The sequence below is a fragment of the Haloferula luteola genome (genome assembly GCF_014201715.1).
Classification (GTDB): Bacteria; Verrucomicrobiota; Verrucomicrobiia; order Verrucomicrobiales; family Akkermansiaceae; genus Haloferula; species Haloferula luteola.
Genome location: NZ_JACHFD010000003.1, coordinates 57401 through 172743 on the forward strand (window position 1 = coordinate 57401; position 115343 = coordinate 172743).

General features: G+C 58.9%; 94 protein-coding genes and 1 tRNA gene (2 of these 95 running past the window's edge). 45 read left to right on the plus strand and 50 right to left on the minus strand.

The window, feature by feature from the left end:
• A protein-coding gene (locus HNR46_RS03705) for a DUF3500 domain-containing protein (protein WP_184015915.1) crosses the window boundary here: on the plus strand, positions 1-1096 show its 3' portion. The gene continues 977 nt to the left of window position 1, outside the view; 1096 of the gene's 2073 nt are visible here — the last part of the coding sequence; its start codon lies beyond the left edge, outside the window; its stop codon occupies positions 1094-1096.
• A gap of 6 nt (positions 1097-1102) precedes the next feature.
• Positions 1103-2356, plus strand: a complete 1254-nt coding sequence (locus HNR46_RS03710) for a HupE/UreJ family protein (protein WP_184015917.1) — start codon at positions 1103-1105, stop codon at positions 2354-2356.
• A 130-nt stretch (positions 2357-2486) separates the two neighbouring features.
• Here the strand turns inward: HNR46_RS03710 and HNR46_RS03715 are convergent, their stop codons facing one another.
• From HNR46_RS03715 to HNR46_RS03725, 3 genes are all read right to left on the minus strand, one after another.
• Positions 2487-3149 carry a hypothetical protein gene (locus HNR46_RS03715; RefSeq protein WP_184015919.1) on the minus strand — a complete coding sequence of 221 codons (663 nt, stop codon included), beginning with the start codon at positions 3147-3149 and terminating at the stop codon, positions 2487-2489.
• A gap of 173 nt (positions 3150-3322) precedes the next feature.
• Positions 3323-5176 (minus strand): LamG-like jellyroll fold domain-containing protein, encoded by a 1854-nt coding sequence (locus HNR46_RS03720; protein ID WP_184015921.1) that lies wholly within the window; start codon positions 5174-5176, stop codon positions 3323-3325.
• Positions 5177-5199: 23 nt separating this feature from the next.
• Positions 5200-7962 (minus strand): RICIN domain-containing protein, encoded by a 2763-nt coding sequence (locus HNR46_RS03725; protein ID WP_184015923.1) that lies wholly within the window; start codon positions 7960-7962, stop codon positions 5200-5202.
• 272 nt (positions 7963-8234) lie between these two features.
• On the opposite strand from HNR46_RS03725, the gene HNR46_RS03730 reads away from it, so the two are divergent.
• Positions 8235-9314 carry a substrate-binding domain-containing protein gene (locus tag HNR46_RS03730; RefSeq protein ID WP_184015925.1) on the plus strand — a complete coding sequence of 360 codons (1080 nt, stop codon included), beginning with the start codon at positions 8235-8237 and terminating at the stop codon, positions 9312-9314.
• Positions 9315-9503: 189 nt separating this feature from the next.
• Here HNR46_RS03730 and HNR46_RS03735 read toward each other — a convergent pair.
• Positions 9504-9578: transfer RNA gene (locus tag HNR46_RS03735), tRNA-Thr, on the minus strand.
• A 460-nt stretch (positions 9579-10038) separates the two neighbouring features.
• Here HNR46_RS03735 and HNR46_RS03740 point away from each other — a divergent pair.
• Entirely contained in the window at positions 10039-11025 is a 987-nt protein-coding gene (locus HNR46_RS03740; protein WP_184015927.1) for a S41 family peptidase, read from the plus strand.
• Positions 11026-11146: 121 nt separating this feature from the next.
• On the opposite strand, the gene HNR46_RS03745 is transcribed toward HNR46_RS03740, so the two are convergent.
• The 6 genes from HNR46_RS03745 to HNR46_RS03770 all read right to left on the minus strand — a co-directional run bounded on the left by HNR46_RS03745 (position 11147) and on the right by HNR46_RS03770 (position 15762).
• A complete protein-coding gene (locus HNR46_RS03745; protein WP_184015929.1) occupies positions 11147-11569 on the minus strand; it encodes a secondary thiamine-phosphate synthase enzyme YjbQ in 423 nt (140 codons plus the stop codon).
• A 43-nt stretch (positions 11570-11612) separates the two neighbouring features.
• Positions 11613-12791 carry an RsmB/NOP family class I SAM-dependent RNA methyltransferase gene (locus HNR46_RS03750; RefSeq protein ID WP_184015930.1) on the minus strand — a complete coding sequence of 393 codons (1179 nt, stop codon included), beginning with the start codon at positions 12789-12791 and terminating at the stop codon, positions 11613-11615.
• 71 nt (positions 12792-12862) lie between these two features.
• Complete coding sequence (locus tag HNR46_RS03755; RefSeq protein ID WP_184015932.1) at positions 12863-13327, minus strand: hypothetical protein; 465 nt, start codon at positions 13325-13327, stop codon at positions 12863-12865.
• A gap of 59 nt (positions 13328-13386) precedes the next feature.
• Entirely contained in the window at positions 13387-13824 is a 438-nt protein-coding gene (locus HNR46_RS03760) for an AP2 domain-containing protein (RefSeq protein ID WP_184015934.1), read from the minus strand.
• Positions 13825-13865: 41 nt separating this feature from the next.
• Positions 13866-15158: a histidinol dehydrogenase gene (gene hisD, locus HNR46_RS03765; protein ID WP_184015935.1), complete on the minus strand. Its 1293-nt coding sequence runs from the start codon at positions 15156-15158 to the stop codon at positions 13866-13868.
• 76 nt (positions 15159-15234) lie between these two features.
• Positions 15235-15762 (minus strand): P-loop nucleotide/nucleoside kinase family protein, encoded by a 528-nt coding sequence (locus HNR46_RS03770; protein WP_184015937.1) that lies wholly within the window; start codon positions 15760-15762, stop codon positions 15235-15237.
• Between the two features lie 79 nt (positions 15763-15841).
• Between HNR46_RS03770 and trhA the strand changes: the two genes are divergently transcribed.
• On the plus strand, positions 15842-16501 hold the full coding sequence (gene trhA / locus HNR46_RS03775) for a PAQR family membrane homeostasis protein TrhA (RefSeq protein ID WP_221284999.1): 660 nt from the start codon (positions 15842-15844) through the stop codon (positions 16499-16501).
• Between the two features lie 6 nt (positions 16502-16507).
• Positions 16508-17326, plus strand: coding sequence for a bifunctional DNA-formamidopyrimidine glycosylase/DNA-(apurinic or apyrimidinic site) lyase (gene mutM, locus HNR46_RS03780; protein WP_184015941.1), 819 nt, complete (start codon positions 16508-16510; stop codon positions 17324-17326).
• A 42-nt stretch (positions 17327-17368) separates the two neighbouring features.
• Here mutM and HNR46_RS03785 read toward each other — a convergent pair whose 3' ends face one another.
• On the minus strand, positions 17369-18007 hold the full coding sequence (locus HNR46_RS03785) for an RDD family protein (protein ID WP_184015943.1): 639 nt from the start codon (positions 18005-18007) through the stop codon (positions 17369-17371).
• 112 nt (positions 18008-18119) lie between these two features.
• Here HNR46_RS03785 and HNR46_RS03790 point away from each other — a divergent pair, with 112 nt between their 5' ends.
• Positions 18120-18980: a hypothetical protein gene (locus HNR46_RS03790; RefSeq protein ID WP_184015945.1), complete on the plus strand. Its 861-nt coding sequence runs from the start codon at positions 18120-18122 to the stop codon at positions 18978-18980.
• On the opposite strand, the gene HNR46_RS03795 is transcribed toward HNR46_RS03790, so the two are convergent.
• From HNR46_RS03795 to HNR46_RS03805, 3 genes are all read right to left on the minus strand, one after another.
• Positions 18969-20387 (minus strand): hypothetical protein, encoded by a 1419-nt coding sequence (locus HNR46_RS03795; protein WP_184015947.1) that lies wholly within the window; start codon positions 20385-20387, stop codon positions 18969-18971. The genes HNR46_RS03790 and HNR46_RS03795 overlap by 12 nt on opposite strands.
• Positions 20384-21109, minus strand: coding sequence for a hypothetical protein (locus tag HNR46_RS03800; protein WP_184015949.1), 726 nt, complete (start codon positions 21107-21109; stop codon positions 20384-20386). The genes HNR46_RS03795 and HNR46_RS03800 overlap by 4 nt, the downstream gene beginning before the upstream one ends.
• Before the next feature lie 75 nt (positions 21110-21184).
• Positions 21185-21472: an FmdB family zinc ribbon protein gene (locus HNR46_RS03805; RefSeq protein ID WP_184015951.1), complete on the minus strand. Its 288-nt coding sequence runs from the start codon at positions 21470-21472 to the stop codon at positions 21185-21187.
• A gap of 156 nt (positions 21473-21628) precedes the next feature.
• Here HNR46_RS03805 and HNR46_RS03810 point away from each other — a divergent pair, with 156 nt between their 5' ends.
• The 3 genes from HNR46_RS03810 to dtd are packed head-to-tail and all read left to right on the plus strand — an operon-like array spanning position 21629 to position 23052.
• Complete coding sequence (locus tag HNR46_RS03810; RefSeq protein WP_184015953.1) at positions 21629-22234, plus strand: L,D-transpeptidase family protein; 606 nt, start codon at positions 21629-21631, stop codon at positions 22232-22234.
• On the plus strand, positions 22234-22584 hold the full coding sequence (locus HNR46_RS03815) for a rhodanese-like domain-containing protein (RefSeq protein WP_184015955.1): 351 nt from the start codon (positions 22234-22236) through the stop codon (positions 22582-22584). The genes HNR46_RS03810 and HNR46_RS03815 overlap by 1 nt, the downstream gene beginning before the upstream one ends.
• Positions 22585-22599: 15 nt before the next feature.
• On the plus strand, positions 22600-23052 hold the full coding sequence (dtd, locus tag HNR46_RS03820; RefSeq protein WP_184015957.1) for a D-aminoacyl-tRNA deacylase: 453 nt from the start codon (positions 22600-22602) through the stop codon (positions 23050-23052).
• Between the two features lie 6 nt (positions 23053-23058).
• Here the strand turns inward: dtd and recF are convergent, their stop codons facing one another.
• The gene (gene recF, locus HNR46_RS03825; protein ID WP_281375537.1) at positions 23059-24123 is read right to left on the minus strand and encodes a DNA replication/repair protein RecF; all 1065 of its coding nucleotides are present in this window, start codon (positions 24121-24123) and stop codon (positions 23059-23061) included.
• Between the two features lie 135 nt (positions 24124-24258).
• Here recF and hisS point away from each other — a divergent pair, with 135 nt between their 5' ends.
• From hisS to HNR46_RS03840, 3 genes are all read left to right on the plus strand, one after another.
• Positions 24259-25554 (plus strand): histidine--tRNA ligase, encoded by a 1296-nt coding sequence (hisS, locus tag HNR46_RS03830; protein ID WP_184015961.1) that lies wholly within the window; start codon positions 24259-24261, stop codon positions 25552-25554.
• A 143-nt stretch (positions 25555-25697) separates the two neighbouring features.
• Complete coding sequence (gene aspS, locus HNR46_RS03835; RefSeq protein ID WP_184015964.1) at positions 25698-27500, plus strand: aspartate--tRNA ligase; 1803 nt, start codon at positions 25698-25700, stop codon at positions 27498-27500.
• A gap of 162 nt (positions 27501-27662) precedes the next feature.
• Positions 27663-28574 (plus strand): class I SAM-dependent rRNA methyltransferase, encoded by a 912-nt coding sequence (locus HNR46_RS03840; RefSeq protein ID WP_184015966.1) that lies wholly within the window; start codon positions 27663-27665, stop codon positions 28572-28574.
• Positions 28575-28604: 30 nt separating this feature from the next.
• Here HNR46_RS03840 and HNR46_RS03845 read toward each other — a convergent pair whose 3' ends face one another.
• On the minus strand, positions 28605-28991 hold the full coding sequence (locus HNR46_RS03845; RefSeq protein ID WP_246417907.1) for a cupin domain-containing protein: 387 nt from the start codon (positions 28989-28991) through the stop codon (positions 28605-28607).
• A gap of 84 nt (positions 28992-29075) precedes the next feature.
• Positions 29076-30089 (minus strand): lipoyl synthase, encoded by a 1014-nt coding sequence (gene lipA / locus HNR46_RS03850; protein WP_184015980.1) that lies wholly within the window; start codon positions 30087-30089, stop codon positions 29076-29078.
• A gap of 167 nt (positions 30090-30256) precedes the next feature.
• Between lipA and ruvB the strand changes: the two genes are divergently transcribed.
• From ruvB to HNR46_RS03870, 4 genes are all read left to right on the plus strand, one after another.
• Positions 30257-31276 (plus strand): Holliday junction branch migration DNA helicase RuvB, encoded by a 1020-nt coding sequence (gene ruvB, locus HNR46_RS03855; RefSeq protein ID WP_184015982.1) that lies wholly within the window; start codon positions 30257-30259, stop codon positions 31274-31276.
• 114 nt (positions 31277-31390) lie between these two features.
• Positions 31391-33283 (plus strand): polysaccharide lyase family protein, encoded by a 1893-nt coding sequence (locus HNR46_RS03860; protein ID WP_184015984.1) that lies wholly within the window; start codon positions 31391-31393, stop codon positions 33281-33283.
• On the plus strand, positions 33243-35864 hold the full coding sequence (locus HNR46_RS03865; RefSeq protein WP_184015986.1) for a glycosyl hydrolase: 2622 nt from the start codon (positions 33243-33245) through the stop codon (positions 35862-35864). The genes HNR46_RS03860 and HNR46_RS03865 overlap by 41 nt, the downstream gene beginning before the upstream one ends.
• 64 nt (positions 35865-35928) lie before the next feature.
• Positions 35929-40740: an autotransporter-associated beta strand repeat-containing protein gene (locus HNR46_RS03870; RefSeq protein ID WP_184015988.1), complete on the plus strand. Its 4812-nt coding sequence runs from the start codon at positions 35929-35931 to the stop codon at positions 40738-40740.
• 49 nt (positions 40741-40789) lie between these two features.
• Here the strand turns inward: HNR46_RS03870 and HNR46_RS03875 are convergent, their stop codons facing one another.
• Both HNR46_RS03875 and HNR46_RS03880 read right to left on the minus strand, forming a co-directional pair.
• Complete coding sequence (locus tag HNR46_RS03875; protein WP_184015990.1) at positions 40790-42964, minus strand: protein kinase domain-containing protein; 2175 nt, start codon at positions 42962-42964, stop codon at positions 40790-40792.
• Between the two features lie 6 nt (positions 42965-42970).
• Entirely contained in the window at positions 42971-43528 is a 558-nt protein-coding gene (locus HNR46_RS03880; RefSeq protein WP_184015992.1) for an ECF-type sigma factor, read from the minus strand.
• Positions 43529-43859: 331 nt separating this feature from the next.
• Between HNR46_RS03880 and HNR46_RS03885 the strand changes: the two genes are divergently transcribed.
• Complete coding sequence (locus HNR46_RS03885; RefSeq protein ID WP_184015994.1) at positions 43860-46724, plus strand: LamG-like jellyroll fold domain-containing protein; 2865 nt, start codon at positions 43860-43862, stop codon at positions 46722-46724.
• Between the two features lie 107 nt (positions 46725-46831).
• Here HNR46_RS03885 and HNR46_RS03890 read toward each other — a convergent pair whose 3' ends face one another.
• From HNR46_RS03890 to HNR46_RS03910, 5 genes are all read right to left on the minus strand, one after another.
• Positions 46832-47962, minus strand: a complete 1131-nt coding sequence (locus HNR46_RS03890) for a hypothetical protein (protein ID WP_184015997.1) — start codon at positions 47960-47962, stop codon at positions 46832-46834.
• A 4-nt stretch (positions 47963-47966) separates the two neighbouring features.
• Positions 47967-48188: a hypothetical protein gene (locus HNR46_RS03895; RefSeq protein ID WP_184015999.1), complete on the minus strand. Its 222-nt coding sequence runs from the start codon at positions 48186-48188 to the stop codon at positions 47967-47969.
• The gene (locus HNR46_RS03900) at positions 48182-49279 is read right to left on the minus strand and encodes a hypothetical protein (protein ID WP_184016001.1); all 1098 of its coding nucleotides are present in this window, start codon (positions 49277-49279) and stop codon (positions 48182-48184) included. The genes HNR46_RS03895 and HNR46_RS03900 overlap by 7 nt, the downstream gene beginning before the upstream one ends.
• 4 nt (positions 49280-49283) lie before the next feature.
• Positions 49284-51647 (minus strand): FlgD immunoglobulin-like domain containing protein, encoded by a 2364-nt coding sequence (locus tag HNR46_RS03905; protein ID WP_184016003.1) that lies wholly within the window; start codon positions 51645-51647, stop codon positions 49284-49286.
• A gap of 256 nt (positions 51648-51903) precedes the next feature.
• Positions 51904-52134, minus strand: a complete 231-nt coding sequence (locus HNR46_RS03910) for a P-loop NTPase family protein (protein WP_184016005.1) — start codon at positions 52132-52134, stop codon at positions 51904-51906.
• On the opposite strand from HNR46_RS03910, the gene HNR46_RS03915 reads away from it, so the two are divergent.
• The 4 genes from HNR46_RS03915 (at position 52121) to HNR46_RS03930 (ending at position 55212) form a co-directional block, all read left to right on the plus strand.
• Positions 52121-52294 carry a hypothetical protein gene (locus HNR46_RS03915; RefSeq protein WP_184016007.1) on the plus strand — a complete coding sequence of 58 codons (174 nt, stop codon included), beginning with the start codon at positions 52121-52123 and terminating at the stop codon, positions 52292-52294. The genes HNR46_RS03910 and HNR46_RS03915 overlap by 14 nt on opposite strands.
• Positions 52295-52807: 513 nt before the next feature.
• Entirely contained in the window at positions 52808-54238 is a 1431-nt protein-coding gene (locus tag HNR46_RS03920) for a nucleoside hydrolase-like domain-containing protein (protein WP_184016009.1), read from the plus strand.
• A 135-nt stretch (positions 54239-54373) separates the two neighbouring features.
• Complete coding sequence (locus HNR46_RS03925; RefSeq protein ID WP_184016011.1) at positions 54374-54553, plus strand: hypothetical protein; 180 nt, start codon at positions 54374-54376, stop codon at positions 54551-54553.
• A gap of 176 nt (positions 54554-54729) precedes the next feature.
• Positions 54730-55212: a hypothetical protein gene (locus HNR46_RS03930; RefSeq protein ID WP_184016013.1), complete on the plus strand. Its 483-nt coding sequence runs from the start codon at positions 54730-54732 to the stop codon at positions 55210-55212.
• 361 nt (positions 55213-55573) lie between these two features.
• On the opposite strand, the gene HNR46_RS03935 is transcribed toward HNR46_RS03930, so the two are convergent.
• Positions 55574-56377, minus strand: a complete 804-nt coding sequence (locus tag HNR46_RS03935; protein WP_184016015.1) for a metallophosphoesterase family protein — start codon at positions 56375-56377, stop codon at positions 55574-55576.
• Positions 56374-56892, minus strand: coding sequence for a 23S rRNA (guanosine(2251)-2'-O)-methyltransferase RlmB (gene rlmB / locus HNR46_RS03940; RefSeq protein ID WP_343076015.1), 519 nt, complete (start codon positions 56890-56892; stop codon positions 56374-56376). The genes HNR46_RS03935 and rlmB overlap by 4 nt, the downstream gene beginning before the upstream one ends.
• Before the next feature lie 157 nt (positions 56893-57049).
• Here rlmB and HNR46_RS03945 point away from each other — a divergent pair, with 157 nt between their 5' ends.
• Both HNR46_RS03945 and HNR46_RS03950 read left to right on the plus strand, forming a co-directional pair.
• Positions 57050-57751 (plus strand): TMEM164-related integral membrane acyltransferase, encoded by a 702-nt coding sequence (locus HNR46_RS03945; RefSeq protein WP_184016019.1) that lies wholly within the window; start codon positions 57050-57052, stop codon positions 57749-57751.
• Positions 57752-57808: 57 nt separating this feature from the next.
• Entirely contained in the window at positions 57809-59038 is a 1230-nt protein-coding gene (locus tag HNR46_RS03950) for a 4-hydroxy-3-methylbut-2-enyl diphosphate reductase (protein ID WP_343076009.1), read from the plus strand.
• On the opposite strand, the gene HNR46_RS03955 is transcribed toward HNR46_RS03950, so the two are convergent.
• Positions 59039-60700, minus strand: coding sequence for a tetratricopeptide repeat protein (locus HNR46_RS03955; RefSeq protein ID WP_184016021.1), 1662 nt, complete (start codon positions 60698-60700; stop codon positions 59039-59041).
• Positions 60701-60787: 87 nt separating this feature from the next.
• Here HNR46_RS03955 and proC point away from each other — a divergent pair, with 87 nt between their 5' ends.
• The 10 genes from proC to ppdK all read left to right on the plus strand — a co-directional run bounded on the left by proC (position 60788) and on the right by ppdK (position 71900).
• On the plus strand, positions 60788-61588 hold the full coding sequence (gene proC / locus HNR46_RS03960; RefSeq protein WP_184016023.1) for a pyrroline-5-carboxylate reductase: 801 nt from the start codon (positions 60788-60790) through the stop codon (positions 61586-61588).
• A gap of 43 nt (positions 61589-61631) precedes the next feature.
• Positions 61632-62558: a tetratricopeptide repeat protein gene (locus tag HNR46_RS03965; protein ID WP_184016025.1), complete on the plus strand. Its 927-nt coding sequence runs from the start codon at positions 61632-61634 to the stop codon at positions 62556-62558.
• 21 nt (positions 62559-62579) lie between these two features.
• Positions 62580-63083, plus strand: a complete 504-nt coding sequence (gene lptE / locus HNR46_RS03970; RefSeq protein WP_184016028.1) for an LPS assembly lipoprotein LptE — start codon at positions 62580-62582, stop codon at positions 63081-63083.
• A gap of 41 nt (positions 63084-63124) precedes the next feature.
• Positions 63125-63790, plus strand: coding sequence for a 16S rRNA (cytidine(1402)-2'-O)-methyltransferase (gene rsmI / locus HNR46_RS03975; RefSeq protein ID WP_184016030.1), 666 nt, complete (start codon positions 63125-63127; stop codon positions 63788-63790).
• A 52-nt stretch (positions 63791-63842) separates the two neighbouring features.
• Positions 63843-64766, plus strand: a complete 924-nt coding sequence (locus HNR46_RS03980; protein ID WP_184016032.1) for a sugar phosphate isomerase/epimerase family protein — start codon at positions 63843-63845, stop codon at positions 64764-64766.
• A gap of 147 nt (positions 64767-64913) precedes the next feature.
• Entirely contained in the window at positions 64914-66641 is a 1728-nt protein-coding gene (ilvB, locus tag HNR46_RS03985) for a biosynthetic-type acetolactate synthase large subunit (protein ID WP_184016034.1), read from the plus strand.
• 42 nt (positions 66642-66683) lie between these two features.
• On the plus strand, positions 66684-67220 hold the full coding sequence (gene ilvN / locus HNR46_RS03990; RefSeq protein ID WP_343076010.1) for an acetolactate synthase small subunit: 537 nt from the start codon (positions 66684-66686) through the stop codon (positions 67218-67220).
• Positions 67221-67369: 149 nt separating this feature from the next.
• Positions 67370-68026, plus strand: a complete 657-nt coding sequence (locus tag HNR46_RS03995; protein ID WP_184016036.1) for a PEP-CTERM sorting domain-containing protein — start codon at positions 67370-67372, stop codon at positions 68024-68026.
• 171 nt (positions 68027-68197) lie between these two features.
• Positions 68198-68857 (plus strand): lamin tail domain-containing protein, encoded by a 660-nt coding sequence (locus HNR46_RS04000; RefSeq protein WP_184016038.1) that lies wholly within the window; start codon positions 68198-68200, stop codon positions 68855-68857.
• A gap of 217 nt (positions 68858-69074) precedes the next feature.
• Positions 69075-71900, plus strand: a complete 2826-nt coding sequence (ppdK, locus tag HNR46_RS04005; RefSeq protein ID WP_184016040.1) for a pyruvate, phosphate dikinase — start codon at positions 69075-69077, stop codon at positions 71898-71900.
• 454 nt (positions 71901-72354) lie between these two features.
• Here ppdK and HNR46_RS04010 read toward each other — a convergent pair whose 3' ends face one another.
• Together HNR46_RS04010 and HNR46_RS04015 are read right to left on the minus strand one after the other, a co-directional pair.
• Positions 72355-73560: an NAD(P)/FAD-dependent oxidoreductase gene (locus HNR46_RS04010; RefSeq protein ID WP_184016041.1), complete on the minus strand. Its 1206-nt coding sequence runs from the start codon at positions 73558-73560 to the stop codon at positions 72355-72357.
• Complete coding sequence (locus tag HNR46_RS04015) at positions 73557-75404, minus strand: alpha-amylase family glycosyl hydrolase (RefSeq protein ID WP_184016042.1); 1848 nt, start codon at positions 75402-75404, stop codon at positions 73557-73559. Before HNR46_RS04015 ends, HNR46_RS04010 begins: the two co-directional genes overlap by 4 nt.
• A gap of 219 nt (positions 75405-75623) precedes the next feature.
• On the opposite strand from HNR46_RS04015, the gene HNR46_RS04020 reads away from it, so the two are divergent.
• A complete protein-coding gene (locus HNR46_RS04020; RefSeq protein WP_184016043.1) occupies positions 75624-76178 on the plus strand; it encodes an NUDIX hydrolase in 555 nt (184 codons plus the stop codon).
• A 40-nt stretch (positions 76179-76218) separates the two neighbouring features.
• On the opposite strand, the gene HNR46_RS04025 is transcribed toward HNR46_RS04020, so the two are convergent.
• Positions 76219-77505: a PcfJ domain-containing protein gene (locus HNR46_RS04025; RefSeq protein WP_184016045.1), complete on the minus strand. Its 1287-nt coding sequence runs from the start codon at positions 77503-77505 to the stop codon at positions 76219-76221.
• A gap of 282 nt (positions 77506-77787) precedes the next feature.
• Between HNR46_RS04025 and HNR46_RS04030 the strand changes: the two genes are divergently transcribed.
• Positions 77788-79044 carry a voltage-gated chloride channel family protein gene (locus HNR46_RS04030; protein WP_184016047.1) on the plus strand — a complete coding sequence of 419 codons (1257 nt, stop codon included), beginning with the start codon at positions 77788-77790 and terminating at the stop codon, positions 79042-79044.
• On the opposite strand, the gene HNR46_RS04035 is transcribed toward HNR46_RS04030, so the two are convergent.
• The 4 genes from HNR46_RS04035 to HNR46_RS04050 form a co-directional block, all read right to left on the minus strand.
• Positions 79020-79553 (minus strand): hypothetical protein, encoded by a 534-nt coding sequence (locus HNR46_RS04035; protein ID WP_184016049.1) that lies wholly within the window; start codon positions 79551-79553, stop codon positions 79020-79022. The genes HNR46_RS04030 and HNR46_RS04035 overlap by 25 nt on opposite strands.
• Positions 79554-79566: 13 nt before the next feature.
• Positions 79567-81366 carry an apolipoprotein N-acyltransferase gene (lnt, locus tag HNR46_RS04040; RefSeq protein WP_184016051.1) on the minus strand — a complete coding sequence of 600 codons (1800 nt, stop codon included), beginning with the start codon at positions 81364-81366 and terminating at the stop codon, positions 79567-79569.
• A 1-nt stretch (position 81367) separates the two neighbouring features.
• Positions 81368-83299: a phospho-sugar mutase gene (locus HNR46_RS04045; RefSeq protein ID WP_184016053.1), complete on the minus strand. Its 1932-nt coding sequence runs from the start codon at positions 83297-83299 to the stop codon at positions 81368-81370.
• Between the two features lie 109 nt (positions 83300-83408).
• Positions 83409-85262: a DNA topoisomerase IV subunit B gene (locus tag HNR46_RS04050; RefSeq protein WP_184016055.1), complete on the minus strand. Its 1854-nt coding sequence runs from the start codon at positions 85260-85262 to the stop codon at positions 83409-83411.
• A gap of 183 nt (positions 85263-85445) precedes the next feature.
• On the opposite strand from HNR46_RS04050, the gene HNR46_RS04055 reads away from it, so the two are divergent.
• Positions 85446-87479, plus strand: a complete 2034-nt coding sequence (locus HNR46_RS04055) for an alpha-amylase family glycosyl hydrolase (RefSeq protein WP_343076011.1) — start codon at positions 85446-85448, stop codon at positions 87477-87479.
• Between the two features lie 12 nt (positions 87480-87491).
• Here HNR46_RS04055 and HNR46_RS04060 read toward each other — a convergent pair whose 3' ends face one another.
• Positions 87492-87989 carry a DUF3592 domain-containing protein gene (locus tag HNR46_RS04060; RefSeq protein WP_184016057.1) on the minus strand — a complete coding sequence of 166 codons (498 nt, stop codon included), beginning with the start codon at positions 87987-87989 and terminating at the stop codon, positions 87492-87494.
• 110 nt (positions 87990-88099) lie between these two features.
• Here HNR46_RS04060 and HNR46_RS04065 point away from each other — a divergent pair, with 110 nt between their 5' ends.
• Genes HNR46_RS04065 through HNR46_RS04075 form a run of 3 tightly spaced genes read left to right on the plus strand, consistent with a single transcriptional unit; the run spans position 88100 to position 90445 of the window.
• Entirely contained in the window at positions 88100-88555 is a 456-nt protein-coding gene (locus HNR46_RS04065) for a GatB/YqeY domain-containing protein (RefSeq protein ID WP_184016059.1), read from the plus strand.
• Entirely contained in the window at positions 88555-89235 is a 681-nt protein-coding gene (gene ispD, locus HNR46_RS04070) for a 2-C-methyl-D-erythritol 4-phosphate cytidylyltransferase (RefSeq protein WP_184016061.1), read from the plus strand. The genes HNR46_RS04065 and ispD overlap by 1 nt, the downstream gene beginning before the upstream one ends.
• Positions 89216-90445 carry a M16 family metallopeptidase gene (locus tag HNR46_RS04075; RefSeq protein ID WP_184016063.1) on the plus strand — a complete coding sequence of 410 codons (1230 nt, stop codon included), beginning with the start codon at positions 89216-89218 and terminating at the stop codon, positions 90443-90445. The genes ispD and HNR46_RS04075 overlap by 20 nt, the downstream gene beginning before the upstream one ends.
• 42 nt (positions 90446-90487) lie before the next feature.
• Here HNR46_RS04075 and HNR46_RS04080 read toward each other — a convergent pair whose 3' ends face one another.
• Positions 90488-92698, minus strand: coding sequence for a hypothetical protein (locus HNR46_RS04080; RefSeq protein ID WP_184016065.1), 2211 nt, complete (start codon positions 92696-92698; stop codon positions 90488-90490).
• Positions 92699-92868: 170 nt separating this feature from the next.
• Between HNR46_RS04080 and HNR46_RS04085 the strand changes: the two genes are divergently transcribed.
• Positions 92869-93867, plus strand: a complete 999-nt coding sequence (locus HNR46_RS04085; RefSeq protein WP_246417909.1) for a polyprenyl synthetase family protein — start codon at positions 92869-92871, stop codon at positions 93865-93867.
• Between the two features lie 79 nt (positions 93868-93946).
• Here the strand turns inward: HNR46_RS04085 and truB are convergent, their stop codons facing one another.
• Together truB and HNR46_RS04095 are read right to left on the minus strand one after the other, a co-directional pair.
• Positions 93947-94684 carry a tRNA pseudouridine(55) synthase TruB gene (gene truB / locus HNR46_RS04090; RefSeq protein ID WP_184016068.1) on the minus strand — a complete coding sequence of 246 codons (738 nt, stop codon included), beginning with the start codon at positions 94682-94684 and terminating at the stop codon, positions 93947-93949.
• Positions 94685-94719: 35 nt separating this feature from the next.
• The gene (locus HNR46_RS04095) at positions 94720-95709 is read right to left on the minus strand and encodes a DHH family phosphoesterase (RefSeq protein WP_184016070.1); all 990 of its coding nucleotides are present in this window, start codon (positions 95707-95709) and stop codon (positions 94720-94722) included.
• Between the two features lie 210 nt (positions 95710-95919).
• Here HNR46_RS04095 and HNR46_RS04100 point away from each other — a divergent pair, with 210 nt between their 5' ends.
• Positions 95920-99228 (plus strand): S41 family peptidase, encoded by a 3309-nt coding sequence (locus tag HNR46_RS04100; protein WP_184016072.1) that lies wholly within the window; start codon positions 95920-95922, stop codon positions 99226-99228.
• A gap of 60 nt (positions 99229-99288) precedes the next feature.
• Here the strand turns inward: HNR46_RS04100 and fabD are convergent, their stop codons facing one another.
• From fabD to HNR46_RS04140, 8 genes are all read right to left on the minus strand, one after another.
• The gene (fabD, locus tag HNR46_RS04105; protein WP_184016074.1) at positions 99289-100215 is read right to left on the minus strand and encodes an ACP S-malonyltransferase; all 927 of its coding nucleotides are present in this window, start codon (positions 100213-100215) and stop codon (positions 99289-99291) included.
• Positions 100216-100336: 121 nt separating this feature from the next.
• Positions 100337-101485: a prepilin peptidase gene (locus tag HNR46_RS04110; protein WP_184016076.1), complete on the minus strand. Its 1149-nt coding sequence runs from the start codon at positions 101483-101485 to the stop codon at positions 100337-100339.
• Positions 101486-101880: 395 nt separating this feature from the next.
• A complete protein-coding gene (locus HNR46_RS21330) occupies positions 101881-103149 on the minus strand; it encodes a DUF58 domain-containing protein (RefSeq protein WP_184016078.1) in 1269 nt (422 codons plus the stop codon).
• A gap of 32 nt (positions 103150-103181) precedes the next feature.
• A complete protein-coding gene (locus HNR46_RS04120; RefSeq protein WP_184016080.1) occupies positions 103182-104171 on the minus strand; it encodes an AAA family ATPase in 990 nt (329 codons plus the stop codon).
• Entirely contained in the window at positions 104168-105214 is a 1047-nt protein-coding gene (locus HNR46_RS04125) for a DUF4350 domain-containing protein (RefSeq protein ID WP_184016082.1), read from the minus strand. Before HNR46_RS04125 ends, HNR46_RS04120 begins: the two co-directional genes overlap by 4 nt.
• A gap of 41 nt (positions 105215-105255) precedes the next feature.
• Complete coding sequence (locus HNR46_RS04130) at positions 105256-106734, minus strand: DUF4129 domain-containing protein (protein ID WP_184016084.1); 1479 nt, start codon at positions 106732-106734, stop codon at positions 105256-105258.
• On the minus strand, positions 106731-107696 hold the full coding sequence (locus HNR46_RS20820) for a stage II sporulation protein M (protein ID WP_184016086.1): 966 nt from the start codon (positions 107694-107696) through the stop codon (positions 106731-106733). Before HNR46_RS20820 ends, HNR46_RS04130 begins: the two co-directional genes overlap by 4 nt.
• 4 nt (positions 107697-107700) lie before the next feature.
• Complete coding sequence (locus tag HNR46_RS04140; RefSeq protein ID WP_184016088.1) at positions 107701-108474, minus strand: RDD family protein; 774 nt, start codon at positions 108472-108474, stop codon at positions 107701-107703.
• Between the two features lie 101 nt (positions 108475-108575).
• Here HNR46_RS04140 and HNR46_RS04145 point away from each other — a divergent pair, with 101 nt between their 5' ends.
• Positions 108576-109088: a metal-dependent hydrolase gene (locus tag HNR46_RS04145; protein ID WP_184016090.1), complete on the plus strand. Its 513-nt coding sequence runs from the start codon at positions 108576-108578 to the stop codon at positions 109086-109088.
• A 179-nt stretch (positions 109089-109267) separates the two neighbouring features.
• Here HNR46_RS04145 and HNR46_RS04150 read toward each other — a convergent pair whose 3' ends face one another.
• On the minus strand, positions 109268-109780 hold the full coding sequence (locus tag HNR46_RS04150; protein ID WP_221285002.1) for a gluconokinase: 513 nt from the start codon (positions 109778-109780) through the stop codon (positions 109268-109270).
• Between the two features lie 13 nt (positions 109781-109793).
• Positions 109794-110768 (minus strand): NAD(P)-dependent oxidoreductase, encoded by a 975-nt coding sequence (locus tag HNR46_RS04155; RefSeq protein ID WP_184016092.1) that lies wholly within the window; start codon positions 110766-110768, stop codon positions 109794-109796.
• A 179-nt stretch (positions 110769-110947) separates the two neighbouring features.
• Here HNR46_RS04155 and HNR46_RS04160 point away from each other — a divergent pair, with 179 nt between their 5' ends.
• Complete coding sequence (locus HNR46_RS04160; RefSeq protein WP_343076012.1) at positions 110948-111979, plus strand: quinone-dependent dihydroorotate dehydrogenase; 1032 nt, start codon at positions 110948-110950, stop codon at positions 111977-111979.
• Between the two features lie 67 nt (positions 111980-112046).
• Positions 112047-114125, plus strand: coding sequence for a protein-disulfide reductase DsbD family protein (locus tag HNR46_RS04165; RefSeq protein WP_184016096.1), 2079 nt, complete (start codon positions 112047-112049; stop codon positions 114123-114125).
• On the opposite strand, the gene HNR46_RS04170 is transcribed toward HNR46_RS04165, so the two are convergent.
• On the minus strand, positions 114122-114607 hold the full coding sequence (locus HNR46_RS04170; protein ID WP_184016097.1) for a glycosyl-4,4'-diaponeurosporenoate acyltransferase CrtO family protein: 486 nt from the start codon (positions 114605-114607) through the stop codon (positions 114122-114124). The genes HNR46_RS04165 and HNR46_RS04170 overlap by 4 nt on opposite strands.
• Positions 114597-115343: the 3' portion of a glycosyltransferase family 2 protein gene (locus HNR46_RS04175; protein WP_184016098.1), read on the minus strand. The gene runs 282 nt beyond the window's last position; 747 of the gene's 1029 nt are visible here — the last part of the coding sequence; the start codon falls outside the window, past its right edge; its stop codon occupies positions 114597-114599. Before HNR46_RS04175 ends, HNR46_RS04170 begins: the two co-directional genes overlap by 11 nt.

The window sequence follows — 115343 nt, forward strand, 5'->3', positions numbered from 1 at the left end:
CGGATCCTCTTCGACCTTTTCCACTTCAAGCAGCTACTTCCGGGTGGATGGGCCGCGATTGTGGATCGAGTTCATCGTCCAAGGCGGGGTGTGGGACATGTCCGGCATCCACGATCACGCGATCTATCGGGACAAGCTGGGCGACTACGGCGCCGCCTATGGTTCCACGACCGTTTCCACTACGCTCCAGCCGCCCTCGATCAGCACGCAACCTGCCAGCCAAAGTGCGAGCAGTGGAGATTCTGTCACGCTTTCAGTGACCGCCGCGTCGTCGGGGACGGGTACTTCCACCTTGTCATACCAGTGGTTCAAGGATGGAGAAGCCATCTCGAACGCCCTCTCCTCCACTTACACCATCAGCTCCATCGATGCGGAGGATGCCGGCGACTATTCAGTATGGGTCATCAGCACAGGCGGGCTTGCCGAGAGTTCGGCGGCCACTTTGACCGTCGCCGACAGCCCGGAAATCACCACCACCTCTCCACTAGCCAGTGGAATCGTGGGAGCGTCCTATTCGGAAACGCTCACCGCCAGCGGTGGCACTTCGCCCTACACTTGGAGTCTTGCATCGGGCAGCCTGCCTGATGGCCTTGCCCTTTCTTCGGCAGGCGAAATCTCCGGCACCCCAACTGCGGCGGGAGTCTACGAATTCACCTCAGAGGTGACCGATAGTCTTTCGGCCACGGCTTCCACTTCGTTCTCCTTGGAAATCCTAGAGCCGTTTGACGTGTTTCTTTCCGAATACTCGGTAGGAGACGCGAGTGACGATGACGACAACGACGGAGTCAGCAATCTGCTGGAATTCCTGCTGGGCGGAGACCCGACCACGGCGGATTCCTCGATCCTTCCAGTGGGGGTGTACGAAAGCGATGCTTCGTCATTTGTCGCCACCTTCAATATCACGGTGCCGACGGGATCGGTCACCTGGGAGAGCCAATACAGCATGGATCTCGAAACCTGGACCACCGCCGAGGACGGCACCGATGGAGTGACGGTGGACACAGCCGACCCGCTGGATGGACAAAGCGCCGTCACGGTGACCATCCCATCATCGGAGGACGCGCTCTTCTTTCGGATTCACGCGACCGCTCCCTGATCGGAAATGAAGACCATCTTGCTTCTCTTGCTGGCACTCGTCGGCATGGCCTGCGGTCACAACATGCCGGGGTCCTCCGTGGCCCTTGATTTCCAGCCGAACTCGGTGAATGCGGAGCTAATTCTCCCACTTCAGGAGCTGGAACTGGCCTTCAAACGACCGTTGCTCAAGGAGCCCAAGTCCGCATTCACGCTCCACGAGGCAGAGCTGCACTCCTACCTTGTCGAGCACGTCCGCCCGGTATCTTCCGATGGTCGTGATTGGAATGTGGAAGTGATGGAAATGCATCTTCAGCTCGACACAGAGCCCTTCGATTTAGTCGCGACACTTCACCTGACTCCGCCACCGGGAGAAAGTGCGAGACACTTCCGTTTCCACTACTCTGTGATCAACCATGAGGTGATGTCTCACTTCGCCACCGTCACGGTGAGATCGGATTGGAACCAGTCGGTGTTTTCCGACCACCCCGAGCCGCTCGGCATGCTCCAATATACCGTCACCTATCTCGATGTTGATCGCAGCCAGGGCTCGTGGTTGCAGGGGTGCCGCACGGTTTTCCGACACGGCATGCACCACATCTCAGAAGGAACTGACCACCTGTTGTTTCTCCTCGTGTTGTTGCTGCCTGCACCGTTGCTGGCCACAGGAAAACGATGGCGTGGCCATCGAGGAACGAAACCGACGATTGCCGGCCTCCTCAAGATCATCACCGCGTTCACCTTGGGCCATTCCCTAACGCTGATCGTCGCCGGCCTCGGGTGGGTAAACCTTCCGTCGCAGCCGGTTGAAGTTCTGATCGCGCTTTCGATTCTCGTGTCCGCCGTGCATGCCGTGCGGCCTTTGTTCGCAGGCCGAGAGGCCTGGGTCGCGGCAGGTTTCGGTCTGGTGCACGGTCTTGCCTTCGCGAGCACCTTGGAAATCTATGGATTCTCCCGGGGTTACCTGCTGCTCACGATCGTGGCGTTCAATTTAGGCATCGAGGCGATGCAATTGATGGTGGTGGCCTGCGTGATCCCATGGATCGTCATCCTTGGCCGGACGAAAGCCTATACCTGGCTTCGGCAATCCGCCGCGTTCTTTGCTGCTGCGGCAGCCATCGGATGGATCGGCGATCGCAGCTTCGGATGGGGAAACCCCATCGAGCCAGTGGTCGCCTCCGTCTCTTCCCACGCTGGCTGGATCGTCGCGGCACTGGCGTTGGCAGCCATCACCGTGTTGCTTCGAAGCGGCCCCACCCAAAGAGCGGCGGCAACCGACTGAATCCTCTTCTATCCATCCCGTCGCTGGGGTGTTTGAAGAGACGGCAAGAAAAGTCGTGATTCCACCTCGGGGCGGCGCGTCACAAGCTCGATCTGCTGAGGTGCTTTTTTCTTAAATCCGATAGCGATGGCTACGGTGCCGAAGCATCGGGCTTGATGCCCAATGGATCCGTCAACTCACGGATATGAGGCGGAATTTGGCTGGTGATCCAACTCTTTCCCTCCGGCGCGTCGGGCGAGTCCTGCCGGGTAATCCGATACACGAGAGAACCGTCCGATTGGCTTTCATATCGAATGGAATACGCTCCTGAAACCTCATGTCCCCACTTTCCGAAAGCTTCGTCTGCGCGGCTGCACGTCAGGAATGCCGCTGCCCTTTCAGATCCGAGAGTGTCCTCGGCATCCTGATAGAATTGCCGGCGGATGGCATCGCCGTCGAACGGATCGACACCGAACCAAAGCCGATCTTCCCTCTGCTCCGACCGGAGCCCTTCATGCTGACGAACAAGGACGCGATCTTTTACTTTCGCCCAGCTCCGTTCCAGCCGAGCTTTCTCAGATTCCGTCATTCCTAGCGCCTCCGCCACGGGATCGCCGTCGGAGAAAAGGACCCTGCGTTGTTCGAGCACGGGTTGGGTGATTCGCGTCAGGCTGACAATCACAGCGGGGTCCAGACCGATCATCGGACGGACGGGATCAACAGTCGTATGATTGGCTTGAGGTCTTGCTGTGAGCTTGGAGGCCAGGATCGGCGCCTCCTCGTGATCGTGAGTCTCCTGATGATTTCGAGACATCGTCAGTCTCGTCGGAGTGGACCCTTGGTCGATGGCTCCATGGCGAGGCACTCGAGCCCCTACCCCCATCCCGATGACCAATCCCCCGCAAAAGACACCCACAAGGACGCCAAGGGGGATCCGAGAAACCCCGCCCGAATCCTTCGGGCGGGGCGATGGATGACTCGGTCGGCTCATGGAGTGACTTCGATGCCAAGAGCATCAATGTAAAGAGAGTCCAGTGTCCGATTGCCTTGGGAGCGATTGGTGTCCTTTACCCGAATCTGAACGCTGCCGCTCAATCCCGCAGGCAGTTGGGCGATCTGCGCCACATTGTCGTCAGCGACTTTCGTGATGGTGAGAACGTCAGTGAAGCTCACCCCATCCGTTGAATAGGCAAAGACGAAGTCGTCCCCTTCCAGATTGACGCTATGGTAAGCCTCGACTGACAATTCCACTTGGGAACCGCCGGATCCAAGGTCAAAGGTCCAAACGTGTTCAAGGTAGGAATAGCGGCGATTTTGTCGTCCTCCTGATTCGATCTCACGAAGTTCCTCGTAGCTATTATCCGAGCTGAGGGTGCTGGAATAGCTGCCGCTGACCATCGTTCCGGCGACGACCGTTTCCCCATTGGCGCGATAGGTGGATGCACTCGGCTGCGGATCGACAGTCATTTGCAGAGTCGCAGAGTCGCTCAATCCTCCACCGTCGGTCACCTGAATGGTCCATTGATTGGTGCCAACATCTTCCGAAGATGGAATGCCACTTAGCGTGCCATCTGTCGAGACGGAGAGCCATGCCGGCCCACCCACGACTGCGAAGTACAGCGTGTCCCCTGCATCCGGGTCGCTGGCATCAGCGGAAATACTACCTTCATAGTTCGTTCCCTGAGTCGCATTCACTTTGATGAGCAACGATGATGCGAATGACGGCGCATGATTGGATGACGATGTCTGGGGTGTCGCCGAAGCCTCTGCTGAGAAGCCACTCTCACCATACTCGTTCGAAGCAGTCGCAACGTAGTAGTAGGTGACCCCGTTGGAAAGGCCGGTATCCAGATACTGCAAGCCGGTCACTTGGGTGGCCACAGCTGTGTATGGCCCCCCACTATTTCCACTACGATACACACGATAGCTCGTCGCATCACTTGCGGCATCCCAGATCAGCGTAGTTTGAGTGTCCCCTGCCATGGCAGAGAAATTCAACGGCGCCGAAGGTGCAGATGGTCCCGCGAGAGGAGATGGGTCCGAGGTGACGGTCTCAGGTCCAGCCTGATAGTTGCCCAGCACCTGTTGGGAGCTAAGCGCATAGTCATAAATACGGAATTCCTCGAAAGTCGCGTCAGAGTTGCTGTCTGACGACCAATTCGAGCGCCCGAGCCAAACATTGACGTCATCGAGAGTGCTCGGCCCCAAAAGACTTGGCACCGAACCGATCTGCACACCATTTTTGTACAGATACCAAGTGGAAGCGGCGTTGTCGAAGGTGACGACGACATGCATCTGAGAGCCGATGTCTGTCGCGCCAGTGATGTCCAGACCTCCGCCTCCCGTGAGACCGAGGCCTCCGCGTTCGAAGCGCATATCGTTGGAGGTGCCAACCGTCGCTGTGATCTCGAGGTAATCCGATCCGTAAAACGAGCTGCCGGTTGTGGTGACCTCTCCCACGGAATTGTTCCCGAAGTCGAGGATACGCGACATGCTTTGCTCGCTATGAACGGTGAGCCAAACTTCGTAGCTGGCCTCGGAGAGGCCGGGGAAGATCTCGCCCGATCCTGATACGGAGCCATTGGGGAGGTCGATGTATGGAGCACTTGCGGAGGAACCACCCATGAGTCGGACTCCCGACCCAGTAGCGCTGGCGCCACTTCCGCGGATCGAAGCGTGCGCGGTTCCAATCGAATCGGCGAGTTGGGAGCCATCGCTGAGCGATCCACTTGCGTTATCGAAGCGGTAGCGGTGGATCGGTCCGTAGGTGAGAGCCTCCTGTGCCTGTGAGGAGGCGGCGAACGCCGCAAGCATGGCGGCGATCTTGAGAACTGATTTCATGGTCTTGTAAGTTTCAGAGGATTTCAGAGGTCGGAGTCGATGAAACGCCATTGTTGATTGTTGGCACCGACATAGGTCCAGAGGTGCACATCTGCACCGGTTCCAGTGCTGACGCCCGAGACATCAAGGCACTTCGACGGCGCATGTACCGGGCAAAGGCGAACGAAGCCCATTCCCGTCGATGTGAACGTGAACTTTTGTGAGTCCGCACCCGTGTAGCTCTCCAGCACGGCCTTCGTTCCATCTGCGGTGCCTCCGCCTGCAAAGCCAAGAGTCACACCCGAGTTGTTGGCAGGATGAATGCGGAATTGACCGCTACCCACGCTCTGTAGGGTCCACTGCTGCCAATCGCCAGCTGCCCAAAACTGCTGTTCAATCTGAGTGCCTGTGGCAGTGCTGCGGTCGCGAAGCGCCAGCGTCCGGGTTTGAGCATGACGCGGCACCAGCCGGTAGGTTCCGTCGTTGATCCCGATCAGATGGGGCTCCCACTTCTGCTCGTCACCGGAGAAATCGCCGTACTGAAGCACATCGCCGTAATTCCCTGAGGACGTGTCGGCAGTCAGCACTTGATCCGTTCCCTTGTGTCGAAACTTCAGATAGCCATCCCAAGAGTTCAGGACATTCCATCGTTGGTTGTCGCCGCCGTTCCAGGACCACTGGACGATCTCTTCGTAGTTGCCGCTTCCATTGTTCCAAACGTCAAGGAACTTGCCGGCGCCGTCGTGCTCGAGGCTGTAGGTGCCGTCGCTGTTGCGCTGGGCGGTCCATTGTTGCTCGGCTGTTCCAGTGTAGGCAGCGATCGTCGGCTCAACGCCATCAGTCGTACTATTTCCAGGGACCGTTAGGAATTGGTCAAAGCTCTTGTTCCTGAAGGCATAGATTCCACCATCCACAAGAGCTCGATAACCGTGGTTATAGGCAGAACCAAATTCCACCTTCACATACATGTGGTGCGGCCATTCGGCCATCATCCGGCCAGCTGTGGTGATGGTGATGTCGGAGCTTGCATCGTAAAACGACTGCCCTTGGGCAAGTGGGGCGTTCCACGTGCCATCGTTGGTGGTATTCATGTCGAGAACGTGGGAATCCCCGAAGCGTTCTCCGTTCGCGGCAATGATGTAGGCACCGGTGTTGTATTCTCCCTGAGGTACGCTGTCCCCCCGAAACATCACCCAGAGATCGAGATCATTGTCCCGTGTGATTTTGAGTGCCACTGGTTTCGTCCAGTCTCCCCAACCGTCGAACTGGTTGATACGATAAGTGCCAGCATGGGTGACGGGCACGACCGCGCTGTCCGGCAACCAGCCGAGCATGTTTTTGTAGTAGGCGTTGTAATCGCTGTCGCCACTTGTTCCCCAGGCATTGCCCATCGGGTCACTGACGTCACCGTATTCGACATGCCAGCGGCTCGAGGACAGCGGGTCGCCGTCATCGGACTGCCAAGAATTCGCGTGAGGCAGCCAGAAGACATGGCCATATTCATGAATCAACAGGCGGTCTTGGGCATAGCCGTTGCACCAGATTGCTCCCCCGCCCCCCCAACCGGCGGCGCCACCGCTGACGAAACCGTCATGGACGATCACACGGCAGGCGTAACTCCAAGGATCGTATCCTTGGTTGATCGCTTCGTCGCAAGCATCGTTGAGAATGTCGCCCCAGTAGTTGCCGTTATCATAGGTTCCCCGGTCGCGCGGCATCCGTAGCACCGGTGTGATGGTCGGCGCACCTAGTTGGGACTGCCCATAAGAGAACCGGTCGATCATCGAAGAGCAGGAACTCACCTGTTCCGTAAGGTAGGTTTCCGTAAACCCGTTGGTCTGGTAGTCCGGGAAATCCACACGCATGATGATCATGGCATTGGTCCCCTGTGTCAGTGAGGCAGGAGGTTTGCCCGGGTAGTCAGCACTGCCATCGACACCACTCGAAGATAGGGATCGCGGCTGATCCGCATCGTCAGCGATCGCCTGAAGTGCCTTTGCTGCTGGCCAAGACATGCGTTCAAGTCTCTCCATGCGAGTTTCGAAGTCCTCGGCGCAGAAGGGACAGCACATGTCGTAGCCGTGGTTGCCCACAAGCATCGTCGTTATTTCGGGATCCGGTGTTTCGTGAGTCACCGGATCCGCCTGAGCCACCACTTGACCACCGGTGACAACGCAGACATCGGTGGTTCCGTCGACGGATTCACCCGATTCCAGCAAGCGGATCGGACTGTCCAAAACAGCGAGGTGCCCGTCCAACGCTACCCCATGGATGGAAACCTGGCGCATCTCCGGGGTGAGTTCGCGGTCGCCGTAGCGATGGGCCTGAAGAACACGGTCCCCGAAGTTCGCTTGGTCGACGGTAGGGACCACTCGATCATCTCCGGGACCAGCGATCCCGCGAACGGTGAACAAGTCACCAATGCCCGATACGCGCTCTTCGAGTTGGTTCCGGATTTCTTGCGGTAAGCCATTTCGCACAGACACCGGAGGAGTATTGGCGAGCGCTTCTCGTGGGTTCTCCTGGATCAATTTCGCCATCACCTCTCGACGTGCTTTCGCCAACGAGAGACCTTCCGCGCTCATCACAGCGCGAGCTTCAGGCGAGGCCGCGAGATAATCGCGAACCCACTCGGCGAACGCCGCGAATTCGCTACGCAGCGGCTGTTCCCATTCGCTGGCAAACAACTCTCGATCGGGAGTGTGCCTTGTGGAGTTGCGTTGGGCCAGGATGGCGGTGGCTGAAGGAACTGGCACACCGGGGGTGGCGTGTTCCGATATCTCCTGCAATGGGGATGGAGAGGGCATCCAATCCCTGATATGATGTCTCTGTGTCCAGAGACAGAGGCTAGCGATGACCGCACCGACGGCGAAAGCGCCGGCTGTCTTCGGGTGATTTGGCTTCATGGTTTTTAGGTTATTTCCCCCCTCCGATTCGTCGCTTGGCTAGCAGCGAAACTCGGAGGCATGCCGTAGATCGGCAATGGGAGCATGACTTTTGAAATTCAGAGCCATCTGAAGCAACAGGGAATCCGCTTGCCCAAGGTACCTAGCGAGTATACAACCCAATCCTCAATCGAATGAGTGAAGTGCCCCGGAAGATTCTGATCCATGATCAACTCGTTTCATTGATTCGAGACGGAATCCGGAAGAAGCGATGGGACGGACACTTACCTTCCGAATCCGAATTGTGCCGTGATTTTCAGGTGAGCAAGATGACGCTGCGCAAGGCGCTCGCCCAACTTGCTGCCGAAAAGTGGATCGAACTGGGAGGGCGAGGGAAACGACACCGCATCCAACGTCGATTCGGAAAGCTGCGGACTCCAACGGACGCCCGCACAATACGCGTGCTCACCCCCTTTCGATTTTCAGGGTGGAGTTCTCCCGAGCACACATTGCTCGACTCGGTCACCGAGCGGGTGGAGCGAAGTGGATTCCGGATGAAGGTGGAACATCACCCTCGATTGTTTGAGCGTTTCCAGGCCGCCACGCTGGCTCGACTCGATGCACTTCCGGACACGGCAGCGTGGGTGCTTTGTTATTCGACGCCGCAGATTCAGAAATGGTTCGCATCCCATAACCGGCCGGCCGTGGTCGCGGGTCGAGTGGTCGACAACTTGCCACTCACATCGATCTATCCCGACACCGAAGCAGGAGCGAGGCACGCGGCCGGGTTGTTGGTGGGGCGCGGGCACCGAGAACTTGTCTATCTGCGCGCGAAGGTGACAAGCATCGGAGAACTGCGAGCATCAGAGCTATTTGTCGCGGAGGCGAAGCGTCTCGGCGCGAGTGCGAGATTGGTGTCCTACGATCGGGCACGCGAGCCGATCTCCAAGCTCATGGCGGAACTCCTCCTGTCCCGCCCGGTACCGACAGCTTATTATGTGGGTGCTTCCGAGGTCGCGCTCACCGTTCTTTGTCACCTTCAGGCCACGGGCTTCCGGGTGCCACGTGATGTCAGTTTGATCGCAGGTTGGGATGACTATCACCTGGATTTGACCTATCCGGTCATTGCTCGGTACCGGACGGATGGACGCCTACTCGGCCGACGAATCGGAGACGCGGTGATGGAACTCGTTGATCACGGATTGGGCAGAATCCGGACTATTCCCATCGTGCCGGAATTCGTGCCTGGTGGGAGCGTTGCTGCATGCAAGTGATCAGACCATCAGATGACCCGGAGAAAGCTTCGAATGAAGCCAACCCGCCGCAACAGGAAGCCCAACCGAACCGACCTCACCGGACTTCAGAAGTGCCCAGAACCATCTGGGCAAGGTGGGCCGCAGATCGTCCGTGATTTCGACCAGTCGACACCGATATCTGGAGAACCGCTGAACTTTGAAAATAGGTGGAGCCGCTGGTCGGATTTGAACCGACGACCTGCTCATTACGAATGAGCTGCTCTACCCCTGAGCTACAGCGGCGAATCACGGTTTGGAGGTGATCCAGATGGACGCGAATTCCTTGATTCTTCAAGGAATTCCCTGCCCGCGGCGTTGGTAGCAGACCCGCCAACCTCCGCAAGAGCAAAATCATCTTTGGACTCCTGCAACACGATATAGAGTGTTCTTTACCAGCGGGTTTTCGAGGCGAATCACCTCGCTGTCGGATTCCAGATCGGAGTCGAGCGCGTTCGTGACCGTCGAGTCGATCGAAACGGCGCACCGATTCTGGGCTGCGATGGGGGGAAATCAAAACACTAGAGGAATGGCGGTCGTCTCCTTCTCCGGCAAAGCGAAATAATCCGTATGGGGGATGATTCTCCGATAAAACGAGGGCTCGGCTGCGTTACAGGAGGTCATCCGGACCGGACACTGCAGGCCGAAGTCGCATCCAGGCACTCATTTCCGGTCACCTTGAACCCAAGACCCAATCCCTCTGAACATGATTCCCAAGAGCCTCCGACAACCATGCTGCATTGCCCTCGTGATGACAGGAATCGCATCGGCTGCCGAACCCGCAGACGAAGACAGCGCCCGCGATGCGGTCAACATTCTGGGCGAGCGTCTGGTGCAGTCATATCCCTTCCCTGAAATCTCGGCCAAGTATCAGGAGGCTCTTCAGGCGAATGAACAAGCGGGGAAATACCGGGGCCTATCCGAAGGAGATCTGGCGAGGCAACTCACCGAAGATCTCCGGGCGGTTCACAAGGATGTGCACTTGGTGGTAATCTCACGCCCCCGCGCTGGCCAGGGCGAGGACTCCCGCCGAGGCGAACGGAGAGGCCGGGAGCAAAACTCGGAGAGATCCAGGCACCGTGGCATTCGGAGCGTGGAGCTGGATACCGAAAATTCCACAGCTTACATTGACATCCCCGGGCCCTTCCGTCCCTCCGAGGAGTCCTTCCAGGCTGCTGCCGCGGCCATGACGCTGGCTGCTGACAGCAAGTATGTGATTCTGGACCTTCGGCAAAACGGCGGGGGCTCCGGACACATGGGGCGCTTCATCGCATCCTACTTTTTCCAGACAGGCGATGAGCGATTCTATCTGAACGGCTTTCACAAAGACCGGACCCGAGATGATCAGGAGTGGACGTATTCATTCGTGCCAGGGAGAAGAAACCCCGACGCGAAAGTTTACATTCTCGTCGGCCCCCGCACGGCATCGGCGTCCGAGGGTCTCGCGTTTGCGATGCAAAGGATGGGCCGGGCAACCATCGTCGGCAATAACAGTGCTGGGGCCGGCATCGCCGGATCCATGGTCCCGCTTGAGGGGAGTCTCATGGCATTCATTCCGGTCAAGATGGTGGTGGCTCCCCGCACGACCGAAGGCTGGGAAGGCGACGGCGTGATTCCGGACATTTCCGCAGGTGATGAAGACGCCCTAGAGGTCGCCCGCAGAGCCATCGCGGAAGATCGGGAGAAAGAGTAGGGAACTCTGGGGCGCCATGAAGTCCCTCCATTCAAAGAGAAAGTCGCGATCGCTGCAGCGGCATCACTCCCGGCGGGGGCGCGGGATGAAACAGCCCCCCCGCCAGTGGACAAGCGACAAGTCAAGAGTCGCCAGTTATGGAGACGACGATGCGCCGTTCGTGCGGCGCCCGGCGATGCTCGAAAAGGAAAACTCCCTGCCAAGTTCCTAGGGCCATGCGACCGTCGATCACCGGGATCACTTCGCTCGTCCGGGTCAACGCCATCCGGATGTGGCTGGGCATATCATCCGCTCCTTCATAGGTATGTACGAAGTAGGGCGTATCTTCGGGGACAAGATGATCGAAGAAAGCCTCCAAGTCACGACGTGCGCTTGGATCGGCATTTTCCATGATCACCAAGCTGGCCGAGGTGTGGCATACAAACACCGTCACCGTGCCTGTCTGGATCCCGCTCTGTCGAACGATCCTGGAAACTTCGTCGGTGATTTCGTAGGTTCCCTTCCCGCGGGTGCGAACGGAGAATCGGTCAGCATGAGCACTCATGCCTCTGCCTAATCTTTCCTCATTCTGGCGTCACTTCCAGATATCAGGACCTTCGCACCATCTTCGCTGCATAGAATCCATCCCATCCCGTTCCTGCAGGGGAGATTCGGTTCTCTTCAACGCACTCCCAACGGGGATCGCGCTCAAGCAGAGCCTGGATTTGACCTTGATTTTCGGAGGGCAAAATTGAGCAGGTTGCATACACCCATGTCCCATCCTCCCGCAACAGCGGAGGATATTCATCGAGCAAGCGCCGCTGCAGTCGACGGGTCTTTTCCAAGGTGGACTCAGATAGCCGCCACTTGAGGTCCGGTTGGCGCCTCAACGTGCCCAATCCGGAACAGGGCACATCCAGGAGCATCCGATTCGGCCAGCCTTGCCACTTCCGATAGCTTTCGGAGTTCCAAACCTCCGTCTGCAGGCCCCGCACTCCGGCGATTTTCGCCCGCCGGGCCAGGGCTTCCAATTTGCGGGGTGAAACGTCCAGAGCCACCAACTCTCCCTCCCCTGCCAAGTCCGCGGCCAATTGGAGAGTCTTTCCGCCCGCTCCTGCGCAGCCATCCATGACCCGATCTCCCGGCTCCACAGCCAGCAGCGGAACCACGGTTTGGGAACCACAATCTTGAATCTCCATCCGCCCGTCCGAAGCCAAACGTTTGGGCAGCAATCCCTCCAGGATGATGGCATCCGGCAGCTTCACTTCGGGGTGCGCCTTGACCCCCTCCGACGCCAGCCATGCCAAAACTTCCTCGCGGTCCCCTCGCTGTCGGTTCACGCGCAAACACACCGGAGCTCGTCGATTGAGTGCCGTCAGTTCCGCATCCCAAGCCTCTCCCAGCTCCGAGAAACCTCGTAGGTCCAACCAATCCGGTATCGATTGCCGAATCGCCCGTGGCTGAGCTTCCAATTCGGCCCTGCGACCTTCCATGGTTGCCACCGAAGCGCCTTCCCAGGTCCACCAGTCAGGAAGGATCCAACCCTGCCCGCTCCACCACGCTGCGAGCATCGAACGCGAATCCGAAGCGTCCGCCACAAATGCCAGTGCCCGCCGCCACCGAACGGTCTCCCAAACGGACTCGGCAACGAAATGCCGGTCTCGTTTTCCCCACTTCGGATGAACGCGAAAAGCCTCGCCCATGACGCGATCCAGCACCTTGCCTTCATCGAACACCTGCTCCAACAGGTGCACGCAAGCTTCCGCCAACATTCGGTGCCACTTCATCGCGCGACCCTCCTCTCTTGATCGGGTCCTCGGGAAGCCGGAAATGGATCCTCAATGACCTCTTGCACCTCTCAAAACCCCTGCTTGCGGAGGAGTTCACTGAGTTGCTTCTGGAAGGACGCGACGTCTTCCTGGCTGGGCCGGTAGCCGGGCGTGTCCGGATCAAGTCCGGGTCGACCATACTGATCGATGGCCCAAATGGCAGTTTCCCCATCAGAGAAGACCACCTTGCCACTGACCATCGCTCCCGGAACCGCGACGCTGTCGACAGAAACGCTCACGTCACCGGTGGGCAAGGGTGCCCCATCCGCAGCGGTGACCTCGGCTCCCTCTTCGACCGCTTGGGCGGGCTCGTCTTTCTCTTCCTGAATTTCGATGTTCAGATCGAGCACCAGAAATCGCGCATCCATGTAGGTGATGCCAATGCCGTGTTCCGTTTTCAACTGCTTCTGCAAGTCGGCGATGCTTGCCCCTTCCGATGCCCAACGATGGAGATCGGCTTTCTGGTCCTCGGTCAATTTGCTGGCGCTGAACACAGGGACGATTCAGGCGCTTCCCCCGCGCAAGCCAAGTCCAAAGACACACAATGCTCACGCTATTCGGTACCGATGCCCTTGCGGCGCGCCTCGACCGCCAACCGAAAAGCTTGGCGGTCGCCATGTCGTTTGACCGAGAATTTCACACAGCGCCGCTGCCCCGGCTCGGGCGACCACGTCGCCTGCCAAAAGAGGTAAGTTTCTCCATTCGAGCTGCTCACCGCGACCTTCGAGACGCCGACGACACCCGATGAATTGCGCGTCGACCGCTGACAGATCCGCGTCGATGTCCGAACCTCCTGCTCCAGCCGAGAAAGGAGATCATTGCGCCAGTCCAAGGCCGCCCGGTAGGACGCCCGAACTCCGCCGCACGGGCGGTCGGCGAAGTACTTTGCATACTTCCTGCCACGCCGCTGCACCCTCACCTGCCAGCCGTGAGTGCTGGCATCCGGCAGATCGATCCGGGCGATCGCATAGGTATCCTCTGGTGTCCACATGCGCCGATGCAGTGGCACCCTTGTCCGCTGCCGATCCCTTGTCAACGATCCTCCACCCTCACCGCCACTGAGCGACCGTGTGCGTCGAGACCTTCCACCCTCGCAAACTCGGCGACATGCGGCAGCGACTTCGCCACCGACTTCTCATCGAGTTTCACGATGCTGGTGCGGCGCTGAAACTGGTCCGCACGCAACCCTGAAAAGGATCGTCCCCCTCCTCCGGTAGGCAGGGTGTGGCTGGGTCCTGCCAGGAAATCCCCCACCGCCACAGGCGAAAGGTTCCCAACATAAATGGCACCCGCAGTTCGGATCTGCTTAAGGCGCTTGTTCTCCTTTTCAACCACCAATGAAAGGTGCTCGGGGGCGAAAGCATTGGCGATGGCGATGCCTTCATCGAGATCCTTCACCACCAGGGCAAACGACGATTTTTCCAGTACTTCGCGAATGATCTCACCCCGCGAAAGCTGGGCCGCCTGTTCCTCGATCGCAGTGATTACTTGTTGGAGCAAGGATTTCGAGGTCGTGAGAAACCCGATCACGCTGTCACCTCCGTGTTCGGCCTGAGCCAGCAAGTCTGCCGCAATGCACTTCGGATTGCCGGTTTTATCCGCCAAGACGAGCACTTCACTCGGTCCGGGCAAGAGATCGATCGATACCGCTCCAACCAGCTGCCGTTTGGCCTCCACCACGAACTTGTTTCCCGGGCCAAAGATGCGATCGACCGGGCGAATAGAAGCGGTTCCCAGGGCCATGGCTGCCACGGCTTGGGCGCCACCCAGTTTGATGACTTCCGTCACTCCAGCCGCCTTGAGCGCATAGAGCAAAGCGTCGTTCACTTTTCCATCGGGTCCGCAGGGCGTTGCCGCCAGAACTTCCGGAACCTTGGCCGCTTTCGCAAAGCCTGCGGTCATCAGCGCGGTCGACACCAAAGGCGCCTTTCCTCCCGGGACGTAAACCCCTACCCGATCAAACGGCAGGAAGCGCTCACCCACCTTCGCCCCTTCCGCATTCCGGTAGGACCAATCCTTGCGCAAACTGCGTTTGGCGAAGGCCGTGATGTTTTTCAGGCTCGCCTTGATCGCCTTCTTCGTTTCGGCGCTCACAGCCCGAGAGGCTGCCGTGAATTCATCGGGAGTCACCCGCCATTCTCCCGGCTGAAAATGGACCTGATCAAACTTCGCTGCGTACTCCACAAGGGCATCGTCTCCACGCTGGGCGACCTCGACGATGATGCCCGCGACGAGGTCGCGGACTTCGTTCGATGGGATCGCGCGGCGATTCAGGGTGGCGACAAATTCAGCGTAGCCTGGGTCACGGAAGGTGAGCGTTTTCATGGCGGGGCGGCACTGTGGGCTGCTCGGAGGATACGGGCAAGACGAAGAGAAGCTCGGGTGCCCGGAAATTCGGATCTCATCCCATCGCCTCGTCCATCGAGTTCGGCACCCACACATGGGGCCATACCGGCCGCTCCTCCCGACAAAGCATCCGATAGGATTCCCAGTCGGCGAGCTTCGGGAGATCACGGGCCTCGCCACGGGCTCCCATGCGGCGACGCCGCTCGTCGGGCGAGCAGGTGACAAAATGAAAGGTAGGCCGAACTCCCAGGCGTTCCTCGAGAGCCTCGGGCCAATGGGCCTGAGCTCCTTCGGAAGTGAAAGGCCCGGCAATCACCACCGGCAGGCGCTCGAGATGCCCGCGTGCAAGATCGTACAAGGTCTCGTAGACTGCCGACCGAAACGCATTCTTGTAGGCTGGAGAGTCGCGATCATTGGGATCGAGCCCCGCTAAGGTCAGCCCCGCCCTCACCAGACGCTCCGCCACTTGATCGCTATCGAGGAGCACGGCACCGAGGTCCTTGGCCAGACGGATGGCATAGGTCGTTTTCCCTGCCGCCGGAGGACCAGAGACAAGATGACAGGGGTGGGACGCTGTGTGCATGAACTCCCGCTGCCAGATTTGACGACAAGTTCCAATCCTGCGGGTCGACAACTTCCTCATCACCCTGCATCTTTCCGCCGTGTCCGCTTTCCCCACCCGCCCTCGCTCACCGCTGTGCGCCTCGCCTGCGGAAGAGTCCGCTTCCATGTGGAGCCACATTTTCGGGACCGTTCTGGCCATCATTGGCTTGGTCGTCATGCTGCTTGTCTCCGATGGTGACGCCCGTCGCGTGGTGTCCGCCTCGATTTTCGGAGGAACCTTGGTGCTCCTCTACCTTTCCTCGAGCATCTATCACGCCTTCTCTTCACCGAAGTTGAAGGAGTTGTTTCAAATCTTTGATCATGCCTGCATTTATTTGCTGATCGCCGGATCCTACACTCCGCTGACCTTGGTTTGCCTCCGCGGGGCCTGGGGATGGTCGATTTTTGGCGTGGTGTGGTTTCTTGCCGTGGCCGGTGTGGTCTTGAAAGCCGTGATGCGGGGCAAACGCGAGGCTTGGTGGTCCACCGCGCTTTACCTCGCCATGGGGTGGCTGATCGTGATTGCCGCGGGTCCGTTGATCCGGAATTTGCCCACTCCGGGTCTGATTTGGCTGATCGCTGGTGGTGTGGGCTACTCGCTGGGCACCATTTTCTTTGCGTGGGAAAAGCTCCCCTACAACCATGCCATTTGGCACGGTTTTGTGATCCTGGGGAGCGCCTGTCATGTGGTCGCCACCGCGGGTTACATTTTGAACTGAGCCGCCATGCCCGAGTTGCCCGAGGTGGAAACCACCCGCCGCGGAATCGCACCGCATCTCGTGGGGAGGTCGCTCCGCGAAATCACTGTTCGCAATGCCCGATTGAGGCTGCCGGTGCCCAGCGACCTCGATTTCCTCCTCCATCAGCGTGTCACGGAGCTGACTCGGCGCTCGAAGTACCTCCTCGTCACCTTCGAACATGGAGAGCGGCTTCTGATTCATCTGGGCATGTCAGGAAGCTTGCGCATCTGCGAATCCGACAGGGAGGTCAGAAAACATGACCACGTGATTTTCACCCTCGAAGACGGAAAAGAACTTCGTTTTCACGACCCACGGCGCTTCGGCATGGTTTTGCCGATCGGTCGGGGCGATCCCTCGACGCACGCTCTGCTCTCCCATCTCGGCCCGGAACCTCTCGGACCTGATTTCACCCCCGAGGGCCTCTACACGGCCGTCCACTTGAGGAAAGCCGCGATCAAAATCGTGATCATGGATGCCAAAGTGGTGGTGGGCGTCGGCAATATCTACGCCAATGAGGCTCTTTTTCGCTCCGGAATTCGCCCCAGCACGCCGGCAAATCGAGTTTCCCGAATGCGGATGTCCTCCCTGCATGCGGCCATCATCACCGTGCTGCAGGAGTCGATCGAACAAGGCGGCACCACCTTGCGGGATTTTGTGAACTCGGATGGCCAACCGGGCTACTTCCGCCAGCGTCTCGATGTCTACGATCGAACAGGAGAGCCCTGTCGCCGCTGTCAGACTCCCATTCTCCATGCCGTCATGGGGCAGCGCTCGACCTTTTGGTGTCCTCGTTGCCAGAAATAAAACGGGCGGCCCCATGGGGACCGCCCGCTCCAGAAAGCACGATCAGGCCTCGGGTGCCTTGGGCAAGCTCCCGACGATCACTCGAGTCTTCGCCCACTCATCACCCAGACGCAGGCCCCGCTGGGCCCCATTTTCACGGTTGAAGAGCACGATGGCTTCGATCAGGCCGAAAAACGGAATCAACAGCGCAACGTTGCGCTTCACGGCCGTCACCCAATCCCCTTGGATCGAACCGCCGCCGGACTTCTCGACGCGCAACTTCATGGCCATTTTGCCGATGCTCCCATCCTTCAGAAAGGGCAGAGAATCTCGCGTCACCACATAGGCCAGCGCGGCTAAACTGGCCAGGAAATCCAGATGGCTGCCCGGCAGCAAAATCCTCAGACCGTAACCAATTCCGGCTGCCACAAATCCATCGATCAATGCCGCCAAGATCCGGGTGTTGATCGGGGGAATGCCTCCCTCGACGAGTTCCTCATCGTCATCATCGGACGGAGCCTCCTGGACAACCTTGGGCGGAGGTCCGGGAACGGGAGGAGGCACCTCGGCAGGAGCCACCTGCGGAACCGGTGGAACCGAAGGGGTTTTGGGCGGGCCGCTCAGACTTGGAGGCGGCAGCGGTGCCGATCCCCGGGCGGAGCTCGGCGGCGGAAGGTCGGGCTTCTTTTCGTCGTCGGACATAGCCAAACCGATAGCCGATTTGTGTCGCGCGTCGAGGCGGATTGCGCGGCGGAGGGAGATCCTCAAATGTCCCCTTGCCCGCTCCCCCTTCTTTTTCCGAGTTTCATTGCAGATGAAGCATCTTTTCCTGCCTCTCTGCCTCGCACTCTCCTCTTGTGCCCCGAATTGGGGAGGGCGTCGGCTCGCTCACCGTCCAGACCTGTCATTGTCGGAAATGGCGACCCATCACCGGGACCGCGGTCAGGTTTTCTCGTCCTACCAAGTAGGTGGTCCCGTGCGCTGGAACCATGGATGGCCATGGGATCTCGATCTCACGGGCATCGGTTGGAGCGACCATCGCACCGCGACCGCCATCACCTCCCGCCATGTGGTCATGGCCGACCACTTCCGGCTCGGACCTGGCGACACGGTGGTTTTCCACGACCGCAAGGGCTTGCCGCATTCCCACCGCATCTATCGCATCGTTCGTCTTCGCGATCTTGGGGTCCCCTGTGATGTCGCCGTTGGGATGTTGGAGGTCCCGTTGTCCGGTTCCATCCGCACCTACCCGCTGCCCGACCTCCGCGACCTGCCCGAAGATGCCCTCGTGGGGGCCACCGCTGTGATCACCGGCCACCAAAAGGTGGTCGACTTCCGCCGCATCGCCCGCACTCCCGGCAATACCCTCGGCTTCCAATACTTGGACGGTCAAAGCGGCAATTCTCTCCACCGGATCATCGTTGGAGACTCTGGCAATCCCTCGTTTGTGCTCAGCCATGGCGAACTGATCCTCGTTGAAACTCACACAGGTGGGGGAGCCGGAGTCGGCCCATTTTATGGGTCCCCTACCCTGCAAGACGGAATCCGCCGTGCCATCCAAGCCACCGATCCCTCCCGATCCTTCCAGACCGTGGCTCCCGACGGGACGTTGCAAAAGGAGGCGGCCGCCGGCCGAGCTCCCACCGCCGCCAATTCTGCCCCTTCACGGAGCTGACGCCCGGACCTCAGATCCGGTTGCCCGCTGCATGGCATCGAGATAACGAGTGATCCGATCTTTGCGGGGAACTCGCACGTTGCGATCGATTTCCCGCTTCAACTCCATGAAATCATCAAAACTTCCGCTCAATTCGTGGGCATCATGAATCTCCACGAAATCCAAATAGTCCCGTGCCCGTAGCGCCCGCTGGGTCATGATCTCGCGCGTTTCCTCCATTTCCATCAGCAGCGGTTGCGGTTCCTTTTCGCCCGAGGCCCAGGACACCAACCACCGCTGATAGTCGAGAATCAACGGCCGATAGGATGGAAAGCAACGGTAGCTCAGGTGACTCAAGGAATCCTGCACGGGCCTCACCACCTCCATGCGTGCCGCATCGCCCAGAGTGGGGAGCGACTTCCAATCGAGAATCGGCACCTGATGGCGGACCCCCTCATCGGTGAAATACTGCAACACCAAGGCTTCCTCCAGCCGCTTCTCGGTCTCGGCAATGCCCATCGCCTCTGACAAGGGAGCCTCCGAAAGCTTGGCCAATGTCAGCGACCACCATTTTACCAAGCTCTTCTCTGAAAGGTTCAACTCAGGAAAGTGCCGACGGAGCAACATGGGAAACTCTCCGCCATAGCGAGCCGCTTCGTCGCACATTTCGACAAACGCCGCTTTCCCTCCGGACTGCCCCAGCAAAGCCATCACCAGGGCCCCCGATTGCACCCGAAAAATTGACTTCGACACCCCGTCAAGTCGCTCATGCTGGTCATTCGTCATCGACAACAAGGCGTCGATTTCAAAACGGCCTTTCTGCTTGAAAACCCCTTCATACAGACGGCGGTCCCCACGACCGTCCGCCCACTCCTGGGCTTCCTCAAGCCCCACCAGCAACCACGACGGCGCCCGCAACGGAGAATCCAGCGCACCTGGCTTCACTCCCGCCAACGCCCGATCAAAAAGCAAGCCACTCAACACCGCGGAATCCAACCGATCATGGTCCAGCCCGCGGGACAAATCGACGTGGATGCGCAGCAAAAAATGGTCGGGAGTAAAACGCAACTCGTAGGCCAGCGGTCGAGCCTTCGGAGGATCGCCGGCTTTTCCGTATAGAAGAATTTCGATCGGCAAGGGCTTCTCTGTCGCCTCCGCACCCAGCAACTTCAGGAAACTCGCCCGCACCGACTCCGCTTGGAGCGCCACCGAACCTCGCACCGCGGCATCGCCACCCGACACCCCGAATTGCCCGCTCTCCGACTCCACTCGCGAGGCCATCTCGACCTCCATCGGACTCATCGGAAGGGGCTCCACTTTTTCGGCTGCGGGCAACACCTCGTCCTTTTCCAACAAGGCCCCCTCATCCTGCGCCGCGATCGGCAGCGCAAGACATCCCATTCCGAGCACGGTTCGTAAGATCTTCATGGTCCCGAAGACGGCAGCATGCCTTGCCCGGAAACGGGCTCCAGCACCAATTTCCCCTCTTCAATCCGGATGCGCGCCATGTCCTCAATGAAGTCGATCTCCTTCACCGGCATCTGCCGACCGCCCGAGGCGGGATCGTTGGGACTTCGGTACACCTCCGCCAGCTTCTTAAAACTCGGCAACACCAAACGCAAGAATCCTTGAGGAACGGGGACGCGGCCGAAGCGACCTCCGATCAAAGGAGCGGGCAACTCGGGTCGATAGGGACCGCCATCAAGGTGAGTTTCCGTTTCCACCGAACCATCGGGCTTTTCCATCTGCACCACCCGGACATACATCGAAAGCGTGAAGGGTCGCCCCCACAACTCCCGGACGATCACTACCTCGGCCCGCTCGGATTCCAAGCGCACCGCCACCTGACGGATCTTCACTTGATCGCCAGGCCACCCCACCTGCTCGGCCTTTAAGGTACGGGCGAGGTAGCGATTGATCTCATCCTGCGTCAATTCCAGCTTATACGCCTTTTCTGAGGCGTTGCGGAGCACCAAGCGCAGATCCCGGGCCGTAGGACTGGCCTCCAAATCCGAGAGATCCTGAGGTTGAAATACCTGATACACTCCGAAGCCCAGAGCCGCCAAGGCCACGAGGGTCAACAAAGCCACGAGGCGGCCGAAACATCCTCCTTTTTTGACCGCCTTGGGTTTCGGCTCATCTTTCGCCATGAGCGGAGGGCTAGCAAAGGCCACGGAGACTGAAAAGCCCCGCGGTGAAGGAAATGATGGGGTTCGCGCCCAACATCAGGCCGAACAGCCGCAGCCCCCCCCGCAACTATGGCCTCCACCCGTGGCAGGTTTCGGATCGCTTTTTCCGTCACCCTTGGCGCCGGCCTTGTAGGAATCCGAACGGTAGTCCGTTTGGTAAAAACCACTTCCCTTGAAAATCAGTCCCGACCCAGTACCCAAGAGCCGGCGCACCTTGCCGTCACATCCTTCCTGTGGGCAGGACTCCAGCTTCGGGTCGTTCATCTTCTGGAACACCTCAAAACGGTGTCCACAGGTTTCGCATTGGTAGTCGTAGTTAGGCATCGGAGTGCGGAATCGGCGGTCTCCATAGCACAGCCCCGGCGCGCATCAACCCTGAAGGTTTTCCAGCTCCCGGCAGCCGCTTGGGATCAGGAGTCTTGACCCGACGGGAAGAAAACGTATCGATCCGGCCTCAAATCCCCGATGTCGATGCTTCGAATGACTCGCTACTTGGTTCCCCTTACCGGGCTCTTCCTGGCTTCTTGCCAAATGTCTGGCACCTCGGGCTCACAAAGCCGGTACCTCGCCGCCTACGGTCCTCGCCAAGATCAGCGAGCCAAAACCGACCCAGGTGCCGCCATGCCCGATGACACGTCCTATTGGGCAGGCGACGGAAAGTCCGGATCCCCGCTCATCCGCATCAATCGGGCCCAGCAAAAGGCCTACTTCTACAAAGGTGGGGAACTCGTCGGCATGTCTCGCATCTCCACCGGCAAAGAAGGTCACAACACACCGCCCGGGACCTACAAAATCACCGAAAAAGACCGCGATCACCGCTCGAACCTCTACGGCATTTTCGAAGAAATCGGAACCGCTCGGGTCGTGAACGACGATGCCGACATGTCCAAGGACAAGGTCCCGGCAGGCTGCAAATTTGTCGGCGCCCCCATGTGGAATTTCATGCGGTTTACCGGCGGGATCGGCATGCACACCGGCTATCTGCCCGGCTACAATGCCTCCCATGGATGCGTCCGCATGCCCGACAAAATGGCACGGGCATTCTTCGACAACGTCCAGCTCGGAACCCCCGTCGTCGTCGAATAATGGCCCTCCCTGATCCCTCTCAAACCCTTGAGGTCACTCCGCAAGAGGTCTCAGCCTTGGCCGCATCGGTGGCCGCAGGAGAGGTCGTTCTCATCGATTGCCGGGAACAGGACGAATGGGAGATTGCTCATTTGCCAGGGGCCCGTTTGCTTCCCCTCTCCCAATTTGCCGAGCTCGCCACTCCGGTATTGGAGGAGCCCAAGCCCAGCATCGTCTATTGCCACCATGGCATGCGCTCCCTTCGAGCCACTCAATACCTGCGCTCCCGCGGTTTGGAGAATTGCTGGTCGATGGCCGGGGGAATCGACCGTTGGTCGACAGAAATCGATGCATCCGTGACCCGCTACTAACCCCACCCGCCGACCATGCGCATCGTGCTGCAAAGAGTCTCGCAGGCCCGGGTCGAAGTCGACGGCCAGCTCATTTCCGAAATCAACTTGGGCCTGCTTCTCCTCGTCGGCATCGAGGCCGACGACGGGCCTGAAGATATCGCCTGGCTCGCAGGCAAAATCACCCGGATGCGCATCTTCGCCGACGACAATGGGCTCATGAATCGCTCCGTCCTCGATCTCCAAGGGGAAATTCTTGCGATCAGCCAATTCACCCTCCACGCCTCCACCCGCAAAGGCAACCGGCCGTCTTTCATCCGCGCTGCACGCCCGGAAATCGCCCAACCCCTTTACGAGCAGTTCTGCCAAAGCCTCGAAGCCGAGCTGGGCTCCTCCGTGAGCCGCGGAGTTTTCGGTGCCGACATGAAGGTTTCCCTTCTGAACGACGGTCCCGTCACGGTGATCATCGATTCCAAAAACCGCGAGTGAGCCGAATCAACGGCAAATGTGCCCTCCCTCCACCGCAAAGCGGGCCAGTCCGGTAAGCTCGGGAGCTTCCTCCAACCAATCCAGATGGGTGGTGGTGATCCACTTCTGGGCCGACGCCGGCAACGCCCGCATCAGCGCATTGCGGCGAGAAACGTCGAGCTCGCCAAAGACATCATCGATCAACCACACGGGCTCCTGCCCGGTCTGTGCCCGCAGCACCCCCCCCTGCGCCAACTTGAGCGCCAAGGCCAAGGTCCTTTGCTGGCCCTCACTGGCATAAGCCGCTGCAGGAAGCCCATTCAGCGTCAACTCCAGCTCATCTCGATGGGGCCCCACCAAGCTCCGGCGTTGCCGAAATTCTTTCTCCCGAACCTGCTCCAGGGCCAGACCCATCTCCATTCCCCCCGCGGCCTCGTAGCGTATCCCAGCTAGCTCCTCGCGTCCGGCGATCTCCCGCTGTCGATCCGCCACTGCGTCCGCCAAACGCTCCGACAACTCTGCACGGACCCGCCGTAACACCGCAGCGGCGGGAATAAGGATGGCTTCGTAAGAGGCGATCTCCGCACGCCGGCGATCCCCTTCCTTCAACAACAAATTCTTGGCTTTGAGGGCCCGTCGATAACGCGCCAGCGAGCGTCGATAGTCAGCCGCGACCTGACTCCCCATGAAATCCAGGTAGCGCCGCCGGGACTCACCGCCCGCACGCACCAAATCGAGATCATCATTGCCCATCCAAACCAGCAATCCTCCGTCCTCAAGATACCCTCCTTGGCTGGCGCGGGATTCGCCCTCCACCGAATGGCGGGTCGCCTGACGCGGCCTCCAGTCGATCCGGCGCTCCATGCCCCAGGCTTCCCCAGCAATCCCGAAACCGCCTGAGCCGCCGATCCGTGCCAGCGTTTGCATCCGGCTGGAGCGCGGAGAATGCAGTCTTACCAAAACACACACTGCTTCCAGCACCGACGTCTTGCCTTGCGCATTCTGCCCGGTGAACACCGCCCCTCCCTCCGGGACTTCCAATCCCAGGGTAGGAAAGCAGCGGAAATCCATGGCTCGCAGCGATCGCAACATCGGCCCGCACCATGCCCGGAATCAGCCGTTAGCCAATCCCAAGTTGCCCGATCCACCCCGCCGCCGTCGCATCGCAGAATCCCGCCTTGAAATGCCTCGGTGGGCGTGCATCCTCCCCGCCCTTCCCGCCGAATCATGGCAGCTCTTCGTTTCCAAGCTCTTCCCGGTTTTCGTGACTTTACGCCGCGCGAATGCGCTGTGCGCAACTACCTGTTCGAAACCTGGCGCTCCGTCGCCCGCAAATACGGCTTTGTCGAATACGACACTCCGGTCCTTGAAGATACCGCACTCTACCTCAAAAAGTCAGGTGGAGAACTATCTTCCCAACTGTTCCGGTTCGAAGACCAAGGTGGACGCGATGTTTGCCTCCGCCCGGAGGTCACGGCATCCCTCGCCCGTCTCGCCGCCCAGCACCAGAGAGATTTCCCCAAGCCCCTCAAGTGGTTTGAGATCGGTCAATGCTTCCGCTACGAAAAGCCCCAAAAGGGCCGCGGGCGCGAGTTCTACCAGTTCAATGTCGACATTCTCGGTGAAGCAGGTCCAGCCGCCGATGCCGAACTGATCGCCCTGGCCATCGATACCATGCGTGCCTTCGGGTTCCGCAAAGGGGACTTTGTCGTTCGCGTGTCCGATCGCCAGGCATGGCTCGACTTCGCCGCCCAACGCCAAGTCGCCGAAGAACGCATCCCTGAATTCCTGCAGATCATCGACAAACTGGAACGCGAGAAACCGGAAGTGACGGCTGAGAAGCTGGCTACCTTTGGAATCGAGGCCTCCGAAGTCACCAGCTTCATCGCCCATCCTGAAAATGCGTCTTCGGCCTACGAGGCAATTCGTGCCGATCTCGCTGCGCGCGATCTGGCTGATTTCATCGACCTCGACCTCTCGATTGTTCGTGGTCTCGCTTACTACACAGGGGTGGTTTTCGAAGTCTTCGACTCGAAAAAATCGATGCGGGCCGTCGCCGGCGGAGGTCGCTACGACACCCTCGTCACCACACTATCGGAAGGCAATGTCGACCTCCCTGCAACCGGGTTCGCGATGGGCGACTATGTGATCCGCAATCTCATTGAGGAAACCACCGATCCTCGGATGCAGCTGGAAACTCATCTGCTACGTCAAGGTGCGGCTTGTGAGGTCTATCTCGTCCTCGCTGATGATGCCAAGCGCCCTGAAGCCCTGGGAGTCCTCAGCGATCTGCGCCAAGCGGGCATCTCCTGCGACCTTCCCTTCGGCAGCGTCAAAATCGGCAAGCAGTTCCAGAATGCCGAAAAGGCCGGTGCACGATTTGCTCTCGTCGTCGGCTCCGAATTCCCAGAACTCACCTTGAAAGTCCTCGCTTCCCGAACCGAGGAAAAGTGCCACTTCCTTGGGCTTGCTGATTGGCTGCGCGATCGTCTTCAAGAACCTGACGGCCCCTTGTTGGCCTAACGCAAGCCCTCTCCGTTCTCCCATCCGTCGAGCATCGAATCTCCAACGACCCTCAACCACTCCGGTCAAACTCTCGCCGCTCGACTTTTCCTTTCCTTTCTTTTTCCGACTTCATCCACCTGGTCCCCAATTCAACTACGGCCATGCGAACCCACCACTGCAACGAACTCCGCTCCGCGAACATTGGCGAAACTGTGACCCTCATCGGTTGGGTCAATTCCGCCCGCGACCATGGCGGCGTCATCTTTACGGACCTCCGCGACCGCGAGGGTTTCACCCAGTGTGTGTTCCGGCCTGAAGAAAATAGCGATGCCGCCAAGCTTTCCCACCAGCTGCGGGATGAAGACGTCATCCAAGTCACCGGTAAAGTCTCGGCCCGCCTCGAAGGCACCGTGAATGCGAAGATCGCCACTGGCGAAATTGAAATCGTCGCCACCGAATTGGTCATCGTCAACAAAGCCGACGTCCTGCCATTCCAACTCGACAAGGAACTCTCCAACGAGGACCTGCGGATGAAATACCGCTACCTCGACATCCGTCGTGCTCGCATGACGCGCAACCTTCGCACTCGTCACCGGGTCACCAAGGCCACCCGCGATTTCCTCGACGAACAAGGTTTCTGCGAAATTGAAACGCCGATCCTATCAAAATCCACTCCCGAGGGTGCTCGCGACTTCCTCGTTCCCTCGCGCCTTCAAGCCGGGCATTTCTATGCCCTCCCCCAAGCACCCCAGCAGTACAAGCAATTGCTCATGGTCGGAGGCATTGAGAAGTATTTCCAGATCGCCAAGTGCTTCCGCGACGAAGACCTGCGTGCCGATCGCCAACCCGAGTTCACCCAGATCGACCTTGAGGCCTCTTTCGTGGATCAGGAGGACATCATTGGCCTCGTCGAGGGACTTCTGGGCCGCGTCTTCAAGGAAGCTCGCGACGCGGAGATCCCTGCATCCTTCGACCGCATCACCTGGAAGGAAGCCATGAACGTCTACGGATCCGACAAGCCGGACCGCCGATTCGAGATGAAGCTCACCGACCTCGGTGAAGTGTTTGCCAATTCTTCCTTCAAGGTGTTCTCCGGAGCGCTTGCTTCCGGTGGCGTCGTCAAAGCGATCAACGCCAAGGGATTTTCCGGAATCACCACCGGCCAGGTCGAGGCGCTCACCCAGACCGCGATTCAAGCGGGGGCCAAGGGCCTTGCCTACATCCAGGTCCGTGGAGAGACGGTCGATACCTGGCGTTCTCCGATCACCAAGTTCCTTTCCCCCGAAGAAATCGAAGCCATGAAATCGGCGCTCCAAGTTGAGCCCGGTGACCTCGTTCTGTTCGGAGCCGGCCCTTGGGAACAGGTCTGCGAAATCCTCGGCCGCGTCCGTCTCGCCGTCGCCGCCATGCAGAATCTTCTCGAAGGAAACGAAGAACTCAACTTCCTCTGGGTCACCGAATTCCCACTTCTCGCTTGGGATGAAGAATCCGGCCGCCACGTGGCGGTTCACCATCCCTTCACCCGCCCGATCAAGGAAGATGAGCCCAAACTCCTCGCCGGTGAGCTTTCCACGGATCTGCGTGCCCAAGCTTATGACGTCGTGCTGAACGGCCACGAATTGGGTGGAGGATCGATCCGGATTCACGAGGGCGCCCTGCAAACGGCCATGTTCAAGGCTTTGGGAATCTCTGAAGAACAAGCTGCCGAGGAATTCGGCCACATTCTCGATGCATTCCGCTTTGGAGCCCCTCCTCACGGCGGCCTCGCCCTTGGACTCGACCGTCTCGTCATGCTCATCTGCGGCGAAGACAGCATTCGTGAAGTCATTGCCTTCCCGAAGAACAACAAGGGAAGCGACCTCATGTCGCAATCCCCCGCCGAGGTCGATCCCAAGCAATTGCGAGACCTGCGCATTCAGACCGTGAAAAAGCCCGGCACCCCAACGGCTCCCGCCGGTGCCTGATAGCGGGTCGACACAGCACCCCTTTTTCCACCGAGCCCGGAGGATGATCCTCCGGGCTTTTTCATACTCCGAATCGGAAGACGGCCCAACCCTTCCCCCTATCCCTCGCCAACTGCCTCGGCATTGACCCTCATCGGTCGTCAGAGCATGGTTCCCGCTTTGATGGATTCCATTTCACCACGCTACGCAGAAGCGCTTCGCCGCCGGGAAACCATGAACCTTTCCGAAGGCGGAGATACCGACGCCTACCGCCTTGTGGATGGCCTCGGAGATGCCCTTCCCGGCATCGAATTAGAAACCTTTGGCGACGCATGGCTCGTCTCCACTCGGGATGCCTTTGTGCCACGTGACATGGCCGCGTGGCTCCAGGCGTCAGGCCGCCCGATTTACCACAAGCGGCTCGATCAGCATCAAAAAGAATCTCCAGTTCACTTGGCAGGCGCCCAGGTCAACGCCCCGTTTCTCATCAAAGAGAATGGACTGGCGTATGAAATCTCCTTTCAGGCCGGCTATTCTCAGGGGATTTTTCTCGATCAGCGATGCAATCGCCTGGCACTGCGGCAGCGTCTCGGCCGCGGAAAATCCCTCCTCAATACCTTTGCCTACACCGGCGCCTTTTCAGTCGCTGCGGCCTCCGTGGGAGCCGTGACCACCACGCTCGATCTCTCCCAGCCCTATCTTGACTGGGCAAAACGAAATCTGGAACACAACGGCCTCGATCCCGCTTCGCACCACTTTTGCAAAGGCGACACCTTCCACTGGCTCGCTCGCTTTGCCAAACAAGGTCGCCAGTTTGACGCGATCGTGCTCGATCCGCCCACCTTTTCCCGCGACAAGGATGGCAAGGTGTTCCGCGTCGAGCGCGACTACGGTCGCCTCGCCAGCTTAGCAGCTCAATGCCTCTCACCCCACGGCGTGCTGCTTGCGAGTACCAACTGCCGGCAACTCACTGACGCCACTTTCCTGCGGACCCTGCGCGAGGCCATTCCCCGCGGCCGCCACTTTTCCAGCGTTCCGATGCCTCCCGACTTCACAGGCGAAGCCTACTTGAAGTCGGTTTGGGTCGAAATGTGAGGCACCCCTTTCCCCGCACCAACACACTCCTCAATCCTGAGGCGGCCAAATCACGCCTTCCAGCTCAGGCGGCAACTCCGTTGGATCGGTGGGGTAAAACTTCGTAAGGTCCGGCTTTTCTCCTTTCGGAACTTCATGATCGGGAGCCCCCACGATCAACCAAAGCACCTCGTCCGGCGTGTCATTGAACACCTGCCTCATCTGCTCTGGCCAAACATGCAGTCCCTCGTGCTTTCGTAGCTCGTAGGTGGTGCCGTCGACCCGGATTTTCCCCACGCCTTCCAGCACCATGAAGAACTCCTCGGAATTGATATGCCGATGCAGTGTGTTGGCGCTCATCGGCGGAAGCCTCCAAAGTCGCGCCCCGAGCATTTCGCTGCCAGTGCGTTCCAGAAAATCCGCATTGGGGATTTTCATGAAATGGGAAGGCCGCCAATGCAACGCATCGACACCGATCTTGGTTTCCCGAGACATTTTCACTCGGCCATGACGCCGCTCAGCCTACGCCACCGATTGGCGGACGATGTGGCTCTTGGCCGCCGGAATCGGGAGGTCTTCCGGTTGCAGGTCCAATGGCGCACCTCCCGATGCCTTATCCACATCCTCTAGGATATCCAGCTCAGGCCGAAAATCGGCCGCATGATAGGAACTCCGCACCAACGGGCCGCTGGCCACATGACGAAATCCCTTGTCCAAGGCGATCTGCTTGTATTCGGCGAAACGATCTGGATGCAGGTATTCCACCACAGGAAGGTGCTTCGGAGTAGGACGCAAGTACTGCCCCAGCGTGAGCACCGTCACATCGTGAGCCAGCAAGTCATCCATCGACTGCAGCACTTCATCCTTCTTCTCTCCGAGACCCAGCATGATCCCGCTCTTCGTCGCCACTTTCCCTGCCACCATCGCCTTGGCTTTCTTCAAAACCGCTAGGCTGCGATGATACTTCGCGCGCGAGCGCACCAACGGTGTCAGGCGCTCCACGGTTTCAAGGTTGTGATTGAAGATGTGCGGACGAGCATCCATTACCTTTTCCAAAGCCCAATCGCGGTCGTTGAAATCCGGCACCAAAACCTCGATCACGATCCCAGGATTCAAGGCACGAACCGCTTCAATCGTTTGCTGGAAATGCTCAGCTCCCCCGTCGCGAAGATCGTCCCGAGCCACCGCGGTGATCACCACGTGCTTCAGCTTCATCCGCCGTGTCGCCTCAGCAACACGAGCTGGCTCATCCGCCTCCAACGCATCCGGCTTGGCAGTTTTGACCGCACAGAACCCACAGGCACGCGTGCACTTCTCTCCCGCGATCATGAACGTCGCCGTTCCCTGACCCCAGCATTCCCAACGATTCGGGCACTGGGCCTCCTCACAAACGGTGACCAACTTCAGGTCATTCACCAAAGATTTGGTCGACCAGAACACCGGATCATTCGGCAGACGGACCTTGATCCATGAAGGCTTCTTGTCCTGGTGCAGATCGGGATCCATCAGCATCTTGGGACCGTGGCACGAGCTCATTGGCGCGAAAGCTAGGACCGATCCTCCCACCGGGAAAGGCGAATTTCCGCAGATTTTGCGCTCCAGCCCCTCGGGTCCTCGGAAGTTTCTCAGCGCGAATCGCCCCGCGCATCAGGAAATTCCTTGGGCCCCCGGCGTCGGCCGTGCTCTGTTCGTCTCGGCCTGCGATGAGCGAGACTTTCTACCAAAAAACAACCTCCGAACCGACGGGGGCCTTCGATATCTCCCTGCGCCCCCCGGTGTTTTCCGAGTTCATCGGCCAGGATAAGGTGAAAGAGCGACTCCTGCTCATGGTCGAAGCCGCCCGGATGCGTGGAGATGTTCTCGACCACGTCCTCCTCTCCGGACCTCCCGGCCTCGGCAAAACCACCTTGGCCAACATCATCGCCCGCGCCTCTGGCGCCCAGCTCCACACCACCTCCGGGCCGCAAATCGAGAAAGCAGGCGACCTCGCTGGCGTCCTCACCAACCTCCAAAAAGGCGACGTTCTTTTCATCGACGAAATCCACCGCCTCCACCCAGCCATCGAGGAATATCTCTATCCGGCCATGGAGGACTTTCGGCTCGATATCATCATCGATTCCGGCCCGTCCGCCCGTTCCATTCAGCTCAACCTTCCCCGCTTCACCCTCGTCGGGGCCACCACCCGCTCGGGAATGCTCACCGCTCCACTGCGATCACGCTTCGGGCTGGTGAATCGGCTCGACTACTACACCCACGATGAACTCGCTCAGATCGTCGAACGCTCTGCTGGCCTGCTCGACATCCCCGTCACCCCCGATGGGGCCCTCCAAATTGCCGGCCGTTCCCGAGGGACCCCGCGGATTTGCAATGCACTGCTCCGCTGGGTTCGCGATTTTGCTCAAGTCCGAGGCGATGGCACCATCACCGGACCGATAGCCGATCAGGCACTGACCATGATCGAAATCGACGACGATGGCCTCGACGAAATGGACAAACGCCTGTTGGAGGCCGTGATTTATAAATTCCAGGGAGGCCCCGTGGGACTCAGCTCATTGGCGGTTGCGGTCGGCGAGGACGCTTCCACTTTGGAGGAAGTTCACGAACCATTCCTGATCCTTCAGGGCTTCCTCCAGCGCACCCCACGAGGCCGCATTGCCCTGCCCCCTGCCTATACTAAAATCGGCGCCTCCCCACCTTCCGGGCCCCAACCGACCCTCCTGTGAAGCCCCGGCTCGGGACTTGACAGGGCCTTCAGAGTCCGGGTGAACGCGCTCCACGCCTTGCCCCGATCGGGTAATCGTGCCCCATCTCGATTTTGGTGGAAGATACTCGGGTCCATGATCCGCCCCACCCTCCTCCTCACCCTATTCACCTGCCACGCTGTGGCGGCGCTTGAGGTGGCGTCGGATGACCGCGCCGTCACCTTACGCGGCGATGCCATCTGTGCCCGAATCTCAAAACGGGATGGTCGTCTCGTATCCCTCCAATGGCACGGTCGCGAATGGATCCGCGGGGGCCAAGGTTATTGGTCCATCACCGGCTCCAGCGAGCGTCAACACGCCGGCAAATTTCCCGATCCCCAACAGGTCAGCGTCACCGCAGATCCAGCGACCTCCCATGGCGGAGTGGCACGCGTTTCCAGCGAGTGCCTTTACACCGGCCGGCCCGGCACCCTGCCCGTCAATGCCACCTTCCACTATGTGCTCACGCCCGATGAGGAAGGCCTCTACCTCTATGCCGAGTTGGAACATCCTGCTTCCCTCCCTGGATTCGGGCTTGCCGAAGGTCGTTTCGTTCTGAAACCCGATCCGGAACTCTTCGACACGATCCACATCGACGCCCGACGCAGTGGCCTTGCACCCACCGGAGCCGATTGGGACGCCGGCCAACCCGCCAATCTCAAAGAAGCCCGCATGATGGTCACTGGCAGTCATGCCGGCCAAGTTGAGCATAAGTATGGTTACTCTGCCGTCCTCGCGGAAACTCCGGCCTACGGCTGGTGCAGTCGCCGCGAAAAACTCGGCCTTTGGATGATTCATCCCTCTTTGGAATCGATCGCCGGTGGTCCCACGAAGCCGGAACTCACTGCCCACCTCGACGTCAATCCAGGAGGTCGCCCCGTTCTCCTCAGCATGTGGCATGGCAGCCATTACGGCGGTTCCGCTCTCTCCGTCCGCAAAGGCGAAGAATGGAAGAAAATCGTCGGTCCCTTCCTTATTCACCTCAACTCGGGTGCCGAGCCCGTCCAACTCGCAGCGGAAGCCATCACGACCGCCCGCCGCGAACAAGCTCGCTGGCCATATTCATGGGTCGACTCCCCCCTCTATGCCAACCGTGACCGAGTGGCAGTAAAAGGAAAAATCCATCTTGAGGACGCTCCGGGGGCTGTCGAGGCACGTTCTACCGATCCGGCGAAACCGCTTTGGGTCGGCCTGACTGCACCCGACTATCCCATCTCACCGCGCCCGCATGCCCGGATCATCGATTGGCAGCGTGACGGAAAATTTTACCAATACTGGACCCGGGCAGATGCCGATGGCTCCTTCAAGATCCCCCATGTTCGCCACGGCGAATACACGCTACATGCCTTCCGCGAAGGGACCTTGGGCGAGTTCTCCCGGTCCTCACTTCGGATCGACGCGCCAACGGATCTCGGTGAACTCACCTGGATTCCCGTACGGTCCGGACCCACCGTCTGGGAGATCGGCATTCCCAACCGCTCCGCCGCTGAGTTTCGCGGCGGTGACCGCTACTGGAAATGGGGGAACTACTACGATTACCAGAAGTTATTCCCTCACGATGTCGACTTCGTCGTCGGAGACAGTGATTGGAAGCGGGATTGGTTTTTTTGCCAACCTCCCCGCCTTGATGCCCATGGTCGCTTCACCGGTGAATCCACTTGGAAGGTCAGATTCACGCTCAACGAACCCAGCGATTGCCTCCTGCGGATCGCGCTCTGTGGATTTCGCGGTGGAGGCCGCCTCGACCTTGCTCTCAATGGCCAACCGCTCGGCACCACCGGCCGCTTCGAGGAAAATGGAGTCATGCACCGCGATGGGATCCGTGGCGTCCTGCAAACTTGGACCTTTCCGATAGCGGCCGAGAAACTTCAGGATGGTGAGAACATTCTCGAACTCCATTCGTCGGCACGAGTTTGGCATGAAGGCCTGCTCTACGACTACCTCCGGCTTGAACGAGTCGATCCTGCTCTCGTCGCTCACGATTCCTGATTTCTCCGTCCCTTTCATGAAGTTCCTGGCTCTGTTTTTCACGCTCGCGCTCCCGCTATTTGCCGAGCCCGATACCGCCAAACCTTGGACCCGCTGGTGGTGGCTCGGCAGTGGAGTTGACGCGAAGAACCTGACTCGCCAACTCGAAGACTTTGCCACGGCTGGCATTGGAGGCGTGGAGATTTGTCCCATCTATGGAGCCCAAGGTTACGAGGATCGAGACCTGCCTTTCCTATCGGATCCTTGGGTCGCCATGCTGGACCACACCTCAAAAGAATGCGCACGGCTTGGCCTGGGCTTCGATCTCACCACCGGCACCGGCTGGCCCTTCGGGGGGCCTTGGGTCGATGCCCAAAACGCCTCCAGCTCCTTCATCCCGATTCGCCAAGATGTGGCCCGTGGAGAAGTCATCCTCACTCTCCCCGAGGGTCAACTGGCCTGTCTCCGTGCCTATGCTGACCATCCGGACACCATCGATCTCCGCCCCTTCGTGAAAGATGGCGAGCTCCACTGGCAAGCCCCCACGGCCTGCCAAATCTACGGCATCGTGACCAAAGCCCCCATGCAGAAAGTCAAACGCGCTGCCCCAGGGGGCGCTGGCAACGTCGTGGACCCCTTCTCTCCCGCCGCACTCCAAAATTACCTTTCCCATTTTGATTCCCCCCTTGCACGACTCCAAGGATCCCAGCCCCGGGCGCATTTTCACGACTCCTTCGAATACTACGGCGCCAATTGGACTCCCGAGCTTCTTCATCGCTTCCGTCAACTTCAGGGCTACGACCTCTCAGAGCACCTGCCAGCTCTTTTTGGAGAGAGCCTCGATGAGGTCGATGCGCGGGTGGCTCATGACTACCGCGAGACCCTTGATCTGCTCCATCGTTCCTACCTGGAAACCTGGAATCACTGGGCCAAACAAAAAGGTTCGCTCACCCGCAATCAGGCTCACGGCTCTCCGGGAAACCTCCTCGACCACTACGCTGTCGCCGATATCCCTGAGACTGAGATCTTTCGCCACGTCGACAGCCAACAGATTCCCATGCTCGGCTTCGCCGCCTCCGCAGCCCACCTCACTGGGAAAAATCTCGTCTCTGCCGAGTCGTTCACATGGCTCGGAGAGCACTTCCAGGTCCATCCATCGGCACTCAAGGAAGCCGCCGACTTCCTTTGGCTTGGCGGCGTGAACCATCTCTTCTTCCACGGTATCCCCTATAGCCCAGACGATGCGCCCTGGCCCGGCTGGCTTTTCTACGCCTCCACGCACATGGGAGAAAATGGCGGCCTCTGGCGAGACCTTCCCGCCTTCAACCGATACATTCACAACGTTCAGACAGAACTCCAATCAGGCCAGCCCGCCACCTCGATTCTCCTCTACTGGCCCGTTCATGACATCTGGTCCAAACCTGCCAAATCCCTGCCACTTCTTACCGTTCACAATCAGAACGAGTGGCTCACGGGAACCTCGTTTCATCGCACCGCGATGACGCTCTGGGAAAGCGGTATCCCTTGCGACTTCATCTCCGATCATCTTCTTGAGCAGCTCACCTATTCCGACGATGCTTTGCATCTAGGGGGCCATGCGTTTCGGACCCTGATCCTTCCCGATCTTCAAGAGCTGCCCTCGGCCACCGCGCGTCGCCTCGAGAAACTGGCGAAACAGGGGGCCTCGGTGGTCCTCCTCGGCAAGGCCCCGACCACTTCACCCGGGCTCCCATTTCAACCCCTCACACTCGACCCCATTCTTCCAACATCGGTCGACCTGACATCTCACCTCGATCAACTCGACATCCATCCTGAGCCCATGACTCGAAGCGGCATTCGTTGGATCCGCCGAATCACAGATCAGGGCCAATCCTGCTTTTTGGTCAACACCACCGACCATCTTATCGATCAGGAATTCGAGCTTTCGCAGCCATTCCAAACGGCTCTTCTCATCGACCCCTCGCGTCCCCATCGATCCGGAACCGCCACCTTGCGGGACGGCAAAATCCACCTTCGTCTCGAACCTGGGGAATCACGAATTCTTCGGCTTTCCTCGCAACCTTCCAACCAGCCCCCGACTTGGACCAACGAGCATCCGGAATCTCCAGAACTGGAACTCCGAGGACCCTGGAAGATCCAATTTATCGAGGGAGGCCCCGAGCTACCCGCAGCTCAGTCCCTCAACCAACTGACTTCCTGGACCGACGGCGACGACGAACTCTGTCGGCGATTCTCCGGTACCGCCCGCTATACCACCACCTTCCTCGCCAAGCCCGGACAACTCGCCCTCGACTTGGGAATCGTGGCCGAAACTTGCCGTGTCATCCTCAACGGGACCGATCTCGGCTCCTCCTTTTTTCCCCCCCACCGCTTCGAAATCACCCAAGCCCTCCACGATGGCGAAAATGAACTCGTCGTCGAGGTCACCAATCTTGCCGCCAATCGAATCGCCGACTTGGACCGCCGAGGGGTCGCTTGGAAAGCCTTCCACGAAATCAATTTCGTCAATATCGACTACCAACCCTTCGATGCCTCCCATTGGCCCACTCTCCCGTCGGGTTTGATCGGGCCCGTAAGACTGATCCCTCTCTCCACCCGTTGACGAATTTCCCCTCAACGGGTTATCGATCCTTCGATCGAACGAGCTCAAACTCGGAGGCAAACCCATGCGATCGTCTCTCCTCCCGACCCTGTTCGTCCTCCCAACCCTCTGCCACGCCCAGATCCCAGCCTTCCCCGGAGCAGAAGGCTTCGGTGCCTACGCCACCGGTGGCCGAGGTGGCGACGTGTATTACGTCACCACTCTCAATAACAATGGCGCCGGCTCGCTTCGCGAAGCACTGAACACCGCACCAGCTTCCGGACGCACCATCCTCTTTGCCGTCAGCGGCTACATTCCCGTCGTTTCCGACACCAACTTCCAGGTCCCTTCCAATGTCACCATCGCCGGCCAGAGCGCCCCCGGAGATGGAGTAGGGCTCAAAGGCGGACGGATGCTCATCAATGGCAGCAACGTCATCATGCGGCATTTCCGGATTCGCCACGGGAAATACGGAACCGGTGGAGATTGCTTGAACATCGCCAGCAGTGCGTCATCAACGATGCTCGATCATATTTCACTGATGTTCAGCACTGACGAGAACTTCTCGTTCTTCAATAGCTCGGTGAACAACTTTACCATGCAGTATTCGAACTCCACTTGGGGCATGGAGCGGCACAATGCCGGCGGCTTATGGGATCTGCAAAATGGCAGCTGTCACCATTCCCTCTGGGCCCACCATCGCACCCGCAACCCCAAAGCCCGACCCGGTGGAGTGCTTGAGTGGATCAACAACGTCACATTCCACTGGCGCAACGAAGGCTTCATCATGGGCGATTCCGAAACGCCCGCCAATTGGAAGGCCAACGTCCAAGGTTGCTACTACATCTCCATCGACGATGCCGACGATGGATCGACCCTCAAAAACACGGCCTTTACGAAAGCCACCGTGGCATCAAATGGCATCCCGAATTTCAGCCTCCATCTCGACGACACCCTCTTTGATAACAACGACAACGGGATCCTTGATGGAACCGATCGTGGTTATGGAATTGTCTCCGGCTCCGAGTTCGCACCGGGAGATGCTGTTGGCTCCAATCGCTACTACGCCTCTGACACGCCGTTCTCCGGCGCTTCAGGAAGTGCAGCCATCGCGGTGGACGACGCCCTGACCGGCTACAAGAAAGTCCTATCATCAGCGGCTCCACTCCGCCTCGATGCCAACTACGACGCCCCCCTTCGCGACGAGCTCGATCACCTCCTCAAGGATTCCCTAGTTCACCAGTACAGCATTCTCGTTCAAAAAGACGGCCTCACCACCGGAGAAGATCCCACCCGCACCAGCAATGGTGAACAACTTCTCGCCGACCAATTTGGCATCACCAACAACGGCTTCGGAACTCTCAATGGCACCAGCCCTCCCAGCGATGCCGACCTAGACGGCATGCCTGATTTTTGGGAAGTGGCCCTCAATGGTAAAGGCTCCATCACCTACAACGCCGCCGGTGACGATCACAATACCGTGTTCACCGCAGCCCAGCTGCCCAACACCTTTTTCCCTACTGGAACCCCAGTAGGATACACCTATCTTGAGGAATACCTTCATTTCCTGGCCATCCCTCATGCATCGGTGGCGAAAAACACCACAGCCGCGCCGTCCTCTCAAACCGTCGACCTCGCCAAATACACGGACGGCTTCACGGCATCTCCGGTCTATACGCTCACTCAAATCCGCAATGGCGAAGTCGAGCAATTCGCCTCAGACGGCCTCACCCCTCAGGAAAACGGGCCCATCGCCCGCTTCACGCCGACCACCGACTTCATCGGGCGCGCTGGCTTCGATTTCACTGTCACCGACGCCGAAGGCAGCCAATGGACGCAATCGTTTGCACTCCTCGTCTCCAGCAGTGCTGCGCCCCGTGACATCGTGTGGACGGCTCAAACGGGCAACCAATGGGACAACACCTCGACCAATTGGACCACCAGCAGCGGAAGCTCCACCCAATTCAATGATGGAGATTCTCCGCTTTTTGACGATCGTGCCTCCACCACCCTTGTCACTCTTGCCGGAAGCCGCCTCGCGACCTCTGTCACCGTTACCGGCAGCAAGAACTACCAATTGTCAGGCGATGCTTTGGCCGTCACTTCGACTTTCACGAAGGCCTCTGACACCACCCTCACCCTCAACACGCCTGTCTCCGCTGCGACCGGAACGTATCTGAACGGAGGAACGACCCAGATCAACACAGGAGCCAACCTCTCGGGAGGACCGATCCGCTTCACGGGAGGGAGCACCTTGATTGACAACACCGGAAGCAATTACCTCACCCTCACCCCGGACATCGTCGTCAACACAGGGGCAGTCGGAAACCTCCAGCTGTCACCGCGCATCACCCTCACAGGTTCCCTCTCCGGGGGAGGAACCTTCAACATTCACTCCCCATCCACCCTCGGCACAGAAGGCCGAGCTTATCTCGATGGGGCATCGGCGGGTTGCACCGGGACGGTCCACATCACCGGAGGGGCGACCGCACCGGGCAATGGGGGCCGAATCGCGCTCCGAGCACTCAGCGGAGACTTCAATGGCTTTCCCAGTGCTCGAGTTCATCTCTCCGGAATCGATCTTTACACCCAAAATTATTCAGGGGGGAACACCTACGAGTTCGGCCAACTTACCACCGACTCCTCATCTCGCCTTCAAGGTGCCTACAATGCCAGCGGAACGACCACACTTTCCGTTGGCCATCTCGGTTCCGATTCAGAAATCGCGGGAATCATCCAAGATGGAGCGGCCAGCACGACCGCCCTCAGCAAATATGGGACCGGGACGCTGACCCTCTCGGGAACCAACACCTACACCGGAACCACCGCAATTTACGGAGGAGAACTCCGCGTCCTCGGCTCGCTTGCTGCCACTCAAAACTACCTGGGGAGTGGGGCCACCCTCAGCGGAAATGGCACCGTCGCCAGCCTCCTCACCGTCCAACCTTCCGCTATCCTCTCACCAGGGAATCTTCCCGGAGAGCCCGGCACTCTCACCACCACCGGTGGAATCTTCCTCAATCCCTGCGAGCTGATCTTTGACCTCTCTTCTAACCCCTCCTCGGGGAATGACGAGATGGTAAATACCTCCGGCACTCTCACTTTCAATAGCACGGGTAGCAACCTCGGGCCCCAATTTGACTTTCACCTCATCGACGGCTTCCTCTCGGCGGGAACCTACACCTTGATCCGCGGAGGCGACTCAACTTCGGCACCAGGCAGTCCGGTATTCACTCACAATCTGCCCGGCAACACTCGCCAAAGTTTCTCCCTCCAACGCTCGGGAGGAGGCTCCAGTGATACCTACGTCCGACTCGTCGTCACGGGAACATCATCCGACCTCACGTGGACCGGCACCACCAGCACTTGGGACATCGGGACCACCACACCCTGGACGGGCGGCGCCCATGCGGACCAACACTTTTACAACCTCGATCGAGTTCATTTCACCGACTCAGGCCTCAGCCGGCTCGTCACCCTCAGCGGGAATTTAGAGCCTCAGTCCGTCGAGGTCTCCTCCACCACGGGAGACTACACATTCACCGGAAGCGGCTCGCTCGCTGGCACCGCTTTCTTGCTGAAATCGGGAGCAGGCAATTTGACCCTCTCCAATACCACCGCTCATTCGCATTCCGGGGGGACCCGCATCACAGAAGGTCGCCTCATCCTTGGAAATGCCACCGCCGGCTTGGGCAGCGGTCCGATTGAATTGTCCGGCGGCACCCTTGAGCTCCCTTCCACTGCCACCTTCCTCGATTCGCCGATTTTGGTCACTCAGAACTCCGCCATCGCCTCGTCTTACAGTGGCAGCAGTACTCTCATCAACAGCGATACCTCCACCCTTACTTCGATGGGATTCCCCACTCTCGACCTTTCGGAAGTCGTCGGAATTCTCAGCTTGAGAGGCCCCATGGACACCTTTTCAGGCACACTGCAATGGGGCGCCGGTTCCGGCATGCTGCGCCTGAATGCAGGAACCACTGCTGCAACTGACATCAATCACGGAAGCTCTCATACTCACTTCGCTCTCGGGACTGCCAGCGGACGCTTGGCCAACCGAAACGGCGATCTCACCGCCGAGATCGGAGCCCTCTCCGGTGGCTCCACCACCGTGCTGCAAGGACGCCAATCCGGCTCTGGAGCCACCGCAACGACCTACCGCATCGGGGCACTCAACCTTGATACCTGCTTCGATGGCTCCATCACAGAAGCGGGCGACCTTGCAGGACTCCATCTGGTGAAGGTCGGTTCCGCTCGGTTCTGCCTCGGAGGCATCTCGGATTTCGAAGGCTCCATTCAAGTCGAAGAGGGAACCCTGGCCACCCCTGGTTCGGTGAGGATTCACGGGCCCACCGACGTCGCCAATGATGCCACGCTCGACCTGGATGGGGGGACCTTCGCCACCACGGGCCTCCATGTGGCAAGCTCCGGAACTCTCGTCGGCCCTGGAAACCTCGAAGGGGAACTCACCAACGACGGATTGCTCACCTGCACTTCCGGGACACTCTCGGTGAGCGGGAGCATCATCAACAATGGCATCGCCCGGCTTACTTCAGGGGCGGTCCTCGCCACTGGCGGAGAGTTCCTTAACAATGGGATTCTCGATCTGCTCACGGCCGATGGCGGACTCCCCGCCAACCTCGTCAACCAAGGCACCGTGATCGATTCGAGTGGTCTTCGCCTGACCCGATTTGGAATCTCCGGCAACGACTTCTTCCTCACTCTTCCGACCTACGAAGGTCATCGTTATCAGCTAGCTTGGTCCTCCGATCTCAGCGCAGATTCATGGAACCTGCTTGACTCCCCGATTGAGGGCGACGGATCGGAAAAAACCTTCACCCACACGGGTGCCACCAGCCTCGGAGCGAGATTCTATCATCTGGTGATCACGCCTTGAGAAGGATCCCTCAAACGACGGGTGCTCGTTTGCCAGCAATTCGGCAGCCTCACCGATTCATCAGTCGCTTCGTCTCGCGAACGAAAATCCTCGCCACCAGCCAATCATACCAGAGATCGTTCACATCTTCGATCTCCACAGGCCGAATCACGTTGGCATCCAACATCTCAGCTGCCGATGTCAACAGCTCCTCGGATTCCCTCAATTCACCCTTTTGAAAGTGGACCATCGCCAGCAAACAGGCGAGATCCACCTGTCGTGGCAAATGACTCCCCGCAATCGGCACGGCCCGCTCAATCCAAGTTTCTGCAGCCTCAAGATTTCCCTGCCGATACCGCATCAGTCCAAGGGACATGCAGGCCCAGGAGGTTCTGAAATCGTTAAGATCAAGATCCGGATGCCCTTCCCTTAGGCACTTCTCCAGAAATGCGGCCATCGGCTCCAATTTCGCCAGAGTCTCTCGATCCGTCGCCGACAAGAGGCATGCCTTAAAAACCTGTTCGACGACCACCGGACTTGAAGTCCCCGAGAATCGCTCGATCGCCAACTCCCGCACCACCGAATACCGTTCCAAATCCTCCGCCCAACAAAGCAGAGCCGCCGCAGGAATCACAATCACGGAGACTTCATACGAATCGGCCGTGTCGATGGATGGCAGCACCAGAGCTAGGTTCGCGAAGTAGTCGGTCGCCTCCTCCCAGCGACCCGCCAAAATGTGCCAGTCCCCCAACTTCAAGTAGGCCTCCGCAGCTTCCAAGGATGCCGGAGCCTCACCGAAGGGAACCGTCTGCAAAAGTTGATCTGCCGCATCGAAGTTCCCGTGACTGACCATGACCGCCGCGTGGGAAATTCTTTCGCGATACTCGGCACGTTGCCGCAGGGTCGCTTCATTCGCCCGGGCCAACTCCGTCTCGTGCTGCAAACGGGCCTGTTCTTGTCGGGCTTCCTTTTCCCGATAGAAAAGTACTGTCGAAACGCCAAGGCCCACCACCAGGGTCGCCCCGACCATACTCCCTGCCAGAAAGCTCCCTCGGTGACGTTGCACCCATTTCGCAAACCGGTAAAATGGATCCGGCGGTCCCGCACTCACCACCTCGTGATCCAGGTGGCGCCGGATATCCAGGCCCAGACCGTAGGCCGATTCATATCGCCTCTCCGGTTCCCGAGCCATCGCCTTGAGGACGATCCAATCAAGATCCCCCTTGAGACGTTGCTTCAACTTCCCCGCAGCCAATCCTCGACTTCGACTGATTTCCTCATCCTGATCATCGGACAACTCAGCCAGCCACTCTGAGGGAGCTTTCACTTCTTCCTCACTCTTGAGCCGCCGCATTTCCTCGACGCTCCCCACCCCCAGCATCCCAACCCCCATCACTGCCTGACCCGTCAACAACTCGGCCAAAACAGCGCCAAGACTGTAGATGTCGCTGCGGGTATCCACATCCCTCCCCCCCACCGCCACCTCCGGACTCATGTAGGCAGGCGTCCCAACCCAACCTTCATCTTGTGTGACATGGAGAAAATCCTCGGAGGCAGGGTCCGTCGCCTTCGCAATGCCAAAGTCGATCACTTTGGGCACCGGCCTTCCATCCTGAAGGTGAACGAGAAGATTCGAGGGTTTGATGTCGCGGTGAATGATCCCTTTTTGGTGAGCGTGCTGAATCGCTTGGCAAACCTGCATGAAGATCTCCAGGCGTTGGGGAACCCCCAGTTTCCGCGCATCACAAAAATCCGTGACCCTTTCCCCATCCACCAACTCCATCACGAAGAACAACCGCCCTGAGGACGTCGACCCCGCATCGAGCACCCGAGCGATATTGGGATGATCCATACGCGCCAACGCCTGTCGCTCCGCCTCAAAGCGGGCAATCACTCGATCCGTATCCATCCCCGGGCGAATGATCTTCAATGCCACCTTGCGCCGAACCGGCTTAACTTGCTCCGCCAGATACACGACACCATGTCCCCCCTCGCCCAGTCGGTCGATCAGACGGTAGTGACCCATGCGAGTGTCCAGTTCATCGCGATCACCCGGATTCGCGGAATCGTGATCGCTGGATTCAAAATACCGGCTCGCGTCTCGATCGAGTGCGAACAAGGCCTCGATGCGCTGCCGTAAAGCAGCATCCCCCTGGCAAGCTCCCTCCAACAAGGCTTCCCGCTCCCGCTCGCTCTCCAATCCTGAAGCAGCCAAATACAGAGCCTTTTCGTAGAGAGGATTCACAGGAATCTAAAGTTCGTCGCAGATCAGCTGATAGAGTCGATTTCGCGCATACGCCCACTTGCGCTCGATGGTCCGCTCGGTGACGTTTTCCATCGCGGCGATCTCCTTGTTGGTCAGACCACCGAAAAACTTGAGTGTCACCACTCGAGCGCTGTCTGGATCTTCCTTCTCCAGAACGGTGAGGGCCGCATCCACCTCGAGGATTCGATCTTCAGCGCCGGTATCCGCGACCTCCAAACCCTCCAGCGAAACACAATGCGCATTTTCGCCCCGTTTCAACGTTGCTTTCCCACGAGCCCGATTGACCAGAATATGCCTCATCGCCAAAGCCGCGGCCCGGAAGAAGTGGGTCCGATCGTTCCATTTGCGATCCGAATGGTGAGTCAACCGCAACCACGCCTCATGCACCAAGGCGGTCGCTTGCAGCGTCTGCCCAGGTGCTTGCCCCGCCAGTCGCTGGGCAGCCAGCGTCCGCAGTTCGTCATAGACCAATGGCAGCAGCTCTTCGGAAACCTGCAACCGGTCTCCGCTGGCTTTTTCAAGGATCCGCTCGATCTCACTCATCTTCGCTCACCTCTTGCAGGGGGATTCCCCACAGAGGACCCCTCCACGAAAGACAGGATCCCACGCATGTCCAGACCCCAGGAAGGCCTGCCTCAGCGAAAATCAACTCATCCCCCCTTTCATTCGAACCATTTCCCGCACAATCATCGCTCACGAAGAGGCCGCTCAGCCCTGTATTTTCGACATAATCGACTCCTAATAGGCACTTTTCGCAGAATTCCTCATGACCTCGATTGGTGTTTTCGCACCCTCGGAGTATTTTGTAGGGAATCCTTTCCTCTTTCCTGGGCCCCAGACCCAATCCTGAAGGACAGAGGTGCCTCAACCCACTATGAAACCCACCCTCCTACTCGCAGGCGGTCTGTCCACGCTCGCTTGCGGCGACATCACTTACACGCTGCAGTTTGACCCCAATTCATCCGCCGAAGCCCAACAGGTCGCCAACTCCGTGGCCGTCGCTTCCGCTTTTTACAACCAATATGGATCCTTCAACAAACATTGGAGCGTCTACTCCAATTCCGGAATCCCGACTGCCGAAGCGAACTACGATGGTTACATGGGATTCGGTGGAATTCGCAACGAACGTGTCGTCTTTCACGAAGCCGGACATACCTTCGGGATGGGCACGCATGGCAACTACTACGGACTCATTGCCGGCGGCGTCTGGCGCGGCTATTGGGGGAACCAGGCCCAGTTCAATACCTACTTGGCCAATGGTGACGGTGGCTACGCTGACGGTCTCCACGGCGACAACCATGCGATCTGGCCGGGAGGATTCAACTATGATGCCGAAGACGGATTCCTTCGCCGTATTTGGCAAACCCGCATCATGTCTGGAATTCGTGCCGACATGGGAATTCTCTCAATCACTCAAGAAGCTCGCAACGAATTTGCAGCAGTCGGCGGTACCGTCGAATTCCGCATCACCTCGCCGCGTGCCAGCAGTTTCCAATGGTTTCGCAACGGTGTGCCCCTCACCAATGATACCCGAATTGCAGGTGCCCAATCATCCCTGCTACGATTGAGTTCGGTTTCCTTGGACGATGCAGGCGTCTATTTCTGCGCCGCCACCGGAGCTGGTGAAACTCTCAACAGCCGCACCCGACAACTTTGGGTCCGCCCCCAAGGGCTGGACGCGTATTATGCCCTCGACGGCAATACTCAGGATTCCGCCCAGGCTTTCCACGCCACGGCATCCGGGTCTCCCACCTACACCGCCGGCCACCTTGGCCAAGCCATGAATCTGGATGGCAGCGACGATTTTATCGAACTTCCCGCAACTGCGGTGGCCAGCCGTGACTTTACCCTCGCCACCTGGGTCCGCTGGGACGGCGGCGGCAATTGGCAACGCATCTTCGATTTCGGTAACGATACCCTGCAATACCTCGCACTCACACCGAAGTCCGGCTCCAACGACATGCGCCTGATTTTCAAGGACGCCATCAACGGACTCAATCAGGAATATGTCGTCACGACCACCGTGCTTCCCACCGGACAGTGGACTCATGTCGCTGCCGTCAAAAAGGGCAGCACTCTTTCCCTCTACATCAACGGCAAACCGGTGGCCTCCCGCAACGACGTCAACGGTTCCTTGGTCGACTTCGCTCCCACCCACAACTACCTCGGAAAAAGCCAGTATGCGGATCCGTTGTTTGACGGCCGGATCGATGACTTCCGCATCTACAATCAAGCGCTCGATGGTTCGGAAATCTGGACATTGGGGACCTCCGGCAGCAATTCGGCACCGGCACTATCCCCTCAGGAAATGACGCTTCCGGCAGCCACCTTTCAAGCATCCTATCTCTCCAACGCGGTCACCGAGGCCGCCGCCAACAGCGAGGATTCCAACCTTACCTTCACCAAAATTTCTGGTCCCGCTTGGGCCACCGTGAACGGTCGAGGACGCATTTCGGGAACCCCCAACTCAGCGCCAGGTTATGCCGACCCTTTGGTCATTCGTGTCGCGAACTCCTCGGGCGCGACCTCCGACGCCCTCGTCCATATCCCCGTGGTCGGCACCGTCGGCTACTGGAACTTTGAAGAAGGATCCGCCGATGCCAGCGTCCCCTATGCTCCAGCCAATGCCAACCAGTTCGATGGAAGCCTCACCGACCTCTCCGGGAATGGCAATGGCTTCTCCACCTGGAATCGCGATTGGCATGCCTACCGATCTCAAGTCCCGGGCAACGTGACGCCACAAACCGGGGAATCCAATGAGCTCAGTCTACAAAACCTGAACGACTTCCCCGCCATCTCGGCCATGGGCACATCCCTCACCTCCTGGGCACCCGAGACCTGGACCATCGAAGCTGCCATCCGCCCAAACGACGCGACTCAAGGTTACCAAACTTTCATCGGCCGCGATAGCCAGGGCGCCTCCGGAACCGACTACGGCTTGGCATCTTTCTACTTTGCCATCAATCCTGAAGGCGCCCTCCGAGTGGTGTTTGCCGACCGTGCCCGCAACGCATGGGCTTTGAATTCCTCCCCGGGGCTCGTTCAAGACGGTCAGTGGCACGCCGTAGCCGCGACCAGCGATGGCAAAACCCTATCGATCTTCCTTAAAAACCTCACCGCTGGAGATGCCGAATACACCCGTGTCGGCCAACTCGACATTTCCGCCAGTACCGACCCAGCCTTGACTGCTGGTGTCGGAGACGGTGGCGATTGGGATGCTGGAGTCTTCACACTGGCCCGAGGTCTCTTCAACGGAGGCCACACGGACCGCTTCCTTGGTTTCATCGATGATGTGCGCTTTACGGAAGGTGTCCTTGAAACTTCCGCCTTTCTCTACTCGGCTCCTCCCCAGTCTCCCGCAGAACTTTGGCGACAAACGGCATTCGGGATCAGCACCAATACCGGCGACGCAGCAGACGAAGCCGATCCCGATCTCGATGGAATTCCCAATCTTCTGGAGCGTGCCTTGGGAGGTGATCCTCACCATGCCGACCTGGAGATTCTTCCCTTCATCGACCTCGCTCCCTCCGCAATCAGCTTGGTTTTCCAGAAATCCCTCGCAGCCACCGACGTCACCATCACCGTCCTGGAATCCGAGGACCTCGCGGGCGATTGGGTTCCCGCCACGGGAACTGAAACCGTGCTGAGCGACGATGGTGAAGTCCATTCCATCCGCTTCACGCCTTCCTCCCAAGACTCCCCACGGCGTTTCCTTCGGTTGGAGGTTTCCGCTCTCTGAAGCCCCCCCCGAATCTCTCCTTGGACCGCAGAGCCCGCAGATTTTCAACATGGCTCGCGGTCCACAGGAGGCATTCCTGTCAACGGGAGGCAGCCCGGCGATTCCTGTCATTGCCTCATAGAAGACCCTCCATTCCCATTCTTCCATGGCTCTTCGCGAGGCGTCGTGAGTCTTTCGAGATCCGGATCGGGAGCTTTTTCTCCCGGGGCCAAGCCACTCGGCTCAGGGGGTGGGCCGTAGCGATGACGGTGCTGGCGCAGCGCGGGGATCAGAATCTTCTTTTCCTTCCCCTCGCTCGGCCCGCCGTGAAGCTTGCAGGTGATGTTATAGATCAGGGGGAAATCGCGCTGCGGAACCTTCCAGTGGGAATGATAGGCCTCCAAGGCCACTTTCATCACTTCCAGACGTTCACAGTCGATGGGATCATGCACCCAGAAAAATCCTTCCTTGAGCGCCACCTCCACTTCTTCCCGATCCAACACCTCATAGTCACCGATCTTCTCCCACGCCCGGAGGCAGCCCTTCACTCCACAAAATTCCCCTCCATCGGCGATACTGAAGATCAAATTCCCGCCGTAACCTGACCAGAACGCCGGAAGCCCCCCGATCTGCTGACTGAAACGCAGTTGCTGGCCATATTCGGCAATCACATCTTTCTTGAGAACCGGATGGTATCGCGTGACCCGCGGACGAGCTTCCTTCACTTCAAAGCCTCCCGGCCAGTCACCGCCGCGGTAGAGCTGGCTTTCATCGATCCCGAGCCGATTCATCCACTCCCGGCACATCCTCACGCACTCCTCCCGGCTCGCCAGCGGCTTGACGACCGCCATCTGGTGTTCGTCCCTATCGAATTTTCGAAATGGAGCATACCCGAAGAAGAGATAGCGCTTCCGGGCCACGCCCCCGGCCCCGAGCCAAGGCGGTTCGGTGGTGTGGTAGTCCACGGCGCCGTCCTCTTCCGGACCCGGATCATACTTCGGATTGAGCACCATCCCGCGCTTCTTGGCTTCCTCGATGACAAGGGTGAGGTCCAGCGGCTTCTCCACCACCCTGCAGACCGGTGCCGGCTTGTGAAACCACTCGCAATCGGTGCTCCACACCAACTCCTCGAACCGGAGGTATCCCGGATCGCGCGATCCCAATTCGTGCCGGGGCACCAGACTGATCGGAATCTCCGCTGCCAAAAGCGCGAATCCAAGCAGTGGGAACACAAGAACCAGCGTTCGGAATGCGTTCATGGGATCAAAGGTTGGGGAAATCGGTGAATTCCAGCTCCATTTGGGAACTGTGGGGTTGAAGGGGAGGCACATGTTCGTGATCGACACCGGGGATCGCATCGAATTTGCACTCCGGCCAATAAACGGCGCGGGCGATCTTTCCCGCGCCCTTGTTCTCGGACTTGCTCCACACATAGCCCGACGATACCTCCGCGGTAAGGCATCTCCTCCCAGAGGAGGCTACCATGGCTCTCCGCGAGGCGTCGTGAGTCTTTCGAGATCCGGATCGGGAGCTTTTTCTCCCGGTGCCAAGGCACTCGGCTCAGGGGGTGGGCCGTAGCGATGACGGTGCTGGCGCAGCGCGGGGATCAGAATCTTCTTTTCCTTCCCCTCGCTCGGCCCGCCGTGAAGCTTGCAGGTGATGTTATAGATCAGGGGAAAATCGTGCTGCGGAACCTCCCAGTCGGAATGGTAGGCCTCCAAGGCCACTTTTATCACTTCCAAACGCTCACAATCGATAGGATCAGGCACCCAGAAAAATCCTTCCTTGAGCGCCATCTCCACTTCTTCCCGGTCCAGCACTTCATAGTCGCCGATCTTTTCCCACGCCCGGAGGCAGCCCATCACGCCGCTGAACTCTCCTCCGTCTGCAATGTAAAATTGCATGCAACCTCCGAAACCTGACCAGAACGCCGGAAGCCCCCCGATCTGCTGACTGAAACGGAGTTGCTGGCCGTACTTGGCAATCACCTCTTTCTTGAGCACCGGGTGGTACCCTCCTTCCGCCGGAGTTGACTCAGTCACTTCAAATCCCTCCGGCCAGTCACCGCCGCGGTAGAGCTGGCTTTCATCGATTCCGAGCCGATTCATCCACTCCCGGCAGATCCTCACGCATTCCTCCCGGCTCGCCAGCGGCTTGACGACCGCCATCTGGTGTTCGTCCCTATCGAATCGATCAAACGAGGCATACCCGAAGAAGAGATAGCGCTTCCGGGCCACGCCCCCGGCCCCGAGCCAAGGTGGCTCGGTGGTGTGGTAGTCCACGGCGCCGTCCTCTTCCGGACCCGGATCATACTTCGGATTGGGCACCATCCCGCGCTTCTTGGCTTCCTCGATGACAAGGGTGAGGTCCAGCGGCTTCTCCACCACCCTGCAGACCGGGGCCGGCTTGTGAAACCACTCGCAATCGGTGCTCCACACCAACTCCTCGAACCGGAGGTATCCCGGATCGCGCGATCCCAATTCGTGCCGGGGCACCAGACTGATGGGGATCTCCGCTGCCAAAAGCGCGAATCCAAGTAGTGGGAAAACAAGAACCAGCGTTCGGAATGCGTTCATGGAATCAAAGGTTGGAAAAATCGGTGAATTTTAGCTCCATTTGGGAACTGTGGGCTTGAAGGGGAGGCACATGTTCATGATCGACACCGGGGATCGCATCGAATTTGCACTCCGGCCAATAAACGGCGCGGGCGATCTTTCCCGCGCCCTTGTTCTCGGACTTGCTCCACACATAGCCCCACGATTGGACCACGCTGCCATCACGATAGGCAACATCCTCCTGCGGATACATCATCGCCTCACTGAGCAGCGTGCCCATGCCCGAATGGAGGCGGATCTTCGAGACATAACCGCAAAGCACCCGCAGGTTGTTACCAAAGGGCAGGGTCCCGTTCGCCTGGCAGGCGGCGAAGATCTCGTGATTGTTGGCGTCGGGGCAGGTGTCCGAGAGAGGACTGCATGTCATGAGGAACATCCACTTGAGTTTTCCTCCCGCACCGTACTTCGGGATGCTGGCGCTGCGGACCCAATAGGTGGCACCCGTGTCCCGGTTCAAGGTAAGCGGATAGTAGTGTGAGGGGCCCGTCGTGAAAGTGCCGTTTCCGAACGGAACGGTTCCACCTGCCGATGCAACACCATGGCCCATGAAAAACCCCATATCGTAGTCGTTGAATGGGTTGCTGCCTGAAGCAAAAGCCGCAACAGGGTTGGAAATGTTGTCACGATTCTTCGAGTCTTGTTGCCAGAAAAGGCACTTCCATCCTTTGATGTCCCCCAACCCGGGCAACTTTCGGTTATTGGCGTTCTTGGCCCGTCCTCGGATTTCGTCGGTAATTCTGTCGAGAGAGCTGAGTTTTTTCCAAGGGCCCCACGCATTGGGTATCGGCGTTCCGCCCGTGGTTGTGAAGTGCTCCATCCAGGTTTCGCGATAGTTGGAGTACGAGAAATTCTCCCCCCATCCGCCCTGGGGTTCTGTGAGAATGAGCGCTTTATGGGTGCGCACACCAGCATTGACGAAGTGCGTGGTGCCTGTTAGCCCAGCGCCTCCTACTTCAAGATCGACTTGATAACGACCGGCCGGGACGGGAGTGCCGCTGGAATTCGTCCCATCCCAAGTTTGCCGAATCTCTAAAGGATATTCGTCTGGAAACCAATCCCATTCACGGACCACATTCTCGTTCTCGTCCAGAATTCGGAGAAACGTCATTCCTTGAGGATCTGAGAGGATATCAGCGGAAATCACGGTTGCCGCTGGAAGATCCGGATCAACGGGGGCGATCTGGTTTTCGCTGATCCGGAAGTTCATCGCCAGGTGGCTACCGAAATCGAGCGTGAAAGAGGAGGCTGCAGAGCGCAGAATCCCGCCAGTCTGTCCGTTGGATGTTGCCGGCTGGTCAGTCAATGAGTCCACCACGACGTGGGCGGTGTGGGCTCCCGGTGAGAGATACCACCAATCGACCTCGCCAATGAATCCATTTCCCGAGTCACTGGGTCGGCACCTGCCATGCACCTCACCATCAATCACCAAATCAACCGCATTGGCACTGATGCCAGCGGGTAGATTCACAGTGACAAGAAACTGACGCGGTGCGCTGCCTTGAAGAACGGGAGCCAGTGTCGCGCCAAAGGTGGTGATACCGTCGCCGCCACTGGGGTCGCTGGGAATGGTTGGGGTGTCCTGATGCAGACGCACCCGGTAAAAGCGTTTCGGAGCGTGAGTGAACTGTCCCCAAGTGCCGATGTCTCCGATGACCGGAATCTGCTTTGCGCAAAGTTTCCAGTTCACGAGATCATCAGAACCTTCGATGTCGTAGAGCGAATCTCCCTCGCCCTCCCACGCGAGAAGGTAGCGACCATCCGACAACCGCTCCTGGAAAAGGATTTCTGGTGCGCTACTGAGGGAGCACCACATCCATCCAGCCACTGCCGGGTTTCCATCAGACAAACTCCCTTCATCAAAGGAACTTTTCCCGGTGGTGTCGCTATCGTCTGGATCCTCTTTCGGTGGTTTTTCCTCCGGCCCACGCCTGAGGACTCCGCGGCTTTCTAGCAGCAGATGGAAGCGGTCCAATTTCTTGGCGTCGCTTTTCCTCTCGGCGGGGATCGCGGCCGCACGGGAGGCCTTCGCCTCCGCAGGCGACAGGACGCGAGGTGGGCTATCCGCTTCGTAGGGATTTCGGAAGCCGAGCATCTCCTCGTAATTGCTCACCCCATCGCCGTCGGCATCACCATCGGGGTGATTGGCGATGTTGGCTTCGAACGTCTGGCCGCTGTGATGGCGGGCGAAAATGGCCTCCCAAAGATCGTCCCATCCGTCCCCGTCCATGTCCCCGTTATGGAGATGGAGGCGACCAGTGGGTGGAATCCGCTTCTGCACCTCAGAAGAGCTGGGTTCGGCCAACAGGAGCGAAGATGGCGAGATAACCATGCCGACAATTACAGACGGAATCGAAAGATATTTTTTCATATATTTCCTAATGGGAAAAATAGCGAATCCAAAACCTCCGCAGGTGTTATGAAACACAAACGGCGCTGACAGGATCATCCCCAACGACAGGCACAATGAAGCCTCTCCGAAAAAAACGAAGCCTCAAAACCACGTTGGATATGAACAGGTAACAACCGCATCGACCGCATGGCAAGCATGAAGATGCCTCTTGGCAAAATCAGGCCCCAATTGGATATCACGAGGCAAACCGAGAGACAAACAGACCCAGATATCTCCCCATGTAGCGAGCGAGAATCATGCTCGTATCGTCCTTTGCACAGGCGATAGGCAGAGTGACTACTGAGTGTGTGCGGAAGTAGGGCACGACGTCGTGCAAGATGAAAATCAGCCTGCTTTCCTCGTCCTTCGGCACCTCGACAAGGATGTCTATCGAGAGGATGTCGAGGTGAGTCGTGGGCACTTTCATCAAAAGCCGAGTCAAGCGAATCAACGAGGAACCCGACGAGTTGGAGACGGGACCTTTTGCCCCCGCGGAACATGCCACGGACCTCTCCGATCTCGCCGATGTCGAACCATCAGGTGTCGAGGACATCACGGGCGATGGGGTCCCCGCCTCGGGCAACTGAAACCGTGCTGAGCGACGACGGTGAGGTCCAATCCATCCGCCTCACTCCTTCCTCCCAAGACTCCCCCCGGCGTTTCCTTCGGTTGGAGGTTTCCGCTCCCTGAAGCTTCCCATCAAATCCAGTCTTTGACCACAGGCCGCAGATTCTTCACATGGCTCGCGGGCCACAGGAGGCATTTCAGTCGAGAAAAGAAACTTCCATTGTCGGGTTTTGCCCGAAAAGCACGTTACTCAAGCCAACCTCGTCGAAGCAACCCTCCTCCCGAATTCTCAAAGCTCCCCCCCCTCTTCCCCAAGCTCCCAAGGATCCACGCTCTCCTCATAAAGAATTCTGCGGGTCTTGCCCACGGCCCACCCACCGACGCATCTCTCTTAACCATCACCCATGAGCACGCTGAGCCAAGACTCTTCCCAGGATCACTCCCCATCTGGAGGGCGACTTCGGAAACTCGTTCAGAATTCGCCGTGTTCCCATCGATACGGATGCCATGCGCCGCCTGCAACCTTGCGACCCATGAAAACTCCCCTCTCAGCCTGCCGAGGACTCACGTGGATTCTCTATTTCCTCGCGGCCACTTGTGCCTTCTCCAGTGCTCGACCGCGTGTCTTGGTCACCACCGACGGTGAAGCGGACGACCGTTGCTCCATGGTGAGATTCCTTCTCTCCTGCAACGAATTCGATGTCGAAGGCATCGTCAACAGCAGTTCCCAGTTCCACTGGCAAGGAGGACAGGGGTGGAATGCCTTCCATGACCCGACATGGGTCAGGGACTCCGTGGGGCTCTATCAAAAGGTCTACGACCAACTTCGAATTCACGATCCCGCCTATCCCCATCCCGACCTTCTCCTTTCAAAGTGGAAGATCGGAAACATCCAAGGCGTCGGTGAGGACCAGGAACGCAGCGAGGGAGCCGAATGGATTGCCCAAGTCCTGCTCGATGATTCCGATACTCGCCCACTCTGGATTCAAGCCTGGGGCGGATGCAACACCCTCGCTCGCGCCTTACGAATCATACAGGAAGAACACCCCGATCGCATGACCGAAGTGGCGACCCGCCTCCGGCTCTTCCTGATTTGGGAACAAGATGAAACCTATCAGAAATCGATCCGCCCCGTTTGGGAACCCCTGGGAGTCACCACCATCATCTCGGATCAGTTCGATTGCATGGCCTACATCTGGCCCAAAGTTCTTCCTGACTCCGTCAAAACTTACCTGGAAGCGGATTGGATGAAGAAACATCTCTTGCGCGGGCATGGCCCTCTCGCCTCTTCCTACGAAGCCCTTGATGGGGCCTTCCACGCTGAAGGTGATACGCCTGCCTTCCTCCATGCCATTCCCAATGGTTTGCGCAGTCTGGAATCACCTGCATGGGGGGGATGGGGTGGACGCTACATTGAAGTTCGACCGAATGTCTGGATGGATCCCCCACCTGCCCCAGATTGGAAACACCCCGAGGGTCAGATCTCCATCCACAACAGTTGGTCCAAGAAGCTCGAAAACGTGACCGACCCTGCCGAACAGACTCTTCGAACCCACTACTTCAAACCCATCTGGCGCTGGCTGCCTGCCGTGCAGAATGATTTTGCCGCCCGCGCGGATTGGTGCGTCAAGGACTACGCTTCTGCCAATCATCCCCCACAGGTGAAATTGAAGGACACTCCGCTCGACCTCTTCGCTGTCCCCGGAGAAACTCTCACCCTCGACGCCTCCGCAACTCGCGATCCCGATGGCGACTCTCTTCAATTCCAGTGGTGGGCGTACCTCGAAACCAGCCAGATCTATCCCCAGAACCACGAATGGGAGTCCTCTCCCAAAGTGACGTTGACCTTCCCCGCCAAAGCCCAGCCGGGAGAAGCCCTGCACATGATCTGCGAAGTCACCGACAACGGATCTCCTCCCCTCACCCGCTATCAGCGCGTCGTCATCCGAGCGAAGAAGCCTTAAAATTTACCGGATCGACTCGAAGCAAGTCCACCTCACGTAACCACCTCAGCCCCGCCCGATACAGAAGACTCCCACCGAGAACGCAATCCATTCCCATTTCTTGCTGAATCCTAAAATCGAAATGAGGAAGGATTCATGGTCATCCATCGCACGAAAAACTTACGAATTCTTCCGTTCATCGCAATCACGGCCGTTCAAGCTGAAGTCATTCCTGGCACTCCTGATTTTCCGACTCTGAACATGATGACCTATGGAGGTAAAAACCTTCGGGAGGCCCTCACCCTCACCCTCACCCTTGCAGGTGTGCCGCTGTGACCCGACGATCGATCCCGATAAGGCCCAACTGACCTTCTCTGCGAATAAGGCCGCCACGGATTTCATGATTACCCTCGTGAAAGAAAAATGCATCTCGCAGCCCACCCTTAGCGACGCTGCCGAGGTGAGGCACTCCCTCGTTGGAAAAACTTATTCTCTCAACTTTCTCGCCGTTCATGGAGAGATCCGACTACGACGGAGAATTCCGGTTTGGCGAGCTGCTAGAATCCCAGTGGTTCATTGTAGTGGCTTCGCCTAAAAGTCTCTGCAACGGTCGAGGCACCATGGGATGGATGAGAACCATACTACTCGGCGATATCGGAAATCGACTCGATATTAGCGACACTGAACAGGAGATCGCTTCCCTTAAGGAAGTTCAAAAATGCACCACCAAGTCGATCTCGGATCGAGAGGATCAGATCGATCAACTTCTTAGGGAAGTGGGAACCCAGAAACTGGCCATCCAAGCCCTTACGAGATTCATCGTCTCTAAAGGCATCATCCTTCAGGATGAATTGGATGATTTTATCAAGGAAGTCGACGCGGAGGATGGAGTGATCGATGGCCAAATGACGATCGATCCTTCGTCACGGCGCCTCCACTTCCCGAAGAAATCAGTTGAAGACGGAACGTTCCGAAAAATGCCCCCCCAGAAATAACCTACGGCATCGAAGTCGAGCGTCCCCCCCACAGAGTTGGACGGGGAAATAGGGAAACTGGGGGCTGACGAACAAACGTTCCCATGAGACCGGCGCAAGGTCTTAGTCCGACCACGATCCTCCCCTCAAACGGTCAGAGTCCGATCCAATAATCACCGAAGAATCTGCGGCGACTCATCGCTGGCCTGCCCACCAAAACCATCAAGAGAACGAATCCTGACTCCGTCGTATTCCTGTAAATCTCGGTCGCCACGAGGCGCGGGCAAGCGATCAGGGTCTTCATTTCCTCGTCACGGCCTGACCGAGCCATGGCCAACGCCATCGGCTACGGCGCCTTGTTTCGAATTTTGAGCACCGCCCATCAGCTTCCCAACCGCCAGACGCCATCGCTCGGTCCCAAGCGAAAGACTTCGCCTTCTTCCACTCGTCCACAAGACAACATGCCGTTCCTCCACTCCACCCAGCGAGCGCCGTGGGGATTCAGGTAGGCCCCGGTATTGATGACCAACTTTCCTCGGCGATGCCAAATTCCGTGATGATGAAAATGCCCAATCACCAACACCTCAGCCCGTGGAAAATACGTTTCGGCAAACTTCGCCGCTTCATCCGCTTGGCAGGCCCAGACCCGAAGAATTTCCAACGCGCGACGCGGTGGATTCACCGCATCCAGTGCGCGACGAAAAATCGTGCGGCCCTTGGGGATCCCAGGAGGCTTGAGCGTCCGTGCGATTTCCCGAGCCAACATGAGTCGGGCGGTGGCATCATGCTTCGCTTCTTGATGCTCTGCCCATAGGACTTTCAACTGCTCCATGCGGGCAAACGCTTCACGACTCCAAGGTGAGCCGCCCCACATCACGGCATCGCCGTGGCAGGCCACGATGCGACCCTCGCACCATTCCACCCAACCCTTTCCCGACCAACCTGGATCGTGATTCCCAGAAAGAAATACCGTCTCCACTCCCAGATCGGCACAGAGCCCTTGCAAATCATCCAGTAGGGCCTCCGCCCGCGGCCGAAACACTTTGGCAAGCTCCTGCCAGGTGTCGCCATTGAAGACCACCGTCGCGACCCCTTCCAATAGGGGCCGGAGCTGTTCCACCGATTGAATCTTCGACGCCGGATGCCCGAGATGAAGATCGCTTAAAATGCGCACCGGTTCTCTCATGCTTCTGGAAGACGTTGCCGAACTGCTTCATACAAGCACACCCCGGCCGAGACCGAAACGTTCAGGCACTCGACCTGACCCGCCATGGGCAAGCGCGCGAGGAAATCACAATTCTCCTCAGTCAACCGGCGCATCCCTTTTTCCTCCGCCCCCATCACCAAGGCCAGCGGCCCCTTCAAATCCAATTCATACAAGGACTTCTCCGCCCGGTCGGAAGTCCCCACAAACCACACTCCGGCATCTTTGAGCCGCTCCATCGTCCGGGCGAGATTCGTCACCTGAACAAACGGCACATGATCGGCGGCCCCCACCGAGATCCGACGCACCGTTTCCGTAATCGCGACCTGTTTGTCCTTGGGGGCGATCACCGCGTGCACCCCAGCACCATCCGCGGTTCGGAGAATCGCACCGAGATTGTGTGGATCCTGCACGCAGTCGAGAACCAACAGGAAGGGCACCGGAGTCTCTGCCACAATGCGCATCAACTCCTCCTCAACCATCGAAGGCACGACGATCTCCGTGGCAGGTTTGACGTGGCGGTTTTCGCGGGCTTCGCGCCCCGGGCGTTTTGGTTTCACGCCCGCAGCATGGAAATGCCCATGCCCTCGCCGCAAGCCGATTGCCCGTCGCGGAACTTGAAACTTTTCACCTGAGGCTGGAGGCTTGCCCGAAGTGACCGACGAGCGCTTCATCCCCTTCTCCCTCCAGCATGGACTTATCGCCCTGGGAGGCTTCATCGCCATCGCTATATGCGTCGTGGCCGGACGACGACGGGGCACTCCCGAGCGAGTCGCCCGAGCCCTCCTCACCTTCATCACCCTCGGCAGCTACGCGGTGTCCCAATGGGCGTGGTCACAGGTTCCTAGCGAGGTCTCGCTCGACAACCTGGTTCCCTTTCACCTTTGTGATATCGCCTCCTTTATCGCCGGATTTGCGCTCATCACTCGCCGTCGCACGCTCATCCTCCTGACCTACTTCTGGGGCTTGGCTGGAACCCTTCAGGGAATCGCCACACCGGCTCTCGACTTTGCCCCACCCCACCCGGTGGCCATCGCCTTCTTTCTCCAACATTTTTCGGTGATTGCCGCGGCCGTCTATTTCCCTGCAGCCGAGGGATGGCGGCTCGCCGAACCCTGGTGGCATGAGCCTCTCAAGGCCTTTGCCTGGCTCAACGTCTATGTGGTCTTCGCAGTCCTCGCCAATGGCCTGCTGGGCACCAATTTCGGCTTCCTTGCCGCCAAGCCGACGACGCCGTCCCTTCTCGATCACCTCGGCCCCCACCCCTACTATATCATTTGGTTGGAGATCATCGCACTGGTGCTTTTCGCCCTGCTGTCCCTCCCGGTTCGAAAGGGTCATCGTGGCTCCCCATGATGCCCCCCGCGCCCCTTGCCTCTTGCCACAAGCCGCGGCCTGCCTGAATGTCCCGCCGTGCCCCAGCCCGCAGGAAACGAACAACGCAAGCGAGTCAATGTCCGACGCCCCGATGTGATGAAAGTCGTCACTGAGGAGGTCGAAGCCCATTATCGCTCGTCCATCGTCGAGAAAATCCGCACTCACGGCGGCGAGCTGACCCTCGGCAATACCACCATCCGGCTCGCCCAACAATTCGGCTTCTGCTACGGCGTCGAGCGCGCCATCGACCTCGCCTACGCCGCCCGCAAAGTATTTCCGGAACAGCGCATCTTCCTCATTGGCGAAATCATCCACAATCCGGAGGTCAATCGCCAACTTTCCGACATGGGAATCGTCTCCCTGCCGTGGAAACAACTCAGCGAGGATTACGATGCCCTCACCCCTGAGGATGTCGTCATCGTGCCTGCCTTCGGAGCCCCCACTCACTTTATGGACAAGCTCGCGGAGCGTGGCTGCTACGTCGTCGATACCACCTGTGGTGACGTGATGAAAGTCTGGCGCCGCGTCCGCACCTACGCGAAGGAAGGCATGACCTCCATCATCCATGGCAAAGCCGGACACGAGGAAACGCAAGCGACCGCTTCCCGTGCTTTGGGGGACGACGGCACCGGCCACTACGTCATGGTTTTGACCCTCGACGACACCGATTTCCTCTGTCGCTACCTTCGTGAGGGCGGTGACCGCGCTGCCTTTTTCGAGCGCTTTGGCTCAGCCCTTTCTCCGGGATTCGATCCCGATCGGCACCTCGTCCGCGTCGGCGTGGCCAACCAGACGACCATGCTCAAAAGCGAAACCGAAGAGATTCAGCGCCGCGTCAAAAAAGCCGTTCAAGATCGCGATGGCTCGGACGAAAACTTCGTCGTTTTCGACACCATCTGCGGTGCGACCCAGGAACGGCAGGATGCCCTCTTCGAAATGCTCAAAAAGCCGATGGACCTCATGCTGGTCGTGGGCGGCTACAACAGCTCGAACACCACCCACCTCGTGGAGATCGCAGAACAGGAACTTCCGACCTTTTTTATCCGCAACGCCTCCTGCCTGAAAGACCTTGAAGAGGTCGTCCACTTCGATCTCCACCAGAAGTCCGAGATCTCCAGCGCCTACCCAGCATCGGTCTTGGGAGATGGGCCCCTGACCGTTGGAATCACGGCCGGAGCCTCCTGCCCCAATAACCTGATCGAAGACACCATCCTCAAGGTGTTTTCGCTCCGCGGCATCGACGAAGCCGCGGTGCGCACCGCCTGATCAACTTCCTGCCAATCCTTTCAAGATCGCTTGGGCCTCAGCCGACCTCTCGGGTTGATCGGCCTTTTCCGCTACGGTGACCAGACGCTGAAGAAGCTCGACGTCGTTCGGATAGCTCGTCAACCCCGTTTCCAAGGCTTCTAATGCCTTGTCCCACTTTTCTTCAGACGAAAGATAGTCGCTAAGTCTGACTCCCATCGGGGTGAGCACCATCGGAGGCATCATCACGGAGGCACGCCGCTGGTGATCCCGCGCGGAAAGAAACCAATTGTAGGCCGAACCTCGGCTCCCTTCAGGCCCGGACATCGCCAACAATCCGGTCAGTTCCCCGGACATCTCTTCCATCGCATGGAAGCAACGGATCCAGTGCGACTGCTCCCCTCGGGCAGCAGCCACTTGACGGGTTTCCACGAAGGTCGAACCCAATCGCGTGAAATCCTGCACCAGAACGCCCGCCGCCTCCTGATCGCCTTGCTGCATCGCGAGCTGGGCTCCGACCGCCGTCGAAAAAGCCTGGAACGACCACACCGCCAAGGTGTGATCGCGTAGCCCCTTGGTTTCCTCCACCGAAGGAAGGAGCTTCCTCGCCTCCTCCAAATCTTCCTGTCGCCCCCGGCGCATCAGGATTCGCGCGGGAAGAGTTTTGCCTTCCCACAAGAGCATCCGAGCCCCGTCCGAAGTCGCCCGATCCACCGGCACTTTCACCCCTGCCAGAGCCTTGGCGGCGGCCAACGCGGTCTCGTAGTCGCCCTTGCTCGCCAGCGCGACGGCTCGGTAAGACTCCGCTTTGGTCCAACCGGGGCAATCCAGAGCTCCCAGACCCGTTGATTCCATCCACTCCGAATATGCGTCCGCCGCCCAGCCGAAGGCCTGTTGGGCCTCCTGATGATGCCCACTGCGCCATTCAAAATGACCAAGTAAATGGAAATACGGTGGAAATTCCGGCGACTCCATCGTCAACCCTCGTGCCATTTCCAGATCCTTCTCCAAATCAGGTGCTTCGGCCCGCATCGCCAACAATGCATAGCGCAAATAGGACAGCTCTGGGTGCTTCACAATCAACTCTCTTACGACCGCTTCCGACCGCTCTTGATCCGGAGTGACGTCGCCCATGATGTCGTAACCGCCCCGCCCCAACAAAGCCTGCAACAAACCCAACTGGGGATCGTTCGGATACTCCTCCGCCGCGCTGGCAAATACCGCCGAGGCTTCCCGGGCACCTTCCTGAATCAACTTTGTCAGGCCAAAAACATAGCGATGTTCCAAATCCGTGCCCACCCCACGGTCCACCAAGCCGAGTATGCGATTGAGGGCCGCTTCCCGTTCTTCACTGAAATCATCACTGCCATGCAGCAAGGCCAACCCCACCCCCCAGTGGGCCATCAGGCAATCGGGATCCCCTTCCAGGGCCTTCACAAAATGACGATAGGCCTCGAAATCCCAACCCGCATGGAGGCACGTCAGGCCATCACATACCGCCTGCTGCACCTCTCGGTTCAGAGCAGTGATGGTCATTTTCACCCCTCCCTTCACAGCGGGCGGAGCGGGATCCGGTAGAGCCGCCACCTGGGGGGCAATCAACGCCGCCACCTCAGGCATCGCAGGTACTTCCTCGGCCACCACGGCGCCAACCATCAAGCAAGCCATCCAGGCAAATCTCATGGGCCGGACGATGCGGCGATGCCCCCCGCTCCTCCAAGCAAAATGAACACTCGCCCGCCGCGTCCTGACCGCTCTAACCTCCCGCGCATGAAGCTCGGAGTCATTGGATGTGGAAAAATGGGCACCGCACTGGTCGCCGGCGCCGTTCGCGCAGGCGCACTCGGCGCGGATCAAGTGATCGGCTTCGATCCCCACCCCGCGGCTCGCGATGCTTTTGCCACCGCGACTGGCAGCCTTGCCGCGGCCTCGCTCAAAGACCTTGCTGGGTGCGATACGCTTCTCCTTTGTACCAAACCCCAGCAAGCCGCCGCAGCCCTATCCGCCCTGCGCGAGTCAGCCACCACGGAGGGATTGCTGATCTCAGTCGCCGCCGGTCTCACGCTCGAATGGCTGGGCCAACACGCCCCCAGCGGTTGGCGCCACATCCGCTGCATGCCCAATACCCCTGCCCTCGTCGGAGAAGGGGCCGCGGGCTTCGCCTGCTCGAAAAACGCCACCGAAGCCGATCGGCAAACGGCTCACGATTTGCTCGGCGCCGTCGGCAGCGCTCATTCCCTTGCCGAACCTTTGCTCGATGCCGTCACCGGGCTCTCCGGCAGCGGGCCAGCATTTGTTTTTCTGATGATCGAAGCCCTCGCCGACGGCGGCGTCCGTTCCGGCTTGCCACGCGATATCGCCCTCGAGCTCGCTGCACGCACGCTTCGCGGCGCCGCCACCATGGTGCTTGAAACCGGCCTCCACCCGGGACAGCTCAAGGATCAAGTCACCTCGCCCGCAGGCACGACCATCGCCGGCATCGCCGAATTGGAAGCCCGAGGCCTCCGTTCCGCGCTGATCGAGGCCGTCACTGCCGCCACCCGCCGCTCTCAGGAACTCGGCCGATCCTGATTTTCGCTTTCCGCTCCTCATTCCAACCTTATAGCTTCCCGCCATGCGTTTGAGCTTCGCCCTCCTTCCCCTCGTTGCCCTTTTCGCCTCCTGCGGAAATGATGCCGACTTGCCCCCCATGATCAGTGCGAGTTCGGGCAATAACCAACGCGCTGACGCCCTTTTTGCCCAGGCCCAGGCCGCCGAACAGGCCGGAAAGACCAAAAAGGCCATCAAGCTCTACGACGAAATCGCCGACAAGATCGCCCTCTCCGATAAAGCTCCCGAAGCACGATTCCGCCAGGCGAAGCTGCTCGACGAAAGCGGCGAAACCTTGGATGCCTTCGATGCCTATCAGGAACTCATCGTCCGCTATCAAGGAAGTGGGCTCTATCGCCAGGCCTTCCAGCGCCAAACGGAAATGGCCTTTTCCGCAGCCGATGGTGGAATCAAATCGAGCTTCCTCGGACTCAAATCCAAGCTCGCCGCCAACAAGGTCATCGAGATGCTGAAGAAGGTCGCATCCAACGCCCCACGCTCGACCACTGCCTCCAAAGCCTCCTTCAAAATCGCCGAACTTCTGGCAGGTGATGACAAAATCGACGAAGCCGTCAGCGCCTACCGGCATGTCGTGGTCGAATACCCGAGCTACGCGGAGGCTCCCGAAGCCCAATTCCGCATCGGCGAAGTTCTCCTCTCAGAAGCCCGCGATGGCAATCAGGACCAAGCCAACCTGGATCGAGCTGAAGACGCCCTGCGCGATTACCTCAGCCAATTCCCCGGCCATCGCCGCAATGCCGAAGCCCGAAAGCTCCTCTCCAGCATCGGCGGGCGCGACCTTCAAAACACCTTCGACATCGCCAGCTTCTACGAGAAGAAGGGCGATGCCGCTTCCGCCAAGTTCTACTACCAGGAAGTCATCCGCCGGTCCAAGTCCGGCGCCCTTCACGACAAGGCTCAAGCCCGACTCTCCGCCCTTGGCGGTCAATGACGCCCACACCGCCCTTTCACCATGCGCCTCCTCGCTTCCTTTCTCGCCCTCGTCCTCGCCTCCTGCGCGGGCTACAGTCTCAACGGCGCCAAGCCGAAGTCGCTTGAGAACGTTCGCAGCATCGCTGTGCCGATGTTCAAAAACGACACCTTGCAGCCCCGCGCCGAGGCCCTTGCCACCTCTGCCGCGGTCGACGCCTTGGTGAGCGATGGCACCTACCGCATCGGCACTCGCGAAAACGCCGACGCCGTCCTGGAAGGCACTGTCTCAGAAATCGAGTACACCCAAATCCGCTCCACCCCGCTCGATACCCTTCGACCCTTGGAAATTCAGAATCGAGTCGCCATCCTGTGGATCCTGCGGGATACCAAGCCCCCCTTCGACATCCTCGCCTCGGGAACCTCTTCCGGGACCTCCCGCCTGTTTGTCGATTCCAACCTGCAGACCGCTCGCACCAATTCCCTGCCTGACGCCCTCGAGCGTGCCAGCATCACGATGGTTTCCCGGCTCGCCAACGGCTACTAGGAAGAGCAGGCCCCCTTCGGCCCGCCAGCTTCCCCGCACCCATGATTTCCTTTGTTCCCACCCCGATCGGCAACCGTGACGACATCACTTTGCGCGCCATCGAGGTGCTCAAGACCGCCGACCGAATCGCCTGCGAAGATACTCGCCATTCCGCACCTCTCCTTGCCCACCTTGGCGTGACCGGCAAGCCCTTGGTCTCTCTCCACGAGCACAATGAGACCCGGCGCATCCCGGAACTTCTAGCCGCCGCTCGCCTCGGCGAAAACATCGCTGTCATCTCGGACGCCGGCATGCCCGGGGTCTCCGATCCCGGATACCGACTCATCCAAGCCTGCCTTCAGGAAGACCTTTCCTATCAGGTTTTGCCCGGTCCCTCCGCCGTCCTCACCGCGCTCATCGGTTCAGGCTTTCCCTGCCACGCTTTCCACTTCCTGGGGTTTCTCTCGGTGAAAAAGGGCAAACGCCTAACCGCCATGCAGGGCGCCCTCGAAACTGAGGGCACCACTTTGTTTTTCGAAAGCCCCCATCGCCTCACCTCGACCCTCGAAGTCCTGGCTGCCGCTCACCCAGAAGCGCGCTGCTGCGTGGCTCGTGAACTCACCAAAAAGTTCGAGACCTACCATCGTGGCACCGCTGCGGAGCTGCTCACCCATTTCCAGGCCCACCCGCCCAAGGGCGAAATCGTCTTTCTCATCGCTGGTCGCTGACCCTTTGCCCCTCCATTTTCCTCGGAGCGGCGATCCCTGATCCCATCTTCCCATGCCTGCTTTCTCCACCTGCTGGAACAATTCCCGCCACACAGACGGCGAAGCCATGATCGATGAAATCCTCGATCTCGGCTTCACCGAATTGGAGCTCTCGCATGGCATGACCGTCACCAAGCTCCCCGGCATCAAAAAAGCCTTCGAAGATGGCCGCTTCACCTGCCTCGGCGTGCACAACTACTTCCCGTCCCCCGTGGAAGTCATGATCGATGCCCCCGACGCTTACGAATACACCTCCCACCGTCTCTTCGACCGCCAACGGGCCATGGAAATGACCCGCCGCACCCTCGATCTCGCCGCCCAATTCAAGGCTCGTTACGTCGTCCTCCACATGGGATCCGTCCCGCTCAACCCCAAGAAGTGGACCAAACGTCTCACCTCGATGGTGGCCGAGGGCCAGCGCGATACCCCTCAGTTCGCCAAAGAACGCATCGCCTTCGTGAAAAAGCGCGAGAAGATCGCCCCTCTCTATTACCACCGTGCGATCCACGCCCTTGAGGCCATTGCTGAAATGGCGCGCGAACTCGATCTCATGCTCGCCATTGAGTCGCGCTCCCGCTTCGAGGACATGCCCACCGAACGGGAAATGCTCCAACTGCAGGAACATTTCAAAGACCACCCTCACGTCAGCTATTGGCACGACTTCGGCCACGTTCAATTGAAGCACAACCTGGGTTTGCTCGACCATGTCGAATGGCTCTCTCACGTTTCCCCCTACCTCTATGGCGGCCACGTCCACGATGTCCAATGGCCCGCCCGCGATCACCGCGTCCCATTCACCGGGGAGCTCGACTACTCCGAACTCCTGCCATTCTTCCCTCAAGGCTGCCCCCTGACCTGGGAACTCTCTCCCACTCGCCGTTCGGAGGAGATCCGCGAGTCACTCGCAGTCTGGAAACACAAATTTCCAGACCGATAAAGAGGATCACCACCCAAGTTACCCCGAAAAACCCCAACTTTCACCAGACCGAGCAACACAATCGACCAAGTTGTCGTCTTTTTCTCAATTTTTGGATTGCGATCACAGCTCAACTGTCCACTTTGAGCCGCGAACCGCATTTTTCCCATGAGTAAGGAACAACTCGACGGCGCCCAAGCGCTGATCAAGACCCTCGACGAACTCGGCATCGAATACATCTTCGGATACTCCGGAGGGGCCGCGATCCCGATCTTTGATGCCCTCGAAACGGTCAAGACGAAGATGAAGTTCATCCTCGTCCGCCACGAACAAGGCGCTGTCCACATGGCCGACGGCTATGCCCGGGCAACCGGTCGGCCGGCCGCCGTGTTGGTCACTTCCGGCCCTGGTGCCGGCAATACCATCACCGGCTTGATGACCGCGCAAATGGACTCCGTGCCCATGATCGTGCTCTGCGGTCAAACCGTTTCCTGGATGCTCGGCAAGGACGCATTCCAAGAAGCCGACATTTTCGGCATCACCACCCCGGTGGTGAAACACAACTACCTCGTCAAGAACACCAACGACCTTCCCAAGGTCGCTCGCGAGGCTTATCACATCGCCACCACAGGCCGCCCCGGTCCTGTGCTCATCGATATTCCGAAGAACATTTCTCAGGCCCCCTTCTCCGGCGACCTGGAACCGGAACTCGATCTTCCCGGCTATCATCCGGAGCGCGCTTTCCAGATCGACCTTTCCGCCGTCGATGAGGCCGTGCAATTGCTGGCTCACTCTCGCCGTCCGATCATTTTGGCCGGTCAGGGAGCCATGATCTCTCGCGCCGGAGAAGAACTGATGAAGCTCGCCGAGACGCTTCAAGCCCCCGTGACCAATACCCTTCTGGGCAAGGGCGTTTTCCCGGAGACTCACAAGCTCTCCCTCGGCATGCTCGGCATGCACGGCACCGCCTATGCCAACAAAGGCATGGTCGAGGCCGACCTCATCCTGAACATCGGCTCCCGTTTCGACGACCGTATCATCGGCCAAGCAGATAAATTCGGTGCCCACGCCAAGATCATCCACATCGACATCGATCCCGCCGAAATGGGAAAGATGATCACTCCCCATGTGCAGATCATCGGCGACGCGAAAGCCGCTCTCATCGAACTCAACAAACGGGTCAGTCAACTCGACACCACCGAGTGGATTTCCACCATCCAAGGCTACAAGAAGAAGTTTCCGCTCAGCTACAAGAAGCAAGGCGGGCTGCGCATGCAGCAAGTCATCGAAGAACTCTATAAGCAAACCGAAGGCAAAGCCATCGTCACCACCGACGTCGGCCAGCACCAGATGTGGGCCGCCCAGTTCTTCCTCAACGATCGCCCCTACGAATGGGTGTCGTCTGGAGGAGCCGGCACGATGGGCTTCGGCTTCCCGGCCGCCATCGGCGCACAGCTTGCCTGCCCGGAAAAAACGGTCATCTCCATCTCCGGTGACGGCGGTTTCCAAATGACTCTTTTCGAACTCGCGACGGCCGCCATTCATAAGCTGCCCATCAAGATTGTGGTCCTCAACAACCACTACCTCGGCATGGTGCGCCAGTGGCAGGAGCTGTTCTTCGAGAACCGGGAATCCGGCGTGGATCTCCACGGCAACCCCGACTTCTGCAAACTCGCATCCGCTTACGGCATCCCCAGCGTCAATATCAAGCGCCCGGCCGATGTCACCCGCATGATCAAGAAAGCCCTCGCCTACAACGATGGCCCCATTCTGATCCACGCCGAATGCGTCAAGACCGACAACGTGTTCCCGATGATCCCCGCAGGCGCCGCCCTCGAGGACATGCTCACCGAGCCACCTAAGCGCAAGCTCGCCAAGCCCACGGGTTCCACGTGATCCGTTCTCTTGAATTTCCAACCTTCCAACCTGAATCACTCCGTGAGCACCTCCGTCATTTCCGACACTCCCGCGACTGAAGATCTCGGCGCGGGAACCCACACCCTCTCCGTTTTCGTCAACAACAAGGCCGGCGTGCTGATGCGCATTTGCCAGGTCTTTGCCCGCCGTGGCTTCAACATCGATTCCCTCGTGGTCTCGCAAGGCCGCTCTCAGCGCTTCTCGCGCATGACCATCGGCATCTCAGGCGACCCCCAAGGCCTTGAGCAAATCATCAAGCAAGTCAGCAAGCTGATCGACGTCATTCATTGTTCCGAGCACAACTCGGACGACGCCGTGACCCGCGAATTGTGCATGGTGAAAATCAAATGCTCCCCTTCAGAGCGCTCCCAAGCCCTCCAGATCACCGAGCATTTCTCCGGTAAAACCGTCGACCTCACGCCCAGCTCGATGATCGTCATGATCACGGGCGACAGCCCGAAAATCGATGCGGCCATCACGATGTTCTCTCAATTTGAGATCATCGAGACCGTCCGCACCGGCAAGGTCGTCATGGCCCGCGGCGAGCAGCCGACTTAAAACTGAGATCTGAATTGGAGGTCGAGTGACCATTTTGGAACATGTTTCCAATGAACAAATGGCACTCGACCTGCTGTTTTTCGAGTTGCGACTAGAGAATACCCCCTCTTGGTCGATCAGTTCGAATTCTCCACACCTAATTCAAGTCCATGAAACTTCAGCTCACGGTAGTCGCTAGCATTGCGGCCGCCCTCAGTGCCCAAGGGGCCTTGGTCTCCTACTGGAACTTTAACGGCCTGTCGATTTCGACGGCGTCCACTCCAGGATCGGGAGGAGTCCCTACTTCCATCAGCGCGGATCAAGGGAGTGGAAGCCTTGATCTCTCCAACTGGACAGGAACTGTCGATGACTTTGGCGGTACGACCCTCAACGCGCTCGATTCTGACCCTTCAGAAGAGTCTCTGAGTTTGGTCGGGAATATCGGCAACGGCAGCTTCATTGAGATCGGTGTGAACCTGACGGACTACTCGGATCCTGTCATCACCTTCTCTACGCGGGGAACAGGCACGGGATTCAATTCAGGAATTTGGTCATACAGCATCGACGGAATCAACTACTTCGATCTCGCCATCAATACCGCCAGCAATAGCAGCACGTTCGCCCTCCAAACGGTCGACTTTTCATCGGAAGACACCCTTGATGGAGCATCATCGGTCACTTTCCGCTACACTCTTACCGGCGCCTCTTCAACTTCGGGTAACAACCGCATTGATAACCTTCAGATCAATGCCGTTCCCGTCCCAGAGCCCACTTTCGCCCTTCTCGGAGGACTCGGACTTCTTGGTTTGATGCGTCGTCGCCGCTGATCAGATCTTCCATCACTTCCTCAAAAAGGCGCCAGGTTTCGAACCTGGCGCCTTTTTATCTCTCTAAATATCAAGGAACAGAACTCATTTGGCAGGCAGGATGCTTTGTCCACGGTTAGCCCACGAGCGTCCTTCGTTCAGTGCGGCCAAACCATGCAGCCAAAGACTCCCATGAAGATCGAAAATCCAATCCTACTCGCCCTCGCCCTCGCCTTCACCTCGCTCTCCGCTCACGGCGCGGTCGTTCTAAATGAAGTGATGGCATCCACCACCGGAGCGGATGCGGAGTTCATCGAACTCTACAACACCGGAGGCTCTCCGATCGACCTGAGTGGCTGGGAAATCCGCCTCTACGAAAGCGATGCCGGAGCCTCCCTTGGGAGCCTCGACGGAACCGTCTCGATCACCGTAGGAATCATTCAACCCGGAGGATACTTTCTCATCGGCAACGATGAATTTGTCACCGACTACGGCATCAATCCAGATCTTCTCGACTCCAGTCTTTCGATTGAAAACAGCTCCGTCACGATCCAACTGGTCGACTCGCTCGGGGGCTCTGAAGACATCGTTTACATGACCGATGGAGGTGCGGGCGACATGGCGAACATTGCGGGCGATACCTTGATCACGCCTTCCATCTCCATTGGCCCCGATGGCTCCTTCTTTCCCGCTGGATTTACCCGCGACACCCCAGGCGGAAGCACCGCGAGTATTCTTGAATTCTCTCCCTCCCCCGCCCCTTCCGCCACCCCAACAGCAGCGGTGCCCGAGCCCTCATTGGCCCTTTTGAGCGTTCTCGGAGTGCTCTTGGGTTATCGGCGTCAGCGCTGACACTCCTGTCCGCGAAACCATGCTGGAACCGGATTCTGGTGGACATCCGGGGCATTTTTCGCCGTTTCAAGGGGATTTCCGTGTCAAGCACCGGAACTCGTTCATTGACACAAGATTCGCGATTCCTAAGCTCCGCGCGTCCTCGCCGGGGCACGCGACGGCATTTGCGTGCTGAAATCGGCCTCGACGACGCAAACCTCATCCACCGAGACTAACGATGGCTACACGCAAAAAGACCGCCAAGAAAGCGGCACCCAAGGCGGCCTCCAAGGGCCCGAAATACGTTTACACCTGGGGCAACGGCAAGGCCGACGGCCACGGGAAAATGAAGGAACTCCTTGGCGGCAAGGGCGCCAACCTCGCAGAAATGACCCTCATCGGTCTTCCGGTGCCTTCCGGGTTCACCATCACCACCGAGGTCTGCACCTACTACTACGCCAACAAGCGTACTTACCCGAAGACACTGCGCGCCCAAATGGAGGCCGGTGTCGCCAACATGGAGAAGATCATGGGCTACAAGTTCGGTGATTCCGAGGGCTTCCCGCTCCTCGTCGCCGTCCGTTCCGGCGCCCGCGACTCCATGCCGGGCATGATGGACACCGTCCTCAACCTTGGCCTCAACGACAAAACCGTCAAAGCTCTCGCCAAGGCCACCGACAACGAGCGTTTCGCTTGGGACTGCTACCGCCGCTTCATCCAAATGTATGGTGACGTGGTGCTCGGTGTGCAAAAGCGTGAAGGAGAAGACCACGAGCCATTCGAAGAAGTCATCGAAGCCTTCAAACACGAAGTTTACGGCAAGGACATCGTCGATTCCGACCTCACCGCCGAGGACAACCAAGAAATGGTCAAGCGTTTCAAGGCCCTCGTCAAAGAGCGCACCGGCAAGGGCTTCCCGGAAGATCCGTGGGAGCAGTTGGAAGGCGCTGCTGGTGCCGTGTTCGGTTCCTGGATGAATGACCGCGCGATCGTCTATCGCCGCAAGTATGGCATCCCTGCTGAATGGGGCACCGCCGTCAACGTGCAGGCCATGGTCTTCGGTAACACCGGCCCGAACTCCGGTTCCGGGGTGGCCTTCACTCGTAACCCGGCCAACGGTGAAAACGAGCTCTACGGTGAATTCCTCGTCAACGCCCAAGGCGAAGACGTCGTCGCCGGCGTTCGTACGCCCGATCCGGTTGCCGGAATGGCTCAAGCCCTGCCCCAGGCCTACAAGGATCTCCTCAAGGTTCGCCAAATCCTTGAAAAGCACTTCACCGACGTTCAGGACGTCGAGTTCACCATTCAGGATGGCAAGCTGTTCATGCTTCAAACCCGGAACGGCAAGCGCACCGCTGCCGCCGCTCTGAAGTTCGCTGCCGACATGGTGAAAGAAAAACTCATCACCTGGCAAACGGCTGTCCTTCGCAACCCGGCCGATCAGCTGGACCAACTTCTGGCTCCCGTCTTCGACGCTGCCGAAATCAAGAAAGCCAAGGAGATCGCCAAGGGTCTGCCCGCCGGTCCGGGTGCCGCTTCGGGCAAAATCTATCTCAACGCCGATCGCGCTGCCGCGGCTGCCCAAAAGGGTGAGAAGGTGCTCCTCGTTCGCGTCGAAACCTCTCCGGAAGACCTTCGCGGCATGATCGCTGCCGAAGGCATTCTCACCTCCCGTGGCGGGGTTTCCTCCCACGCCGCTCTCGTCGCCCGCCAAATGGGTAAAGTCTGCATCTGTGGCGCTTCCGCCGTGGAGATCGATTACGAGAAGAAAACCGTCAAGGCCAGCGGCGAGTCCTTCAAGGAAGGAGACTTCCTCTCCATCGATGGCACCACTGGCGTCGTTTACGGCGGCGAAGTCGCCACCGCTCCTTCGGAAATCATCACCGGCCTCATCAGCAACAACAAGGCTGCGCAGAAGACCGAGAAGTTCCAAAACTTCGTCCAGCTCATGGAATGGTGCTCCAAGGCCACCAAAATGGGTGTCCGCACCAATGCCGACACTCCAGAGCAAGTGAAGAATGCCGTTGCTTTCGGAGCCGAAGGCATTGGCCTCACCCGGACCGAACACATGTTCTTCGAAGGTGACCGCATCGACGCGATGCGCGAAATGATTCTGGCCGACAACGAAGTGAACCGTCGCAAGGCCCTCAAGAAACTCCTCCCGCACCAGCGCAAGGACTTCTTCGGCATCTTCAAGGCCCTCGATGGCAAGCCGGCCACCATCCGTCTCCTGGACCCGCCGCTCCACGAATTCCTGCCCCACACCAAGGAGCAGCAACTCGACCTCGCCAACAAGATTGGCATTCCGGTGGAAACCATCATGCAGCGCGTTCACGACCTGCATGAGTTCAACCCGATGCTCGGTCACCGGGGTTGCCGCCTCGCCATCTCCTATCCGGAAATCGCCGAGATGCAGGCTCAGGCCATCTTCGAAGCCGCTGCTCAGTGCGTGAAGAAGAACATCCCGGTCCACCCGGAAGTGATGGTCCCGCTCGTCGGCTATGCTCGCGAACTTCAACTCCAAGTCGAAATCATCCACCGCGTCGCCGCGGAGGTGAAGGAGGCCAAGGGCGTCGAGTTCGACTACCTGGTCGGCACCATGATCGAAGTTCCACGCGGTGCCGTCACCGCCGACGAGATCGCCGAGTATGCTCAGTTCTTCTCGTTCGGCACGAACGACCTGACCCAAACCGCTCTCGGCGTCAGCCGCGACGACATGGGCTCGTTCCTCAACAGCTACACCGAGAACGACATCTATCCGAAGAATCCGTTTGCTTCGCTCGACGCCACCGGTGTCGGCCAGCTGATGGAAATCGCCGCCGCCAAGGGCCGCGCCACCCGCCCGGGCATCAAGCTCGGCATCTGCGGTGAGCACGGTGGTGACCCATCGTCGGTCACCTTCTGCCACAAGCTCGGTCTCAACTACGTGTCCTGCTCGCCTTACCGCGTGCCTGTCGCCCGCCTTGCCGCTGCCCAAGCAGCGATCAACAGCGGCGATGCTCCGGTTGCCAAGAAGGCCACCAAGAAGAAGACCGCCAAGAAGGCGGCCCGTAAGGCCAAGTAAATCCTTCGCCCTTAGATCCTAGGACCTGAGGGTAACTTCCCTAAAGCCGTTCCGGTTCACTCCGGAGCGGCTTTTTTTTTCAACGGCACCTAACTTCCATCGTCGTGGCACACGGCTTGAGCGGACTTTCGTGAAGCCCCACTCCCATCTGTCATTCCCCTGCCCTGAAGAGTTGTTCCCCGGTTATTCACATCGCACGCGGGCGGACTTCCAAGCTCCAATGCCCCCAAAGAAACCAGCAACCTGCTCTCGAACTCTTCCATCGTGAATCGCTTGAGACGCGGAGCGGAAGATATTCACTTCGACGTCCGCCTTGCGCATCCTCCTCGGCCACCATGCAGCTTGCGCTCTTCGATGCAGGCCGCACCCATCGAATGCAGTTGTCGCGTCACCCGTTCTGCCCCTCGGCCGATCCCGCACTTCCACAGATTTTCGTCTCTTGAGGTCCTCCATCTCAACGATCAAAGGCGAACACCTCGTCATCCTCGTGCTTCTTACCGAGAATCCGCTCACGGATGATTTCTCCCGCAATGACGCTGTAAGTTATGCCGTTACCACCGTAACCGAGGGCGAAAAGACAACCGGGCATTCCTGGCTTCTCTCCGAGATAGGCAAGGCCATCGGAAGTCTCTCCAAACGTGCCCGCCCATCCGTAAGCCACCTCCATCGGCAACTCCGGGAACATCTTCCGGAATCGATTCTCCAACTTTCCGAGCTTCTTCGACAGCGCCTTTCCCCTCACACCCGGTCGCCGAAAAGGGACGTCCTCTCCCCCCAAAATCGCCCGGCCATCGCGATCCGTTCGGAGATAGAAGTAGGGCCGTGCACTTTCCCAGAGCAGACAGTCTTTCCACCACCTCTGCGCCATCGGCTCACTGGCCAGAGCGAACGACTGGTGAAGAGATACCAGCTTCCCCACATCGAAACACTCCACCGCCTCGTATCCAGAGGCGACCACCACCCATCGAGCGCCGACATGCCCACGGTCCGTCACCAAGTGCATGCTACCCGAGCGATCGCGCGTGACCTCAGTGACCTCCGTCCGATCCAAAATTCGAACTCCTCGACCAGCGGCCACCGCTAGGAGGCCATGAGCGAGGCGATACGCGTCCACCTCCGCAGCCTGTGTCGATGCCAACGCCAGTGGATGGGACAATCCCAGCCGATCCTTCACCTCGCTCGCGGCCCAGGTATCGACATCAATTCCAATCTTCCGCCGGGCCACAGCTTCGCGCCTCAGGACATCGACATCCCTTTCCTGTGAGGCGAGGTACACACTGTCCTTGCGCGCAAATCCACAGTCGTCTCGAAGCCCAAGCAACTGAATTCGATCCTCCAGCAAGTCGATGCTCCGATGGCACGCCAGATATGCACGCTCGGCGCGCTCTCGACCATGCCTCTCCATAAGATCGATCAAGTGGGTATCGATCTCATACTGTAGCAAAGCCGTGCTGGCGCTCGTGCTACCATGGCACACATCTCGACGGTCCAGCACGACCACGTCATGACCATCCGCCGACAAAGCTTCGGCGAGAATTGCCCCGGTGATTCCCGCTCCGAGCACCGCGACATCGCACTTCGTGTTTCCCTCCAACGAAGGATAAACACCGAGGATGCCATTCTTGACGGCCCAATACGGGTGTTCTGAGGTCAGGTTCATTCTTCGACCCGTTCCTGACTCAAAATCATGAACCCGTAGGCCGGCAATGGCAGCGCTCCCAGATGATTCTCCGCAACCTCGATCGCAGGTTCCCCGACATCACTGAAGGCCTCGCTGTAGCCTTCCCAATCCGCATTGAATCGGACCTTCCATGATCCCGGCGCAGGAAATGGAAGTTCGTAGAAGTCATAAGATTGAGCGGTCAAATTCATCACCACCATCGTGCTGTCGCCCGGCCCGCCTTCGTCCCATCGATGCCAGCCGAGCACCTTCGATTCGGCATCAACACGGGTGAACTCAGTGTGCTGGCCGCAGAGTCCGCGAGTCTGCATGTCCAAATTTCTCCGCAGGCGGATGAGATCTCTGAAGGCCGCCCGAATGCCTTCAAATCGCTCGGCTTTCGACCAATCCAGAGGCTCGTGATCGTCAAAAGCCCCATCTTCCAAGAACTCCTGCCCTTGGAATAACATCGGAACTCCCGGTGAGGTCATCGGAATCGCCGCTCCCAAAAGCGCCCGCCGTTGGGCCCATTCCCCCTGTGGGGCCTCACCATCAATCCCGCTCGTCGTACGACTTCTCCCGTTGGCCACCATGTCGTGGCTCTCAAGAAAGACCACCCTCCGGAAAACATCTCCTTCGGGGGCGTGACCGATCGCTTCCGCCACTCGATCCGCATCTCTCCCAGCATCATCGGGACACTCAATCATCTCTTTCAAGGGAAACACGAAACCTTGCTCCCATTGAGTATCAAAACCCCCACCCCCTTGATCAATCCAAGTCGTCAGCGCCCGATTGTCGCCAATGTCTTCAGCAATCGAGTAGACGCGTGACGAGTGCAGCTTCAGGTCCTTGTTGATCCACTGCATCACTTGCCAGCCTTCTGGGATTTCCTCTGGCTCGGGCACCTCGACATCCACGGTGCGAATGAAGGCCACAGCATCCAAACGCAATCCATCGACTCGGAACTCCTCCACCCACATCAAGGCATTGTCGCGAAGGTATTGGCGCACCTCTGGCCGTCCATAGTCAGGGCGCGTATCACCCCATGGGGTCTTGGATCTCCAGTCGTTATAGAAGTAGATCCCACCCTTGCCATTTTCGCTCCACCCATCGAACTGCCACAGATCCAGCTCTGAGGGACCAAAGTGATTGTAGACCACATCCAGAATCACCGCGATACCCCGCCGATGGGACTCCTTGACCAGTCGCTTCAATCCATCGGGACCGCCGTAACTGTCTTCTACGGCAAACGGATGATTCACGTTGTAGCCCCAAGAATGCATTCCGGGGAATTGGGTCGGTGGCATCAACTCAATCGCGTTGACCCCTAACTCAACTAACTTGTCGAGCTTGCCGATGACATCGTCAAAGGTTCCATCCGCGTGTTCCCCCTCAGGAGCAAAGGTCCCAATATGCAACTCGTAGATCACCACTTCGTTCAAAAGAGGAGCCTCGAACTCGACGCCTTCCCAATCAAATTGATCACGGTAGATCTTCGAATTCCCCGTATGCGGATCGACCACACGGGCACGGGGATCCGCCTTCAGCAAACAGTGTTCGCCGTTCTTCAGCCGGAATTTGTACGCTTGCCCCTCAGCCGCCTCTGGCACCCACCCAGACCAATGGCCGGCATCCTCCCCCACCAACTCCATTCCCGGGTCAGCCCAATCACAAAAGTCCCCCGTGACCCACACCTGCTCGGCGTAGGGTGCCCACACTCGAAAATCGACACCTTGCTCTCGAACAAGAGCTCCCAAACCTTCACCACGAGCCTGTGGAAGCTGCTCGTTTTCTGTCGATAATGCCCCAACGTCCGCTCCTTCGAGCTCCAATGTGGATTTCATGGTAGTGCCGTACTTCCAGCCTGCCGAATGCCAGCCTTACGAACCTCCCAAGTGCTTGATCCTGCTTTCTCAAGCTCAGCACCTCCCTCCACCCCCGCGCAAAAAGCCCGAATCCCACGCGGCATTTTGCCCTATCGCAGGATGAATGATGCCCCTTCCGTCGTCCACCGATCGAGCCTTGAATCTTGCCAGTTCCCCCCCAGCGGAAAGAATGAAACCATGCACCGCCAGCCCCTGCTCGACGCCCTTGAAACCTACTTTTCTCGCCATCCCGCCGAGGCCGAAACCGTGGGACCATTTCGTCAATTCGTCGAAGCCGAGCCCGATTGCTTTGAACGCCATCTTTCAAAAGGCCATGTCACAGGCTCGGCGTGGATTCTCAGTTCCGACCAACAACGAGTTCTTCTCACCCACCATCGCAAACTGAATCGCTGGCTGCAGCTCGGTGGCCATGCGGACGGGGATCCTGACGTCCTCGCAGTCGCCCTTCGTGAGGCGCGTGAAGAATCGGGCCTCCATGACTTTGAACTCGTCCTCCCAGGGATTTTCGACCTCGATATCCACCCGATTCCCGCCAGGGCCAGCGAGCCCGCGCATTTTCACTACGATGTCCGCTACCTACTTCTCGCGACAGGCGATGAGTCCTACACAGTCAGCGAAGAGTCCCATGACCTGAGTTGGGTCCCTCTTTCGGAAGTACCCCAGCGAGTCCAGGAAACTTCGATGCTTCGCATGTTGGAGAAGTGTCAAAACATCCAACCAGGCATCGCCTGATCGCCTCATTCCGGGTTCGTGCTCATCTTGCCGACTCACTTCAGACCGCGATCTGGAACCCCTGTCGTCGTGCCCAGGCCGTCACCCATCGCCACTCCACAGCCATCGGAGCCCGATTCCGATAGCCTCGCACCTGGATGACCCGCCGCTGCGGCACCTCGACTTCGAGCGTCAACAAGCGCTTCTCGCATCCGTCGATCTCGCTCACACATGAGAAAATCGCCGACCTTCCCGACAAACATTTTCGCCAATAGCCTGCGACGCAGTGCCTGAGTTCACGAGCCTCATGCTCCAGTTCGAGAAGTGACAACCGCTCCTCAAAGCGGATGGTCGTTCCCCTCCATGACCGCACGGACTCCCGGTATTCAAACTCCAGCAGCCCTGACATTGGAGACCAGCGGGCTCGACTGCGATTCCGCAAGCTGCGTCGGATGGCGACATCCTCAAGCGCCGTTTCGTTCTCCAATTCGGATTCCCGGCCCAGGGACTGAGCCAAGAGACGCCAATGTTCACGACAACACCGGAGCAGATCGCTCATCGGCAAGCGCAGAAGTTCATGGACGTAGGCATCCCTCCCCATCGCCAGTTGGAGTTGCAGGATTTCCGCCACCCACTCGAACGATCCAGCCGATCCCGCGGCCGACCACTTTTGCAACAGCCGCGACCAAACCGCTTCATGGAGAAAGTCTCCAACCATCGAGGAGTGAAGGACTCGTTCAACAAACTGCTCCGGTGCTCCCAACACCTTCATTTGCCCCCATCGAATCGCTTGGGCCATCGACAAGTTCGGGGGTGCTTGGAGAGCCGCGTGGAGCGCGCGGTTGCTGATTTCTCGGGGAAAGCTTTCTAACTTTCGAAGGCTGCGACCTTGAGCCAGGGCACAAAACCAATCGCGAGAGGGACAGCGCAGGGAACCTCGTTCCCACCACACGCTCTGGAATCCGCTAGGAACTGGCCACTCCTGCCAAAGATGACGCAAGAATCCTCCCATGGTATCCGCCACCGAACCTCGTTCCGCTCCCTCCCAGGAAAGCGGATCACGAGCCCACTCAGGCTCATAGGCGGCACAACGCAACAGCATCGCTGCTCCGGTTGCTGCCGGGAAATCGGGTTGATGCAACAAATGGGATCGGAGCACCAAGGAGCGAAGCAATCGGATGCAAGGTTCCCGAAGCGAATCCCAATCGCTTGATTGGCGAAAAATGGTGTTCCATTGCCGCGCATGGCGGCGAAGAGCAAGAGAGTGGATGTCAGCAGCGACCCATGGTTCTCCGCGAACCACAGCCTCCAGCATCGCTGCCTCCTTCCAACGAAGGCACGTTGACATATTCAAGATGAGAAGCACCGGAATTTCCGGCAATGCATTTCAGGCACGTGCGCGATCGCGCACGTACAACCCAGCGACTCGCGGAATCACCGCAGTCGCTTTCTCATCAGGAATGACCTTTCACCATGAACATGGTCCCGATGGTCTAACTTACTCTTCGCTCCAAGGCAAGCCCGACCAACTGCATTGCTGGGTCCGCTTGAGGACGAACCCTTGCATCGACCCTTTCCGCATTTCAGAGTTCCCTCGCTTCGTCGCGAGTCCAAGAATCCCTCCCGCCCCATGATCCGTCCGCCCTTCCAACCGGTCGCCGCGCTCAAATGGCTGGCTCTGCTTCTTCCGATGGCGGCGGTGGTCGGCTCGGTATCCGCCCTTTTTCTCTGGTCACTCGACGCCGTGACCCGTGTTCGATTCGAATTCCCATGGCTGCTCTACCTGCTGCCTGTTGCCGGAGTCATCGTAGGCACCCTCTACCACCGTTTCGGCGGCAAATCGGGCGGCGGCAACAATCTGATCATGGACGAGATCCACGAACCCGGCGCAGGCGTGCCGCGGAGGATGGGAGTCTTCGTTTTGCTGGGTACTCTCGTAACGCACCTCTTTGGAGGCTCTGCAGGTCGCGAAGGTACCGCCGTGCAAATGGGGGGAAGCGTCGCAGCTGCCTTTGGAAAGGCCCTACGGATGGACGCTGCCAGTCTGCGAATCCTGCTCATGGCTGGCGTGGCAGCAGGCTTCGGTTCCGTGTTCGGCACCCCCATTGCTGGCGCGGTTTTCGCCCTGGAGGTCCTCGTCATTGGCCGCATGCAGTATGATGCCCTCGTCCCGTGCTTTCTGGCCTCCTTGGTCGCCGATTGGACCTGTCGATCGTGGGGCGTGGGTCATGCCCACTACTTCGTTGCCGTGACCGGCCCCGAGCCTCACCTGCTGCTCATCGGCAAAGTACTGCTTTCCGCTGTCGCCTTCGGACTCACGGGAGCACTTTTCGCCTGGCTCATGCATCGACTTGGCAAGTGGCTCACGCAGTTGATCCCTCGGCCGGAATGGCGTCCTGCGGTCGGTGGACTGGTCGTCATCGTCCTCTTCTTCCTTGCAGGGACACCCGACTACCTCGGCCTCGGCGTGCTCGGCAATCGGCCCGAAGCGATCACTTTGCCCGCCTTCTTTTCCTCCGCCGAGATCCCCGCCAGCGCTTGGCTGTGGAAACTCGCCTTCACCGCCGTAACTCTTGCTGCGGGCTTCAAAGGAGGAGAGATCACGCCCTTGTTTTTCATCGGTGCCGCACTTGGAAATGCTCTCGCCCATCTTCTTGGAGCTCCGGTGGACCTCTTCGCAGCCCTCGGATTTGTCGCCGTCTTCGCGGCCGCGACCAACACGCCATTGGCTTCCACCCTGATGGGCATGGAATTGTTCGGCGCTGGCAATGGTCTTTATCTCGCCGCCGCTTGCATCATTGCCTACCGCTTCAGCGGCCATAGCGGCATCTACGCCTCCCAGCGTTTGGCCGTGCCGAAATTTCACAGCGACTCCGAAGGCTCCTGAGTGGACTTTGGCCGCCGACCCCGCAAGACCAGAAGTCCCGCCAGCGAAAAATACGGGAACGTCAGCAAAGCCAAGGTTCCCAGACGAATCCTAAAGCCATCATCGAGGACCACGGCATTCATCAGCGAACTCGCGGTCAGGACTGAAAACGCCAAGGTGGAGATCCCCATGGCCATAAAAAACATCCACCAGAGAAGCCGCGAACTCTGCAACAATTTCACGGCAAATGGCGCCACGAGAACACACAACATCGCGAGGAGATACCCGCTCAGTGAAATTCCATCCCTTGCCTCAAGCGAGGCAGGATATCGGAGCATTTTGAAAATCTCGAGCCACAACTGATAACCCCAATCCGTTCGGGTCCCTCTGATCGAGTGGGTGTCATCAAACAATGGCAGTACCTGCATCACCGCAAATAGCGCCCATCCCAATCCCAACAGCACGCGGGCGAGACGGCCGGTGCGGTGCCGTGCCCGCCAACCGTTCTCAACACCGCCCGAATCTCTCATTTGTTGGAACTTTCTAAGCCAAAACCTCGCTTCGGTTCACCCATCCTCCGACCACCAATCCCAACAACCCCAGCGCCAAAACACCGGAATCACCCACGACCGCATACAGCGAAAACGACGGATGCTTGGGGATCTCCACCTCCACCAGCAATGACCCGCGCGTCAAATGGCTCCCTTGTTCGTCGCGCAGTTCCTGAACCGTGCCAGTGGTGGGATTGACCGTGCTGCCCCGGGTATCGATGGCCGCGCTCACCCCCGTGTTCGCACAACGCACCATGGGCCGTCGCAATTCGATCGCCCGAAACCGGGCATTCGCGAAATGCTGAGCCGCCGCTGGACTGTCCTTGAACCAACCATCATTGGTCACATTCACGATCACCTGAGGACCGCCACGCACAAACTTCCGCAACAAGCGGGGCACGGTATCCTCAAAACAGACCGAAGGGATCACCCCGAATTCTTCACCGTTCACCTGCGCGGACAATGGCTCCAGCGACACCCCTTTCGAAATGGCCCCCGCATACTGAGCACCCGACTGCTGCTCGTAGATTTTGCGCAGAAAGGGTAGCTCCTCCACCCATGGGATGTATTCCCCAAACACCACCAAGTGATGTTTGCGAAAGGTCTGCATCGCCCCGCCAGGCTGCAACATCACCAGAGAGTTCCACACTCGGCCGTCTTCCTTCCTTACAAGTTGGTCACCCAAGCGAACGCCCTCTTCTTCGAGCAGCCCTAACACCAAAGTGAATTCCCCATCAGGGTTCACCACCGACCACGTATCCAGGTTTTCTTGCCAAGTGGCCCAGGCCCCCTCGTTATCTCGCAGAATCCGCCCGTCGAGTGACACCTCGGGCCACAGGATCCAATCCGGACGTGCCAGCTCCACCAACTCGCCTTCCTGAGCAGCGCGAATTTTTGCCTCATTGGCCGCCTCGACCTGTTTCAGTCCCGCTAGAGTTTCATCTTCATAACCAAAATGGATCTCCTCGGATGTCCACAAGCGCCGCGCTGCCTCCTGCGGAATGTCGAGCTGAACCAAAAGCGCCTGAAGGCGAATCGAGTCCCCTTTCCCCTCGCGACTCAAACGCCAAACACCGTAGCAAAACGAGAGTGCCACCAAAACCGCGGCCACCCCGAAGTCGATGTGGGGTCTCAGCTTTCCCGCCCGGGCCTCCGCCACCAATCGGCGACCCGTTTGCACGATCACAGCCTGCAAAAACACCGGCACAAACGCCAGGCCGCAAATCCCTAGCAGATCCGCCGACTGCGCCATGACCGGAGTTCGATGGAATCCCACCCCCAGCGTATTCCAGCCGAATCCCGTAAACAGCCATCCACGAAGCCACTCCAGAACGCACCAGACCGCCGCCGCACTCAACGCGATCCTCAGCGATTTCCACGAAGCCTGCCAATGGCCTGCGCGCACCACCTCCTTCTGCCGCATCTTCATGGCAATCCGGCTCTCATCTTTCGGAGCGCGATCGATCCACGGATGAACGACCTTGGCCACCCAAGCTCCCCAAAGAGCTGGAAAGAGGGCAAGGTAGGTACTCAGTGCCACCCACCCTGCGGAGCTGACTTCCGTGAGCCAATGGAGACTGATCAGGAAACTGCTGAAACCCATCAGCCAGCCCAAGCCGAACCCTTTCCAGCCTCTCCGTCCCTCCAAAGACCACAATGCGAGCAATGCGGGCAGCAATGCCACCCACACCAGCCCTCCGCCATCATACGGCGGCAAAACCAAGGCACTGCCCGCCCCGCTCGCCACCGCGGCTACCAGACGCAGCCACGGTCCTGACTTTCCGAGCTTCATCTCAGCCCATGCGCGCCTGCGCGTCGGCCTCGATCGCGGCCCACAGTTGAGCCAAACCTTCCGTCACTCCCGCTTTTGCAGCTGCCAACTCCCCTCCAGGCTGAGAACGCCCAAACAGGTAGAACTTGATCTTGGGCTCGGTTCCCGAAGGTCTAACGGCAAAGGATCGACCGTCCTCAAGATCAACAAACAGCATCCCTTCCTTGGGAAGCTCGTCCCCTTCCTCATCGAAAATCGTCTGCGTGGCAAAATCCCGCACCTTCTCGACCTTCGCTCCATCGATCTCGATCGGTGGGTTCTCCGAGTAGGACTTCGCCAAAGCCTGAATCTTCGCAGCCCCATCAGCCCCCTCCATCACCATCGCTTTCCCTTGTTCAAGGAAATAGCCGAATTCCGAATAAATCTCATCGAGCAAATCAGGCAAAGTCGATCCCACCGACTTCGCGTAGGCCGCCACTTCGGCAAACATCACGGTGGCACCGTTCGCATCCTTATCGCGGACAAAATCACATCCGAGATAGCCGTAGCTCTCCTCGCCCCCAAACAGGAAGAATCGCGAAAACTCCAATCGCAGCTTGCGTGTCGTGTCCTCATCGAGATCCCGATAGTCCACCCCCTTTTTGTCCGCCGGAATGGCGTCCTCATACTTGCCCAGTTTCGAGGCGATGTACTTGAATCCCGTCAGCGTATTCACCACGGCGATCCCAAATTTCGCGGCGATCGCACTCTGCAACTCGGTGGTCACGAAGGTTTTCACCAACACGGCACGAGCACGGGTGGTGTCGTTGAGCCAACCGATATCGAAAGCAGCCTTGCACCGGTACCATGCCATCAACGATCCAATCTGGTTTCCGGTCAGCAAGCGCATGGTCCCCGAGCCGTCTCGTGCCACCACCCCCATCCGGTCACTGTCCGGGTCGGTGCCGATCACAATTTCGGCGGCTTCCTTTTCCGCCAGCGCCACCCCCATCTCCAACGCTTCCGCATTTTCCGGATTCGGGGATTTCACCGTCGGGAAGCGCCCATCGCGGACATCTTGTTCTGGTACTGTGAGGACCTCAAATCCCAGCTCCCTCAGCATCGGCACCGAGATATGCCCCCCCGTGCCATGGAGATTGGTGAACACCACCTTGGTTGAGCTGCCTTCCAACAACGAAGGCTGCATCAACAGCGAGCGGAGTCGGTCCATGTAGCGGCGATCCGCTTCCGCACCCAAAATCGTCACCGTTCCGCGCTCTCCTTCCGGCAGCGCGTCGAACTTCTCGCTATCGATCGCATTCACCTCCGTGATGATCCCGGTCGCGTGCGGCTCGACGATTTGGGCACCGTCGGTGAAGTAGGCCTTGAAACCATTGTCGTGTGACGGGTTGTGACTGGCTGTCAACACCACCCCGGCATCCGCGCGCAGTTCACGGATCGTAAAGGAAAGCTGCGGGGTCGATCGCGCATCTTCGAAAAGCCAAGCATCACAACCCAATTCCGATGCGGTCTTCGCGCAGAACTCGGCGAAATCCCTTGAGAAATGCCGCGTGTCATGGGCAAACACCAACTTCGGTTTCCGCCCGCTGCCCACGTGCGCCTTCACATAGGCGATGAGTCCACGCACGGCGCGGGAGACGTTGAAAAAGTTCATCGAGGCCGTTCCCACGCACGGGTGCTCCGGACGGTCATTCGGGCCACCTTTGCCCTGTTCGACTGAAGTGACCTTTCGGCCGATTGTCCGGCCCCGCAGGCCACCGGTACCAAAGGCAAGGGTCTTGAAAAACCGGTCATTCAATTCCTGCCATTCGCCTCCCTGCGCGAGCTCCTGCACCGTCGCCTCCGCCACTGGCGAAGCCGCTCCGGAAAGCAGGAGATCAATATTTTTGCGGGAGCTTTCGAGAAGATTTCCGGCCGACACGGCCTGGTCGAGAAGGGCAGCAAGTTCGCTCATGTCGGGCTCGGATACTAGAGCCGACCTGCCCGCTGGCAATGCCCGCTTGCGTGGAAATTGCAGGGAATCGACGGGACCACCAATTCCATCACCACGGCCACCCGAGAGGTCACGCCGCGTCCCCGATCTGACGGTCGACGTCTTCGCGAAGGTGTTTGATGATATAATCCTGACGATCCGGAGTGTTCTTACCCATATAAAATGTGAGCAACTCCTTGACGCCCTTACCTTCCTCGAACTCGACGGGATCAAGGCGCATGTCCGGCCCGATCATGAATTTGAACTCGTCCGGCGAGATTTCACCCAGCCCCTTGAACCGGGTGATCTCGGCCGACTTGCCCAGTTTCTTTAAGGCAGCCACTCGTTCTTCCTCGCTGTAACAATAGATCGTCTCCTTCTTGTTGCGCACCCGGAACAGCGGCGTTTGGAGAATGTGCAGGTGACCTTCACGAATCACTTCCGGAAAGAACTGCAGGAAGAAGGTGAGCAGCAGCAATCGGATATGCATGCCGTCGACATCCGCATCAGTGGCGATCACGACCCGTGCGTAACGCAGACCTTCAATTCCTTCCTCGACTCCGAGAGCTGCCTGCAAAAGCGCAAATTCTTCATTCTCATAGACCACCTTCTTGCCCAAACCAAAGGTATTGAGCGGCTTGCCGCGCAAAGAGAACACCGCTTGAGTTTCCACATCGCGGCTCTTGGTGATCGATCCAGAGGCCGAATCACCCTCGGTGATGAACAGCGTGCTCGCCTCACGCAGCTTGTGCTTGGTGTCGAGATGGGCACGACAGTCCCGAAGCTTTTTGTTGTGCACCTTCGCCTGCCTGGCGCGTTCCCGGGCCATCTTCTGGATGCCCTTCATGTCCTTGCGTTCGCGCTCTGCCGCCAAAATGCGTTTCTGCATCGCCTCCGCCGCTTGCGGATTGCGGTGCAAGTAGTTGTCGAGGTGCTCTTTGAGGAAATTGACGATGAAAGTCCGCAGCGTTTCTCCCTCCGGCGCCACGGTTGCAGAACCAAGCTTGGTCTTTGTCTGCGATTCAAAGACCGGTTCCTCAATCCGCACCACCAAGGCAGCCTCCAGGCCTGCGCGGATGTCGGACGGGTCATACTGCTTCTTAAAGAAGCCGCGAACCACCTGCACGATGGCCTCGCGAAACGCCGCTAAGTGAGTTCCGCCTTGAGTGGTGTTCTGGCCATTCACGAAGGAATAGTATTCCTCACCACTCTCCGCCGTGTGAGTGAATGCAATCTCGATGTCCTTGCCCTTGAGATGCACCGGCCCGTAAAGGGGTTCGTGTTCCATCTCCTCGCGGAGCAAATCCAACAAGCCATCCTTCGATTTGAATTTGCGACCGTTGAACACCAAGGTCAGCCCGGGATTCAAGTAGCTGTAGTAGCGGCACATCCGCTCAACGTAGGCCGGCTTGAATCCGGTCCGTGCGGGGAAAATGCTCCGATCCACCTCAAACGCCAATCGCGTTCCTGCCTGCCCGGCATCTGATCGGGGAGTCTTCATCTCCTCGACCACCTCACCCTTGGAGAACTCAATGGCTTTGGTTTTCCCATCACGCCAAGCTTGGATCTCGAAAAAACCGGACAGGGCATTGACCGCCTTGATCCCCACACCGTTGAGTCCCACCGACTTCTTGAAAGCTTCGCTGTCGTACTTCGCCCCCGTGTTGATCTGGGCTGCACAGTCGTAGAGTTTCCCCAGCGGGATCCCGCGTCCAAAGTCACGCACCTCCACCCGTCCTCGGTCGTCGATCCCGATGTGGATCTCCTTGCCGTGCCCCATGATGTGCTCGTCGATCGAATTATCGACCACCTCCTTGAGCAGGATATAGACGCCATCATCCGGTGACGAACCATCGCCGAGCTTGCCGATGTACATTCCGGGGCGGAGGCGAATGTGCTCCCGCCAGTCCAGGGACTTGATGTCGTCTTCGGTGTAGTCAGCCATGCGAATCCTTCGGTTTCGTTAAGGGATAGGTCCGGCGGCTCGATGAGGCAAGGCTGGGGTGGCTTTCCCTCCCGCAGTTCCTCGGCATCAAAGACAAGCGCCCTGCGCGCTCGGCTCTCATCATAGGAACGACCCCTCTCCACGGGGAAAAAGGAAATGTTTCGTGACCCGCAACGACCTTGCGTGTCGAGGCACTCGGCTCCAATGTGGCTGGCGATGAGCGATGTGCCGCAATTGGTGAAAGACGATCCGTGGTTGGAACCCTATGCGAACCGGATCGAGGAACGCATGCTGCGCTTCAAGGCCACACGAGCTCACCTTGCTCGACTGGGTGGCGGCAGCCTCAAGGATTTCGCGAACGGCCACTGCTTGACCGGCATCCACCGCGAACCCGATGGCAGTTGGATAGCCCGAGAATGGCTCCCCGGTGCCAAAGCCGTCAGCCTCATTGGAGATTTCAATGACTGGAAGGCCGATTCCCATCCCTTCCAGAAAGGCGAACAGGGCGTGTGGGAACTCTGGCTTCCAGCCGATGCCATCCAACATGCCGATCGGGTCAAATTGCGCATCGCAGGTGCCGATGGAAGCATCCGCGACCGCATTCCCGCCTGCATCCAACGCGCCGTCCAGGACCCCGAAAACCACGATTTTTCAGGGCAGGTTTGGGCTCCATCGGAGCCCTACAAATGGCGACATGAGTTCGACCCCTCCACCATCCAAGTTCCCCGAATCTACGAAGCCCATGTCGGCATGTCCGGCGAAGAAGGACGAGTTCACACCTATCGCGAATTCGCAAATACGGTGCTGCCGCGCATCGCTCGACTCGGCTACAACACCCTGCAACTGATGGCCATTCAGGAGCACCCCTACTACGGCTCCTTCGGCTATCACGTCTCGAATTTCTTCGCGGCCTCATCCCGCTTTGGCACGCCGGAGGATCTCAAATACCTCATCGACACCGCTCACGGCCTGGGTCTCGCCGTGCTTCTCGACGTCGTCCATTCCCATGCCGTGAAAAATCTGGCAGAGGGCATCAACGACCTTGATGGCTCCGGCGGACTCTATTTCCACGCCGACGATCGCGGTGAGCATCCGCAGTGGGATTCGAAGTGTTTTGACTACGGTCGCCCGGAAGTTCGTCGATTTTTGCTCTCCAACGTTCGCTACTGGCTTGAGGAATTTCATTTCGATGGCTTCCGCTTCGATGGCGTCACCTCAATGCTCTACTGGCACCGCGGCACCGCCGCCTTCGACCACTACGACAAATATTTCGTCCAGGACATCGACGAGGACGCCATTCTCTACCTCCAACTGGCGACTTCCCTCGCTGAAGAACTTCGCCCAGGGGCCCTGTTGATCGCAGAAGACATGTCGGGCATGCCAGGCCTCTGCCGACCCATTGCCGAAGGCGGCATCGGTTTCACGCACCGGCTTGCCATGGGGGTCCCCGACTTCTGGATCAAATTGCTCAAGCATTCCCGCGACGAGGACTGGAATCTCGATGAGATGTGGCACACCCTGATCAATCGTCGACATGGCGAGGCCAACATCGCCTATGCCGAAAGCCACGATCAGGCGCTTGTCGGCGACAAGACCCTGGCCTTCTGGCTGATGGATCAGGAAATGTACTGGCACATGGGAGTCGACGACCCCCATCCCGTCATCGAACGCGGGATTGCCCTCCACAAAATGATCCGGCTCGTGACTTTCGCTGTGGCAGGAGAAGGATGGCTCAACTTTATGGGCAACGAATTCGGCCACCCCGAGTGGCTCGATTTCCCACGGGAAGGCAATGGCTGGTCCTATCACTACTGCCGTCGTCAGTGGTCTCTGGTCGACAATCCCGCGCTCAAATACCGGTTTCTCAATGATTTCGACCGGGCCATGCAGCACCTCGGAGCGACCTTTGACCTCCCTGGCAATGCCCCGGTACATTGCCTCAACATCGATCCTGTGAACCGCGTATTGGTCTTCGAGCGAGCTGGCCTGGTGTGGGTCTTCAATTGGTCGTTCGAGCACTCGGTCCCTGGCTATCAGGTGAAAGTGCCGGGCAGCGGCAGCTATCACCTCGTACTTCACACGGACCGCCCCGAGTTCGGCGGTTTTGATCGCCTCGACGCCAGCATCCCCTACCCCGTCGATGAACATGGCCATCTCACCTTCTACACGCCGGCGCGAACGGCCCTGGTCTTCGCTCCCGCCGGAGAAGAGGATTAGCCGACAGCGAAACTAACGGCGCCAAGCGCCAACGGTGATCCCCAAGCCTCCCACCACAAAGATCAACGGAAACCACAGCGAATAGCCGGGGGCTTTCGATTCCCCTTTGAGCACCGCTTTCCGGGGCTGCTCAGGATTCACCAGGCAATCTTGGACGCTGCCCTTGGGATACTGTTCCACCAACGCCTCGGCGGCCGCGGGAGTGCTCGACCATGAAGCCCCACGGAGCCGATAGTGGTCGGACTCCCATTCCTTCCCCTCCCACTCGTAAATGTAGCGAACGTGAAAGCTAAACTCCTGCGGCATTTCTGGCGGCCAATCCGGATCGTCTCGTCTGGATTTCACTTCGGATTCCAGGATGGAGCACGGAACGACGGGCCAATGATCCACCTCTTCCGCGCGCAGGAAGCTTTTCCACATCAGCCATGAAAACACCCCGCCCAGGACGGCGAGGGCCAGCCCCACGAAGCTCAAATAGACGCGTGCTGCAACCGACCGCTTTTTCTTCACACCCCGCCGTATGCCGGGAGCCCGCAAGCGCCAAGGGAAATGCCCTTCGGATCCCTGGGTAGGCACGATTTCCTCTTTGACCCGAATCGCTGGAGAGATACCTAAGCCGCATGAGCAACTTCGCCGCACAAATTCAGGAAGACCTCAAAGCCGCCATGAAGGCCAAGGACGCCAATCGCTTGACGGTCATTCGCGCCCTCAAGACCGCATTGACCAACGCGTCCATTGAAAAAGGAGGTCTCGGCACCGAATTGACCGAAACCGAATCGATGGCCGTCGTCCGCAAACAACTCAAACAGCGCGAAGACTCCGCTTCCCAATTTGATGCCGCAGGACGGCCAGAACTCGCCGAAAAGGAACGGGCGGAAATCGAAGTCCTCCAAGCCTACCTCCCTGCCGCCCTATCTACTGAAGAAGTCGTTGCTTTGGTCGATGCTGCCATTTCCGAAACCGGGGCCACCACCAAGGCCGATATGGGCAAGGTCATGAAACTCGTTCAAGAACGCGCCGCCGGACGGGCCGATGGCAAAACGATCTCTCAAGAGGTCGCCAAGCGACTTTCCTGATGGCGTGCGACGCGATCATTGTCGCTTCGGGCAGCAGCCGGAGAATGGGCTTCGATAAGCTCGCCGCTGAATTGGCCGGAATCTCCGTGCTGCGCCGAACCGTCGCCGCTTTTCTCGGTTGTCCTGACATCCAGAGAGTCGTGGTTGTATGCCCGCAAGATCGATTCGACGCCCTCCTCTCCGACGTCGCCGATCAGGTATGCCGGGTAGATGGCGGACAGGAACGGCACTTTTCGGTTTTGGCGGGCCTCGCCGAGGTCTCCGCCGACCAGGTGGCTGTCCACGATGGCGCCCGTCCATTGATCACGCCCTCGGCCATTCGTGCCTGCCTCACGATTGCTCAAGAAACCGGTGCAGCAGCCTTGGCTCGCCCGGTAACGGAGACCCTCAAGCGCGCCAATGAAGAGGGTTTCAGTGATGGCGCGGTGTCTCGTGAAAACCTCTGGAACATGGAAACTCCACAAATTTTCCAGACCGGATTGCTCCGTCGCGCCTACGCGGAAGTTCTTTCCCGCAACCTCCTCGTTACCGACGAGGTGTCCGCCTTGGAAGCCCTCGGGGTGCCGACCAAGCTGTGCTTGTCGACCGCACCCAATCTGAAAATCACCCACCCAGCCGACCTCCACGTCGCCGGGGCCCTCCTCCGATCAGATTCCAGCCATGCGGGCCACCTACCATGAAACCCGGAGCCAGTCGGGGGTCCGACTGGCCATTGCCGAGCTCCCCGACAGCGAGTGCGCGGCGTTATCGATCCACCTTCCAGCAGGCTCCCGTGACGATCCCGCCGGACTTGCCGGTACCGCCCACTTCGTGGAGCACATGCTCTTCAAAGGCACGGAACGTCGCGATGCCCGCACAATCAGCATTGAAACGGAAGATGTGGGCGCGATGCTCAACGCTCACACTTCTGAAGACCAAACCAGTTACGAAGGCCGGGGCGATGCCGATACCCTGCCCCTCCTCGCCGACATCCTCTGCGACATGGTGTGGCACTCCCGATTCGCCCCTCCTGACATCGCTCTGGAGCGCGAAGTGATTGCCGAGGAAATCGTGATGTATGAAGAATCGCCCGGCGACCATATCGGCGATCTCCTATCTTCCGCCCTGTGGTCTCCCCATCCCTTGGGAGAACCCATTTCAGGCACCCTCGAAAGCCTCCGTCGCATCGACCGCAAGGCACTCCAGAAGTTCGCCGCCCTTCATCACCGGCGTCGGGATATGGTCGTCGCCGTAGCCGGACCCTTTTCGCCGCAAACCGTCGTCGATCTGCTCGACCCTCTTTTGCCCGAACTCACCGACGCGCTTCCCAGCTCCCGCTTTTCAGGCCTGCCGCCCGGAGAATCCGTGCGCATCGACGAACGGGAGACCCAGCAATTGCAACTGGCCATCGCCTACCCCACGTTCGGACGCCTCGACCCCCGACGTCATGCGCTGCGACTGCTGGCGATGATTCTGGGCGAAGGGTCGAGTTCCCGGCTCTTCCTCAAGCTACGGGAAGATCGCGGACTCTGCTACCATGTCTCCTGCGATGCCTCACTGTTGGAGGAAACTGGAGCCCTTGAATTCAATGCCGGTCTCGACCCGGAAAGTCGGGATGAGGCCATCGCCGTTTTCGAAGCGGAACTCGCCGAGTTGGCAGAAAACGGCCCCCACGAAGCCGAACTGGCGCGTGCCAAGCGTCTGTCGTTCAGCCAACACCGGGCTTCCATGGAAAACACCTCAAGTCATGCCGCTTGGGCAGCAGATTCACTTCTTCAACACGGTCGTATCCTCCATCCGCAAGAAGCGCTCCTTTCGGTCGAAGCCGTCACAGTGGCTGCCGTGCGCGAAGTTGCCCGCGACGTGCTCGCTAGCGGCAGCCGGGCCCGCGCTGAAATCCGCCCGTCCTGATCGACGGGCGGACTCTCCGTCCGCACTCGAAAAGCGCGAAGCTCAGTCCATCGAAATCCGGAAAGTGGTCCGGCGTTGACCTCCTTCCTCCCGTTCGTGGATCGTTACCTCCTTGAACTCCTCAAGTGCCGCGATCCCTTGACGAATCTTCGGGAGACTTTGCTGGAATTTCTCCCACTGATCCGGATGAGGGAAGAGTTCAGCTCCCTGTTCCTCGACGACCGCCAGTGTTTCCGAGAGGTAGTCACTGAGCACATCGAGATCGAGTTTCAGCCACGCTCCCACCCGTCCCCCATCGGAATCGGCTTGGGCGGCCTTGTCCAACAGCTCGAGAGCTTGGTGGCGTGAAGTGGATGCCGCAAACCAATCGTCATTCAGCGTCACGGAGGGCTTCGCATCATCCGAATACGCTGCAAGGTCGTAATACCAAGTGATTTGGCCGTCCTTCTCGGAGGACGTCGGGGCTGGCAGTGAAAAATCTCCAGCTCCCATCTCCCGGGCTTCGACAAGCAAACCGCGCAGGCCGCCTTCCATCTCCAGCCAAGCTTCACCCAGCTGCGCACGATCCTTGACCGCAGCCACGTAAGAGGCCCGGGGAATGGAGACCTTTTCGACCACCGCGGGCGGAATCCCGGGAACCGAAGGCATGGCGCCAGCCAAATCGACCACCAAGGCACGTTCCGCCCCCAGTCCCGCATCCGCCTGGGTGATACCGTTCCACACCTTCAACAAATTCTCCCGCGCATTTTCGTCGAAGACCTGAAACCACTCCGAGAACCTTGCCATTTCGGGAGTAGCAGGCTCCAAACCTGCGACATGCTGAGCCGCGGTGTAAGCGATCGTACAAAGGAGATCGAGATACTCGTGCATCGCCTTTTGGTAGTCGGTCGAAGCCATTCCATCCGCAAACAGAAGCGTGCGCTCGCCTTCCCCCAAGGAACCCAGACTCAACGCTTTTCCCTGACGATTCCCGGTGATCTCAATGCCACCAAAGGTATCGAACACCAATCCGCCATCCTCCGAAATCATCCCGCCAAAGGTGTCCGCCGAATAAAATTTCATCAATGCCTCCTGATGGTCCTCCACCAGGCCCAGCAGAGCGATCAGTTCACGCGGATCGCCAAATCCCTCGGCTTCACGCAGACCATCGATCACCCCTGAAACCGTATCGGAGATTGATGAGTTTTCGAGGCCGGTCGACAGCACTTCTTTCGATCCATAAAGGAAGCCATAAGTAGCTTTCCCTTGGAAACCATCGATGAAGGAAACCTCGGAGTTCGCCGCGAGCGAATCATCCAGACTCTCCGCCAATGGGCAACTTTCCACATCTGGCCCCAAGTAGAGCATCACATACTGACCCATCGTCGCCGACGCCATAACCACCTGCTTTTCGCGCACCAGAGAGATCAACTCCTGAGCCACCTCCGAACCAAACTGGGCGCTCAATTCAGCGGCATTGGCCTCCATTTGCTCCGCCACCATCGCCCCTTCCAATTTGAGCCCCGTGAAAGATCCTCCCCCTGCTTCAAAGGCCACCAACTCGGACTGCTGCCCCACCATCGCCAGCAACTGTGAGATTTGCCCCGATGTCATCACTCGCTCCTCTTCGTCCTCAATCTGAACGCCAAACAAAAGAGGCGGAATCGAAAGCTCCTTCAGTGCGGGAAGAAACATTTTCATGTCCCCACTTATGCCCTCCAGAAGGGAACCTTGCCCCAGGGACTCCATGTTCTCCATGCCCTCCAGATCGCCCTTCACCACGGACTCGGCCGCAGTCCGGGAGAGATCCCGATACTGGTAGTAGCTCAACCGCCCTTGAATCACTCGCAGATTGCTGAGGAAGTCCTTCATCCCCTTCCCAAACACCATCACCCACTCCTGACTCGATTGGGGCCCAAGAACTTGGGCAAACGACCCCATCCCTCCCGTCTCCGCACCCGGCGCGCCCGGCGCCAACTCAGTGAAAAACTCCCACGCTTTCAGCCCCCTGAGTTTCGCAAGCCCCTCACCCACCTGCTTGAGCGAAGCCACCCCATCCACGTCCGCCTTCACCATACCCGTGATGGGAACGATTCGAGCCCTCTCCTCCGCAGAGAGACCCACCGGCAAGCCCATCGACTCCGCAACCTCTTCGACCACCGCTTCCACAACGCTCTTCGGAGCGGATTCCGCAGCATTCTCCTTCTGGCATTGGGTCAGCAAAAGCGTCGAAAATGGAACCGCATAAATCCATGGACGGGCGAAGTTCATCATGTCGGCAAACTACGCATTCGAATTCCCTCCCGACAAGGATCCCCCTATCAAAAACCCACAAATTCAACACAGAGAGCCAAAATGACCGCTCTCTCAGCGCGGATTCGGACATCGCTATTGCGACATCCCCGCCTTTGTGGAACCGTTCCCCACGCCTCCGAATCATGGGCATGCCGACCACCCTCACCACCAGCGACCGCTTTCCGTTCGACCTCGTTCGCCCCCACCTGGACAAGGTGGAGACTTCCATCCGCGAACAAGTCCGTGCCTTTGATCCTGCCGTAGAGCCCTACGTCTCCTACGTCTGCAACACCTCCGGCAAAAGAATCCGGCCAGCGCTTTCCATTCTCGTTGGGGGAGCCTTCGGAAACCTCGGAGAAGAACAACGCAAGCTCGGCGTCATTCTCGAACTCATCCACATGGCCACCCTCGTCCACGATGACATCATCGATGGCGCCGTGACCCGTAGGATGGTTCCCACCGCCAATGCCAAATGGGGCAATGGCCTATCGGTGCTGCTCGGAGATGCGCTCTTCTCCCATGCTCTCGCCCTCGCCACCGAATTCGACGACATCACCATCTGTCGCAAGGTCGGGAGAGCCTCCCGCGAAGTTTGTGAGGGTGAAATCGTCCAAACCCAACGACGCTTCGACCTTTCGCTGACCAAGGCGGACTACTTCCGGATCATCGAAATGAAGACCGGAGCCCTGTTCGCCGCGGCCACCGGAATCGCTGCCGCCCTCTCTGATGCCGACGAAGCCACCGAACAGCGCTTGTTCAACTATGGCCTCCGGCTCGGCACCGTTTACCAGATTTACGACGACTGCCTCGACCTCGTCGGCACGGAAGACGCCGTCGGCAAGACCCTGCGCACCGACCTCGAAAAGGGCAAACTGACCCTTCCCATCCTCAATCTCCTTGAGTCCGCTTCGGAAGCCCAACGGACGAAGCTAAACAAGCGCATCATCGAGCAAGAACCTCTGGACCTCTCGGTTCTCGTCGGAATCGCCGAATACGAAGGCGCCATCGAGTCCGCCGTCGATACTGCCTGCCGGATGCTCGACGACTGCCGGGAAGATCTGTCCGGGCTTCCTGACAACGACTTCACAGCAGCTCTCCACCAGATCACCCGTTTCCTCGGGTCCCTTCTGGAGAAATGCCGCCGCTGAGGCCCGTCGAAGGCAAAACCCCTTTCCTGCGTGGGGCGGAGGTCACTTCCGCCGCCACACTCACGGATTTCCCCCAGGCTCAAGCTCCCCGCATCAGCGAGATCTCCGCGAGGCTGATCATGGCCTTGTAGAGGTCTTCCCGTGGGGCAGTCTTCAGCATGTCGATCGTCACCGCGCGCTCGAGGGTGAACTTACCCGACCGCACTCGCCGCAAGGCGCTCAGGTGCGCGCCGCATCCAAGATGCTGACCGATATCGTGAGCATAGGTGCGCACGTAGAATCCTTTCGAACAGTCCACCGAGAACGTCACCTCTGGCAACGCAATGTCCCGGATCTCATATTTCGTGACATGCACCGGGCGGGGATCCCGCGCCACTTCCTGGCCCTTGCGAGCCAATTTGTAGAGCGGCACACCATCCTTCTTGATGGCGGAAACCATTGGAGGAATCTGTTCGAACTCCCCCTTAAAGACGCCAAATGCGGCGTCAATTTCTTCCGGAGCAAAAGACCGGACTTCCTTCTCCTCAAGAGGTTCCCCTTGGCGATCCTGAGTCGAGGTAGTGACACCGAGTGTCAGCGTCCCCTCGTACTCCTTGTCTTCGCTCATCAGCAAATCCTGGATCTTCGTAGCGCGCTCCACCACCAGCATCAGCAGACCCGTCGCCATCGGATCAAGCGTCCCGCAGTGGCCAATCTTCTTCGTACCCAACGCACGGCGGGCAATCGCAACCACGTCGTGTGAGGTCATATCGGGGGCCTTGTCCACAACCAGCACACCGGAAGGGACTTGGGAAACAACTGAATGGGGTCGGCTCATGCTTGAAAAAATGGGAAACTTTAAGGCAGCAAAACTCAATCGTTCAGAGTGGCCAGCTCGGCTTCGATGGCTTCAATCACGCGCGATTGCGCATCAGCAAGTGGCCCGGACATGCGAATGCCAGCAGCCAGAGAATGCCCGCCACCACCGAACAGCATGCACACCTTGCAGGCATCCACACGGGGATCCTTCGAGCGCATCGAAACCCGAATTTTTCCATCGGGCAACTCCTCGAAAAAGACAGCCACGATCACCCCTTGAATGGCGCGGATGATGTCGATCAGCCCCTCACTGTCCTCTGGCTTCACGCCAAGGCGCGATACCGTCGCCTGATCGAGCTTCCAATGGGCCAAGCGCCCAGCAGAGCTCACTTCGAGGGTATTGAGCAGCGCGCGCATCAGCTCCACCCGCCGCATGGGATGATTGTCGTAAATCAGGGCGTTCAACGGGCCCACCTCCGTTCCACCACGCACCAAGTCCGCCGCCATTTCGTAGGTCTCCGCGGTGGTGCCACGATACTGCCAGGATCCCGTGTCCGTCGACACCGCGACGTAGATCGCATCCCGCGACTCTGCAGGCATCGGCAGACCCAGTTCACGAATCAGGGAGTAAAGAATCTGCCCCGTTGCTGGGCTGCTGGAATCGATCAGATTCAAATCGCCATATCCCGGATTCGACTTGTGGTGGTCGATGTTGATCCAGCGTCGGCAGTTGGCCACAGCCGCCAAGGTCCGCTCGCCCAAGCGCGGTTGGGTCGCGGTGTCGAGCGCGATCACCACGTCCACCTCCACCGGTTCCCCAGATGGTCGTTCGATTTTCTCCGACCCCGCCATGAAGGCGAGATTCTCCGGCAATCCATCCTCATTGATCAATCGCACCGTCTTGCCGGCCGCCATCAGGGCAAACCCCAAGGCAATCTGAGAGCCAATCGCATCGCCATCTGGACGCACATGACTGAGCAAAGCAAAGCTCTCGGAATCGTTCAGCCATTGGCCGATTTCTGCGATGACAGGGGTCTTGCTCATGGTCGGATGGTCCGGTAACGGGGGCCGCGGATTCTCCCGATCCCCCTCGTCGGGGCAAGGACAATCCGGCCGAATTGCCCGTCTCCATGTCGAAATCACCCCTTGGTACGCCGCTTGCTAATTTCCTGACTATCGGCGTAAAAATACTTTGGTCTTCTGAAGTATCTCCCGTATAAAACGCGTCTGAACGGACGTATCGATTCTTATCCGATGCACGGCGCCCTTGCACGCTTCCTGACTTTTGCCCTTCTTGGCCTTCCCTCGCTGCTTTGCGGCAAGGAATCGCAACCCGCGGATTCGACGGGGGAAATCATCATGACCAGTTGGCCCTGTGTCTCCCCCGATGGCCGCAAAGTGGCCTTTGAGTGGCGTGATGACATTTGGTCCTGTTCCATCGACGGCGGCCGTGCCACCCGCATCACCGCCCACCCGGCACGGGACAGCTACCCACGTTTTTCACCCGATGGGAAGACCCTCTACTTCTGTTCGACCCGCTCCGGCACTCTGCAACTTTACTCCATGCCGGTCGAAGGCGGCCCTGCGACCCAACACAGCTTTCACTCTGAGGGCGGCACCCTCGAAACCATCTCTCCCGATGGAAACACCGCGCTCATCCGTGGTGAGCGCGACGAACCCGGATTCCGCCCGCAACGCCTGATCCAGGTCGATCTCCGGCGCAATGCCCCGGAGACCTACCTCTTCAATACCAAGGGCAACAGTGCCTCCTGGCTCGCCGACGGCTCGGCCGTCATCTTTTGCCGTGAAGGCGAGCAACTCTACCGCAAAGGCTATCGGGGCCCCCGTGCCTCATCCATTTGGCGCTACGATTTCTCTACCGCAGACTTCACGCCCTTGGTCAAAGAAGAATGGGAAGCCAGATCTCCCCTGCCTTGGCCCGATGGAAACGGCTTCTACTACGTCTCCGAACAAGACGGCACCTTCAATCTCTGGAGCCGCAAAATGGATGGCTCCGAAGACCATCAACTCACCCACTTCAAAGATGACGGCGTGATGCTGCCAGCCCTCTCGGGCGACGGCTCAACGCTGGTCTTCCGCCGCGGCTTTGACCTCTGGAAATTCTTTCCCCAATCCGGCGACGAACCCGTAAAACTCAATCTCTGGCAAGCCGAGGACCTTCCTGACACCACGAAGGAAATGCGGGAAATCGACGGCACCGTCGATGCCGACTTCTCGTCCAGCGGATTGGAGATCGTGTTTCGCGCCGAAGGGGAGCTGTGGACCATGGACACGGTATTGCGAGAACCCAATCGCATTACCCGCACCGACGCCCGCGAAGACGACGCCGTTTTCAGCCAAGACAGCCAATACATCTACTATGCGAAAGATGACGGCCTCGAATGCCAGATCTGGCGGATGAAGCGCCGCCACCCGGACGAGTTCTGGTGGCAAACGGAGTCATTCGAAAACGAGCAACTCACCTTCACACCAGCACCCAAAAGCCGCTTCTCACTGAGCCCCGATGGCCAGAAACTTGCCTACGTCGAAGGGAGTGGCGACCTCATGATCGCCGATGCCGATGGGAAAAACCCTCAAATCCTCTTCGAGTGCTGGAACGCCCCCACCTTTGATTGGTCACCGGATGGGGAGTGGATTGTGTTTGCCGCGCAGGATCAGAATTTCAATCGCGACATCTACATCGTTCCAAGCGATGGCAGCCGCAAACCCTTCAATGTTTCCCGCCATCCGGACTTCGAGGGCTCTCCTCGTTGGTCGCCCGATGGCACTCGCATCGCCTTCACCGGCCGCCGCCTGAACAACGAAATGGGCTTGTTCTATGTGAACTTGCGACTCGATGAAGCCGTTCGATCCACCCGGGACCTCCGGGAAATCGAGGCCGAAGCCGCCATGCGCGATGATCCCACCTATCAGGACGACAGCGAGAGCGAGGAGGAACCCCCACCTTCCGGTGAACTGCAGGACGATCCCACCCCCATTCCTTCGCCTCCGAAGAAGAAAAAGCGCAAGCGGATCCCCATCGATTTCGACGGCTTGAGTGAACGAGTCGTCCGCCTGAACACTCGCGGCATCGAACCCAAGCGAGTGATGTGGTCCGGCGATTCGGAATCCATCCTCTTTCAATCCGAGAACAGCAGCAACGACACGCTCTACCAGATTGAGCCCCGGCCCGGCGCGAAGATGGAATCCATCGCCGACGAACGCGGTTTGCCCATTCGATCGGAGAAAGATGGCACTCTCTATTGGATCGTCGACCAATCTCCCGCCGTCCTCAAGAAGGGCCGCCTCAAGAAATACTCCATCGACGCTCGCTTACTGAGAGATCGCATCGCCCACCAACGCCTCTGCTTCCGGCTCGTTTGGCGCACCTTGAGGGATCGATTCTACGACCCCGAAATGAACGGCCTCGATTGGAATCGGATGCTCGCCAAATACGAAACCGTCGCCGCGGAAGCCCCCGACTCCCGCACCTTTGACCGCGTCGTTGGCATGCTCCTTGGCGAACTCAATGCGTCTCACCTCACCTTCATTTCTGAGGAGTGGCCCAAAGCATGGCAAGTCGACGGCTCAGAATTCCAGCAAACCCGTCACCTGGGCATTCGCTTCCAACGCCACGGAGCGGGCGATCCGCTCACCGTCGCCAGTGTCATTGCCGGTAGTCCTGCTGCCAGCTGCCAACCTCCCGTAAAACCCGGCGATACGATCGTTCGGATCAACGGCATGCGGGTCGATAGCAGCATGCCCGTCTACCGATTCATGAACGGCCGTATGGACCGGCGCATCGAACTCGTCGTCCGCGATGCGGAGCAGAAAGAGCATAGCCATTCTCTAGAGCCGATCTCCTATGAGAAAGCCACGCTTCTCGCCGAAGCGGAAGTGATCACCCAAAACCGTGATGAAGTCGACCAACTCTCCGATGGCAAACTCGGCTACATCCACATCGCCCGCATGTTCTGGGACGACTTCGATCAATTCGAACGGGAGATCTACGCCGCCGGCCATGGCAAAAGCGGATTGATCATCGACATCCGAGACAACGGTGGCGGCTTCACCACCGATCACCTCCTTACCGTGCTCTGCCAACCGCGCCATGCTGTCACCATTCCCCGAGATGGAGGTCCGGGCTATCCTCAAGACCGCAAAGTCTACGCATCCTGGCACAAACCATTGGTCGTCCTCTGCAACCAGAACTCCTACTCCAATGCCGAGATCTTCGCCCATGCGATCAAGACTCTCGGCCGCGGGAAACTGGTCGGCGTCCCCACCGCAGGCGGCGTGATTTCCGCCACCCGCGATCGCATTCTGGATGCCGGCACACTGCGCGTCCCCTTCCGTGGATGGTTTCTTCCCGACACCGGCGAAGACATGGAAATGAACGGAGCCGTCCCCGACTACATCGTTTGGCCGGATCCCACCGACCAAATTGCCGGAGTCGATAAGCAACTCGAAAAAGCCGTCGGAGTGCTCCTCGAAGACGTCAAAACCGCCGTCGAGAAGCCCTTTACGCCCCACTACCGCAATCGCCACGCGTTGCCCAAATAACCGGGCCCCCACCATGGGACCGGATCTCATCGAAGATCCGGCCCGCGACCCTTCGCGCGATCAATCCAGTGCTTCGACGGCCGCTTCCAGGCTGGCGAGATCTTCCACGCTGATCACCGTCACCTCCTTGGCAATCTTGGCGACCAATCCTGCCAACACCTTTCCAGGACCCAGCTCGATAAAGGTCGTGTGCCCATCGGCCACCAACTTCTGGATCGATTCCGTCCAGCGCACCGATCCCGTCACCTGCTTCTCAAGCATTTCACGAATCTCCGCGGGTTCACTGACCGCCTGGGCGGCATAGTTGCACACCACTGGAATGCTCGGAGACCCCATCGTCAGCCCGGCCAATTCCTCTGCCAGCTTGACCTGAGCCGATTGCATCAAGCGGCTGTGGTAAGCGCCCGCAACCTTCAGCTTCACTGCTTTGCGAATGCCCTTTTCCTTGGCTGCTGCCACGGCGGCATCGACCCCCGTTTCATCGCCGGAAATCACCGTCTGTCCCGGGCAGTTAAAATTCGCGACGTCGACATCGCTTTCAGCCGCCAACTCGGCCACCGCTTCGTCGGAGCCACCAATCATGGCTGCCATCGCTCCTTGGGTGGCATCGCAGGCCTCCTCCATGAAACCTCCCCGCTGCGCCACGATGCGCAGGCCATCCTCGAAAGAAAACGTCCCGGCCGCCGCATGCGCCGTGAACTCTCCCAGCGACAAGCCTGCCGCCGCCACCGGGTTCAAATCCGGGCGCTTCTCCCTGAGCAAATCGAGGGCAATCAAACCGTGCAAATACAAGGCTGGCTGACAACGGGAGGTCCGCGTCAGTTCCTCCTCCGGGCCTTCAAACATCACCTGAGAAAGAGGAAAACCCAAAGCCTCATCCGCTGCCGCGAACTTTGCACGCGCAGCCTCGGAGGCTTCGAAGAAATCCTTCCCCATGCCCACCTTTTGGGCGCCTTGGCCGGAAAATAGAATGACGACGTCGCTCATGTTCCCGCCGTCCTAGGCACAAGCCCGCTTCGGGATCAAGACCCGCCCGCAGCGGAATCGTGTCACCGCGGCAAAGGAATCCCCCGATCCACCACCGACCGAGTCGCTGCCTCGCGCAGCCTCAACGGAGCACCGTCAGGTACCACTCTGCCACCTTCCAACCACCGAAGAACCAGACCAGCGCACCGAGAATCAGGTAGGGACCAAAGGGCAACTGCTTGCCGAATCCAATTCTTCCGAAAATCGCCGCGACGATCGCCAACAACGAACCGCCAAACAGCGAAAAGAACACCGCGAAGGGACCCAAAAAGGCGCCGATCACTCCCATCAGATGAACGTCCCCCATGCCCATCGCCTCACGTGGCACCACCGCTTTGGTGGCCGTGCCCTCCAGAGACTTCAGGTCCTCGATCGCGATCTTGCGCCCATCGGGAAGCACCACTCCAGCTTGGTCAATCACCACCTCCCCTGCCCCTCCATCCTCGCCATTCACCTTCACCGAATCCGCGGTGATTCGCAGACGATCCGAAGACCGGAAAAAGATATCCCACCAAGCCAGCGAATCTTCCCCCATGTGGAAAAGAATCGGATCATTCTCCGTCTCCGCATCCTGCAAACGCCAGGCGACCGGCTTCTCATGCGACCACTCCATTTTCCCAAACGCCAACTTTCCCAACAACACCACCGCCCACAGACCAAAGAATCCAAAAACCCATCCCAACACCGAAAACTTCAAACCGCTCCACCACCCCGTCGATAAACCATCCCATCCGCAAAGGTCAGCGAGCTCCGGCTGCAACACCGCCGCCACACACGCCGCGACCGTTCCCGAAATCGACAACTCCAACGGAATGATCATGTGCTCCGCATCGATGAATGTCATCGCCACAAAAGCCGCGAGCAGAAACCACACGGGCAAAATCGCCAAGTCCGCCATCACGAATTCACCCACCGGCACTCGCGCGCCCATCACCCTCCAGGCCCCAACAAAAAGCAGGCCCGTCAGCAGCTCGACCCAAAAATATCGCATCGAAATCTTTCCGCCACAGTCCGCACACTTCCCCCGCAACCACAACCAACTCACCAACGGCAAATTCCTCCTCATCGGAATCGACGCCTTACAGCCCGGACAAAAGGATCGCTTCGGATCATTCACCGAAAGCCCCAACGGGAGTCGGTAAATCACCACATTCAAAAACGAACCGACGCAAATCCCAAACAGGAATGCCACCAGCAGCCACAACGGATGATCGAGCGGAGGATAGATCACGCGCGGACTCAAGCGGATGAAATCGGATTCGGAAACCTGAAAACCGTGCCCCTTCGAAGCTCCCTGCCGATTCAGAACTTGAGAGAATGACCACGGACGTCGAAAGGGGAAAACCTCCGACGCCCGTGGGCCCTTTGGGGGGCTGTGTTATCCCTTACGGAGTGGAGACTTGCACACCTCCCACCGGGACTCCATCACGTCATCGCGGCACCCTTCGCTTTCTCCCCAAATGCCTCGTAGCAAAAAACTTGCTTTCACCCGATCCCGGGCGCCGAGGGGGGAGAATCTCGGCGCCCCGGTGTCGACCCACGTCGACGCCTGCCACGGCAAAAACTCTGCTAGGTTCACCTCCGCGTAGCCATTACGCCTTCACGGTCCCCATCACAAGGGGGCACCTATAATCGACCAGCCGCCTTGATGTCCAGATAGCGGTTCGCCAAGGCCACCGGCAACTCATCCGCGGGGACATCCAGCGTGATCACCCCATGACTGCGCAACGAGGCCAAGGTTTGCGCACGCTCCCGATCGTAATGCTCCGCCGCTGCAAACTTCAGAGCATCCGCAAACTGCTCCACCGGACGCTCCCGCGCATCCTCCAACGTTCGCTCCCGCAAACTGGCCAGCACCACCACATGACGCCGCGTCAGGCTCGCCAAAGCCGGCACCAACTCCGTCGCATCCTCGCCACGCAGATTCGTCAAAAGCACCACCATCGCCCTCCGTTGCTGCCTCGCCTGCAACTTCTCGGCTGCCGCGGTAAAATCACTCGGCGCCGGCGTCGTACGGTAATCGTAGAGATGATCCAGCACCTTCGGCATCGAGTGGAAACCCTTCACCGGTGGCATCCACAGGTCACTTCCTCCAAATGATTGCACCCCGACGCGATCTCCCTGTCGCAGGGCGATCGACGCAACGAGCAACATCGCATTCAGGCAATGATCGAACTGTTGAAGCTCCCCATCCCTCGCCCGCATCCGTCGCCCCGTGTCCGCCAAGAAAATCAAGGTCTGATTGCGCTGCTCCTGGAACTCGCGACTGATCAACTGCGCCCGCCGGGAACTCGCTTTCCAATCGATCTGAGCCCATGGGTCCCCCTCTCGATATTCCCGCAGCTGATGGAAGTCACGACTTGAGCCCACCAGCGCCTTGCGCACGATCCCCATTTGGTCTTGGCGAGAAGCCATCGACAAAAGAGCCAATCGAAGGGTCGGCTCGTAGTCAGGATACACTTTGACCGCCACCTCTTCCCCCACCCTCCATGCACGCCACCACAGCCCCAAGGGAGACCGCGCTCTCACATGCATCGGACGAAACATCGCCAAACCCCGCTCCAGAATCTTCACCGGATGCTCGATTCCAGTCGTCGACTTTCCTGCTACCTCACCCCTCCAAGGCATCCTGGGCGCATCACTGCCTTCCGGGATTCCATCAAAAATCTCGATCCGTCTCCGCCGCGCTGCCGCATGCACCACCTTCAGCCGCACCACACCCACCTCGCCGACCGCGAAGCGGCCAGGCACCTCGCGCATCACGGAAATCCCTTTGACCGAAATTCCTAACAACGCATCGAAGGCCGCCAGGCCCACCATGGTTCCTCCCACCGCAGCCCAGGCCCACAACCAGGACCGCTCGATGGAAACCAGCAGGCCCAGGAGCACCCACACCCCGCCAAGCGCCAGAGCTCTGGAAGACGGAATCACGAACGGGGAGCCGGCACCGACTCCACCAAAGCCTTCAAAATCCCATCCCCATCCTGACCGCTGATCGCCACCTCAGGGGCCAGCTGAATGCGATGCCTCAACACCGGCAACGCCGCTCCCTTGATGTCATCCGGAATCACAAAATCCCGTCCATGAAGAACGGCAATCGCCTTGGCAATACGAACCAATGCGATGGCTCCCCGAGTTCCCGCACCCAACGTCACAGCACGGGACTCCCGGGTTGCCTGCACGATCGCCACCGCATAGTCGACCACTTCAGACACCACCTTCACCGCTGCCGTTTCCGCCTGCGCACGCACCAAGTCCTCAGGGGTCGCCACAGCCTCGACTCGCGCCACCGGTGACTCGCCGGGCACTTCTGCAGCCGATCGCGTCACAATCTCCCGCTCCGCCTTGGCCTCAGGATAGTCCAACAAAATCTTCATCAGGAATCGGTCCAACTGCGCCTCGGGCAGCGGATACGTTCCTTCATGCTCCACAGGATTCTGCGTCGCCAAAGTCATGAACGGCGGCGCCAACAATAAGGTCTCCCCGTCAATCGTCACCTGCCTTTCCTGCATCACCTCCAAAAGCGCCGACTGCGTCTTGGCAGGTGCCCGGTTGATCTCGTCCGCCAATAGCAAGTGCGTGAACACGGGACCCTTCCGGAGTTGGAAAGTCTGGCTCTTCATGTCGAACAAGCGAAACCCCGTCACATCCGATGGCATGAGATCCGGAGTGAACTGAATCCGCCCGAACGACCCCGCAAAACTCTTCGCCATCGCCAGCACCAACTGCGTCTTCCCCAAACCCGGCTTGCCTTCCAACAACACGTGTCCTCCCGCTAACAAGGCGGCCAGCACCTGATAGACCACTTCCCGTTGGCCGAGCAACACCGTCTCGATTTGTTCACGCATGCGTTGGATCGCCGTCGTGGAAGACGGAGTCATCGGGGGAGGGGGCGATTCTTGAGAGGGTTCGTTCATGGCAAAGATTGATGAATGGCTTGAAGGTCGGCACCGATGCGCGTGAAGCGGGCACCGTCACGAGGAGATTCGTAAAGCATCGCCTCCCGCACCCGGTCCGGCGAAATTCCTACCCGCTCGGCGATCACTTCGAAAATCTCGTCGTCCTGACGCCCAGTGGCCATGGCAAAGCGGTGCGCTCTCTCCATCAAGGACTCCCTCAATGGAGCCAGCAACCCGCGCCCTCGATCCAACCGCCAATGAAACGCTCCCAACGACTCCAAGTGGTGCTCGCTCGACACCAAAGGGCGCGTCGATTCCTCCCCATCCACAGGTCCAAATCGGGGTAAGTTTTTCCACAGCCACAACAGCGTCAAAACCCCTAATGCCACCAAAAACGGCCAAGCTTTCTCCCAGATCAACGACCAGAAAGACAGTTCCGCAAAACGCAGAAAAATGATCGTCCCCCACGCATCCGTTGCATTCGCCAAAGCCTGCAACAACTCCGCATGATCGTAGTCACCCACATATCGGTTGCGCAGGGGCAAACCACTCGCCAATGCAGTCACTCGCCCCTCCCCCACGGATCGGGTTCCCAAAAACTTCCCATCCCCAATCCGAGCCGTCGATTCCATGAACACCTCGAATTCCTCTCCTCCAAATGGCAACTTCTTCGCCGAATCTTGGTCCGTCTCGCTGACCTCCAAACCCAATTCCGCCAACCACCTGACATAGGGCTGAGCTTCGCTGTCATCCAAGATCTTCTGAAAGCGCGGACGGTTCCAGTCGTCGATCCCCGCCTCGCCATCATGCACCAGCACCACCAGATGCCCCCCCTCGTGGACCCACTCCTGCACTTGGGCCTCCTGCCCGACCGATTCTAACAGCGATAGCGGAGCGACGACCATCACCTCCTCGGAATCGAATTTCGGCCAACGCAACCCTTGCCCGATCTCGAAATCCTCTCCCTCCAAAAAACGCTCGGCTGCCAGATAAGGATTCGACCGAGCCAGCCCCTTGTGGCCGATCTCGCGGGATTCCTCGCGAAATTCACAGCTCGTCATCCCACCGAAGAGAATCACACCGAACAACAGGAGCCCTCGCTTCACGCGGTGCCCCCTTTCTCCTGCGATCTCGCAGTGCCAAAGGGCCAGCGGTGGCACAACCCCTCCACCACCCGATCTTCTGGCTCTCGCCGTGCGTAGGCGAGCCGGCTCCAGACTTGCGTCAAATCCTCAAAATATCCGGCCTCCACCACCCCCGCATCATGGACTCGTCGCAGGCAATCCATCTCTGTGTCCGATTCTGCAATCTCCACACCCGGCACCCGGATCATCCAAGAAATCGCACCACGATACAACAACGCCAACGCTTCTTGCCGCCGACCACCGAGCCACGCCGCCCAAGCCGCCTTCGCCACATCATCTGGTAAACTGCTTTCCCTCACATCCATCCCCATCACCACCGAAGCTCCCAACTTCGGGGCCGACGGGTTCGCTTCCATTCGGCGGTTGAGGAAGACATGTCGATGGGAATAGATCAACCAACTCAGGAAGACCACGGCCAGCACTGCCAGGGAAACCAAGGCGACGTTCCCCAACACCGCCATCACATCCATCCATCCCGTTCCTCCCGAAGACGTCGTCATTGGCCGCCGAGAGAGCCAACGCTCCAGCCAATCCCAAGGAACCCATTTCCTGGTCACTTCATGATGCACCTCGAAATCCGGATCGGACAGCACTTCCCCCATCCGGTCTTTCGCCCCGTCGTCGCCACGCACCATCCCGCATCCCAAGCACACGGCCATCATCCAAATCGCCACCCGGGCCAACCGCGCAGCAATCCTCCGAAACGACAATTCGACATCCCATCCCTCAATCCAGGTTCTATGGTTCACGTAGATCCCAAAACCCGCTCCGGTCGCAAATAGATCCGTCAAAGCCACTGCAAAAGTCAGACAAACTCCCCAAGCCACTGCCAACCCCATCGGCATGCCTTGGGCTGGAGTCAGCTGGCCGGTCTCCAAGGCCGTCGCCCACTCGGCTTTCGCCGTCACCGGCAAGAATAGATACAAAGTACTGATCCCACTTACCACCAACCACCCGGTCAGTCCGATTCTCCATAGGTGCAACTGCACCAAACTCGAGTCTCCCCGTCGCATCAGAGTGCGGCATCGCGTGCGATAATCACGGCCCCGAAGCCCTTCCAAGTCCTCCACCGGCATCGTCAGCGGACGCCAAGGCGAAAAGCGGGCCCATCCCAGACGATACCCCCATCGACGCCCCATCGCTCGAGGCAGCTCCCGTAATTCCTCAGTCAACTTCGGAGCATCTCCAAACAATCGCCGACTCAGCTGGAAGAGCACCATTCGCGAGCCCACCGGAACCCACCACCAAAACCCCAAAAAAGCCAACACCGGACTCCACCAGAACGTCACTCCCGCGACCATCACCATCGGCGCCATGCCCAGCCACCAAGACAACAACAGGCGCCAAAAATCTCTTCTTACCAAAGCCAACCCGAGGTCCACCGCCTCCCAGTCGCTGCGAGGTCTCAGCTCTGCTGTCACCGATTCCAACTTCACGCGCGCCCCCTTCCCACCCGCAGGAAATACACCCCGTGCATGGCCCACATCACCGCCCCAAAGCCATATTTCACCATCGCCGGAAACTCCTGGGCCGACCAGAACCCCTCAATGACCGCCGCCAATGCCGTCAAGGCCCCGGCTCCATAAATCAACGGAAGGGCACCCTTGGCAGCCGCTGCCAGGGATCTCGACCGACTCATTCGCCCAGGCCGTAGCACCCCCACTCCCAACTTCATCCCAGCCATTCCCGCCACCACCATCCCGATCAGCTCCGGTGCCGAATGCCCGGCCACAAATGTCCAAAATGCCGATCCATCGCAAGCATAGCTTGCATACCCCGCCGACCCACCAATCAACAAACCATTGTAGACCAAATAAAACACCGTCCCCAACCCCGCCACAATGCCCCCAGCAAAAATCCGAAAGTCGATCCCAATATTATTCCAGATATAGTAGCCAAACATCGCAAAGTTCGACCCATACTCACTCCTCATGGCTGAAATCGAATCTGACTCTCGACCATACATGCTCTCCATCGCAATCACCTGATCCGGCCCCAAGATGGCGCGCACCCAGTCCAAATCACGGCTGGCGATCATCAACATCGCGAAAAAAGGCACCCAAAACAGCAGGCTGGATAACCAGAACAATCGAGCCTCGGAACGCACGATGGCCGGGAAATCCTGCCCGACGAACCGCACCACTCGATCCCAACCTTCACGCCGCTGCCGATAAAGCAACTTGTACCCCCGGATCACCAATGTATTCAGGCGCTCGATCGTGGCGCTGCGGTACATTCGATGGCTCGCCAACGCCAAATCGGCGCACAGCTCACGAAACTTACGGGGAAGCTCCTGCGCTCCTTGGGGTGCGGGTCCCCGTTTCTCCAGCCCGCTCACCAATTGCTCGAACTCCTGCCACGCCTTTTCGCGTCTTGCTTCAAAATCCGCCTCCTTCACCCCCTCAATTCCTTTCCTGCAACCACTTCGCCATCGCCAAGAGCCTTGAAACTCCTGCCGCCCCCTTCGCTCCACTCAGCTCACTCACATGATCCGCAATCTCTACCTGCCGACCCGGTGACCACGTCGCCAGCCGATCCTTGAACGCCGTAAGGGCTCGAACTTCCTCCGGACGCAACGCCACAGCAGGTGCCCGCACCTCTGCAACCGGCAATCCTCCACCCATCGGTCCCGAGGGCTGCCGATCGTAGATCACCACCGTGCCCGCCGCCAAATCTCCCAACCTCTGGAATCGACGAGTCGCCATCATCGACACCAATGCAAAGCCAAAAGTCGGCACCCCGGCAATCCCACCGAAAAGATAGGGCATCCCATCCGCATACCTTAAAAAGTTCCGCAAAACCGACTGCCCCCAGGTGATCGGTGACCCCGATTTTTGCACCACTCGAAGACCGCAAATCTTCTTACCGGGAGTCGCCCCCCATTTCCCCGCCTCGAAAAACACCGGATACCACCAGGAAACCCCAAACCAAAAAATCATCGAAACCCCATCGATCGCCATGCCGGGGATCGCCAAATTCAGCAAACCCACCAAAAACCCGAAGCCCAACATCAACCCCGCTTGGATCAACAAGTCCAACAATAAGGCTCCGCCCCGCGGAAAGGGCCCCGCAATCCGTAGACGGATTTCCACTCCCTCGGCGAGTTCCATCGCCTGCAAGGTGTCCAATCGTCGCTCCGCCTCACCCGTCATCCTTACCACCTGCACCATAGGCATCCGCAGCTCGGGGTAAACTCAGAAGTCTCCGCAAATCCCTCGATCCAGCATTCCCACCACTTCTCGCTTTCTTTGGTCTCTACCACCTGCGATCTCTCGGCATGCTTTTGGGAACTCATGTCCTGTTACCGGTCAATCTCGCCCTTATGGTGGATCTGCCGCGAATTCGACATGGGAACACTCCCCTCTTCTCCGGCGGAGGCCTACTCGCCATCGGCATTTTTGGCGCCCTCCCGGATCTTTGTTCTCCCCACGTTTCCCTCGATGCACGCCATGCGAGCCTCTCGCATACATGTCTATTTCTCGGCTTGCTCATCTTCATCTTGGCCGCACTGACATCGTTTCTACACAAGGGCCAGCGATTGCGACTCGCTGCCGCCTGCTGGCTCGCGAGCTTTCTCCACCTCGCTGCGGATGCCGTCTCCGGAGGCATTCCCTGGCTCCACCCATGGAGCGAGGATATCCTCGGAACCTTCTACATCGATCCGCTCTGGTGGATTCCCTCCGATATCGTCTTTGTCGTCATCGGAAGCTCCCTCCTATTGATCCGTCGCCGCTGGCTCCATGCCCCTCCCCGCCCCCATCAGGATCTACCTTCCCCGTCACCCCACTAAAATCTCACGGACCCAGAGCCACGGCGACTCGGCAACATGCCCGAATCCCAAAATGACGCCTCCGAGCCATTGATCGAACATCCTAGGAAATCGCGACCCGAAGCTTCCATTGGAAACCTCTCCCCGACCTCCAATCTGATCTCCTTCCGCCGGTAGTGCCTTTCTCGAAATCCCTTGGATCAGGGCAGTCGATTGAAGAACGGCACCAGAATCTGCGTCGCCAAATCTTCTGGGCTGGCCGCCAAATCCAGTACCAGTGCAGTTTCCGGCCGTTCCAGTGTCGCCAACTGACTATCCAACAAAGCGGGCGGGAAAAAATGATCCGACCTCGCTTGCAATCGCGCAAGGAGCTGATCGCGACGGCCATCGAGAAACACAAAAACCACCTGAGGTCCCGCTTCCCGCAAGACATCCCGGTATTTCCGTTTCAGCGCTGAGCAGGCTAACACCAGAGTCCGGCCCGCCTCGTTGGTCGCACGGATATGATCGCGCAACGCCTCCAGCCACGGCTGCCGATCCCCATCGTCCAGAGGCATTCCCGCTGCCATCTTCTGACGATTTGCAGGTGAATGGAAATCGTCCGCATCGGCGAAATCCGCTCCCGTGCGGTCCGCCACCAAGCGACCTACCGTGGTTTTCCCGCAACCGGAAACCCCCATAATGACGAGCGTGAACTGAGGTTTGACCGGCATAGAGAAGGAAGATTCAGGCGATGAGATTGGGACAAGACTTGGGACCTTGTGTCAGACAGGTGATCACATTTTCTGCCGCCATCCGGGCCATCGCATCGTTGGATTCCTCCGTATTCGATCCAATGTGCGGGGTCAGAATCACCTGAGGCAACGAACGCAAATCCTTCTCCGCATCGGAAGGCTGATAAGGTTCGCGCTCAAAGACATCCAACGCGGCCCCCGAGAGATGCCCCGAAACCAAGGCGTCGTAAAGATCCGGTTCATCTACCAGAGCTCCGCGAGCCGAATTGATGAACCTCGCTCCCTGCTTCATCTGCTTGAAAAAACCGGCATTGGCGATGTGCCGAGTGGCATCCAGCACCGGCAAAAGACAGATCACAAAGTCCGCATCCGCCAACGCTCGATCCAATTGGTTCGTGTAGCGGGTGAATCCACTATCTTCACCAAAGTGGGGGGCCTCCAAAATATCATACCCCGTCACCACCATGCCCAGCCCAATGCCGAGCTTCCGCGCCAATGACCGGCCAATGCGCCCACACCCCAGAACCGTCACATTCCGCCCACGAACTTCAATGCCTTCTGCGGGCTGCCATTTCCCTCCATGCATCTCACCATACGCCTTCGCCACAGGGCGGGCCAAGGCCCCCAACATCCACACCGCATGCTCCGCCACCGCATTGTCGAGCACCCCAGGAGTATTGCACACCGTCACCCCAGCACGCCGGGCCCGCGATTTGTCGATCGAATCATGGCCCACTCCATAACGGGAAATCACCCCTCCGCGTCCCAGCGCCTCATACAAGGGCCCCTTGTAGGGCGTGAGATCGGCGATGAAGCCCTGCACCCGATGTTGGCGCACCAAAGCAGCAAGAGCTTTCTCATCATCCGGTGCCGGCTCGAAGTGGAATCCGACCTGACTGGCATTGATGTCCTCAAAAGACGCTCGCGCTTTCCCGAACGAGGTTTCGGACACGAAGACGGTTTTCATGATGAGTTTTTCGTCTACCTCCTCGCTCCTCCCTTCTCCAAGTGCGGAGCCGAAGGCGCGAACGAAAGCGCAAAATGCGCAGAGCCGAACTTCTCAATTCGCAGGCGCCCCACTCAGGACCGCCGTTTGGATGCTTTTTCGCATTGGGCATTTCCCACCGCTCCTCCAAGCTCCACGCCGTGTCCGACGCCTACGCCATCGCCCGCTCGCTTTTGTTTCGTCTTGATGCCGAGTCCGCTCACCACATCGGCATGTCCGGGCTCCGGCTCGCGGAAAAATCGGGCCTCCTTCCCCTACTCTTTCCCGCACCGGAATGCATCGCGCCCATCGAAGTCATGGGCCTGCGCTTCCCCAACCGCCTTGGCCTCGCCGCCGGACTGGATAAGGAGGGAAACACCATCGATGCCCTCGGTCGCCTCGGGTTCGGATTCATTGAAATCGGCACCATCACCCCCCGACCTCAACCGGGAAATCCCAAGCCGCGGCTCTTCCGTCTCATTGAACACGAAGCCATCATCAACCGCATGGGCTTCAACAACAGCGGCATCACCGCAGGCGTCGCCAACGTCCGCCGATCCCAAACTTTCCAGGGAGTCATTGGATTCAACATCGGAAAAAACAAAGATACTCCCAATGAGCAGGCGGCCGAGGACTACCTCATCTGCCTGCGCGAGGCCTATCCCGTGGCCGATTACATTGCGGTCAACCTCTCTTCTCCCAATACCCCGGGACTGCGCGACCTCCAAGGTGAAGACGCCTGCGCCCGTCTCCTCGAAACCTTGAAGGCCGAACAAACGCGGCTCGCCAAAGAACATGGCCGCCAAGTCCCACTGCTCTTCAAGGTCGCTCCCGATCTCGATCCACCGCACATCGCCGGACTCGCACGGGTGTTCCGTGACGGTGGGCTCGATGGACTCATCGCCACCAACACCACCATCCGCCGCGACCCAGTGGCCGATCACCCCCGCGCCCATGAGGCCGGCGGACTTTCGGGCCGAGTTTTGCTTGAACAGAGCAACGATGTCATCCGCGCCTTTGCTACCGAGTTGGGCGAAAACATCCCCATCATTGGAGTCGGCGGCGTCGATTCCCCTGAATCCGCCCTTTCCAAGATCGCTGCAGGGGCGACACTCGTGCAGCTCTACTCCTCGTTCATCTTCCGCGGACCATCCATGGTCAAAGAAATCGCCCGGTCGCTCGACACCATCTAAATCCGAGCTCGGGTTTTTTCGGGAATCCTGAACGGGTGTTAGATCTCCACCCGTAAAGCAGAGTTCCATGTCCCGCCTGATTTTCCTCTTCTTCACATTCGCCTCTCTGGCCTTCGGCCAGTTTCCCTTCGGCGACCTTGAGCAGCCTCACGTCGTAGCGCGCCTGCTCACGGCCAAGCCGACCATCGAAGCCGGCGAAACTCTGGATGTCGCTCTGGTCCTCGACCACGAAGAGCACTGGCACACCTACTATGTGAATCCTGGCCAGGCCGGCTTTGCCCCTTCCATCGATTGGCAATTGCCCGAAGGCTTTGAGGCTGGCGATTTGACCTTTCCCACGCCCATTCTCGGGACCTTCGCCGGCACTCCATTCTACGGCTACGACGGAGAAACCTGGTTCTTCACCACCGTGAAGGTGCCCGATCACCTTGAGGCAGGCGAGATCACCCTCCACGCCAAAGCCTCCTGGCTGACCTGCAACGAAACCTGTGTCCCGGAAGACGCAGAACTCACCCTGACCCTTCCTGTCGGCCCTTCTGAACCGGAAGCAGCCGTCGCCGCGGCATTCCAAACGGCCCTCAAGGTCCTCCCTGCCAGCGAAGTTCCATGGTCCATCAGTGCCTCTGAAAATGGTGCCATGATCACCCTATCCCTCACTCCGCAGAATCCGGGTGGCGATCCAGGCGAGCTCCACTTTTTCAGCGAGAATCAGATGGAGGACAGCTCCGCACCTCAAATCCTGGAACATCAGGAAAACCAGTGGACGCTCACCTTCCCTCGCCATGCGGACACGGATCCTGCCCCCGAGCGCGTCAAAGGCATCCTCAAAGCCACCCAGGGGTGGGGCGACCCAGCGGTCCAAGGTTGGGCCATCGACGTTCCCCTTACCGAACCCACAGGTCCGCTTGCGACAAATTCAGCCGGCTCGCCACAGCTTCCCGTCCCCATGGTGCTGGCAATGATGTTTCTCGGCGGGATGATCCTGAACCTCATGCCCTGCGTGTTCCCGGTGATTGGGCTCAAAGTCATGGGATTCGTCCAACAGGCCGGTCACTCACGCTCGAAGATCGTCACCCACGGGCTCCTGTTCACCCTCGGGGTCCTCCTGTCGTTTTGGATTCTCGCCGGGATCCTCCTCGCGGGTGGCATTGCTAACTGGGGAGGCCAACTCGAGAACCCGTGGGTCGTCTACATCCTGCTGCTGGTCATGCTGATCTTCGGGCTCAACATGTTCGGCGTGTTCGAGGTCGGAACCTCAGCCACCTCCGTAGGTGGCTCCCTGGCCGCCCAACAAGGTCTTGCCGGAACCTTCTTCTCGGGAGTCCTGGCAACCGTCGTGGCCACGCCCTGTTCCGCTCCCTTCCTCGCCCCCGCCATCGGGGTCGCCGTCACTCTTCCGGGACCTCTGTTCTTTCTCGCTTTCACCATGATGGCCCTCGGTCTCAGCACCCCCTACCTTCTGCTTTCCGCCTACCCTGCGTTGGTCGACAAACTCCCCCGACCAGGCGCTTGGATGGAGTCCTTCAAACAAGGCATGTCTTTCCTGCTCCTTGGCACCGCTGGCTACCTCCTCTGGGTCTACAGCGTTCACGTTTTCGATCAAAAGGGCATCCAGGTCATGCTCGGCCTCACTGCCATTGCCGCTGGGTTCTGGGTCTATGGACGCTGGAATCTACCCTCGAAATCCACCCGCACCCGCGGCACAGCAGGTGCCGTTTCCCTGGCTCTCGTGGTCACCGGATTCGTGATCGCCAAGCCGATCCCGGCACCCAGCGAAACAGAACTCGCCCGACCCAAAATCCACTGGGAACCCTGGACCAAGGAGTTGCAAGAACAACTCATGGCCGAAGGCAAACCCGTCTATGTCGACTTCACCGCCCGTTGGTGCCTCACCTGCCAGACCAACAAGACGGCGACCTACACCGAAGACATGGCGCGCTACTTCGCCGAAAAAGGCATCATCGCCCTCAAGGCCGACAAAACCGCATCCCGCCCCGATATCGACGAGGAGATCCGCAAGCTCGGCATGAGCGCCATTCCCGTCAACGTCTTCTACACCCCGGGCTCCACCACTCCCCACGTCACGCAAACGGTTCTCACCGAAAACTACCTGCGAGGCTTCCTTGACGAAAAACTCGCCCCCTAACGCCATCCCGACCTCTCCCGCTCCAGAACCCGGTCAAAACGCAACCGATTCTGCCGCTGAAGCACGATACAAGGGAGATTCGTGACCAGGGCATACAAAGGCAAAAGGCAGCCCCACGGCCACGGGTTCAGAAAAAAGAACATCGAAATCACCACCACCTGAGCGTGGTGAGCCACCTCCCCACGACAGGTCTCTCGCCGAAATCGTTCCAGATACTGGCGATCTCTCCCCTTCAGGTGGGCCTTCGCGAATCCACCGAACCAAGTGGCTCCATCGGGAAGCCACGACTTCCAACGGCGCACCTGAAAAACCCGGTCGTAAAACCTCACGGACTCGCCGGGAAAACTCCGGAACACACCCCGCCCCGGCACGAACCATCGGTCCGGCATCTTCGTCACCCCCCAGGCCACGCCCAGATGAGCCGCAGGAACTCCTAGACTGTGGATCCATCCCAACGCCCAAACCGGCAAATCAAGCCACATCCCGACCCTTCCAGCGAGTTTTGTGCCCCAGCTTCTCCCGCACCAAGGAGATCAAGAACAGCCCCTGATAAAACAACAGCGCGATCGGGTAAAACACCGCATTCCACGGCGAAAACCGCCCCACCCAGGCCATCCGTTGATACAGCGTGAGCGCCGCCACCCCATAGGCCCCCGGCAACAGCAAAGCCTGTGGCGAAGCCTCCATCGCGCCCATCACCACCGCGCCTAAAACCATCATCAAACCGGTGATCCATAAAGAAATCGCCGCCATCGCCCAAGCTGGCGTCAACGCCGCCCCCGATGAAAAACCCTTCAACCAACTCCGACACAACTGCCCGAAACCCTCTGGAAACATCCGCATCGTGATGCTCCCAGCTCCCACATACGAATGCCGCTCCACTCCCATCGCCTCCAACTCCCGTGACAGATGGAAATTCTCCAGCACCTTGCGGCGCACCACACCATGTCCCCCCACCCGCTGGTAGTGGTCGTAGCTGATCATCAGCACCTGCCCAAAGAGACCAATCTTTTTTGCCGCGAAACCCGCAGGTCCGGAGGCGCCGATGCCGCCAACCATCAACAAATTGAAAAACACCGATGCCTGCTCATCGAGCCGCTCCGTCCGGTGCCAGGGACACACCGATACCACAGCTCGACCATCCCCAATCGCAGTCACCAACCGAGCCACCGCATCCGGCTGCAGATGCACATCCGCATCCACAAACAACAACAGCTG

Excerpts from the sequence above, each read along its gene's own strand:
- HNR46_RS04150 (WP_221285002.1), bottom strand. The coding sequence starts at position 109,780 with ATGCCGGTCAAACCTCAGTTCACGCTCGTCATTATGGGGGTTTCCGGT.
- truB (WP_184016068.1), bottom strand. The coding sequence starts at position 94,684 with ATGAGCCGACCCCATTCAGTTGTTTCCCAAGTCCCTTCCGGTGTGCTG.
- HNR46_RS04155 (WP_184016092.1), bottom strand. The coding sequence starts at position 110,768 with ATGAAAACCGTCTTCGTGTCCGAAACCTCGTTCGGGAAAGCGCGAGCG.
- lptE (WP_184016028.1), top strand. The coding sequence starts at position 62,580 with ATGCGCCTCCTCGCTTCCTTTCTCGCCCTCGTCCTCGCCTCCTGCGCG.
- HNR46_RS03785 (WP_184015943.1), bottom strand. The coding sequence starts at position 18,007 with ATGTCCGACGACGAAAAGAAGCCCGACCTTCCGCCGCCGAGCTCCGCC.
- mutM (WP_184015941.1), top strand. The coding sequence starts at position 16,508 with ATGCCCGAGTTGCCCGAGGTGGAAACCACCCGCCGCGGAATCGCACCG.
- HNR46_RS03745 (WP_184015929.1), bottom strand. The coding sequence starts at position 11,569 with ATGAGTGCTCATGCTGACCGATTCTCCGTTCGCACCCGCGGGAAGGGA.
- HNR46_RS03935 (WP_184016015.1), bottom strand. The coding sequence starts at position 56,377 with ATGAGAGAACCGGTGCGCATTTTAAGCGATCTTCATCTCGGGCATCCG.
- lipA (WP_184015980.1), bottom strand. The coding sequence starts at position 30,089 with ATGAGCTCGTGCCACGGTCCCAAGATGCTGATGGATCCCGATCTGCAC.
- HNR46_RS04125 (WP_184016082.1), bottom strand. The coding sequence starts at position 105,214 with ATGACGAGCTGTGAATTTCGCGAGGAATCCCGCGAGATCGGCCACAAG.
- HNR46_RS04065 (WP_184016059.1), top strand. The coding sequence starts at position 88,100 with ATGAGCAACTTCGCCGCACAAATTCAGGAAGACCTCAAAGCCGCCATG.
- HNR46_RS04000 (WP_184016038.1), top strand. The coding sequence starts at position 68,198 with ATGAAGATCGAAAATCCAATCCTACTCGCCCTCGCCCTCGCCTTCACC.
- HNR46_RS03710 (WP_184015917.1), top strand. The coding sequence starts at position 1,103 with ATGAAGACCATCTTGCTTCTCTTGCTGGCACTCGTCGGCATGGCCTGC.
- HNR46_RS04140 (WP_184016088.1), bottom strand. The coding sequence starts at position 108,474 with ATGCCTATGGTGCAGGTGGTAAGGATGACGGGTGAGGCGGAGCGACGA.
- fabD (WP_184016074.1), bottom strand. The coding sequence starts at position 100,215 with ATGAGCGACGTCGTCATTCTATTTTCCGGCCAAGGCGCCCAAAAGGTG.
- HNR46_RS03725 (WP_184015923.1), bottom strand. The coding sequence starts at position 7,962 with ATGCCCTCTCCATCCCCATTGCAGGAGATATCGGAACACGCCACCCCC.
- HNR46_RS03895 (WP_184015999.1), bottom strand. The coding sequence starts at position 48,188 with ATGGTAGCCTCCTCTGGGAGGAGATGCCTTACCGCGGAGGTATCGTCG.
- HNR46_RS03845 (WP_246417907.1), bottom strand. The coding sequence starts at position 28,991 with ATGAAAATCCCCAATGCGGATTTTCTGGAACGCACTGGCAGCGAAATG.
- HNR46_RS03860 (WP_184015984.1), top strand. The coding sequence starts at position 31,391 with ATGATCCGCCCCACCCTCCTCCTCACCCTATTCACCTGCCACGCTGTG.
- HNR46_RS03890 (WP_184015997.1), bottom strand. The coding sequence starts at position 47,962 with ATGAACGCATTCCGAACGCTGGTTCTTGTGTTCCCACTGCTTGGATTC.
- HNR46_RS04010 (WP_184016041.1), bottom strand. The coding sequence starts at position 73,560 with ATGAACCTGACCTCAGAACACCCGTATTGGGCCGTCAAGAATGGCATC.
- HNR46_RS04165 (WP_184016096.1), top strand. The coding sequence starts at position 112,047 with ATGTCCCGCCTGATTTTCCTCTTCTTCACATTCGCCTCTCTGGCCTTC.
- HNR46_RS04025 (WP_184016045.1), bottom strand. The coding sequence starts at position 77,505 with ATGTCAACGTGCCTTCGTTGGAAGGAGGCAGCGATGCTGGAGGCTGTG.
- HNR46_RS03795 (WP_184015947.1), bottom strand. The coding sequence starts at position 20,387 with ATGAAGATCTTACGAACCGTGCTCGGAATGGGATGTCTTGCGCTGCCG.
- aspS (WP_184015964.1), top strand. The coding sequence starts at position 25,698 with ATGCGAACCCACCACTGCAACGAACTCCGCTCCGCGAACATTGGCGAA.
- HNR46_RS03790 (WP_184015945.1), top strand. The coding sequence starts at position 18,120 with ATGAAGCATCTTTTCCTGCCTCTCTGCCTCGCACTCTCCTCTTGTGCC.
- HNR46_RS03910 (WP_184016005.1), bottom strand. The coding sequence starts at position 52,134 with ATGAAAGTGCCCACGACTCACCTCGACATCCTCTCGATAGACATCCTT.
- HNR46_RS03805 (WP_184015951.1), bottom strand. The coding sequence starts at position 21,472 with ATGCCTAACTACGACTACCAATGCGAAACCTGTGGACACCGTTTTGAG.
- HNR46_RS04100 (WP_184016072.1), top strand. The coding sequence starts at position 95,920 with ATGCACGGCGCCCTTGCACGCTTCCTGACTTTTGCCCTTCTTGGCCTT.
- HNR46_RS04045 (WP_184016053.1), bottom strand. The coding sequence starts at position 83,299 with ATGAGCGAACTTGCTGCCCTTCTCGACCAGGCCGTGTCGGCCGGAAAT.
- HNR46_RS04120 (WP_184016080.1), bottom strand. The coding sequence starts at position 104,171 with ATGAACGAACCCTCTCAAGAATCGCCCCCTCCCCCGATGACTCCGTCT.
- recF (WP_281375537.1), bottom strand. The coding sequence starts at position 24,123 with ATGTTGCGATCGCTGCGAGCCATGGATTTCCGCTGCTTTCCTACCCTG.
- HNR46_RS03810 (WP_184015953.1), top strand. The coding sequence starts at position 21,629 with ATGACTCGCTACTTGGTTCCCCTTACCGGGCTCTTCCTGGCTTCTTGC.
- HNR46_RS03925 (WP_184016011.1), top strand. The coding sequence starts at position 54,374 with ATGGTCATCCATCGCACGAAAAACTTACGAATTCTTCCGTTCATCGCA.
- HNR46_RS03760 (WP_184015934.1), bottom strand. The coding sequence starts at position 13,824 with ATGTGGACACCAGAGGATACCTATGCGATCGCCCGGATCGATCTGCCG.
- HNR46_RS04035 (WP_184016049.1), bottom strand. The coding sequence starts at position 79,553 with ATGAGAGATTCGGGCGGTGTTGAGAACGGTTGGCGGGCACGGCACCGC.
- HNR46_RS03885 (WP_184015994.1), top strand. The coding sequence starts at position 43,860 with ATGAAACCCACCCTCCTACTCGCAGGCGGTCTGTCCACGCTCGCTTGC.
- HNR46_RS03870 (WP_184015988.1), top strand. The coding sequence starts at position 35,929 with ATGCGATCGTCTCTCCTCCCGACCCTGTTCGTCCTCCCAACCCTCTGC.
- HNR46_RS03770 (WP_184015937.1), bottom strand. The coding sequence starts at position 15,762 with ATGCACACAGCGTCCCACCCCTGTCATCTTGTCTCTGGTCCTCCGGCG.
- HNR46_RS04030 (WP_184016047.1), top strand. The coding sequence starts at position 77,788 with ATGATCCGTCCGCCCTTCCAACCGGTCGCCGCGCTCAAATGGCTGGCT.
- ruvB (WP_184015982.1), top strand. The coding sequence starts at position 30,257 with ATGAGCGAGACTTTCTACCAAAAAACAACCTCCGAACCGACGGGGGCC.
- HNR46_RS04015 (WP_184016042.1), bottom strand. The coding sequence starts at position 75,404 with ATGAAATCCACATTGGAGCTCGAAGGAGCGGACGTTGGGGCATTATCG.
- HNR46_RS03880 (WP_184015992.1), bottom strand. The coding sequence starts at position 43,528 with ATGAGTGAGATCGAGCGGATCCTTGAAAAAGCCAGCGGAGACCGGTTG.
- HNR46_RS03750 (WP_184015930.1), bottom strand. The coding sequence starts at position 12,791 with ATGAAGTGGCACCGAATGTTGGCGGAAGCTTGCGTGCACCTGTTGGAG.
- HNR46_RS03740 (WP_184015927.1), top strand. The coding sequence starts at position 10,039 with ATGATTCCCAAGAGCCTCCGACAACCATGCTGCATTGCCCTCGTGATG.
- HNR46_RS03900 (WP_184016001.1), bottom strand. The coding sequence starts at position 49,279 with ATGAACGCATTCCGAACGCTGGTTCTTGTTTTCCCACTACTTGGATTC.
- proC (WP_184016023.1), top strand. The coding sequence starts at position 60,788 with ATGAAGCTCGGAGTCATTGGATGTGGAAAAATGGGCACCGCACTGGTC.
- HNR46_RS04020 (WP_184016043.1), top strand. The coding sequence starts at position 75,624 with ATGCACCGCCAGCCCCTGCTCGACGCCCTTGAAACCTACTTTTCTCGC.
- HNR46_RS03930 (WP_184016013.1), top strand. The coding sequence starts at position 54,730 with ATGGAGAGATCCGACTACGACGGAGAATTCCGGTTTGGCGAGCTGCTA.
- hisS (WP_184015961.1), top strand. The coding sequence starts at position 24,259 with ATGGCAGCTCTTCGTTTCCAAGCTCTTCCCGGTTTTCGTGACTTTACG.
- HNR46_RS03840 (WP_184015966.1), top strand. The coding sequence starts at position 27,663 with ATGGATTCCATTTCACCACGCTACGCAGAAGCGCTTCGCCGCCGGGAA.
- HNR46_RS03815 (WP_184015955.1), top strand. The coding sequence starts at position 22,234 with ATGGCCCTCCCTGATCCCTCTCAAACCCTTGAGGTCACTCCGCAAGAG.
- HNR46_RS04085 (WP_246417909.1), top strand. The coding sequence starts at position 92,869 with ATGCCGACCACCCTCACCACCAGCGACCGCTTTCCGTTCGACCTCGTT.
- HNR46_RS04170 (WP_184016097.1), bottom strand. The coding sequence starts at position 114,607 with ATGTGGCTTGATTTGCCGGTTTGGGCGTTGGGATGGATCCACAGTCTA.
- HNR46_RS03980 (WP_184016032.1), top strand. The coding sequence starts at position 63,843 with ATGCCTGCTTTCTCCACCTGCTGGAACAATTCCCGCCACACAGACGGC.
- dtd (WP_184015957.1), top strand. The coding sequence starts at position 22,600 with ATGCGCATCGTGCTGCAAAGAGTCTCGCAGGCCCGGGTCGAAGTCGAC.
- HNR46_RS03965 (WP_184016025.1), top strand. The coding sequence starts at position 61,632 with ATGCGTTTGAGCTTCGCCCTCCTTCCCCTCGTTGCCCTTTTCGCCTCC.
- hisD (WP_184015935.1), bottom strand. The coding sequence starts at position 15,158 with ATGAAAACGCTCACCTTCCGTGACCCAGGCTACGCTGAATTTGTCGCC.
- HNR46_RS04145 (WP_184016090.1), top strand. The coding sequence starts at position 108,576 with ATGCTTTTGGGAACTCATGTCCTGTTACCGGTCAATCTCGCCCTTATG.
- HNR46_RS03995 (WP_184016036.1), top strand. The coding sequence starts at position 67,370 with ATGAAACTTCAGCTCACGGTAGTCGCTAGCATTGCGGCCGCCCTCAGT.
- rsmI (WP_184016030.1), top strand. The coding sequence starts at position 63,125 with ATGATTTCCTTTGTTCCCACCCCGATCGGCAACCGTGACGACATCACT.
- HNR46_RS03715 (WP_184015919.1), bottom strand. The coding sequence starts at position 3,149 with ATGTCTCGAAATCATCAGGAGACTCACGATCACGAGGAGGCGCCGATC.
- HNR46_RS04075 (WP_184016063.1), top strand. The coding sequence starts at position 89,216 with ATGCGGGCCACCTACCATGAAACCCGGAGCCAGTCGGGGGTCCGACTG.
- HNR46_RS03955 (WP_184016021.1), bottom strand. The coding sequence starts at position 60,700 with ATGAGATTTGCCTGGATGGCTTGCTTGATGGTTGGCGCCGTGGTGGCC.
- ilvB (WP_184016034.1), top strand. The coding sequence starts at position 64,914 with ATGAGTAAGGAACAACTCGACGGCGCCCAAGCGCTGATCAAGACCCTC.
- HNR46_RS04095 (WP_184016070.1), bottom strand. The coding sequence starts at position 95,709 with ATGAGCAAGACCCCTGTCATCGCAGAAATCGGCCAATGGCTGAACGAT.
- ppdK (WP_184016040.1), top strand. The coding sequence starts at position 69,075 with ATGGCTACACGCAAAAAGACCGCCAAGAAAGCGGCACCCAAGGCGGCC.
- HNR46_RS04050 (WP_184016055.1), bottom strand. The coding sequence starts at position 85,262 with ATGGCTGACTACACCGAAGACGACATCAAGTCCCTGGACTGGCGGGAG.
- HNR46_RS03800 (WP_184015949.1), bottom strand. The coding sequence starts at position 21,109 with ATGGCGAAAGATGAGCCGAAACCCAAGGCGGTCAAAAAAGGAGGATGT.
- HNR46_RS03905 (WP_184016003.1), bottom strand. The coding sequence starts at position 51,647 with ATGGTTATCTCGCCATCTTCGCTCCTGTTGGCCGAACCCAGCTCTTCT.
- lnt (WP_184016051.1), bottom strand. The coding sequence starts at position 81,366 with ATGAAGCTCGGAAAGTCAGGACCGTGGCTGCGTCTGGTAGCCGCGGTG.
- HNR46_RS04080 (WP_184016065.1), bottom strand. The coding sequence starts at position 92,698 with ATGATGAACTTCGCCCGTCCATGGATTTATGCGGTTCCATTTTCGACG.
- HNR46_RS03730 (WP_184015925.1), top strand. The coding sequence starts at position 8,235 with ATGAGTGAAGTGCCCCGGAAGATTCTGATCCATGATCAACTCGTTTCA.
- ispD (WP_184016061.1), top strand. The coding sequence starts at position 88,555 with ATGGCGTGCGACGCGATCATTGTCGCTTCGGGCAGCAGCCGGAGAATG.
- HNR46_RS03920 (WP_184016009.1), top strand. The coding sequence starts at position 52,808 with ATGAAAACTCCCCTCTCAGCCTGCCGAGGACTCACGTGGATTCTCTAT.
- HNR46_RS03720 (WP_184015921.1), bottom strand. The coding sequence starts at position 5,176 with ATGAAATCAGTTCTCAAGATCGCCGCCATGCTTGCGGCGTTCGCCGCC.